The sequence below is a fragment of the Desulforamulus aquiferis genome (genome assembly GCF_030577015.1).
GTDB lineage: Bacteria > Bacillota > Desulfotomaculia > Desulfotomaculales > Desulfotomaculaceae > Desulfotomaculum > Desulfotomaculum aquiferis.
In genome coordinates, this window is record NZ_JARPTC010000007.1 from 57,672 (window position 1) to 153,068 (window position 95,397).

The window sequence follows — 95,397 nt, forward strand, 5'->3', positions numbered from 1 at the left end:
TGGCTCCCGTTAAACCATATAGAAATATATGCATAACATTCTGGATTGCCTCTTCCGGGGTTAAATTATTATCTATCATGAAGGTAGGGTTTACCACTGCCCGGACTGTTGCCAACAGGGATGCTGTAGCCACAGTGGGGTTGATTGAATTAGAACTACCTTCTTTACCTTCTTCAATGACTATGGTAACCATTCTTTTCAACTTTCCGGCACGAAACTGCTCGACCTTTTCCCAAATTATTGGATAATGCCTTTGCAGATCCCTTAAGACCCTGGGATTCAGCCCTTTTAGTCTTTCACTTAATATCCTAATAATTTTAGCTATTTTATCCGGAGCTTGTTCCGATGAATTCAATACTCCGTCTATGGCTTGCTCAGTTTCTTTAATAAACTTAAACATTACCTCTTCTATGATTTCCTCTTTACTGTTAAAGTACCGGTAAATTGTTCGCTTACTAACTCTACTCCTAAGTGCCAACTCATCCACCGTTGCATCATAAAAACCCTTTTCTTGGGACAAATCCTTAAAAGCCAAGAGAATCTTATCCTTGGTCTGCACCAAATCACCACCCCTATTAGGCTATCTTTTTCTTAAACTTAATGATACTGGCCGTCATCATTACTATTGAAAAAACTAACAGCGCCAAGACTTGGGGTATCAAATAGGAAAAACCTATGCCCTTTAAAACTATGCCCCTGATTATTGTGAGGTAATAGGTCAAAGGAATCAAGTTGCTAATCCACTGAATTACCTGGGGCATAGCCTCCCGGGGGAACATAAAGCCCGAAAGTAAAATGCTGGGCAAAAAAACAAAAAACGACATCTGCATGGCCTGCATTTGGTTTTTGGCAATATTAGAAATAAACACCCCCATACCAAGGGAAGCGGTAATAAAGAATAGGGTAAGTAGATAAAGCTGAATAATACTTCCCCTGATGGGTACGGCAAAAACTATGGCTCCCACCAATAGGGCAACGGTAATTTGCAAGTACCCCAGGGCAATGTAAGGTATGATTTTACCAATCATAAGTTCATAGGACTTGATGGGGGTAACGATAAGCTGCTCCAGGGTACCCCTCTCCCTCTCCCTTACAATACCCATAGAAGTCATCATAACCATAGTCATGGTTACTATAATGCCTAAAATTGCCGGCACCATGAAATAGGCGGTGATGCCGTCTGGATTGTACCAGGTTCTTACTCGAATGTCATAGGGTATTTCCATTCCCCCCGCCCGCTGGGCCAGCACCTGCTGGGACTTTAACATGCCAATGGCGTTGGCAGTGGCAATGGCCGAAGAGGAAACCATGTTATCAGTGGCATCCACCAGCACCTGTATCGGTGCCGTATCTCCCCTGGTCAGATTCCTGGCAAAATCAGGGGGAAATATTATACCCGCCTTTACCTGCCCACTATCAATGAGATGTGTTACTTCTCCATAGCTGCCGGCCACCTCTACAATATCGAAATATCCGGAGGCTCTAAAGGCATCCAGCATCTCCCTGCTTTCCTGGGAGAGGGATTGGTCAAATATTACAGTGGGAACATGTTTGACCTCGGTTTGGATAGCAAAACCAAACAGCAGAAGCTGCACCATGGGCAGCATAAAAATCAATCCAATGGTCAACCTGTCTCGTTTCATTTGGAGAAATTCCTTATAAAGTATGGCAATTATTCTACCCACGCTAACCCTCCCCCCTTTTCTGCCTGGACAAAGTAATAAAAACATCCTCCAAGGAAGGCACAATCCTCTTGGCCTTGCTTCCAGTCTGGGCCTCAAGTAACGGGATGCTTTCATCCGCCTCAAGCAAAACATGCAGCAGCGGCCCATGAATGGAGCATTCCCTTACATAGGGCAATGCTTCAATTTCATTTATTCGTTCCACAGGTTCATCAACATTTAACTCTACCATGCTTCCTTTTATGACCTTGCCCTTTAAATTATCCGGTGTGTCTTTAGCTATCAAACTTCCCTCCGAGATAAAGGCAATGGTGTTGCAGCGCTCTGCCTCATCCATAAAGTGAGTGGTTACCATGATTGTTGTTCCACCATTGGCCAGTTCCTGGATGATATTAAAGAACATCTTTCTACTGGTGGGACTAATTCCACTGGTGGGCTCATCCAGAAATAATATGGATGGTCTAGATATAATGGCACAGCCCAGGGCCAGCCGCTGTTTCCAACCAACACTCAGATTTGCAACCAGCTCCTTTTCCCGCCCTGTTAACTTGGCCATTTCCACCATCTCTGCTATCCTGCTTTTTCTCTCCCTAACCGGGACATCGTAAAGTCCGGAGTAGAAATTTAAGTTTTCATATACGGTGAGGTCATCATAAAGACTAAATTTTTGTGACATATAGCCAATCCTAGTCTTTATCTTTTCGGACTCTTTGGCCAGATCATAGCCCAGTACCTTTCCAGACCCGGAGCTGGGCTCCAAAATACCACACAACATTCTAATGGTGGTCGACTTTCCTGATCCGTTTGGTCCCAGGAATCCATATATTTCTCCGGCTTCAATATTAATAGACAGTTTATTGACTGCAATGAAACTGCCAAAAACTCTGGTCAGCTCATTGGTAGCAACAGCAATATCCATTAGTACACCTCTTTCTCAGCCAGAGATATGAATAAATCTTCCATGGTTGGTGATGTTTCCTTGATAGAAAATATCTCTACTCCCCGATCCCTAAGAAAGGATATTAATATCTCCCTAGTCCCTTGAAGGTCCTCTACCACCAGGTGATATTTATCCCCAAAGAACCCGGCATCCACTACTCCCTTCACTCCTTGAAAAATTCCTGGTTCCCTTGTGGCCGCCTTGACCTCAAGGATGCTGTAAGGAAAACTGCGTTTTAACTTGGAGGGTGAATCCACCGCCACCATTTTTCCGTTATCCATGAACCCTACCTTCTTGCAAAGCTCTGCTTCATCCATATAAGGGGTGGATACCAATATTGTCATACCATCCTTATTTAACTGGTAAAGGATTTTCCAAAACTCCTTACGGGACTCGGGATCAACACCAAAGGTTGGCTCATCCAGTACTAATAGACGGGGCCTGGAGATTAGTGCGCAGGTTAGGGCAAGTTTTTGCTTCATGCCACCGGATAAATTATCTGCAAAACGGTCCTTAAAGGCCAGCATATTTGTTATCTCCAGAATCTCATCTGCCCTTTCCTTAATAACTTCACCCTTAAGCCTGTACATAGCTCCAAAGAAATTTATATTTTCCATAACTGTTAAGTCACCATATAGACTAAATTTCTGTGGCATGTAGCCAAAGCTCTCACCAAGGAGCTTAACCTTTCCCCCCGTGGGTGTTATTAGACCGCAGATCATTCTTATTAAAGTAGTTTTACCTGCCCCGTCTGGCCCTACCAGTCCAAAAACATCCCCCATCTGAACATGTATCGAAACATTGCTAACAGCAGCTAGGGTACCAAATTCTTTAGATAGCTTCTCAGTTATGATCATTTTTGACCACCCCTATATTAAAAGGTAACATCTGCAGGCATCCCCGGCTTTAGTATACCTTGCTGGTCATCTATCCTGATTTTGACCCCGTAGACTATATTGGTACGCTCTTTTTTGGTCTGAATAGTTTTAGGTGTAAACTCCCCCTGGGTAGCAATCTCCTCAATGGTTCCTTGGAAGCTAGCATCACTGCCACTCACAGTAAAAGATACCTGTTGTCCCAGTTTTACCTTGGGTAAATCATCCGTAGGTACATAAACCTTAATCCACATATCTTTCAGGTTTGCCAGGGACACCACTGATGCACCTGCCGGAACAAACTCACCCTCTTCTCTATTTTTTGCTAGAACCGTTCCATCAAAGGGAGAATAAATTTTAGTATCCTCAAGGAGTGCTTCAGAGGCCTTTAGCACGGCCTTAGTCCGCTCCATCTCAATAGTCGCAGCCCTTATTGCCTCGGGTCGACTCCCCGATTGCAGCAGGTTCAATTTAGCCTGGGCCGCCTCCAGTTGGGACTCCTTGATTGTAAGCTCAGTTGATAATTTTTCAAATTGGTCGGTGGTCATAGCCCCTTCTTTCAGCAGCTCTTCACCCCTCAAATAATCTGCTTTGGCCTTTTCTAGTCCAGCCAGAGCAATGTTCACCTGGGCCGATACCTCTTTTATTTCTTGAACCCTGGCACCGGAAGTCAAATCAGCCAGCTGGGCCTCAGCCTTAAATACTCCCAGGGAATCCCGCTCCTTCTGTGCCTCCAAATCATTTCTGATAATCTCTGCTACCAGTTGATCCTTAGTCAAGCTGTCGCCCGATTTAACTGAGATACCGCCTAGGGTACCTGGAACCTTGGCACTTAACTCCACCTTAGTAACCTCAATGGTTCCCGAAACAGTCAGTCGGCTATCCTTTTCTCCTACATAATAATCATAACCCAGATACCCTAGGACCCCCACCACCAGCAATGCAACCACAACAAGACGGGCCAAATTCTTTTTCATAGCCACTCCCCCATAAATATGGTTTATATTTACAAACATGTTCTAATCTAGGTAAACTATTGACACTATTTTAGTTTACCTGGTTTTAATATATCATTCAAAACCTGACCCTTCAATACACAATTTAAAAATTTTTGGAGGAAAAATAGTTTACGAGTTGAAAGTTACAAATAGAATTTATCAATACCAAAGAAACGGGGTGTGTTGGTGGGCCTAATCTATACCGGTGCAAAATGCCGCGATTGCTATCGCTGCGTTAGAATTTGCCAACTTAAAGCCATTAGGATTAATTCCAGTGGGATTACACGGAAACCCCATGCCCAGGTGATTGATGACCTCTGTGTTCATTGTGGCCAGTGCATTTTGGCCTGTCCACAAAGGGCTAAAAAGCCGGTATCAGACCTTGAGCAGGTCCAAAGCTTACTGGCTGAAGGTGTCCCGGTTACCGCTGTGGTGGCAGCCTCTTTTATCAGTGCACTACCCTTAAAAAATCCCGATGTATTACCAGGACTGATAAAAAAACTGGGATTTGCTCAGGTCCAAGAGACCTCTATCGGAGCTGGCCAAGTGACAAAGCAGTACTTGGAGATAGGCTTTAAGGAGCCTATCCTGGTTAGTTATTGCCCTGTAATTGTCAACCTAATTGAAAGACACTATCCAGAATTAATTCCCATGTTGGCACCGGTGATATCCCCAATGATCGCCCAAGGCCGTATTATTAAGCATATGAACCCCGACTCAAAGGTAGTTTACATTGGCCCCTGTGCAGCTAAGCGTGATGAGGCCCAGCTTCTTGGACTAGAAGATACTGTAGATTTCTTCCTTGGCTTTAACGAGCTGTGGGGGTGGATTGAAGAAAAGAAATTAGACCCTAAAGGTGAGCCACCTACATCCTTCGATAACTTCTCTCCCTGCCACAACCGCATTTTTCCGGTGGAGGGCGGTATGGTCTGGACTGTATCAGATGAACTGAGGGAAGCCGGCGAAACCTTTATTACAATGTCAGGTTTAGATAATTGCATTGACTTTATTAAACACCTTTCTAAGAAGGAAATAGCCAACCCGCCAAAGCTAATGGAACTATGGGCCTGTAAAGGCGGCTGTGTCAACGGCCCCCTCTCCCTTTGCCTTGAGGAAAGTCTTTTCATGCGCCAGCGTAAGCTCCTGGAGTACTATAATTCTTCAGCTGATTGCGCCTTTGAAACCCCAGAGCTAAAATTACCAGCCCTGTCACTTAAGCGGACTTTTCGCAATAGAAAGGTAATCCAACTTGTGCCATCAGAGGTAGAAATTAAAGGAATCCTTGCTAAGACTGGCAAGGTAACACCTGGCCAGGAATTCAACTGTGGAAACTGCGGCTATAACTCCTGTAGAGACAAGGCTATAGCTGTCTATCAGGGCAAAGCAGAGGTTGAGATGTGCATACCCTACATGCGCAAAAGGGCTGAATCCATGTCAAATCTGGTTATTTCAGCCATGCCTAACGGAATTATAGTTGTTGGCAAGAACCTGGATATACTGGAAATGAACCAGGCAGCAGAAAATCTATTCAATTGTTCTTCCTCTGAATTAGTCGGTCAAAGGCTACTAGCCCTAATACCTGCAACCAATTTCCTCAAGGTGATACAAACAGGTGAAATGCTAACCAATACCAGTACTTATCCTGACCTTGGCATAGTCACCAGGGAAATCATCTTTCCAGTGAAAAATACAGATCTAGTGGTGGGAATATTTGTAGACATTACCGCTGAAAAGCGTAGGAGGGAGCAAACAGACCTGGTTAAAAGCCAGACTATCCAGCAGGCCCAGGAGGTTATAGAAAAGCAAATGATTATGGCCCAGGAAATTGCCGGTCTGCTGGGTGAAACCACAGCAGAAACAAAGGTCCAACTGGGGAAACTAATCAAGCTAATGCGGCAAGACCCCCTGTAAAAGCGGAAAGGAGTGCCGCCCTTGAAGATACGTTTAGATATTGGCGTTGCCCAGCTTAAAAAGTATGGCGAGGAACTCTGTGGTGACAGTGTGGAAATTGTTCATACCGGCCAGTCCGACCTAGTGGTGGTGTCAGACGGCCTAGGCAGCGGAGTTAAGGCAAATATCCTCTCACGCCTAACCACAAAGACAGCCGCTACCATGCTTAGGCTTGGTGGAAACATTGCCGAGGTAATTGATACGGTTGCCAGAACCCTGCCCATTGACAGGGATATTAACGCTGCCTACAGCACCTTTTCAATATTGCAAATCGAAAACAACGGAAAAACCCGTCTGGTTGAATACGATAATCCTGGTGTATTTATCGGTAACAGAAACAAGCTTTTTACCCCTCGCCGGGAAGAACATGTCATTGCAGGAAAAAAGATTTCCGAATATAGCCTTGATGTGGATGATCAAGACTGGCTGGTTTTAACCTCTGACGGAGTAATTAATGCCGGCATTGATGGCCGCATGAATTTAACATGGAACCGGGAGAGGATTGGAAAATTCATTGAGGATACCTCTGACAAACAAAAAAGCGCCCAGGAATGGGCGGACGAAATTGCTGCACTCTGTTATAATCTCTATGGTGAAAAGCCTGGAGATGATGTTACCGTAGTAGCCATTAAGGTCCGCCATCCCATTCATGTCACGATGTTAATCGGACCTCCTCAAAATAAAGAGGACGACCGCAAATTGGTCAGAAGACTTATGGAATCCCCTGGCAGAAAGGTCGTTTGCGGAGGAACTACAGGCGAAATTGTAGCTCGGGTACTAGGGCGCAAAGTTTTTGTGGACTTATCCTCAGTCTCGGATGATGTCCCGCCCGTTGGTCTGCTGCCCGGCATAGATCTTGTAACAGAGGGTGCTGTGACCCTAGTGCAAACCTTGGAACATTTAAAGGGTAACACCAAGCTTAGTGAACTGCAATTCCGAAAGGATGGCGCCAGCAGATTAGCAACCTTCCTCAAGCAGGCCGACAGTATCCATATCATAGTCGGCACAGCCAGCAACAACGCCCTAGACTGCATGGATGTTCCCGCTATTTACGCCTATAAACACCATGTAATCCGAGATATGATAAATACCCTTAAGGATATGGATAAAGATATAGTTGAGGAATATTACTAGAAGAAAGACCAATGTGGCCGTCACATTGGTCTTAGCCATGTATAAGACTGGGCAAACATTTAGTGCAGATCCATGAGTTATTGCCATTTGTCCTACAAGGAAGCAGTACTCCATTATACTCTGTACGACCACATTTCACACAACTAACAGTTTCTGGATTTGGTTCAACTTCCTCTTTTATGATTTTGGACTCATCAACGTTTTTTTCTACAGGTTCTGCAGAAACTGTATTTTTATGACGTGCAGCTATCTCTTCGGAAATCTTATCGAAGTCAATCTGAAAGCCAGGACAATGCTTTGGACACGCATCATTAGGTGTGCAAACATGCCCCTCACCCACTGCCGGAAGTTCCAAACCCTTAGCTCTAAATCCCACACATTGCCCGCAGTTATCCATTAATTCCCTGCGCCATTTCATCCATCCATCTTTTTTAGTCATTTGTTTGACCCCCTTGTTTTATTTCTTAAACAAAGGATACTAAAACTTGATTAATCTATAAATGATGGTAATCACTGGGCCTAGGTGATAATGATCACTTTGCTAGCAAATGCTAATTTCTTAACAAATTACACATATTTCTTATTCAAAACTTCTTGCAATTTAAATATTTGTCATGCTATAATTACACTTGCGATTGAAACATGTCGGAGTGGCGGAATCGGCAGACGCGCACGTTTGAGGGGCGTGTGGGAAACCGTGCGGGTTCAAGTCCCGCCTCCGACACCAAAGAAAAGGACATCTTTTGATACAATGAAAGTCACCTATAATGGGTGGCTTTAATTGTGCCCGTAAATATGGGGCTTTGCGTCCTTAATGCCTTTTGCATTGAAACCACGCAACATAGCGCGTCCAGCTATAAATAACTAAAATTTCTAACTTCCAGCCTGCAAGGCTGAAATTTTGCACCCCCTCTTGTATTAGGAGCGTTTTCGTAAGACTAAATTTCCTCCGAATGCAATACTCACAAAAAATGCACCCCACTCCATATTGACATTTAAGCGCCAGCCGAGGTAGTTTCCCCGGCTGGCGCTTTTTATTTATTCTTTTCATTGTATTTATTAGCCAACTGTCCACAAGCCGCCTTAATATTTCTACCATGGGAAATTCTCATTGTAACTTCGAGCCCGGCTCGTTCCAACTGCTGTTTGAATGAAGTCATTTCCTGTTTTGCTGGCTTTTTAATTTGTGTATTACTTGTAGGATTATATTCCAGTAGATTGAGCATGACATTTTTCCCACGGAACCACCTTGCCAGTTGACGCACATCAGAAGGCTTGTCGTTTATTCCCTGCAAAAACAAATACGCAAACACGACTTTTCGATTATGCCGTTTAGCATGAGACAATGCCTCATTGACAACATCGTTAATATCGTATCTGTGCATATTGGGAATAATACGGTTTCTTGTAGCCTGTGTTGTTGCATGCAGAGAGATTGTCAACTGAATTTTAAGATGTTCCTCACGCAATTTTTTCAGTTGTTCAACTGGGCCGACAGTTGATACTGTGATGCCGTCCGTGGGAAAGTTCAGGCCGTTTCTGTCTCGCAGAATGTGAATTGCCTTTATAAAGTTGCTATAGTTGAATAGCGGCTCTCCCATACCCATAAAAACGATACGATTTACCTTTCGACGTAGTAGTATAACCTGCTGTACGATTTCTGATGGCGTCAGATTACGAACAAAGCCATTCCGCCCGGACTCGCAGAAGATACAACCAACGGAACAACCGACTTGTGTACTCACGCAAACCGTTCCGCCATCTTGACGTTTAATAAAAACCATTTCAATACACTTGCCGTCTAACAACTCAAAAACATATTTTTCAGTGTTGCCGTCCTTGTAGACTGTTTTTAGCGACATAGTTAGGTATTCTTTTTTGGGTGAATGCTTATATAGTGACGAGTATAAGGATCTCGCTTCACTCTCACCAATGACCTCCACCATTTCTTTGTAGGTAAATCCGTATGGAACACTCCTGATATCATCAGGAGTATGTCTGTGCAAATATTTCATTTTTCTATGTCCTTTTCTATTTATTTTGGAATAATAAAAAAGGCAATAAAAAATGCAGGTCAATTCTCAATGTGAGCATTGACCTGCATATATAGTACGAATAATAACACAACAAAACTAAATCATAGCTTTATAAACCATGACTTATAATCACTTGGTTGCTGTGCATACATTCGCAAAATAGGCACGACAAATAAGCCCACATTAAAATGTGAAACTGCTTTTTATTGCCTATTATTTCCAAATGTGAATAGAATGCAACATATAGAAAAATCCCCCTAATATTAAATATTAGCACGTTTGAAATTCTGAGTCAACATATATCAGCATTTGGTAAAAGAAAAAGCCCCCGCCGAAGCGGGGCCAGTAGCGCGCTGCGCTATTATTTTTCCATAGTTTTGCAGTTAATTTTGGTTAACGCAACCCGTGAGTATTTCTGATTCTAAGGAGGCCACCCAAGAGCTAGTAAAAAGTAAGGGCGATACTCTGGTTTACCATACTTTAACCAATCCGCACATAACAATGCTATGCCGAGAATTATTACAATCATGTTTCAAAATATATACAAATGCCTCCTTTTAATTTCTACATAACTTTATTCGGTCTTGTATGTGCATTTCCTGTTAATATTTGGAAAAATAACTATATATAAAAGGTAAACCGCTTTTATACATCAAATTCCGCGTCTTCAACTGCCTTATTTAACTCTTTCATTGTAGGCGTTACATACCGCCTTAACTTCTCAAATATGTAATGAACGTGAATAAAGACAACAAAATATAATACTCGTGCCAAAATTTGAGCCACTCCTGCCATCAAAAGAGCCACCTCCTATATAATCAAAACGGTACGAGTACATTCGTATAGCTATCATTTTTTAAACCCTTTCCCTCTTTCCATTTATAACGGCTACCTGGTCAACTTTTTTATGGAATTGATTCACACTAACGAATCATACTAATTGATATGCTCACAAGTCAAAACTCAAGAACTAGCTGGACTTATATGGATATGTCTTTAGGTGCTGGGCAAAATAAAATAATGATAGTAAGCTAAATGGGGTTTTTTCATTGATAACACTAGTAAATTTGTTTCTTGTTGTTCTACTTATAGCTGCTACTGCTTTTTTTGTAGCAGCAGAGTTTGCCATTGTAAAAGTACGAGACTCGCGCATTGAACAATTAATTCAAGAAGGCAATAAAAGAGCAAAGACAGTTCGTCAAGTTATTCATAACCTTGATGGCTATCTTTCGGCTTGCCAATTAGGCATAACACTTACTGCACTGGCATTGGGGTGGATAGGAAAACCAGCCATCTCAGATTTAATAGCACCGGTAATACAATATCTAGGTTTACCTGGAAACGTTGCTGGAGGAATATCCTTTATAATTGGATTTTCTATCATTTCATTTTTACATGTGGTTGCTGGTGAACTGGCCCCAAAAACCCTTGCTATTCAGCGTGCAGAACAAGTAACTATGGCTTTATCGCCAACGCTGATACTATTTTATAAAATTATGTATCCGGCAATCTGGCTTTTAAATGGTGCAGCAGGTTATCTCATTCGATTAATTGGACTCCACTCTGTTTCTGAACATCACCAGATCCATTCAGAGGAAGAAATTCGTATGATCTTACTGCAAAGCCACGAGGGAGGCGAAATAACTCAGACAGAATTACAACTGGCCCGCAATTGCCTCCACTTTGCAGATCGTGTAGCTGGTGAAGTTATGGTTCCCAGAACTGACATGGTTTGCTTATATACCAATTTAAGCTGGGAAGATAATTTTAATGTAATAACCGAGGAAAAGTATGCAAGATACCCTGTCTGTGATGGTGATAAAGACAGGATTATAGGGTTTATAAATACCAAGGATTTGTGTTTTAGTGGCGTCAAAGACCTAAATTTCCTCAGCTTAGACACCTTTTTAAAACAGTCTCTTAGACCTGTAATGATAATTACAGAACAAACCCCTATTGACGAGATTTTAAAAAAAATGCAGAAAAACCGAAGCCAACTGGCCGTTGTAGTGGACGAATACGGTGGAACTGCAGGGCTTTTAACTATTGAGGATATTTTAGAAGAAATTGTAGGAGAGATTCAGGATGAACATGATGAAGAACGAAATATAGTAGAAGTTCTCGGAGAGGGTTATTATTCATTGGATGCCAGATATCCTCTCTCAGATTTTAATATTGAGTTTGGCTTAAATTTGGAAGCAAAAGGCGTATTTACTCTAGGTGGTTGGTTTTTGGAGGAATCCCATAAAAGACCAGAATTAGGGCAGTCTGTTGAGTATAAAAATATTAAGTTTACTATTTCTGAACTTGAAAACAATACCATAAGACGAATAGAAATGATAGATTTGCCTCAATTAAAAGAACCCTAGACAAAAGAGTCTAGGGTTCCATGTTAGGCTACGGTTTTTTCAGTTAATTCCTTGCTTAATATATTTAATCGGATACGGTGAATGCGGAGTCCTTGCATTTCTACCACTTCAAGTTGGTGGCTTGGCAATTCTACGATATCCCCCACTCTGGGTCTTTTTCCTAGTTTGCCAAAGACAAATCCTCCAAGGGTATTGTATTCTCCCTCATCACCAATCGGTAGGTCAAATAACTGGGATGCCTCTTCCAGGAGTATGCGACCATCAACTAGGAACGTTCCTTCGTTCTCCGGGGTTACTTGTGGTAGCTCCTGATCAAACTCATCCTGTATCTCTCCTACCAGTTCCTCCAATATATTTTCCATTGTAATTATACCACTGGTACCACCGTATTCATCCACCACTAAAGCCATGTGCTGGTGATTATGTTGGAATTGCCTTAGAAGTTTATCTAGGGGTATTCCTTCGGGCACCATCATGATATTTCTTCTTACCTTATCAATACTTGCCCCTACATCAAGTCTAAAGAGGTCTTTAATGTGTACAAGCCCTATTACATGGTCTGTGTCCCCATCGCAGAGAGGAAACCGGGTGTGTTCAGTTTTTCTTGCTAATGCTAGGTTATCTTCAATGGACTTCCTTCTATCCAGAAATACGACATCTGGACGGGGAACCATAACTTCTCTGGCAACTTTTCTTTCAAATTCAAATACATTCTGGAGTAGCCGCCATTCATTTTTATCCAAATGACCACCTTTATAGCTCTCGGAAACAAGCATTTGGAGTTCTTCTTCACTGTGACTTTCATCGTGCTCATTTGCAGGCTTAACCCCGAGCATTTTTAGAAGTTTATTAGCAGTTCCGTTAAAAATTACTATACCGGGGTAGAACAAGTAGTAGAACATGGTCATCGGGGAAGCTAACCACAGGGTAACGCTTTCCGAACGCTGAATGGCTAATGACTTAGGAACTAATTCACCGAAAACAACATGCATAAAAGTCACTATAGAAAAGGCTATCACAAATGAAACACTACTAACCGCGGCAGGTGAGGTTACGCCAAAGAAAAACAACAGCGGCTCAATTAGCTTACCTACAACAGGTTTTCCAAGCCAACCCAATCCAAGACTAGATAACGTAATACCTAGTTGACAAACTGATAGGTATGCATCAATTCTATTAACACAAACCTGTGCAACTTTTGCTCTGCGATTACCCTCAGAAACTAGCTGTGCCAGCCGTGTAGATCTAACTTTTACGAAGGCAAATTCAGCAGCAACAAAAATTCCATTTAAAAACACTAATAATAATGCTAATAAAATTTGAAAAATAATTAAACTGAATGACGTGTCGTCACCCATAATTATGGAACCACTCTCCCTTTTTTAATATGTCACTGTATTAACCCTACCTTGACTAAAGTTTATTCTAACAGATTTATTAATATTAATAAAATCCTTGTAAACTTACTGGTGAACTTCTAACAGCGATTATTATACAATAATTTAAAACATAAGTAATTATCTCTGGACAACAGCTATTAGCTAGCTCTCTACCCGTTTTGCATTAGTGGTTATAGAATTAGATAGTAATTCTTTGTTATAATAGCAATGCTAGCAAATTTTAAATGAGGTGACCTATGGAAGTTTTATTAAAGGCTGTTGTTCTGGGGATTGTACAGGGTCTAACTGAGTTTTTGCCAATAAGCAGTTCCGGCCATCTTCTGCTAGGAAGAAAATTGCTTGGTCTATCTGAGGCTGGGTTGTTACTTGACACGATGCTCCACTTCGGAACACTTATAGCAGTAACTGTGGTTTTTTGGAAAGACATTGTGTATATGATTAAGAATCCCTTTAGTAAATTAGCACTATTAATCATCGCCGGTACAATACCTACCGTAATAATTGGTTTTACTTTTAAAGATTTTTTTGAAGAAATAGCTCTTACTGGTTCAACAGTGGGTTGGGGGTTTCTGATAACCGGAACACTTCTTTGGGTAGCCGATAATATGAAAACCAAGGGAACTAAGGATATCTCAGAAATTTCTTTCAAAGATGCATTAATAGTAGGAACCTTACAAGGTGCCGCAATTTTTCCCGCGGTCTCAAGGTCTGGGTCTACAATTGCCGGAGCCTTATTCCGAGGCATTAACAGACAGTCAGCGGCTCGCTTTTCGTTCCTTCTCTCATTGCCAGCGATTTTAGGAGCCGTGGTATTACAAGGTGCTAAGTTAGCAGGTGGGCAAGTTGAATCTATCGGGCTAGTCCCTATATTGTTTGGAACTCTTGCAGCAGCACTATCAGGTTATGTTGCGGTTAAGTGGATGCTGGCCATTCTCCAGCGTGGATCTTTAAAAATCTTTTCTTTTTATGTCTGGTTTTTAGGGGTAGGGGTTTTAGGTGCACAGCATCTAGGAGTATTCTGATTTATTTGGTTAAATATCACTAGACCAATGAATCCTTCCCTAGTTGTTTTCTAAAAACAAAGATTTTTATTTTTAATGAGGTAGTATAATGACTATGAAAAGTAAAAATATCATTATTAAGTTTTTTAAAGCAAAGAATAGTTATTTACTAACTATTATCAAAGACTCGTATTTATTGCTACTCATACCATTGTTATATCTTTTTACAATACTTTGTGCATATTCTGGTTTAGATGCTTTAATAAATGAAATTGCTCAACTACAAAATGAACACTTTAGTTTAATATGGAGTTGGTTGCCACTGTATATTGGGGGTATCGCTCCAATTGTAGTTCCTTTGATCATTCTCTTAAAGGATAGGGATAGAGGACTATTGAGCATTAAGGCCGTTGTGTTTTCATTGACTGTCGTGACTATTCTTAAGGCAATAACATCCAGAGTTCATCCAGAGGTCATATCTATCACTGACACCTACATAAGAAGCAATTCATTTGAATTCGGTCTTCTAATAAATGGATTAGCTTCTGTTGTTGAGGGATGGCCATCAGGTCACACTGCAACTAATACAGCAATGATTTTTAGTATTATTTTTGGATGTAGTCTAAGAATAAAAATTGCTGGGGCTATATGGGTAGTGTGGGTTGTGCTTGCTACAATATTCGGTGACAAAGGTGGTGTACATTGGTTTTCTGATTCAATAGCTGGAGTGGTAATTGGTGTTGCGATTGCACTTGCTCACATATCTCTTAATGCAAGGCATAGCAATTTACTCCAACATACAGAACAGAAACATAAACCATTAAGCTAAAATACTATCAAATAAAATCTTGGTTAATAAAGGTAAAGGCAGCTTGGAGAGGTAATAATGGGAAATTCGGATAAATTTGAAATGATAGCTAAGATAATGACACTTCAGAAAGAATTCAAATTGCAAAGGTATCAACAAATGCCATTCGTAAGTGCGGCCGGGCAAGGTCGCTAAGTCTATGACATGTGGCCATAGGCCCTTGACTTTTGAAGTTAGATTTTTTGCAACTGCCTTTAACAATGGCTAAACCCAAGCCAGTGCCCGTAGCCTGATGTATGTCATAACCCACATCCCCAACTAGATTATGCACCTATTTACGTTTACTTTGATTCAACATATCCAAACTTTAGTGGTTATTACAACTATGGAACCCCTGCTCAATATATAAATTACTATAGAGAATAATTAAACAAAGTTTTTACATCAAAAATCACTAGAGTTGCATTTAAATAATTTGTTTTTGTCAAGCTCAAAATTAATAATCTAGAAATTAAAAATCTCCTTATAAGTAAGATAGAACAGGTAGTCCTGTCCAGAATCTCAATAATAAGGAGACCATCGCATGGACTTTGAAGAAATAGCTCTTACTGGTTCAACAGTGGGTTGGGGGTTTCTGATAACCGGAACACTTCTTTGGGTAGCCGATAATATGAAAACTAAGGGAACTAAGGGTATCTCAGAAATCTCTTTCAAAGATGCATTAATAGTAGGAACCTTACAGGGTGCCGCAATTTTTCCCGCGGTCTCAAGGTCTGGGTCTACAATTGCCGGAGCCTTATTCCGAGGCATTAACAGACAGGCAGCGGCTCGCTTTTCGTTCCTTCTGTCAATGCCAGCGATTTTAGGAGCCGTGGTATTACAAAGTAAGCGTCTAGTAAGTCGGTGTATGGAAACTTCCCTAATTAGTTGGGACAATTCTCTAAATTAGAGTTTTTGGAGTTTTTCGAGTTCACTAGAAAAACTCTAAAGGAGGTTTAGAGATGAATACTAGGGAAGTGACCAACCAGTATCAATTGAATAAGTGGATTGACCTTGTCCGAGAATGTCGCAGTAGTGGGCAAACGGTTTCTGCATGGTGTGCTGATAATAACATTAGTCCGGCGAGTTATTATTATTGGCTAAAACGTGTTCGCACTGCTGCCTACGAAGCCCTTCCTGGTCTTCAGTCAAGATTTCGGACAGATTAAAAGTAGAAACAATCCTAGTTTAACAATTTAACACGCTAAAGTGCCCTCGAAATCATAGGGTGACATCATGCCACAATATTCATGAATTCTAACGGTGTTGTAGAAAGTCTCAATATACTCAAATACTAATTCATGAGCGTGTCTAGCATTTTTGATCACATATCGGTTGAGCCATTCTCGCTTTATTAAGGCATGGAAAGCTTCTATACATGCATTGTCCCAGGGGTTACCCTTATTTGAGTAACTGTGGATAAAATGTGCTGCCGGTGTAGCTTCAAGATAGCTTTTAGATACATATTGCGACCCACGATCGGAATGGATGATAACTGGTTGACCGACTTTTCTATTCGCTTTAGCCTTTTCAATTGCTTTTAATACATGCTCTGTGGATAAACTCTCTGATACGTGCCAGCCTATAATTTTCCTAGAAAAAAGATCCAAACGAGTAGTGTGCGGTGGTTAGTTATTAGCCCCACACTACTTTTTTTATTAGGAGGAAAAACATGGCACAACGCAAGGAAAGAACTACCATTGACCACCCCAACAACCCAAAAATAAAGGTAAGCTAATGACCTTTGATGAGGTAGCGGAACTTTTTTAAAAAATCCTTAAGTAAATATCTTATCGAGAGGGGTGATTTACACCACGACTATTTGTATAACCAGTGACGAGGAGCCCCTAAAAAGGGCAACCATCTAGGACCGGATTAAGGTCCGGATCAGGCTTGTGCCTATTGTGGAATATGCAATAATGCAAAGCCTGACTATTTTTTTGCTTCTATCAATGTAAACTTGGTTATGTTGTGGGCCTTAAACAATATACCGCAGTGAGATTGCTTAGCCATTAGGGGTAGTTGTTCATAATTTATCTCTGCAACTGTGATAGAAAGACATTCCTCACTTAAAGACTGCAAGAAAGCCTGTAATCTTGCCCTATCATCGGGATCAGGCCAATCTGTCAAGGTAACCTCAGTGTATAGAATGAATACACCGTTTTGGGATAATAGGGAGAAGATTTTAGCAGTGTTCACCTTGGCTTGACCGCGCAAAACAGCAGGAGTGGGAAAGATAAAAAAGATCTGGTCAATATCCCCAAGATATTCTGCAGCTTCCCAATCTTGTATTCTCTGCTTTATAAGCAGTACGTTCTTAAAATCTTTTAGGTTATCACATGCCCTGGCAAAAAGTTCATCAGTTGGCTCTAGTCCGATTAGAAGCTGTTCCTGCTGGTCTGCCAGTGGGAGTAGTTCCTGGGCATCCCCGCACCCGATAAACAGCGCTTTAGTTTTATACATAATCTCTATCCCTACCGTCACTCCCGTGCTTTTGCAGAGGATTTTTATTTAATGTCTACTAGCCCAAAAATATCTGAAAGTGATCTCTGATCTGGCAGATTGGCTTGTTGTATTCTCTGTATCGCCTTAACTCTGCGTAACACATTTAAATAGCGACAGGAACTCCTGATGCCGCAGATATCACAGTCGAAACAAGAAGGCCAAAGTTCTTGTCCGAAGATTTTTTCAGGGCTACCCACACTGTCGAAAACACGGCTGACCATAGCTTTTCCGTAAAGGTCGTTTAACATATCTTTGATTTTATCCTCCGGAAGGTCATTGGCCTTAGCCTGCAGATAGCTGTGCAGTGCCCGATAATAAAGTCTGGGACCGTTATGGGAAAATTCTGATTGCATGAACATATCCATATAATTTGCCGCTTCATTATAGCTGCCTATCCGGAGATAAAGCATGGTGAGCAGATAATCCTTAGACAGTTGCTGCAACTCAGGGTGAACATTGCTCAAAAACCAACGTCTGGGCTCAAAGGATACAGGCATGGTAAGCCCAGCTGTTCTGGAGATAGCATTAGCCAGATTTACTACACAATCATCTGTGGCTTGTCTTAAGTTAAGCAGCGTCCGGTGATTTCTGACAATATCCATCCAGTTGGGAAAATCAGTTTTCTCAAAGATAAAATCAGTCTCACTCATCCCGGGTATATATATTTGAAAGGCCGGGAAGTCAAGGAAAGAGACATCGCGGATGAAGAGATCTCGCCCCAACTCCTTTACCTTATTAACCAAATAAGCAAGGTCATTTGCATCACTGTAAGATATGGGGTTAGAAAAACCAGTAAACGAATAAGTATCAGTTTCTGAAAAGATGCAGCTTGGCCACTGTCCAAAGCCACTTGAGGTGGTTTCATAATATGCCGCCCGCCAGCTCAAATCAGGTGACTTTTCATTGAAATTAACGGGCATGGGGTGAAATCTAGCCTCCACATCTTGGGGTCTTCCCTGATAAATCTCAGTAAGACAACGCTCCAGCGCAGTTATGGGTGAAGGATCAGCACCCACATGGAAGGTGTAGCGGTTGGTTTTTGGGTTAACCAATAATAAGCCCAAAACAGGCAGTCCCATGTTCAGGGAACAATCCTTAATGGTGGCAGTAATACCAGTAGCTTCCTCTAAGCTCTTGAGCCTATCCAGTATGACGGTATTTTGAAAACATTCTAATGGAATTGTAGGCGGGGTAATCTCTTGTTGATATATGCATCTAATAACAAACCGTTCAAAGACCTCTGATATTCCCTGAATGAGTGCTTCTTTAGGTGTGTTACCTGCACACATTCCGTTAGTACCGCAGGTATTCCAGATAAGTTTAATTGGCAACAATCGCACCTGGCTTTGGAAAACAGAGTAGTACGGTAAACAACCCACAGCCTCTTGGCCAAAAGACCCTTGCAAATATTCCCTTTGACTGGCAATATCCTTAATGTGTAGCATCGCGGATAAGACGTCTGAACACTCTTCTGCCAGGGAGTGGGTATCCAAATAAACCTCATCGGGTGCATAATGAAAATCCAGCACCAAGTCTTCTCTTTCAAGACGTTCCCTAAAAACATCCATTGTCGGTGCATTTGTGAGATATCTTTTCGTGGCAAACTTAAGTTGTCGCAAAGGAAAAAGTATACTGTTTTGAAGTCTTTCCAGGATTTCTCCATAGGCACTGGCCAAGGCATAGCGAGGGTCTAACCCTTTTCCGTTAGAACCGATATTTAAGTTTGCCACATCACTGTCGCCCAGTAGAACACGGCAGCAATTAACTCCCGGAGCGGGGTAAGAGTAATGAACCTCAATGGCAAATAAATCACAGTTGGCTAGGATGTTACGTATACGGGTAATAGTACTAAATGGGTCGGAAGCTTTATAGGCCTTGCGGCGTTCTATTTTTTGCACGGGTCAATACCCCCCTTTTGATGACAGCCTGCTACAATGTCGTCAAATTGTTTCCGGTAGCAACCTTTCCATACCTCACAGGCAAAGGGATCCTTGGCCAGCAGGGAACCTGACTCTGTAAGGGCGTATGCCCGGCAGCCAGCACCACAGATGGTAAACATATCACACTCTGAACATTCCGAATTATGGGTAAGCACTTGGCTCTTCTTCATATCAACTAGAGAACGTAAGGATGAAGCGCTCCAGACCTCCGAAAGTTCATGTTCCAGAAGGTTTGGCATCTGATCATGGAGATAAGTCCCTGTATAGCCCACACAGGGCAGAAGCCTCCCGTCCGGCAGCAGGTAGGGTTTTTCCCGCACTGACAGACATTCGTAACTATCATGGTTATACTTTATCTGCAACTCATGTTGTTGTACGTTTTGAATCTTACCACCACCGAAGAAGCGCTCCAACAAAATATAGAAGGGGCGACCGTCTTCTATCCAGCGTTTCAATAAATCAAGGCATGCTTCGGCCATTTCTTGGGTGGAAAGCGCTGAGTCACCCCCACACCAATTGCCGGTTGTTTGCGGCCTGCCAATTAGCCACACCGGAACACGCAGCTCTTTCATTAATTCATAGGTATCCTTTAGGGTGCTGATATTATCCCTGTTCAGTGTAGTGGTTACTGCCACCGGTAAGTCAGCGTCTACCACTTGGCGGATTGCATTAGTAACCCTTGCTTCTGTTCCCCTGGTTCCTCGCATAAGGTCGTGTACTCCGACACCGTCAAAGCTGATTTTAAAATCTGGCCTTTGTCTCAGTTGCTTGATGGATTCAAGGAGGGATGTGGTAATAAGCGTTCCATTAGTTGCTATTTCAGTTAAGCGTATTCTATTTAAAGTTAACTCCTCAATTATTTCCAGCAGGTCTTCGCGCAGAAGCGGTTCTCCTCCGGTCAGAGAGACCTGGAGCACGTTCGACTTAACAAATTGGTTAATGAAGAGTTTGATAGTATTAAGATCCGGATGGCCATATCTCCCGGAAGGGGATTCCATAAAACAATGGGGACAATTCATGTTGCAGCGGCCTGTTATGGCCCAATGGACCCCTCGAATCAAGGGATTATCAGCCATACGGTATTCCTTAACATTTTCCATTGATTCATCATAAGGGCATTCTTTGGCTATGCCCTCAGCGATAAACTTTTCCAACACTTTGATGTGCCCCGGAAGAAAGGCCATTGAATTGAAATCTGTCTTACCGTTGCATGACTGGGCCACATAAAAGGAATCTTTACCAAATTGGCGCAGTAGCCCTGTCTGCCAATTTGTTATGGCTTGGGGCATATCCGACCAACCCCTCAGGAGCCAATTATCAGTAAGTTTTGCGTAGCGCTCTTGCATCTTATCACCCTATTCCTGGGATATTACATTCTTCTGCTGATCATTATAATTGGCCTGTTTTGCTAGTTCCTGTAGGCGCTCTATATATCCACCCTTAAAAAGAAGGCAGGCAACGGGATCTTTGGCTAACAAGTCACCTTTTTCACCAAGGGCGATAACACGACACCCGCTACCACAGGCCGCAAAGTACTGGCAGCCATCACAACCCTTGTTATGAGCTAACACGTCACGCTTTTTAAGGTCGCAGATGTGCCGTAATGCAGAATTTGTCCACGCCTGGGACAGGGACTGTTTTTTAAGATTTGGCATCTTTTCCAACAGGCTCGTACCGGTATAACCACCACAGGGTAACAGAGTGCCGTCAGGCAGAAGGTAAGGACGACTATGGGTACCGGCGCAATTCCATGAATCAGGAGTGATAGATGATTGGATATTTAGGTTTTCGCCATTTTCAGCACGACGAAAAAGGCCGAAACGCCACAGCTTAATGTTAAAGGGGCGGTCGTCTGCCAACCAGCGCTGAAGTAACCGGGTACATAGGTCCACCATATCCTCCAGGGAAACATTAGAATCCGAATCCCGCCAGTGACCCACTTCCACCGGGGGGGCAAGCCACCACTCGTCAACCTCAAGCTCCTTCATTAGATCATAGGTTTCCATAAGGTTAATTTGGGTAATACGATCAACAGAAGTGATAATGGTAAAGGGGAAACCCCAGGCCTTGACCCTTTTAATGCCCTCAATAACCATTACTTCGCTGTCAACAACCCCACGCATATAGTCATGGGTACCGCATCCGTCAAAGCTAATCTTGAAAAAGGGCCTATTCCCTGACAACTTAATTGTTTCAAGGATTTTGTCGGTAACCAACATACCGTTTGTAAAGATTTCGGCCAAACCTATCTTCTTCAAGGTGAGGGTTTCAAGGATTTCTGGTAGCTCTTTGCGCATGAATGGCTCGCCCCCGGTTATGGCAATTTCCGATACATTGGCTTGCTCAAACTGATTGATTAAATCCCATATTTCATCAATAGAAAAATCTCCAAAGCGCTGGGAAGAGGCCTCCATAAAGCAATGGCGACATTTCATATTGCACAGACCAGTAATGGACCAAAGCAAGCCCCGAATCATGGGATTGTCTGCCTTTCTATACGCCTGACCGTATTCCAATGTCTCCCCAAATTTACATTCCTCGGCAACCCCTTCAGCAATTAATTTATCTAAGATGGCTGTGTGTCTGGGGAGAAAGGCCATAGATTCGAAGTCGGTTACTCCGTCGCAAGATTGTGCAACATAAAAAGCGTCTTTTGCCAGTTCCCTAAAATCACCATTTCGCCAATTGACCAAGGCCCAGGGTAGATCTGACCAGCCCCTCAAAAGCCACTCTTTTTTTAGTCGGGCGTAACAACTGCCCATAAACGGATTATCTCCTTTCCCAAGCCAAAGCTATTTCCATAAATCTTCTTTTATAACCACCTTTCCAGAGTTGGCAGGCTATGGGGTCCTTTGCCAGGATATTGCCGCTTCCTATTAGAGCAGAAGTGCGACAACCGGTCCCACAGTCTTTGAACACCTGACAGTTAGCACACTCTGGATTACGTGCCAGGATATCACCTTTCTTTATATCTAAAAGATAACGAAGTCGTGGATTCATTAGGGCTTCGGCAAATCCCTTTTCTAAAAGGTTCGGTAGTTCAGACATGTAATTTGTATCTCCATAGCTAATGCAGGGTAATAGTTTGCCATCGGGGGCCAAATAGGGCCATTGACGGCAGGACGAACAAACATAATCATCAGGCCCTAAGTTCTTGGCCGCCTGGGGTGTCTGGCTAACAGCACCGTCTTTGCTATTTGAATAGAAAGCCTCCAGCCCAATCATGAAGGGTCGTCCATCCTCAAACCAGCGCTGCAATAAATTTATGCAAGAAAGGGCCATCTCTTCCAAAGGGAGACCTGTGGTTATTCCTCGCCCACAGCCCACCGGTTGTGGACGTCCTACTCCCCATGCATAAATATCTAGCTCTTTCATTTTCTCATAAGTTGTCATCAAACTATGGATATTTGTCTTATCAATGCTGGTGGTTACTGATACACCAAACCCGGCTGACCTGATTTTGCTAATGGCCCTCAGTACCTTTGCCTCTATTCCAGGGGTTCCCCGCATTTGATCGTGGGCACCACAACCGTCAAAACTGATTCGAAATATAGGTTGAACATGCATGGCCCTTAATTCCTGCAAGATTGTATCGCTAATCAATGTACCGTTGGTGTAGATGTCTACAAGGCGAATCTTTTTTTCGCTTAATCTACCTATTAGTCCAAGCAGGTTTTTATTCATGAAGGGCTCTCCCCCGGTTAAAGATACAGAAGAAATATTTGCTTCTACCAGGTAATTAAGGACAATCTCCAGCTCACCATCAGTAAGTTCACCAAGTTGCCCCGATGGAGCATCCATGTAACAGTGGCGGCATTTCAAGTTGCAACGACCCGTTACGGCCCAGTGAATCCCCTTAATTAACGTGTTTTTGGCCAACCTATATTCTTGGACGGATTGAACCGACTCCCCTGCCTTGCATTCTTCCGCAATCCCCTGGTCTATAAATCTGTTAAGTATGGTGATATGCTTGGGCAGAAAGGCCAAGGAGCCGAAATCTGTCCGCCCGTCGCAAGACTGTGCGACGTAGAAACCATCTTGATTGAGCCGATGGTAATCACCGCTTTTCCAGTTGACTATTGTCCATGGGACATCAGTCCAACCTCTAAGTAGCCAATCTTCTTTCAATTTTGCGTAGCGTGATTCCATGGCCCTTAATCCCCTTTCACGAGCTAATTACTGCCTACCCATCCAGTGCCCTAGGAACATGCCACAAATTTCCCCACACACTGATGCACATCCACCAGCCACACTGTCTAATTCCATGTCATCAAGTTCACCGTCTCCGGCACGTGCTGCCTTGATGTCTTCTGCTGTAATATCAAAGCCTGCGTCCCTGGCAATCTTGACCATCCCGTCGTAGACAGTTGCCATGTCTCCCTTGATTGCTGACACTTGATCTTTTAAATCTTTGTCTTCGGCCAGTTTTTGATAAAATGCTTCTAGTTGCTTTTGGCTCATTTTTTCTTCACCTCCCCTCAATGAAAACCGCTTACCTCTGCATTAAACTTCTCATACGTTTGAATTTGTCTTCGGTTTCCTCAACAATTTGCTCTACAGTGCGCCCGGTCAGTTCACTGTATCTTAAAATCTGGTATTGACGAGGTGGGATGCTTATGGTGTCACCCTGAGGGGCCGTGAGCGCAATTAATATTTCTGCACTTCTCTTAAGAAGTTTCTCATACCCATCCGGGGAACAGTGAAGACGAATTCCGTACTGCTCAGGCTTACTGCCAAGCAGGGAGCAGGGGATCACAAAATAACGGTTAAGATGAAAACCTGTGATATATCCCTTTTGCATATTCTCCTGCACAAAGCAATAAGTGTCCTCAAAATCTTCCTCTTGTTCATAGGGAAGGCCTACAATTATCTCGAGCTCTGCCCAAATTCCCCGTGCATGACACCAGCCAAGGACTTGGCGGGCTTGCTCTAAATTTAGTCTCTTGTCGATAAGCTTCGATATTTTCTTGCTGGCGGTATCAAGGCCAAAGACAAGTTTTCTGCAACCGGACCGATAGAGCAAATCCACCATCTCTTCTGTAAGATTATTAAAACGTGCGCAATCGCTCCAGTAAAACTTGAGACCCCTTTCTAAAACTAGGTTACAAAATTCTCGGACAAAGGAAGTAGATAGATTAAAGGCATTATTATAGAAGCGCATGTATTCGGTATTATGTTTTGAGATTAGTGCCTCAATATCGTCAACTACCGAGCGAGCGTCCTTAGCAACCACAGGCGGTTTATCCTCACGGCTTTGTACGCAAAAGGCACACCGATAGCTGCAGTTATAATTGAAGACATAGGGTAATATAAGGGTTTCCTTTCTTTCTTGGGGTGGCAAGGTGCGGCGATTTACTTCAGAAACTGTTGGCCCCTTGGTTATGTTCCATTTGTAATAGTGCACTAGGTTTTTTTCTGTGTTTTCAACACCATCTCGGAAGCATAGGTTGTAGGGGGATAGGTTTAAACCCTGAAAATCTGGACCAATTAAAGTGGGGGCATCTTCAAAATTACGAACAATCACGCCGTTGTCAAAATATACAGCACCCGGCAATTCACGGTAGGGGTATCCCTCAATGAGCTTGGCAAAGGATCTCTCTCCAGGCCCGATAAAAATGTATTGAGAATTCTTAAAAATAGCCTCCCATAATTCCTGAAAAACATCACGAAACTGCCATAAAAAGTCCAGGTTAGCACCGCCAAAAATAATGGATTTTCCAGTTTGATCTTTTATTCTTTGACCCAGCAAGAGCGCCAGGTGTATTTCAAAGAAAGACATATTTGTTCCGGTGGAAATACCAATGTAATCACTTTGGGCCACATCAGTTTGCTGAATGAAGTAATCCAGTATCTCTTCCATACCCGTGGAGATACCACTATTTAGATGTTCAATAATGAGGTCTTTATTAAAGAGCGGCAGCCATTGAAGAGCATTCGGAGGGTTGGCAAAGCTGTGCATACATATATTCAAATCTGTTGAATTTACCGTGTGACCCATGGAACGTAAATAGCCCTGCAAAATCCCTAATGATAAAGGGATGGGGCTGAAACTGAAAAATCGCGAATCAGAGAATGGTGTTTCACTTGGAGTTAGTAATAGAGTTATGTTTCTACTCACTTAAAACACCCCTTTTTATTTAGACTAACCCTAAGGTATATGGTAAATATGGCAGTTTTCCGTCCCTAGGCCAACTGTCGCTTGGCCAGATTAGCAAAAACACCGTTCAACTGCATTAATTGTTCGTAAGTTCCAATCTCAATTATTCTCCCCTGATCAAGTACGATGATTCTATCACAGTTAACAATGGTGCTTAACCTGTGAGCAATCACAATCCTGGTTGCCTTCAATTTATTAAGGCTATTACTAACAATGGCCTGGGTCCCATTATCCAGGGCACTGGTAGCTTCATCAAAGTAAATAATTCGGGGCTTTTTAACGATGGCCCGGGCAATAAGCAACCTTTGTCTTTGTCCGCCTGAGATAGTACCGGCACCTTCACTGATGACTGTATGCAGGCCCATCGGCATTTCCTTGATATCCTGGTCTAATCCCGCCATTTTCGCCGCTTCCCAAGCATCTTCCATGGTTAAATTAGGATTAGTGCCAACAATGTTGGTATAGATATCCCCCGACATCAACTGACCATTTTGTAAAACGACCCCTAACTGTTTGCGCACCGAACGAATATCTACCTTTCCTATATCCTGTCCATTGTAGTACACCCGGCCTGATTCCGGTTTTTCAAATCCCAGCAAAATACGAAACAAGGTGGATTTGCCACTACCCGAGGTCCCAACTAGGCCTATATACTCACCCTCTTTTATCTGAAGAGAGATATCCTTAAGAATTAGCGGTCCGTCTTGCTTATATCGGAAAGACACATGGCTTACTTCAATGGAACCAGTCAACTGGCCTGGATCATTCATGTTATCGTCGTACTCCGGCAATGCCTCTAAGATCGGTCTTGCCCTTTCATAAAGAGGTACCATACCAATAATGGAAATACAGACCTCGGTTAAGGAAATCATTGCTCCCATCAAACTGGCAAAGGCTGTATTGAAAGCTATAAACTTTCCGGCCCCTAGAGAACCCTGGGAGAAAGTAATCATCCCGTAAAAAATGATCATAGAAGTAACCACTTGAAAGATGGAGTTGAAGACCACCAGTCCATTGGAAATGTTTTTGCTTTTAAAGGCTACTTTTCTTTGTTTGCTAAATTCCCTAGACCACTGGTAAAAGGCTCTACTTTCTGCCCCTGATACTCTAAATTTGACTACTCCACCAATTAGTTGTAATACTAAGCCTGATATTTTATTATCTATATCAGTTAACTGTCGCTGGTAATTGATTAGTATATAACCATGGATTACTGTCATGATTATAACCACCATAATTAAACCCGTGGCTATAACTGCCAACTTGACATCGTAATAAAACAATAAGGCGAAATAAAAAACTGAGAATATACTGGAAAGGATCGTTGTTATGGTAGCACCAGATAGCCTGTTGCGAATCTGACTGATGCCCATGGCCCGCATGGCTAATTCTCCCGCTGAGTATTGCTTAAAAAAAGGAACAGGCAGGCTTAACAGCCGATCCCAAACTGCCGCTTGAAGGGATCCATCTATCTTTCCTTCCATTCTCATCATGGCAAAGGACCTGGTTAATTGAAAAAACGTCCCGGCCAGGGCAGTTGCCACTAGGAAGAAGGTAATTTGCAGCAGTTGGGCCTTTTCCCCCTCTGGGATAATAGTGTCAAAAATAATTCCAGTTGCTACAGGTGTAACAGTGCCCATCAGGCCACCAAACAATCCCATTAAAACTACCATAATCAAATCCCGCTTCCAGCAGTTACCTATAGAAAAGGCAAGTATATCTCGTGATTTTATTACCTTGGCGGGAAATGAACGATAAAATGTAAAGGCGATGGGTTTAATCTGCTGGGAAATTTTATAATTTACCAAAGTCTTATTTTTATTTGTCGGATCATACAATTGATATTGTTCGGGAGATAAGGGCAATAAAGCCACTGGTCGATTATCTTCTTCCATGTAAGCCAGCAGAGGTCCATTATCTGACTTCCACCACTCCCCTGCTAAGATAACTCGCCTTGTCCGAACCATTGATGCTCTGGTAATATCCCCCAAGGGATCCTTTGACGGGCCTTCTTGGTTAGCAGATGGAGGAGAAATAATTTCGATCTTCATCGCCTGACCAACTAACTTACAGGCACTAAGTAGCATATCCGATAAGAGTTCCACAGTATCTTCATGCTGCTCCTTTTGGGTGACCGAGGACATCTTATAAATAGCCTTTTCTATACACTTTTCATTGTAAATCCTTTTTTTTCTTAAACGAATTTCCTCAACCTGCTTATTATTAAGGTATCTTTCTTTAATTCTACCTAGTGCCAAGTTGTGAAATTTATCCAGTGTCAGTGATAAATCTGCAGAGTCAGACGTTATAAGTTCGATTTCTTCCTGTTCAAAAAAAGACCTGAACCAGCGATTAATTAGATCTAAATAGACTTTTCTATCCGCCGCCTGTTCTAATCTTTCCAAAAAGAGTGTCCTATTAATTTGCCTCAAGCTTGTCCCTGCTACTCCAGTTGCCAGCAGTCCAAAGCATGGATCATCATTTTCGGGGCAGATACCAAATAAAATGTCATGGCCCTCTACCTCAAATAAAAAATTCCTTGCTCCAATAGCTTCATTATTTTTTATTTGAATAGAAAAAACAGTAACTTTTCCCCGTTCAACCAGCCATATGCTGTAAGGATCTGTGAGGAGTAATGGTTTGTTTCCTTCTACAGCAACTATGGTGCCTTCTCTTTGGAAAAGCTCTGTAATCAATCCCATCTGCCTACCTCCTAGCGAAATCTAACTGGCACTCATCAGTTTTGCATAAGGCCCTTCTGCATTTATAAGCTCCTCGTGATTTCCCCTTTGAACAATTTTTCCTCTTTCCATAACAATAATCTCATCACAGTCACGTATTGTACTTAGTCGGTGGGCAACAATGACACAAGTACACCCACGGCGTCTTATTCTTTCATCTAGCATACCTTCTGTAGAAGGATCCAGTGCGCTGGTTGCCTCATCCATAATAAGGATAGATGGATTATTAACTAAAGCCCGGGCAATTTCTATTCTCTGCCTCTGACCTCCACTAAAATTCCTTCCTCCTTCATCCAACAGGTGGTCATAACCGCCTATCCTCGAGGTAATATCATCGTGTATACAGGCATCCTTAGCTGCTCTAATAATGTCAAATTCAGAAACAGTCTGATCCCATAAGGTGATATTGTCCCTAATAGTACCCTGAAACATACTGATATCCTGATCAACCATAGCCATGGAGTTGTTGAGCACCGTTCTGGGAATGCTTTCCCTTGGTTTCCCATCAAACAAAATCGTGCCGGACCAGGGCTTGTAGATTCCCGCTAGCAACTTTGCCACTGTGGACTTGCCGCTTCCCGATCCCCCCACCAAGGCTACGCGAAATCCCGGCTTTAAACTCAGATTAAAGTCTCGAATTAAAGGCTCTTCTAACCGACTGTAGCCAAAATTTAAATTGCGGATTTCTAGGTATCCTTCTAGCTTCTTGTCCAGTTCCTCTGGCTTGTCCGTAGAAATTTTCTGGTCAGTTTGTGCCTCCACAGGATATTTCAATACGTCATCTAAACGGTTCATATCCCCTTCCATTTCCTGCAAAGTACTGCCAAGGCTAACCAGACTGTTCACAGGTGCCATAAAACTGCTCATTAAACTTTGAAAGGCTACCAGCATGCCAATGGTCATTTCCCCGTTCATAATAAAAAGTCCGCCTATTACTAAGACCACCGCATTAGTCAGCGAGGTTAATAATGTAGGTACTGCAGATAAAAACTGTGAGGAAACTCCTATCTCCTGCATGGCGTTTAATGTTTTAGCCTGATAGCCTGACCATTTGGCAAAGAAATCTGATTCCGAACCTGTTGCCTTTAGGGTTTCAATAATCTGCAAGCCAGACATAGCCGTCCCCTGGAGTTTCCCATAATCTTGTAGTAGTTTACGATTAAGATCTACCCTCTTCTCAGATACAAATCGTAAATACTGAACGTTGATAACAGCTACTACAACACCAATCAAGGTTAAGAGAAGGTTATACTGTAACATTAGTATGAAATAAAAAATAATTAACACAAAATCCAGTGCCGTCTTAGCAAATCTCCCTGATAATAGCTGTGCTACCTTATCATTACTGCCCATGCGAACACTGATATCACCGCTGTAGCGCTGGTTAAAAAAATCTGCCGGCAAGTGGAGTACATGCCATAAGAACTGCCCCGAGGAACTCAAGGCAATCTTAGTTTCCAACCTGAGCAAATAGTAATGCTGCAGCCATACCAAAATTCCACGCAAAACTGCTGTCATGCCCATCCCCAAAAGTAAGGGAAATAACCAATTATCTTTACCACTTAATAATATGTCATCTACAAAAATCTTTGAAAAGGTAGGAATAACCAAACCGGGAATTACTAATGCCAAGCCCACTAAAATCACAAAGGTTAGGGCAACCTCAGATCCCTTCATTCGTTTCTTTAGTGCCATTAAAATATTAGGTTTGCTGCCGCCTTTTTCAAAAGCAGGACCAACCTTAAAGGTTAGTACAACTCCCGTAAAGGATTGGTCAAATTCTTCTTCAGTTACGGTTCTGGGACCACTTGCCGGATCATTCAGGTAAACCATTCCCTGATGAAAGCCTTCAAAAACTAAAAAGTGACTGAAGTTCCAGTGGATAATCATTGGGGCTTCCATATTCCTTAAGTCATTTGGCTCCTTTCGGAAACCTTTAGCTTCCATGCCAAAATTACGAGCTGCTTTTAGGATGTTGCTAGCCTTACTGCCATCTCGCGAAACCCCACAGACAATACGGAGCTCTTCTAGAGGTATATACCTACCGTGATAGGCCAAGATCATGGCCAGTGAAGCTGCCCCACATTCTACTGCTTCCATTTGGAGTACGGTGGGAACCCTTCTTTTTTTCACTTTTTGTTTTAATTTTAGCACTTGCTCTTTCACCTCCAGGATACGGGTTGTTTAAATAGAGAGTGCTTTTTTAAACATAGGAATAACCATGCTCATAGGCCTTTGCTGCTGAATAATTACTGCACCAGTACAAATAGTTCCGCTATTAATTTTAAGCGGAGGCCCCTGACGGGACGACCATTTGTAGCCGCTTACAGTACTGCTATCAACTGTCATGTCAATTTTCACTTCCAGGTAGGCGCCTTCTCCAGTCAGTTGAGTCACCAATTCTTCGTTACCCAGCGTAAGCATCACATGCCTGGGTGTTGTAGGATATTCAGATACAGCTATTACCCTGCCCTGCATAAACCCGTATTCTTCCTTTTCTACGATAGTTGGGGAAATCTGAGCCTCCATCCCAGGCAAGACCTTTTTTCCTTCTGCTGCCGGGATATACATAGCAACTTCTAATTTTGTGGTTGAACCTTCCCGCTCTAGGCTAAAAAGCGGCGTTTCCGGGCCAATAATATCTCCTCTATTAACCTTAACCTCTAGGACTCGTCCATTTATTTGAGAAACAATTTCTGTTGACTGATTTAACTTATCCTGAAGTATCTTAATTTCTTCTTCTGTTTCTTTAATTCTTATAACTCTAGTTGATTCAAATTGCTTCTCAAGTAATTGCACCGCATATTGAGCCTGTTTATAACTTTCTTTGCTTGCGTTATAGCTCTCCTGCCTCTCCCTGACGGCTGATGTTGCTGCTCGAGTCTCTAACTCCATAAAATGTAAGTCCTTAGTTGCATTGATTAACTCGCTTTCCGATATTGCATTTGATTGAAAAAGGATAGTTAGTTTATCCACATAAAGTTGTTGATTTGCTTCATTGATTTTGTCTTGCTCCAGCCTGATTTTTGTATCTTGTAGGATTCGCATATTATCTAGCATTGCATTTTTGTAACTGTTTTCATTTATTCTGGCTTCATTTACTCTGTTAGATAGTTCGTAAAAATCAAGTAAACTCGATCCCATATTTTTTATATCCTGATTAAGCTGAAAATCATTTAAGCTTTGTAACTGACCCAGTTCTGTTTTCAATTTGTTAATTTCATCTACCAATTGTGGTTGGTTAGTTCTTGCAAGCACATCTCCTCTTTTGATCGTGTCTCCTGCAACAACTCTGATATCGGTGATTTTACCGCTTTGATCATGAACAATATTGTATATCCCGCCACTCTTGATGAGAATTCCTTGGCCTTGCACCTTGGTAGGGATGCTCCCGAAGATCCCCCACAAAATAGCTGTAAATAGAATTCCGCCTATTGCTGCAAGGGCTAACCATGCTCTAGGGGTGGTAACGGTCATTAACTGGTCTAACTGTTCGGGAGACGAAAGCCTCTCCAGTGATACCTTTCGGAATATGTCATCTTTCATCTTGCTACCCCCTAATTGAAACAGTTATTAACCCTATTCATCCCCATTGCTCTCATCCACAACTTCTAACACACCATTGCGAACTACTTTCATGATTACCAGATTTCCAATGTCGTCCCCATACTCATTAAAAGTATGATAGCCAGACACCCCTGGCCAATCCTTAATGGTACGGAGTTTTTCAGCTATTACCAGTGGTTCAGTGGATTCTGCCTGTTCTATGGCTGCAACCAGCAGTTTAACTGCATCATACCCTTGGGCCGAATATGCACTTGGTATCGTGTTATAATTTTGATTAAATTTATTTACAAAATCCTTAACCACTTGACGAGAATCTTGGGGATTGAAAATTGTTCCTATGACCATACCTTCTGCCGCTTTTCCGCCAACGCTACATAATAAAGGCGAATCCATTGCATTACCACCAATATAAGCTACAGCTATACCCACCTTGGCTGTATCAGCAATAAATTCAGCACCTTCCTTTGCTGGCTGAGCTATAAACACACTATCAAAATCAAGAGCTTGCCACTTTTTGTGCAGCCTTTCAAGTTCCCTTAAATTGCTGTAGATTGAAATACGGTCAACGGTCGAAATACCTAACCTTTTTGCATGATCTTCAAATGCATTAGCCAAACCTAATCCATAGGAATTATCTGCATAATAAATTACGGTCTTTTTGTAACCCTTTTGGGAAGCATATGTCGCTAATTGTTTAGCGATTTCATCATCACTAGGTATATTTCGAAATATGTATTTGTTTTCATTATTAGTTAGTTGAGGTTCTGTAGAAGCTGGGGACAGCATGACTATTCCACCGGACTCATATATTCTGGAAGCGGGAATTGAGATAAAAGACTCTCTATGCCCAATAACAGCAATCGTTTTGCAATCATTTACAAAAGACTGGGCAATAGCCATTCCCTGATTAACTGATCCTTCATCGTCTTTCTCAACAACTTTAATCTTTTGACCCTTAACCCCACCATTTTCATTTATTTCATGAATGGCTAATTCGACACCCTCTCGGAACATACTATTATTTTTTGCAAAGGGCCAGGCAACTCCGATAACAATGTCTTGCTGTTGCTCATTGCTATTCCATAAAAAACTTATATATAACACAAGTAAGGATATGCAACTAATCAACATGAGGGTAAGAAACTTGTTATTCTTTATAAATTTAATTTTTTTTAGCACCAGCTATACCCCCATTTTCACTTACTCATTGATCCCATGCCCGGAAGGTGAGAGTAGCAGTTTCCCCTTGTCTTTGAGTCGGCAATGGTGGGTAGCCCGGTTGTGTTCCAACAAAACCCATGCCGCCTAGCAAAAGGAGTCCCCAAATCATAATGTGATGAATGCCGGAAATGCCTGGGCCCAAGACGTTATTTAATATACACTGAAGACGGTACCCATAATGGAAGACCTTTTTCTTGCAACCCTCTGTGTATCATGCAATTACAAACCAATAATAAAGTTACAGTTGTCTCCGCCGCCACTTAAAAATAAAGTTAATACTGATTTCAATTTGTCTCTGAAATTAGATGTGTGATATAATTGTATACATTAACTGACTAAAGTCACTAACTATAGTCAATATATGATTATTTACTACTATTGTCAATTAATATAGGGAGAAATTTTGTGAATAAAGAAAAAATAAGTAAAAGAACAGCGAAAGCTGACGAAACAAAAAGGAAAATCTATGAAAGTGCTGACCAGTTATTCAAGAAGCATGGTTTTGATAATGTAAGTGTAGACTCTATAGTAGAAAAGGCAGGGGTGTCTAAAGGGTGCTTCTATGTGTACTTTGATTCAAAAAATGCTCTAATTACTACTCTGATTGCTGATTTTGTAGATACCATTGATTTAGACTATAAATCTTATCTTGAGTCATTTCCTCCCGGCACTATGGCTTCTGATATTCTTTTTTCGTTTGTAGAGAAAATGGTTAATACTATTGCCTGTACTTTAGGTTATGACCTGATTAAAATGTTATATGAAGCACAAATATCAAGAACCGTAAATACAGAAGCTGTAATGGGTTACAATAGGAAACTCTACCAAGTATTCAGTAGTATTATTAGCCAAGGAATAAAACAAGGAGATTTTAGAACTGATATATCCGTAGATACAATTACGAAGCACTGTATTATGGCCATGAGAGGACTTACTTATGAATGGTGTATACGTTACCCTTACTTTGACTTAAATGATCAGTCTCTGCAACACTTCGAAATACTGCTGAACGGTATAAAAAAGCAAAAGGCACCTGCATAGGTAGTAGCTATTAAACGCTCCAGATAATCGTAATCAAAGGTAGTGGTGTTGCCATTGGCATCTGTTACTGTTTCACGGTTATTACTGGGCGAATCGGACGTGTAGGGTTGAAGATTCAGAAAAAACCTGATCGTGTCCGATGTTTTTGAAAATTTAGGTTAACGCATCTAACGTAATCCCTATAAAATCAAGGCTACAAGGCATTTCGTGTCAATAAAAATCGCCCTTCAAACTTGAGAGGCGTGTGGGAAACCATGCGGGTTCAAAGGCCCCTCCCCGCCTTCGACACCAGAAACGCTGTATTCGCAAGGGTTAAAGCTGAACGTGGAATGTAACACGTTCGGCTTTTTCCTTTTTAGGACGTGTGTGTAATACTGGTGCGTAAAAAAGTTGTGCGTGTAAAATGTGAGCGTCTCGATCGTGCGCGGAAATGGCGTGAAAGCCCTGCCATGGCGCTGGTGGCTAGGGTCAGGGACGGCAGGTGGTAATGAGTCCAACAGCAAATTTTATTATTCAATACACCCTTTCATTTGTCCAACATAGACAAAATAGCCCTATTTAAAATAATAGGACTGTTACTAGAAATAAGCCAGAAATACCTGTTATATCTTACTATTAAAATATTCTTGTGACACCTTAAGTTGCCGATGTAATATTTGCTGCCACATATGGAACTTAATTTGCCCGGAACCCATAGATACCTTTGTTCTTTTTAAAGAGCCGTCCGGCATCTTTTTTCGATAAAAATATTGGTCCGTTTTATTAAATAATTCCCAACCGTCATTTTCACAAAATCTTTTAAGTTCTCTCCAATTAGGCATGGATTAGGCCGATAACTCCATCTAAATTCTCTTGCATGAGCACAGCCAAAACATACGGAAAGTGAGATTGACGATTAAGGGAATAAAAGTAAAGTTGGAATTCATCATAATATTCCTTTGCATACTCTACCAACTCTTCAGCTAATGCTTTTATGGCAGTCTCACGATCTTTTGTATTCACTACAAAATCAAAATTTGTAAGGGTGGCTGTGATAGAACCATCCTCCTCCTGCAAAAACTGAGCATTAAAATGATGATCCTTTAACAACAGGCGGGCCTGCTGTAAAGAAAATGATATAAAGTAGTCACGGTTGCGCTTTACCATTTGAGGTTTTTCTCGAACCACCGTATCAATGAACCTTCCCCAATCTTTACGAACATCCGTTGCATTAAGTACTTCTTGCATAAGCATCACTCCCCACCTCCATTGTACGCTATGTTCATAGTGTATGCAACGTACACAGAGGATATTACTAATATTTTTAATAAATGAGGATAGCCGTTACGTTCCAATTTAGCACTTAATTTGTAAAAATTAGTGAATCCCCTTCACTTTGGACAAATATTATATAATTAAAACAAAAAGGATGTGATTTGTATGGTATGGGCTGAGGTTCGTAGGCTTTATCCCAATCAATTTGTCCAAATGAAAATCCTGCAATCACATATTGAGGACAGTTATGAGGTTATAGATGATGTAGCTGTAATCCGTAGTATTTCTGATCCTAAGGAGGCCACCCGAGAGCTAGTAAAAAGCAAGGGCGATACTTTGGTTTACCATACTTCTAAAGAAGAAATTAGGATAAAAATTCGATTTACACCTGGGTTTCGAGGAATAATCTGATGACAAAAATGATTTTTGAAAATGTGTTACTATATACAACGGCAAAGGTATATTATAAAGGAAGGGCAAAAACCATTGATAAAATGGTTATTGACACGGGTGCCAGCCATTCAATAATTTCTACTGATGTCGTAGAGGAAATTGGGATAAATATTGAAGAACGTGATGAAATTATTGTTAGTGTTGGAATCGGTGGTAAGCAATTTTCGGTGACAGGTTGATGCTGTTGAGTTTAACGGGTTCAAAATTAAGAATTGTAAGTTCGCTATTGGCGAGATTAATTTCGCGGAGCTATTAATGGGTTATTAGGTTTGGACTTGTTAATGGAAGCAGGAGTAATATTGGATTTATAAAACACAAGAATATTTGAGGCAGTGTAATGGTCCCCCATTTTAGGGGGGCTTTTATATCTGCAAATGAACCAAAATGTCAGAATATGTATATTTAGATTGGTTAGTGTCACTACTATTAGCAGCACACTACTTAATCGGCATACGACCGGACAAATCGGACGTGTAGGGTTGAAGGTTAAGAAAAAATCTAGGTGTGTCCGATGTTTTTGAAAAATTAGGTTAACACATCTAACGTAATCCCAATAATATCAAGGGTTCATGGCTTGACGTTTCAATATTGGAATGTCCTGCAAGATCGGCAAGTGTTTTTTTAGGTATTCTAATCTTAATTTTCTATTTCTTTAACTAATTTTCTTTTCTTATCAATCAGTAAGATAATAACTAGAATTAGAACAATAATATTGACACCAAAAACATAAAAGTTTTCATAGATAATCTTCAATTTATATACAGCTAGGAGGAGTTCAAAAGGTATAAGAAAGCTAAATATAAATCTAATTAAGGAATTAAGATTCAAGATTTTTTCGGCGGTCCACTTTCGAACATTATGCAGACCCCATATTATCAGTAATGTGCCTACTACAATATTCTCAAGAAAGTTTTCCAACCCAAAGTAATTAAAATTAAACATTACGAAGCCCAATATAATCGGATTTGCCTCTAACATAGCCTCTGTTTTGGACATTATTTGACCCCCAAGTTTATACTTAACTCTTATAACTTATTGAGGTGATCTCATTGCAATAATTGTGTATCTACATAAGGAATGGATCACCATATACGGACTTCATCTAGGAAAACATGTTACCGTTCCCCTCGGTTAATAATATTATAGGCTATACCAAAAGCTAGTAGTATTAATACCATTACCCACGTCGTTGTTCGGTCCATCATGGGCATTAAAAACAGTACAACCATGAAGAGTAAAAATATAACATTCCAAAATGAAATTTTTACCCCCTCCTTAAAGTTTGATTAGTGAACTTAAGGCAAGATATTCAATGTATCATGGAAAACAAACAATACTAGGATAATAATACCAACACTTAAGTATTTTCTATTTTCCTTAAGTTTAGGTGAGATATTTAACCAATCCGCACATAACAATGCTATGCCGAGAATTATTGCAAGCATGTTTTCAAAATACATAAAAAGCCTCCTTTTTAATTTCTACATAAATTTATTCGGTCTTGTATGTGCATTTCCTGTTAATGTTTGGAAAAATTACTCCGTGGGTGTATAGCTTTTTATATTGAAACCTATATATAAAAGGTAATCCGCTTTTATACATCAAATTACGCGTCTTCAACCGCCTTCTTTAACTCTTTCATTGAAGGCGTTACATACCGCCTTGAAGTCTCAATATTGGTATGTCCTGACTAAATCCGTGACAACTTCAAGTTTCCCGGTCTTATCGGCGGTCCCCCTTTTAGGGGGGTCTTTTATATTTTTTTAGAGAGGCTATGAAATTGTATCTGTGAGAGTACTTGTAAAATATGGCAAGAGCCCACCCTCAGAATAGTGGGCAGGCTCTTGCTTGGTTTTCATAGACTAAGCCATCAATGTCCTTTTCCCGGTCTTGCCGATTTCGTATTACACCCAGTTGCCGGAGTCATTCATCGTTCAGTCCTGCATGGTGTCGCTGGAGATCGCCAGCTCCACGAAGCGGCGCAGCACTGCCGAAGCCTCGGCGCGGGTGGCTGTACCCTGGGGATCAAAGAGATTGCCATTTTTACCGCTGAGAACGCCCGCCATCTGCATCTGCTTCACGGCATCCTTGGCATAGGCGCTGATTTTGGCGCTATCCGCAAAGGTGTTTTCCCCATGGACTTTCGGCAGGGTGAGTCCGATGACTTTGGCATAGTTCTGCATGATGATTGCCATCTGCTCACGGGTGATAGATTGGTCTGGAGCAAACTTTTTATCACCTATTCCGTTTACAATGCTATTTTTGCTTGCCCATTCAATGTAGCCCATGTAGTAAGAGTCGTTTTTCACATCGGTGAAGCTGCTTTGCTTGTAGCTGCTCACATCGGCGTTTGCCAGCCGTCCCAGCGCAGTGACGAACATTCCTCTCGTCATAGCAGTATTGGGGCTGAAGGTAGTGCTTGTGGTGCCGGTAAGCAGTCCCTGGTTTATCACAAACTGAATGTCATCCTTCGCCCAATGGGTGGAAATGTCAGTCGGCGCAGGAGCGTCCTGCTTATATCCCACACCGTAAGTGGAAAAATGATTGGTGCTGAAACGCAGTACCTTTTCTACACTGTCATAGACAGAGCTGGTGAGCCAGTGTACCTTTCCATTGCCGTCCACATAGACTGCCTGCACGTTACCGGCTTTTTCATTTGCGCCGAGGGTGTACGGGATGGTTATCGATACGCTGCCTGTGCCAAAGGTCTGTACCTGTTTGCCGCTGCCGTAGTTCACCTTGAGGTCGAATACCGGTCGGCTGCCAATGGCTTTCCTTGCATCACCGATCAGCTTGCCGTTGTCCGTGCGGCTGGCGGTAATATTCACATCAGACTTTGCCTGCTTGTTGATTTCCTGCACAGTCGTTAAATCCATGCCAATTCTGATGTCGGGATTGTCTACCACAATAACGATGTTGACAATTTTCTTAGCAATGATAATATCCTGCACTGTCTTTGGCAGATTAACCGTAACATTGGAGCCGGTCTTGCTGCCGGTGTCCACACGGAGTACCACAGTAATGCCGTTTTGCTCATTGCCGTTTTTCTTCGCGTCCGCCAGTGCCTTATCAAAGGCGTCGGTCACGGTTTTGTCGGTGATGTTCACTGTGACGTTGCCTTTGCCGTCCACCGTGCCGGGAACCTTGATTTCGCCCTGGGTGGGGGAATTAGGGTTATCCGGTGTGGGTGGCGTGACGATGACGGTGCTGCTATTGTCTGAGGTACTTCCACCACTGCCGGAGCCACTGCCGCCGCCACCGTTTGAATTTGTCGTCACATCTAATCCTGTGCTTATCGCCGATGCTTCTGTGTCGGCGGTTTCAGCCACTCTCTGGTAGAACGTATACGCTGTGCTTGCAGTCAATCCGCTGAACACATTGTCTGTCTGCCATGTGATGCCGTCCTTGGAGAACTCATAAGCCGCATTTGCCGTAAGTGTGACGGTATTATGCGTCTTTGAAGCGAGCGTAGGCGCTTCCGGTGCGGACGGAGCTACTTTCTTCAACACAGCCGCAATCGCTGCACTTGTGATTGTGCCGGTTTCTACGCTTGAACTGATCTCAAGTGTTATCGTCTTTCCAAGGTCTGCCGCAGCTACCGTATAGCTTGCATCTGTGCCAACTTGCGTTCCGCCAGCTTTCCATACATAGCTTAATGTACCGCTGTTATTGCCGCTGTCTAGTGAGCCGTTCAGCACATCGCCAATTCTTGGAGCTGTATTGCTTATCGTCGCTGTGCCGGTGAGGGCACCGGGTACATATGCACCCACAGTAAAGCTGCTGTCCGCACCTTCGTTATGAGTGATAGTTTCTTTGACCCTCACCAGATAGGTGCCGCTTGTAAGGCCTGTGATGTCGCCGCCGGGGCCGGGAGTATAGCCTGCATCACCGCTTTTCTTGTATTCCATGGCGGTGGTTACGCCGATGAGTTTGCCGTCATTGTTGCTGACAGTGGTGCAGTCTAAGGCAGATACGCCAGTAACTGCCGGGCCGTCGGCCTTGTTTATGACGGAAGCAGTGCTGCCGGAAACTTTGCTTGTTTGCACATCACTTGTTACCTCACAGGTGAGGGTGTTATTGATATCGGCTTCCACGATGGTATAGGTATTAGAATTTGTGCCTATATCGGTGCCGCCCCGCTTCCACTGATAGGAAAGGGTGCCGCTGTTGTTGCCGGGGACGTATGCGGCTGTCAATGTTTGACCGTATTTCAGCGTACCGCTGATGGTCACATTGCCGGTAAGCGCAGCCGGAACATATACACCTACAGTAAAGGTACTTTCCCTGCCTGCTTCATGGGTGGCGGTTTCCTTAACCCTCACCAGATAGGTGCCGTTTATAAGCCCGGTGATGTCGCTGCCGGTACCGGGGATGTAACTTGCAGCATCGCTTTTCTTATACTCCATAGCGGTGGTCACGCCGATGAGTTTGCCGTCATTGTTGCTGACAGTAGTGCAGTCCAGGGCAGATACACCGGTAACTGCCGGGCCGTCGGCTCTGGTAACGGTAATTTCTTGTGTGGCGGAGATGTTTGTGCCGACGGCGGTTATAGTAACAAGAGTATCGCTCATGGTGAGCGGACCGCTTTTATCGTATAGGTAGGTATATAAATACCCCTCTGTTCCGTCGTTATAGGTTGCCTTAACCACAATGCCCGCAAAGGAAAATCTCTCTCCGAACTTATACACAAGTTTGGAGGGCGGCGTGGTAATAGCAATGAATTCCACAGTCTTTGCCGCCGTCAAGGGGAACTTAACGGTCACCGTCAGAACGCCGCCGAAACCCCGGGTATTGGTGACGGTCGCTCCGTCGTGTATAAACGCATTCAGCGCGACGCCGGAAAAGGTATAGCCCTCTTTCGCCGTTAGGGTAACGGTGGCGGTGTACGCTGTGCTGCCAAGGAACCTTGTTGGGCTGCCGTTCCATGCCACCGTGCCTGTGTAAGTAGAACCGCCGATGCTTGTCACTGGTGTTCCGCCAACTACCGGAGCGGCCAGTATATCGGTCAAATTCAATTCGGGGCCGGAGACCGGCGAACCTGTGGCGGGCGCAAAGGCAAGATATTTGTAGTTGGCGATGTCCGCCGCTTTATATTCTGCCTCCGGCAAGCTTCCATCGTAATTAACGCTTGCCGTGACCTTCACATTGGCATAGCCGCTCAAGTCCGGGGCTTTGTTCATCGCCTTGCCGCCGCCTTGGATGATGGGCGTGCCTATTAAAACTCTGCTATTTCCGTATGCGTAAATCGCATAGCCGTTTGGGTCGGTATTTTCTATCGTTCCGCCGGTGATTTCAAGGACGGCGCCATCCGGTACTTCAATCGTCCCCCTGTTAGTGCTTGTATTTGCACTGGTGACCTTAGCCCCGCCGCCAACTATGATTTTGCCGCCAGAAAAGCCTCTAATTGCAGCCGTATTTTGGGCGTTCGCTGTACTGTTGCCTGATATTTCCACGGTGCCGGTTGAGCTGTTGTAAATTGCGTAGCCGTTACCGGTGTTAATCACTGATCCTCCAGAAATGTGCACACTGCCGGTGGTGCTGCTGAAAATTGCATGACCGGAGGTGCCTTCCACTGTGCCGCCCCTTACTTCCAGACTGCTGCCTTCGGTGCCAATAGAAATGGTGGGCGAGGATCCCGCATATGCGTTGGTGATCTTGCCGCCTTTTTCGGCACTCCCGTCGGTAATGGTCAGCGTACCGCCTTCATTCTTCCTAATAGTTATGTACCCGGTACCTTTGATCGTGAAGTTGTTCAGATCAAGGGTAAAACTCTGGGCGCCAATATAGTAAGTCGAAGTATACTCAATATTCCTCAGCAGCTGAATGGTCTGCCCCTCTTTAACCGCATTAAACGCCAAGGATAGGGTGGCGTATTCTTGATTCGTCTCCATAATTTTTGCGTCATTGGGTGAGGGCTCAAAATTTAAATATTTATAGATAGCGATGTCCGCTGCGCCCACCGTCACGGTAATCTCCGGCAGCTCGGCGCTCACCGTATAGCCCTCGATCACCGGCGTAAAGACATACTCACCCTCGGTGTCCATGTCATATTCCGGCAGAGAAATCCATGTCACTGAAATACCAACAAGGATTTCTTCATATTCAGAGCCATATACTCTGTCTGTCACTGTCTGCTGGCTCGTATCTGCTTGCATACCAAAATCAGGACTTGTCCGCACTGTGGCGGCCAGGGTTTCAGGCAATTCTAAATCCTGAACGGAAGTGCCGGTCGTGACCGTTTTTTCTATTTCTGCAAGCGGCTCAAATGCAATGATTTCCCCGTTTACGCCAATGTTGGTATGTGCTTCTTCCGCCATTGCCGAAACCGGCAGCATGGTAAGCACCATGCACAGCACAAGAAACATACTTAACAATCGTCTCCCAGGGGACCTTCTCTTGCCACGTTGCCGCAATTCACCTTGTTTCTTCATAGGGTTTGTCCTCCTCAACTAGTAAAGTTGGTTTTCCTCGTGCCAGAAGTGTTTGCAACCTCTGGGTTTCTTCTTGGGTGGCAGAGCGAATATGATTTTTCTCACAGGAGGGGCATTCCTTTACCTCTCCTACCCGGTAGAATAGAAAGCCGCAGTCCTTGCAGGCGTAAGTCATGCAGTCCCCTTCTTTCCACAGAGATATAGCGGTTTTCTTCAAATCCCAAGCAGTTGCCTTTTCTTTGCATCAAACTCCTGCTGGGAAATGATACCCTCATCCATTAGTGCCTTATATTTTTTGATTTCCTCGATGGCATCGACGGGAAATGCAGTGGTTGTATGTACCGCCTTTGCCCCCGCCGCACCAAGGCCAATGGACTGATCCGGTGTTTCCGGAAAGGCCACCGTCTTGAATGCAGTCACCAGCTTTTCAATTTCCTCAATGCTGCGCTGATACGAGCGGATGTAGTCGTTCACATCCGGGCAGTTATTATTAAATCGGGGGCCGTCCATATCGCATTTAATCACCGTCCAGTAGGGGTGGTCGAAATGCAGCTCCACGTTAAACACCTGAAAGGGTTCTGGCACATCAAAATACGGCATGGGTGCTGACCTGTTTTGCTTGCCGTCATCCAGCTTGTCAAGGGCGCGGGCCATCTGCCTGTTCATCATATACTGGGCAATTTGCGGTGCCATGGCCATGGCGCGCTCCGGCACAGTGCTGGCATAGCGGCGTATGCCAGCCGCCGAACCCTCGAACAGGGGCGTGCTGTTCTCTTTAATGGTAAAGGATTTCAGCTGTTTGCCCTCAAATACGGTTTTGTCAGGGTTTTTGCTCATGCAGAACAGTTTGTTCTGGTAATCAAAGATGATTTTGGTATCCCAAAAGCCGAAGTCAATCCGCTGCGAAATAACAAACTGACCTTTCAGCAGCTGGTTTTGATCGTAGAACACCAAATATTCCCGAAAGCCCTGCATCGTCAAATCTTCTTCCTTGTTGGTCTCCATATCGATCTTGTTGTGGCAGGTGTCACAGATGTATTCGCCCTCGATTTTCGATGGTAGAAACCACGAAATTTTGCCGCCGCAGATGGGGCAAGGGGGTTTTTTTGAAAATAAGCCCATTATCTTATCCTCCGTATGTTATCAATTATTATCTCGTTCCGCCGCCTGAACCGCCACCAATGGAACCGCCGCCTCCGCCAAAGGAAGTAAATCCACCGCCTCCGCCGCTGCGCTTTTCCTGTTCGCGCTGTTGTTCAGCTTTCTTCATATTGCTGTAAAGCAAATAGTGATAGGAATAGGCTGAAACCATGCTCTGTTTGTAATCAGTTAGTTCGGAAGAAAGTGCCGGATATAACTCTTTCATTTGCTCCGCCACCTGATCAGCTATGCCAAACAGCATGGCGTAGGTCAGCAGCTCCCGCCAAATCGGCATTTCCTTAACGCCCCGCTCGGCAACCAGTGAAAAGTCCTCCAAATACCGTTTGAGCCCCAGCAGCTCGCCCAGCTCTTTTTCACCGGCTGGCGTCAGGTCAGTTAGCTTGGCAGGAATATTCCACCGTTTCAGGCACTGCTTTTGATTCAAATAGGCTCTGCCCGCACTGTCATGCTTTTGAATATAAGCACGAAGCAGCTTATCATTTTGATTTACAAAGCGTTCCAGTTCCTTTGCCTGCAAGGTGGCATCCGAACCGGCCGCACCCTCCAATACCGTATAAAGGTACTCATCGTACTCGTTCATTTTGTCATGATGGCTACCCATCAACCGCAGGCTGACCGCTTCCTTGGTCTTGCCCATAAAGCCGACTTCCTGCGTTTCCACAGGGGCCAGGCAACCCAGCTGGGTAAGCCGCAGCATCCCTGTGGCAAGAATCGCTCCATCCTCACACACACCAAACATTCTCCCTAACGCATAGGTGGCACTCAGTCTGCCCTCGTTGGGAATATCCCTAAAATAACCGAACCGCTCTGCGAACCTTTGCATTTTTTTCTCTGCGCTTTTCTTTTTTCTCCTGCGAATCCAAATAATCAGCATGATGGGAAGCCCGATGGACAGCAGTGTCGTGATGATTGCCGCAATGGCGGATACTTCTTCGCCGGTGGAGCCGACGTTATCGTAATCACTGCCCTCAAAGGCTTTTTTCCGCACTTCCTCGAAACTCCCTGATTCCTGCCGTGAGGGGGATAGGAGTCCTTTCTCCATGGAAAGCAGTACCGTCACATGGTTTTGGTCATCCATCGGGGTATCTGTACGGGCAACGATACTTCCATTTTCAAATACCACCTCGCCTGCGAAGCCAAAGCCCCATACATCGGCAATTTCATCGGTGATGGGTGTGCCATCCGCAAGGCGGATTTGAACCGTCACATCGGTGGGTGTTGTATTCATTCCGTCACCCACAAATCAGAAATTTACGCCGTCTTTGTCGGCATATCCACCTACCACGTTATCCAACTTATATTCAATGGTGTAGCGGTTTTGCCCGTACCGGCTGATGCCAAAGCAGATTTCATAACCACTGTCCGTATCATGAATTCCGCATCTTCTTGCCTTTTCTTCAAAGCTCCAGTCAATGTTCCAATCCGGCACTGTATCATAGATACCGTTTTGGTCAGATACCGTAAGCTCGCTGATGGTCAAGTAATCGGGCGCATTCATGGGAATATAGCTTTCGGTTCCTTCCTCAAAGCGCCCTTCCCAGTTCTGGGTGATGTGCACGGAGCCGTCCTCGTAGAGGACAGCCTGAATATCAATGGTATGTACCTGATTCCCTGCAAAGGCAGGGAGAGCTAGAGCAAATAGCAGGAAAAAGCACAGAATCAGGCCGCTCACTCTTTTACGCATAGAACACCTCATTTCATGCTGGGCATATCAGCCTTGGCCGCCTGCTCCACAAGATAGTCTCTTTGCTGAAAGCCTAACATTCCGGCAATCATGGAGACCGGGAACATTCGGATTTCACGGTTGAGCTTCGTCACGCTATCGTTGTAAATCAGGCGGCTGGTGCGCACCATGTTTTCAAAGGTTTGCACTGCGTCCATGGTTTTGATATATGTTTGGTTTGCCTTTAATTCGGGGTATTGCTCCGTCACCATGGCAATCCTGCCCAAAGCTTCGGAAATAATCCCTTCTTGGCGCATCACATCATTCGGTGTGGATTTTGCCGTAATCACACTTCTTCTTGATTTGATTGTTTCAATCAGTGTTTCGCTTTCGTGCTTGGCATAGCCCTTTGTCAAATCCAAAAGAGCCGTCAGAGCATCAAAACGGCTTGACAGCTGCACCCCGATCTGGCTCATGGCATTGCTGATATTCTCATCAAGCACTACCAGCTTGCGCTGCGTAGAGATTATCCATAGAACAATGACCGCAGCGATTGCGATGATTGCGATGAAAGTTGTCAGCATAGTAAAGTTTCCTCCTTGTTTATTTTTACGGACAGACAGACACAATTTCGTCCGTCTGCCCATTTTTCAGTTTCTATGCGTGATTACTCCAATGAGATGCTCGGAAACATATCGACAGGTTCGCCTCAAGTTTCTATTGGGTTGTGTACAGGGAATATTCCCTTGAATTCAATCTATCAAAAATTCCCTCAAAAAACCGTCCGCTGCATGAAACATAATTTTTTCGACATGAAACATGATTTTGGATATGAAAAAGGTGTTACACCCCTCTGATAGTCATTATGATGCTGACCCCGTATAGGCCACGCCGGGCTTAATGACTGCCTGACCTGCCGCACTGTCCCAGTACATATTGAATTGCGATGCTGTGCCGGAGAGTTTTTGTGCGAACTCGCGCAGCTGGAGGTAGTTAGTATCGCCGTCAATCAGTCGGGCATCCGCAAAGGTAAAGACTTCACCGTTCATCTTGAACTTCGTACCGCTCTGCCTAACATTCATTGTATTTTGGAGCTTGGTTTCGGTAACCGCACCGCTGTATGACTTTCCGGGCTCAATCTCGACATACTGTCCGTCCCAGCCCACGTCGAATTGTGCAGCGGTGCCGTTTAACATTGCAGCGATTGCGCGAAGCTGCAAGTAATTGGTGCTATTTATGGTGTACGCCGCTGTCACGGATACGGGCTTGCTGTTCATAACAAAACTCGTCTTGCTTGGTGTGGCGGTGACCGTGCTGGTGGGCGATGTGACCGGCGCTGGGGTAGGTTTCGTTGACAATTGCACGTTCGGGATTTGGTCTTCTCTTAAAACAGTAAACGTCCACTCGGCATGACTGGGGGCGTCCATGTTCTTTTCTGTCCACAGGATAACGGGGGTTCCAATGTCGCTTTTTTTATTTGAGGCGTTTATTGCCATCGTAGTGGCAGCGGGAGGTCGCAGGCTGCACCGTTCGTAGCTTGATTTTAAGCCAGCGGTGTTTTCTTTGTAGGCGTTCCAAAGATACGGACTGCTCACCGCCTTTACCCGTGTGCCGTCCGTTATGGGGTCGGCGATGCCCAGATATCTTCCGTCCTTCATTCTCGCGGTTATTTGATTGTTCCCCTTGTTTTCCACATAGAACTCCCGAGTTCCCTCTGTGGATGAGTTCCAGCGGTTCAATTCCGCATTGCCCGAGGCATCTATGTTTAGCGTTCGCTGGTTGTTGCCGCTGAACACTTCCAGACAGTACCAACCGGTGGCGGGCGCTTTTGCGGTGCCTGCGTCGGGGTTGTCTGCAGGGATAAACCGGAACTCGCTATGTTCGGGCCCGTCAGGGACAGGTTCTACCGGACAAACCCATTTGTCTATATGGGTCCATAAAATAATTGCGGTTCCGTCCGCCTTTTGCTGACCGGAGGCGTTCAATATCATATCTTGATTGTCGATTGGGCGCAGGCTGCAAATATCCTTGCTGGGTTTATTTTCGCCGCAGAGCCGCCAGCTCAGCAAAGGGTTATTCGGGTCATTTGCCAACACCTTTACCCGCACGCCGTTCGATATGCTGGATATACCCAAACGCTTGCCGTCCACCGTCTCCAAAGCATACGCGTAACCTCCGAGGTTGCGCAGAAGCCATTTTGTGTTTCCTTCCGGGGTATTGGTTTTGTCGCGCAGTTCCGCGTTGCCGTTTGCGTCAAGGTTGAGATAGTTGCCCATGCACCGAAGATAGTACCAGCCGTTTTTCGGTGTGGGGTTGTTGGGATGGGATGCATATGCCGTAACCGGCAGCAGGGTCAGCACCATGCACAGGGTGAGCAGGATGCTCGTAAGTCTCTTTATCATAGAGTCGTTCCTCCTAAAATATTGTTGGTTGGACGAAATGAAGTCCCCGCTCTCAACCTATCAGAAATCCCCCCCAAAAAACCGCCCGCTGCATGAAACATAGCTTTTTCTGCATGAAACATAGTTTCGGATATTCGATTTTTAAGGTAAACTTATCGTGGAGAAATAAAGAAATGGAGGATTGCTTATGCTGCAGATTGCGGTCTGTGATGACAATATTGACGAGCTAGCCAATATGGTTCAGCTTATAGACCTGTACCGAACTTCTAAACATCTGCACTGCGAATACGCCGTCTTTCCAAACGGATTTGATCTGGTTTCGGCCTTAGAAAAGGGAAAGAGGTTTGATATATACTGTCTGGATATCATTATGCCGGGTTTTATGGGCATTGATATCGCAAAGGAAATCCGTGTTTTTGACAAAACTGCGCCGATTATATTCTTTACCTCATCGCCTGAGTTTGCTTTGGAAAGCTATTCGGTGAAAGCAATTAACTATGTATTAAAGCCTATATCGAAGGAAAAATTATTCTTCACCTTTGACGAAATGCTGGAGCAGATAAAAGCGGAAAAAAATGAGGATGCGGTTATCGTAAAGAGTAATGAGGGCATTCAAAAAATACTAATATCCAATTTGGTTTTTGCCGAGGTCATCGGCAGAAATGTGTTGTATCACCTGCGCTCCGGTAAGGTAATCGAATGCACAGAACCCTTTTCCTCCGTCTGCGACAATCTGCTGAAATATGGGTGTTTCATCAAAACCCACCGCTCCTTCATTGTGAATATGCAGTATGTGGATACCATTGAAAATCATCGGGTGACTTTACAGACCCTTTCGTCCGTTCCTGTTGCACAGGGCAAGGCACGGGAGATTAAACAGCACTATCTGGCTTATCAAATGGAGGGATAATGAATCGAAATGATAGAAATTGTCATTGCGTTCTCTCGCTATTGGTTTGCCCTGTTATTCGGTGCGGCGGTTGCGGTCAGTTTTGCCGGAATGGCGCGTACGCGGAAAAATTATCTGGCTTTCGGATGCTTTACCTTCGTTATATTTATTTTGCAACTAGTCTGCTTGCGAATCTGGGGCATGGACATGACTATAAAACTATATCCGCTGCTTTCCCATTTGCCGGTTGCTATTTTTATCATTGTGTACTTAAAGCGCCCGTGGCTGATTTCAGTAACCAGCGTGTTTGCCTCCTTCTTGTGCTGCCAGCCTGCCCGTTGGATCGGCAGTGTCGCAGGTGCCGCTTTTGACAGTGCTTCCATAAACCATGTCAGCTATATCGCGGCTGTGTTTCTGATGTACTATTTCCTGCAAAAATATGTGGTGAAATCTGTTCGGCATCTGATGGAACGCTCCGTTAAATCCTGTCTGCTGTTTGGAGCCATGCCGGCTTTTTACTATCTGTTCGACTATACCGCCACTGTTTACACCGATTTTATGTATAGTGGAACACGCGCGGCTGTACAGTTCATGCCCTTCGTGACATCAGCATTCTATTTTGTTTTTGTCCTCCTTTACTATGCCGAAACACAAAAACAGGCAAGTATCCAAAGAGAGCGGGATATGCTGGATACGCAGTTCCGGCAGGCACAAACAGAATTTGCTTCTCTGCGGCAGATGCATCAGAATGCCGTGGCCTATCGGCACGATATGCGCCACCATTTCGCTCTTTTACAGGGTCTGGCATCCGAGGAACGCATAGCGGAAATCAAAGAGTATCTACGGACTGCCCAGTCCGACATGGAAGCCATCACTCCCATGCGCTTTTGTGAAAATGAAACCGTCAATCTGATTTTGTCCGCTTTCGCCTCCAAAGCAAAACAATCGGGAATCCAATTGACGGTAGAAGCGAAGCTACCTGACTCGCTTCCGTTTAGCGACACCGAGCTTTGTTCACTATTGTCCAATGCTTTGGAAAACGCCATACATGCCTGTGAAAATATAGCCGACAGCAATGAACGCTATATCAAGCTGCGTGTGTATTCCAAAAATAATAAGCTGTGCATTGACATCCGCAACAGCTATCAGACAGAACCGCTATTCCATCAGGGTATTCCTGTATCAAAACAGCAGGGGCATGGTTATGGCACAAAAAGCATGGCTCATATCGTGGAAAAGCATGGGGGTGTATACCAGTTTTCGGTCAAGGATGGCTGGTTTATATTTCAGGCCACTGCATAAAAGACTAGCAAGCAGGGGGAAAAGAAGAAGCAAGGAGCCTATCGCCGTAGATTTTTTGCAGTACAATAAGGTTTACTGCCTGCTAGGTTTTGTTGCATACCTGCTTCTATTTGGATACTATTCTTCCATGATGCTGACCTTGTTGCTGTTACCAATATCTTGCTTTACAGCTATCGACTGGAGGATTTCATTTGGATAACGAACATTACCGCGACGTTTATGGCGCTGGCGGTTATCTTTCTGCGACTGTTGCTTCGAAAAGCACCCAAATGGATATCCTAGTGGTTCTCCCGGTTAAACCTAGGAAAATGATTAAATAGAGCAGGTCGGCTCTGGATAGACCAAGACGACTTGCTCTATTTTTGCAATGTCAGCTATGACAAACTGCCCGACAAACCGAATGTATTATCTGCGTACGTCAGCCCAACATTGCTACACGCTTCATGCCGTTCACCCGCTCCACCTGTTCCTTCCATATCCACTCCTTATTCAACAAAGGGTGTGTATTGCGGATGTTCGTGTACGTATTTGTTCATAATCTCCGTTGCTTTGTCCTGACTGATCGGTTCAGCATTTTTAATATCAGGTTCCTTTTCGGTTGAATAAAACCATGGATGTTCTTCATCTTGCAAACTGTAATATAGAATTGATTCCACCAAGGTCAATTCGGTTCCACTATATGTATAATAGTTGTAGCAGGACTCAAAGGAGCTACTGGAGCTCTCATTGGCAATACAACCGTTTTCACAGAGATAATATCGGTTTCGTTCCCATCCGTCCAGTACATGAAACACTTCCCCATTTACTATCGTATAGATATCATAAATGATGCCATCCCAACTACCGTCATCCCAGCCATCCGTATTTGCGCCAAATATGAGTTCATCTACGCCATTGCCATCTATATCTTTTATCAGATAACCAAGCGTTTCATAGTCTCCACGCAAATAAAATACGCTGCTGAATTTTTCCTTTTCCGGGTAGTTTCCGTCATAATTTTCTAGCACGTCTCTTGCCTCTGCAATAAGTTCATCGTAGCCAGAATAATCTGTTCCTTCTAACGGTGTCTCAATCGGTTCATCCTGCCCCTTCGGATTCGTCAAAAAACACGCTGCAACAACAACACAGGCAACAACGGCCACTACAATAATCCAAAATGCAGGCTTCTTATAATTTAGCACGGTTTTAATTCTCTCCTTCACTCGAAAGCAAGGGGGCAATACGCCGCATCCGCAGATAGCTGATGATGGCATACAGCAACAATAGGACAGCCCCTACTTGTGTCTTTCCATATCCGACGCAAGCATATCCAACATATTAGGCAAGTCCTTCTCCTCAAAGCACATATGGCATTTCTCTAAAAGGATTATACCATACCCTGAAATAAAAGTAGTTTCATATGACCTCGTTGACACAATTCAAACATTTTAATATAATGTCTATAAATAAGATAAACATTTGGATAAAAGTTTAGAAATAGTATGTATTTAGACTTACTCTAAAACTGCACTAGAAAGGAAGAAAGTATATAAATGAAAATTGTAGTAGTTAATGGTAGTCCCAAAGGAAAATCCAGTAATACGAATGTAATGGTTAGTGCCTTCTTGAAGGGAGCACAAGTAGCAGGGGCAGAAGCCATAAATATATTTTTAACTGAAAAAGAAATAAAGCACTGTAAAGGTTGCCATACTTGTTGGACAAGAGGACCTGGTCAATGTGTAACTAATGATGATATGTTAGGAGTTCTTTCACTTATGGCAGGAGCAAATATTATTGTTTTTGCTACACCTGTATATTTCGGAAATATTTCAGGTATGTTAAAAGTTTTTATGGACAGAATGACAATGATAGGGAATCCGCATTCTCAAAACGCTACAGAAGAAAACAGCCAAGAATTAAAGTCAAAAGAATTTCAAGCTCCAAAATTAATGATGATTTCAAGCTGTGGGTTTCCTGATATAGACGAATTTCAAGTAATTTCACTTTGGATTAAGAGAGTAGCCCAAAAGATGCATATGGAATTAATCGGGGAGATTTACGCTACAAGAGGAAAGTTTCTAACTTCTCCACCAGAGGAATTACAACCTGTAATATCTAATTATCTGCTACTTTTGGAAAGAGCGGGGAAAGAGATTGCTACCGACATGAAACTATCAGAGATGACTGAAAAAAAATTAACAGGAAACTTTTCTGACATCCTACAGTGACATCTACCAAGTAACTAGCCCCTTAATATGAGATAGACACTTTAAAAGTCCATTAAAATTGCTGGTTTTATTTTTGGGGTTACATTATTTGCTAATTAGTTAGAATTTCGTTTATCATAGCTCTCTCATTGATAATTGATAACTGATCACCTGGGGGAAATAATCCTTCAATAATAAATGGTACTTTCAATGATTTTACCTCATTGATTAGATTATACTGCCTGGAGAAGGTAATAGGAACCCGGTAGAATCCGTCTTTATATCCGTTAAGTTGAACCTCAGCAATTCTGTCAGGATATTCAGTTATGATTTGCCTAAGGTAGTTCTCATTCCTGGTTGCTCTATTTACATCTAGCACACACTGATATTCAGATGATTTTAAAATACCTTGAAGCCTGCCCCAACTCCCTATCTTCTCAGAATTCTCTAAGTAAATATTTAAGCCACTATTACCTATCAATGAAAAGTCTGATATACAGTCTACTCTAAAAACAAAGGCATCAATATCCAATTGCTCGTTAAGATACTTTAGACAGTCAATAACAACCTTGGTTTGGTTGTTATTCCCGTAATTTACTCGACACCAGGGAACATTGACAGTTATGTGTTTGAAAGGAGTTAACTGCTGGAAAAGATGACTTGAGGACTTGAAAGATCTTAACATTTTAATGGTGCTTAATCCTATTTCTATTCTTGAAAATTCTAGCTCCTGACTAACAGCTATTTTAGTGGCAGGTTCAATATCCCAAAGGCAATAAGAAGCTGTGGAAATACCTATTCTAGTTTCCACACGTTCTCCCTCCATTCAGGAAATCTCAGAATATGTTAGACAAATATGGTGGGCCATGAGGGAATCGAACCCCCAACCTGACGATTAAGAGTCGCCTGCTCTACCAATTGAGCTAATGACCCTTGAATAAAGTATGGAGGGGAGAAGTCGGAATCGAACCGGACTCCCACCTGGGTCACAGGCAGGCCAGCGGGTTTGCAGTCCGTGGGGGGACCTTCCCCTTACTCCCCAGATCATTTTACCATAACAATAAGTAATATCACAAATAGCTTAAAGTTATAATTTGTCAACAAACTATTCCGTACTGTATTAGTGTTACCCAGGCAAATTTTGCTGCCCATAAAACAAAACCGATAGAGAAACCAACTTTGAGGAGTCAGTGGAAGAGCTCGTTCCCATATATGTATCATGACTGCACAGGGACAAGGTACCTGTCCCCCTGTCCCGTTTGCCCCTTGTCTAGGGCTATAAGACGATCACCTAAATAATTTGCATCTTCCTCATCATGGGTAACTAAAATAAAAGGAATCTGCCACTGGCTGTGTAGTTTTTTTACCTCTTGCCTGAGCAATTCCCTGGTACCCTTATCCAGGGCACTGAAGGGCTCATCTAATAAAAGCAACTTAGGCTGAACTGCCAGAGCCCTGGCCAAGGCCACTCTTTGTTTTTCACCACCGGATAGCTGGCGGGGATAACGGTCGATTAAGTGTCCTACGCCGAAGGAATTTAACAGTTCCACAGGATCAATACTTGCCTTAAAAATCTTCTTGGCTTTTAAACCATACATTACGTTCTGCCTTACGGTCATATGGGGAAACAGGGCATAGTCTTGAAACAGGTAGCCTACATTGCGACTTTGAGGTGACAAATTAATATATTCTTCGGATGAGTATAATACCTGATCCTTTAGCTTGATAAGACCGGAGGAAGGTTTAGCTAACCCGGCCAGGCATTGCAAAACTGTTGTTTTTCCGGCGCCCGAGTGTCCCCATAGCACTAATATTTCATTTTTTACTTGCAATTTAATATTTAAAGTGAAATTACATAGTTTCTTTTGAATTAGAGCATCTAACATAGTTATCACCTGCTAATAATTTTGTCGTTTGGCCCAACGGTTGACCCAAAAAATAACCAGGAAACTGAAGGCAGTAACAATTGCCACTAAGGTTTGGGCAGTGGCATTATCCCCTGCATCCACCGCAAAGAAGATAGCTACAGGTATAGTGGACGTCTGCCCTGGAATGTTACCCGCCACCATTAAAGTGGCCCCAAATTCACCTAAAGCTCTGGCAAAGGATAAAACCACTCCGGCTAATATCCCGGGCCAGGCCAGGGGGAGGGTGACGGTAAAGAAGATCCTTACCTCACTTGCCCCTAAAGTCCTGGCTGCTTTTTCATAGTTCACATCAACACTTTTAAAGGCTGCCTTGGCACTCTGGTACATCAGGGGAAAGGCCACTACGGTTGAAGCTAAAGCCGCTGCCCACCAGGTAAAAATGATGCTTATGCCAAGGTTTGCCAAAGTCTGACCCAATAGGCCATTTTTACCAATGAGCATCAGCAAGCCATAGCCAATTACCGAGGGAGGCAATACCATTGGCAGGGTAATGGCAGATTCCAGAAAATCTTTGCCCGGGAACTCTCTGCGGGCCATTAGCCTTGCCAATGGTAATCCCAAAATGATTACGGCAATGACAGCAATAACTGCTGTACGCAGCGATAATAATACAGGTGACCAGTCTGCCAGTAAGAACATAGCTTATACCCCATTAATTTTTAATTGCTTTAAAACCATATTTCTCGAAAACCTTAGCTGCCTCTTCCCCTAAAAGAAATGCGACAAAATCTTCTACTGCCCGCTGTTGCTTCGTATCTTTTAATATTGCCATGGGATAAACAATAGGTTTATGGGAATCAGCCGGTGCGGCAGTTACCACTTTAATATCCTTACCCATCACGGCATCGGAGCTATATACCATCCCCGCAGCGACATTACCGGTCTCCACATAGGTAAGAACCTGACGTACATCCTTGGCCAGAACAAGTTTTGGCTGTAGCTTATCCCATAAATTCATGGAGGTTAAAGCATCTTTTGCATATTGACCAGCAGGGACAGACTCAGGAGTGCCGATACTGATCTTATCCACCTCTGGCTTGGACAGTTCTTCAAAACCTGCAATTTGACTATCCTTTTTAGTTATTAATACCAAATCATTCCCTAGTAAATCTTTACGTGATTCTTTAACTATCAGGCCCTTTTCATCCAGTGCATCCATTTGTTTCGTACCAGCTGAGATAAAGAGATCCGCCGGTGCACCTTCCTCAATCTGCTTTTGCAGTGTGCCGGAAGCCCCGAAATTATATGTAATATTGACATTCTGATGTTCATTGGCATAAAGCCCCTTTAATTCTTCGGCTGCATCCTTAAGACTGGCGGCTGCTGAGATTGTCAGATTAATAGGCTCTGCTTTAGGTTGTGTAGGAGCATCTTGTCCTTTGGCATCCCCGCAGCCTGTCCAGACTGTAAACATCAACACAGACATTATTAACAAGGTGATAATTTTTTTCATTTTAATACCTCCTCTTTTCAAACAATTTTTTGCAACTAAGTAATATCTCACAGACTTTTATATCTCCCCCTCACTTATTTGATGTAATTCTAATGAGACCTAGATTCTGACAGTTCATTTCTGCTCAAAAATGCCCTAGCATATAATGAATTATGTCTAGGGCATCATTGCAACTAGTTATTTAATTTTGTATACAAAAATCAACACCACGTAACAAAACATTATTAATACAATATAAAAATGTACATAACGTGATGAAACGTATTATGTTAGTAATAGTAAGTTATGTTCTACTACTTGTCAATAGAGCCAAAGATAAAAAATCCTGGAAGTACTTTCTTTAACACAAAGGAGGTTTTAGCAAAACTTAAAATAGCTAATAAAAATTCGAAGATATATTTTTTCACAATTACACTCTCCTCAAGCAAAAAGAAAAACCACCTGGGAAATATCACAGATAAACTGAGTTATTACCCAAGAGGTCGACTTATTAACAGTTACAATCCTTTGTGGTATACTCCACATGCTCCGCCAGTCATGTAAATGCTATAATATACACTAGCAATATAAATTTGATTTAAAGTTATTTCTCTTCTTAAATATATTTAAGCATTTCAAAAGCATTTAAGTCACCTATTAATTTATTTTGTTCATCAACAACAGGTAACTCATTTAATCTTTGCAATACCATTATTTTTAAAGCATCTTCTAATGGTGTATTTGTTTTTACGAATACTGGAGATTTCATAATATCACCTGCTGTACCAAAGGGGGAGTACTTAAAAAGCTTTTGAGAGGTTTTAACTTTTTCATGTGGATTGTAACCAAGACTTATAACGAGCCCTTCTAAAACATCCTGTAGAGTTATAATTCCCTCTAAAACCCCATCATCAGACGTAACGTATACAGCTCTTGTAAAGGGGGAGCCGTTCAACATTGTTTCTAATATTTCTTGTTTAGATGCCTTAATATTGACACATTTAGGAAGGGTTGTGATTAAGCAGTGAACCGCCCCAACCGTAATCATTCCTGACATACCTTCCCATCTAAGAAAGGCTCCACTAAACAGACAATCCCCACTACCTTCTCTACATCAAGCACAAAACCAATTCCCGTTCCAGGCTTATTGAGATTACCAGCTTCAACAATGGCTTGTAAAACAGTATCAACCTTATCCCTATGGATTAGGGTTAGAATAATTTCCTTTTCCGGCTCAATTGGTATACCTAGAATTTTCTTTTGTTCATGGATACCGACCCCACGACCATTAATAATGGTACCACCCCTTGCCCCAGCTTTTTTGGCAGCATCAATAATTTTTTCGGATCTGCCCTTTTTTATAATTGTAATAATCAATTTGTGGTCATGACTCATATTCATTATCTAAATCCCTCCCACCATAAATTATTCCCAAAACTAAAACCGAAAGTATTGGGGCAAGTGCTACTAATGAAATCATACCGAAACCTTCTATCATAGGGTTCCTACCTTCTGTTCCTGCCGCTACTCCTACTGCCATTGCCATAATAAAGGTTACCGTCATAGGACCTGTAGCAACCCCCCCTGAATCAAAGGCCACTGCGACAAAAGTCTGGGAGGAGTATCTAATAAGGGCTAATGCTAAGAGATAACCTGGAAATAGAATATATAACAAAGGAATTCCGTACACAACCCTTGCCATGGCCACTCCTACAGATATTGCTACTCCAATGGAAATTGTTAGCAGCATTACCCTCTGTGGAACATAGCCACCAGATACTTTTTCTACTTCGTAATTAAGAATGCGAACTGCTGGCTCGGCAATAGTGGCTACAAAACCAAGAATTATTCCCACAGGTATCGCAAGCCAGTTATTGTCAAGCTTGCCCAATTGCTCACCCATTGACCCGCCTGCTGGGAAAAAACCTATGTGTACTCCCTGAAGAAATAGGGACAGGCCGATAAAAGCCAAGCCCATTCCGCTGGTAATCTGGATAACTTTTTCTTTGGGTAGTTGCAAGAAGAAAAACTGGAAGACTAAAAATATTATAAATAGAGGAAGAAGTGCTGCAGCCACCTCTACCAAAACGTGATCAAAGCCTTTAAATATAATAAGCCCACTCATGCATAAATCACCCCCAATATCATTACAGCCATAACAGGTCCGATAGAAGCTAGTGCCACATATCCAAAACTATCACTCATGGTGCTTTTTCCACCTAATACAGAGGTCAAGCCAACACCAAGGGCTAGAATAAAGGGTACGGTCATTGGGCCTGTAGTAACACCCCCAGAATCAAAGGAAATGGGCACAAAATGTGGCGGCACATACAAGGAAAGTGCAAAAACCAGGAGATAACCGCCCACGAGAATATAGCTAATAGGTATACCCAGTAGCAGCCTCGCCACAGCTATTGCCATAAATATGGCAACACCAATAGCAACAAAGGTAATTAGTATATTCTTTGATACCTCACCTGCTGAAACAATATCAATCTGGGCTGCTAAAACCCTTACATCAGGCTCAGCAACAGTCACGGCAATACCAAGGAAAAAGGTAAAGAGTATTATTAATACAAATGAACCACGCTGGGGCAGTTCCGAACCGATTATTTCCCCTAGGGGCAACAAGCCAACCTTTACTCCCAGAAGAAATAACCCGAGACCAATACTAACCATCAAAACTCCGATCAAAAATTGAGCTATCATTAACCCTGGTTCTTCAAAAAGAATTAGTTGAAATATTACTACCAGGACGGCAATAGGTAGTATTGCCTGGAGGATTTCCTTTGCAATATCTTTTATTTCTTCCATTTTACCCTCCCCTATCTTAAAAATATTTGAATAAATATAGGTTACCCTATAATTCTATCATAAGCCCGTCAGTCCCTACAACTTAATAATTCCTAAGAGTTGCCTCCTATACACAGAAATTTAAAATACACCCAAACACACAACTTGTATTTAATATTGGTTTGTCTGTTTGGGTAGATATGTGTTAGAATTATAACCTAATAGTGACTTATTAGGAATTAAAAGGAGTATTGCATGTTTCAAGGAGTAATTTTGCCTTATGAAACCATAGAAAATATAGGAATCTCAATTGCCATTCTGCTTATTTTCCTGATATTTAGAAAGCTCTTCACCAAGTATGTTTTCCAGCTTTTCTTAAAGATCAGTAAAAGAACACCAACCGAATTCTTTACTCATCTATGTCTTTCATTTGAAAATCCTGTAAGATGGTTATTTTTAATTTTAGGTATATATGTCTCAATAGGTTATTTTCCTTATATTGAGCAATCAAATCATATATTTCAAAAATTAATCAGATCTTCTATAATCATAATTATTGCTTGGGGCTTATACAACCTCTCTTCCGTTTCCTCACTTCTATTTACCAAGATTAATGAACGGACAAACTTAGAGGTTGACAAAATATTAATTCCTTTTATTTCAAAAGCTATCCGCTTTGTAATAGTTGCGATCAGCTTTAGCATTATAGCTCAAGAATTTGATTATGATGTGAACGGATTTGTAGCAGGACTTGGTTTGGGGGGGCTTGCCTTTGCTTTGGCAGCAAAGGACTCAATTGGCAATTTATTTGGCGGGATAGTTATTATTACTGAAAAACCATTCTCCATTGGTGATTGGATTTCAACCCCCAGTGTTGAAGGAACTGTTGAGGATATTACATTTCGCAGTACTAGAATAAGAACCTTTTCCCAGGCATTGGTAACAGTGCCAAATGCAACCTTAGCTAACGAAAATATAACCAACTGGAGTAGAATGGGGAAAAGACGCATTACTTTCAATTTAGGAGTTAACTATGATACACCTAAAACTAAGCTAGAAAATACTATCAATAAGATAAAGGATTTCTTAAAAAATCACCCCCACATTCATCAGGATACAATCTTTGTAACCTTTGATCATTTTAATGAGAATAGCTTAGATATTTTCCTGTATTTCTTTACCAATACGACCGTTTGGGAAGACTATCTCAAAATAAAAGAGGATATTAACTTTAGTATTATGCAAATTTTAGAAAACGAAGGAGTATCCATTGCTTTTCCAAGTAGGACTTTGTATCTTAAACACGAGTAGGGACAAGGGGACAGGTACCTTGTCCCTACTTCCTATCTACTATATCCACAACACTTTCTGTTATTCCGGTTATTCTAATATTTGCTATCAGTTTTCAGTAGCGGGACAAAGCACCTGTCCCCTTGTCCCTTCCGCACATTGGACTTTATCATCTGGTGCATCCTCGTGGGCTTCTGGAATAATGTTAGTTTCCTCTGAGTAGTTAACAAAAACTGCCTTATAACCAAAGACCTTTTTAAAGAAGTCACTTTTCTTTTTTAATTGTTCTTTAAGGCTTTGTACATCAACACCCTCTATCTCAAATATACACTCTGAATTATTTATGACTACCCGCATAACACTGGCATTTCCCCTGTGAAAATAATCTAAAGCATCAGCAATTCTCAATATAGCAATAAGGTAGGATAATATCATTTTCCTTGGGCGTTGCAAACCACTTTCTTCAATTTTTACAGATTTACGATGATTTTGTACCAGCAAGGATAGAATAAACCGTTCCTGTTCAGGGTATTTTTCAAAAGTTACATCGTAATTGATCAGATAGGCAGAATGTTTGTGATGCTTCTTAATAGAAATATACTGACCGATGTCATGAAGCAATGCTCCGTGACGAAGTAATGTCAGTTCCGCTTCTCCCATTCCATGTATCTCCTTGAGCAGGTCAAAAATTGAAATAGCTAATCTTTCAACATTTCTCGCATGAAACTGATCATATTGGTATTTCTCACCTAGGGATAAAACCATTTCTAAATGGAGTGCATTATCCACTTGCCAACCGCCTCCCCTCTTCCTCCTGCTCCTCGCTAATAATATCTGTTACAACGGATACTATCTTACCATCATCGAAGTATCTCTCAATATCTCTTCTAATTTTTTTCTGGATTGTTTCTGGGGCTTCATGACCGTCAAGAATAATAAAGCTAAACTCTTCAGCCATTTTGTCAAATTGGTGAGCTAATAAGCTCTGATATATTTGAAAACTCTCAAAAATATCTCCTGATAGGCAGATATCCATACCAGCTTCCCAATAATCCAATGTTCCATATTTTTCAAAGGATCGGTACAACAATACTTGAGGATCTACTTGCATATAAAAAATCATATCTGGTACTGGTGCAAAACCAAATAGTTTTCTAAGCCAATCCTTTGATGCACCACGCACCATATCTCTGGCCATTAGTGTAAATATATAGCGATCAGCCAGAACTACAAAGCCTGCAGCAAGGGCAGGTAGAATTTTGTTCTCTAGTTGATCGGCGAAATCGGTTGCGTACAATAGGCTCAAGGTTGTCTTGCCAAGGGTATTTCCCTTTTTGGCCTCGTCTATTGCACTACCCACTAAATTTGATCTCCTGAGTCCAGTGTCTAATACTGCATGTCCCTGCCCCTCCAGCCAACTGCGCAAGGAACTTATTTGGCTTGACCTGCCCGAACAATCAGCACCTTCTATTACAATAAGAGTGCCTGGGTATTGATTAATCTTTAAATAAGGTAACCCTTGACCATAGAAAAATAATTTGCGATTCATATTTTATTCTCCCTGCATATTACAACTAAGGTATTTGCCATAGGTTGGTGGGTGAAAATCTCTTAAAATTTGCCTGCTTACAATTTCTCTCATTTCCTTTTGCTGTTGCTCTATGCTTCGGGTAGCATCCATCACCACCAGTTTCTCAGATTCTACCATGCTGTCATACTGACTTTTAATTATCCCCTGGAATAGTTTAAAACTCTCTACCGGGTCATGACTTAAACCTAAATCCATACCTGCTTCGTGATACTTTAATTCACTCCTACCCGAAAGTATTCTGTCAATTGATACTTTTAACGGTGCCTGGAAGTAAAAGGCCACATCGGGTCTAAGAGCGAAACTATAGACATTCCGCACCCATTTAGGATCACAACCTCTTGCTATATCGCGGGCGAAGGCAGTATATATATACCTGTCTGCTAGAACTAGGTAGCCTGCTCGTAAGTGAGGTAATATAAACTTTTCATACCTGTCTGCAAAATCACTGGCATGGATTAGACTGAAGGTTGTTGGGGTTAACAAATTCTGCTTCTTGGCCTTCTTGGTAGATTTTTTAACTAGTTCTGATGAGTTCCATTCAGTGAAAAAAACAGGGTAATTCTGTTGTTCAAGCCAACGCTTGAGTAAATATAATTGTGTGCTTTTTCCCGAACCATCACAACCCTCTACAATGATCAGTCTGCCATTAAACCCGGCCATTGCTTGATTACAAGCCTTTAACATCTTTTCCTCCTATTAGTCTACAGTAAGAATGCCTATGCTTTGACAAATTGTATCATTTTATTCGTTAGCTATTGTTAAGAGAGAGTAAAAATTTGAAAAATTTTCAAAAATATTTTATTACATAATGATTGTCTTTAGTATTCAGAAAATCCAACGGCATAGCTTATTTATTTTATGTCTTTAATTAATATGTTGAATATATTAATTATCGTTAATGATATAATTAATATATTTAATTTCAATATTGATTATTATTCATAAACCTGTTATATTAATAATCGAGGTGATCATGATTAACAATAAAATATTAAATCGTTGTCCTATCTGTGAACATGAAATGATCGTCACTAATTTGGCTTGCAACAATTGCCGCACCAAAATTGAAGGTGAGTTTTTACCATCTAAGTTTTGCCGCTTACCACAAGAACAGCTAGAATTCATTGAGGTCTTTCTAAAGTGCAGGGGCAGTATTAAAGATGTTGAGAAGGAATTAGGTATTTCTTACCCTACTGTCCGAAACCGTCTGGATAGTGTTTTACAAAGCCTTGGTTTTGGAACTGATAGAACCGAAAACATCCCAGAGTCACCTGTCCGCCAAAACATTCTAGACGCCCTGGAAAAAGGTGAAATAAGCCCCGAAGAAGCTGCCCGACAATTAAGGAAAGCAAAAAAGTAATAATAAATATTTATTAGGATGGTGTATACCTATGGATAATGAGAAAATTAAAATCCTGGAAATGATCCAAAATGGTACCATTACTGCCGCCGAAGGCTTAGAATTATTGAAGGCAATGGAAGATCATGATAATAAGTCTGTTGATGCTTCAAATATAAATGGACGTTTTATAAGAATTCGTGTTTCCAGCGGCGAACATACTAAAGTAAACGTTAATGTTCCCTTAACCTTACTAAAAGTAGCCACAAAATTAGCGGATGTCGGATTAAAGCTAATACCAGTGGAAGCTCGCCAAGAAATTGAGCAAAAAGGAATTAATCTGGGGGAGATTAATTTTGAAGAAATTGTGCAATTAATTGATGCCGGCTTGGTGGATGGCAAACTGGTGGATGTAGATACAGATGACCCTAAAGAAGGACGCACAAAGGTAGAAATATATGTGGAATAAGCACAAAAGTCACTTTATCATACTAAAAATTCATCATGGAACCTGGAGTTTTAGCTTCCCTATCCCTTTGTTTATATTTGATGATTTACTTAGGTCTTTATTAGATTTAGTGGTTGTTGGAGAATGCTTTACTACCCGCCTGAAGCTACCAAGAATAGCAATTAATACACTTTTACAATTTCTAGCCGAATTACGTCAACTGGGCAGGTGGCAAATGGCAGATATAACGATATGCAAAGATCAAGTTAGTGTTTCATTTTATTAATGGGTGAAATTATGAAAAACCTATTTATCATAACCTTGACCAATTCCTTAGGATTTTATATTGCAAGTACACTTTTCCCTGCAATATCACTATCCTCAATTATAGCAGCCCTTTGGGCGGGTTTTCTCCTAGCTATAATATCATTATTTTTAAAGCCATTACTACTTCTTATTTCACTACCTATTAACTGTATTACTTTTGGCTTCTTTACGTTAGTAATTAATACCTGGCTTATACAGTTATCAGCTTACCTTACAGAAGGCCTAAGTATTCCTACCTTTAAATTCGCACTAATACCAGCTATTATTATATATTTACTAAACCGGGTCCGGCTTACAATAATTCAAAACAAGACGTAGCCGGGACAAGGGGACAGGTCCCTTGTCCCGGAAATCCAATCCACTATATCCACAGCACTTTCCGGTATGCCGGTTATTCTGGATATTTGACTTATAGTTGCCCCTTCAATCCTTTCTACTAATTCGATAATCTGATTACTTTATTCTACTTCAATTAATTCCCAATTCACTAATATTCCACTAACTTTTGTCTTGATTCGCCCGCCATCACGATTATCTCAAAGCAAGCAATTAGCTCTCTGTTGCGGGACAAGGTACCTGTCCCCTTGTCCCTACCTTGTCCCTCTAACTGGTACCCATATCTCACTTCTAAATGTTTTAGATGTTATATCATGGTTCTCATTCCATAATATTTCAGGGCCCTCAACACATTCATACCCGGATGATGGAAACCATTCAGAATAGATACGACCCCAAACATCCTGAAGGGTATTAGGAAAGGGTCCAACTGCTTCAAATACTGCCCAGGTTGAAGGCTGAACATCAAGTTGTGTTAAATTAGCCGGACACTCCCCTGTTGTTGCCACCCCTATATAATAATCAAGCTCCCCTTTTTCCTCCATACGTCCTTCAGAGAAATTTGTGGACGCACTAATAAGTCCAATAGGTACCACATCAGAAAGATTTTTAAGAGTGCTTATCATCTCTTCATTTAAACTTTCCCACATGGCAGCAATCTCCGGATTTACTCCATTAAAAATAATTTTTACCCTTTTCTTAATGCCAACTATATGAAATGCCCCTTTTTCTTCAATCCGATAATTCAATTCATTTCCTCCCTTTATTGATAATTGAAAGGTCAGCCGCGGATATGCTTTTAGTGGGTATCCATTGTTCCTGGCTGCCGTCGGCGTTACTCCATGCAGGCTTTGAAAAGCCCTTGTAAAGGAGTCTGGGGAATTGTAACCATATTTAACTGCAACGTCAATTACTTTTATGCTGTTGTTTTTCAGTTCAAAGGCTGCCTGTGTTAGTCTCCTCCGACGTATATACTCTGAAAGAGTAACACCCGCCAGGAAAGAAAACATCCTTTTAAAATGATATTCGGAGCAGCAGGCCAGTTTGGCTACCTCTTTTAAGTTGATTTCATTAGTAAGGTTTTCTTCAATATAGGTAAGTGCGCTATTCATCTCTCTGAGCAAATCCATCCGCATAACCTCCTCTCATCAATAGATTAACAGAAAGTGAATCTACCTACCCGACATCTCGTGCACAGATATGTAGGGTAGGTAATACTTTGTAACTCTGATAAAAGACCGCTCGGCCTTGGATCCATAAAGTCCTCAAATGGTATATCCAAAAGAGGATATTGCTTAGCCTTTGTATCATCAAAATGCCACCACTCATTACCAATCCTTTTAAACCCGTGTTTTATCATAACCCTGCCGAGAAGTTCACGGTTATTAATAAGTTCCCTTGTTGTATTGTAGTAATCAATTCTGGATTTTTTGCTAAACTCATCAAACATAGACGGCATCGGCAATTCATCACCCTTTTCATCCACCAAAGTTATATCCACAGCAGCCCCCCTGTTATGATTGGAACCTTTTTCAGGATCCGCCAAAAAGGACTTATTTTCTGCAGCATCATAAAGTATCCTTTGGGCGGAATAGGGTCTATAGGCATCGTATATTTTTATTCTGTAGCCAAGCTGTTTAAATTCCTTGTGAGCAGATATCAGCTTTTGTGCTGTATTTCTATGGATTAAGCAGATGTCTTGACTATAAATTTTCTTGCCTGTGAAATTATCCGTGGTTGCATATTTTAAGTCAATGATAAATGAATCATCCAACTCCTTGATTTTCACCAGGGCAGGTTCCTTCTGTTGACCAATTACGGGAAAAGGTTTGAGCGAGGGTGTATTATTAAATATCCCAAAGGTATCGGGCGAATAGCCAACTATGAAAAATACAAGGGCAACAAGAAACGTGAATTTAGCCTTCATTGTGTTCTCCTTAGGAAAGTAGTTGCCCTTTATTGTGCCAGTAAAAGCTCAATAGCATGTAAACCTTGTTTTAGTACACCTAAACCAAAATATACTGCAATAATTAAATGCGGTGTTAATAGCAGTCCGGCTGCCCATCTTAACTTGTGACTAACAAAATAAATAGCAACAATATGAAGCAATGGTAAAGTAAAACCAAGTAGTTTAAATATAAAAAATGGCAAACCCGTTAAGTACCAGGCAAAACCGATACTTAATAAGGAACCAACAACTAAAAAACTGAGGCGAAAACTGATAATTCCACAAATTGAAATCAATAGCGATCCAAGAATTGTAGGCCAACTAATAAATATTTGGGCTAAAAGTTGAGTCATATTTCGGGTCCTCTCCTATTCTCTAACAGAAGCAATCCCCGTCAGGAGATCCCTCCGGCCATAATATCATTGTATTAATTGAAAAACATTGGTGTTAAATAAAAATCATTCGACATTTTTTTCTAAAGGAAATCATTTAAATATATATAATTGACTGAAAAAGAGGTGTTGTTATGATTGATAATCGGGATATTAGTTTGATACGCCATGAGAATAAATTTCTTCTAAACCTACAGATCTTTAGAGGCCTAGCAGCCGTTATGGTGCTAGTTTGCCATGCCAACCTAATAGTTGACAAGGATTTGTTTAATGGCCTTCTAGTAGTGGGGCGATGCGGGGTAGACTTCTTTTTTGTGCTAAGTGGATTTATAATATACTACGCAAATTATTCTATTATCGGAAATCCAGCACAATTTAATAAATACATTAGAAGAAGGTTTAATCGGATCTACCCAATTTACTGGGTATACACCCTAATGACAATTGCCGTACATTTTGTTTTACTGCACTTCACCGGGAAGGGCTTGATCTATTGGATAAGTATAAATTTAGATAATATCTTAAGAACTTTCTCATTATATCCTGTTAACACTGCTATCTTGGAAGCACCTATCATCCCGGTGGCCTGGACCCTTACTTATGAGATTCTTTTTTATTTTATGTTCAGTTTACTAATACTTCTAAAACCCAAACTAGCAATACCCATATTAAGTATTTGGGCCGCTGCCGTTACATTAAATTTATTTTTACCTTTAAATTCAGATATATTGCTTATAGATGTCATCCTAGGAATTAAAAACATGGAGTTTTTTATGGGTTGCCTTGCAGCTCACCTTTTTATAAGACAGTATTTCAAGCTGCCTAGATATTTACTTAGATTAAGCATAACCTTAGGAGTTATATTATTTGTTATATCTTGTTGGTACAATGTCGCAACCGGGTATATTCTTGACTATATGCATAAAACTCATATAATCACATTTGGTGTTCCATTTTTTATCATTATTTTATTTACCACTATGCTTGAAGAACAATTTCCCTCGCCCACAGGTAAAATTAAAGGATTATTATTATATCTTGGCAATGCATCTTACTCAATTTATTTAACTCATTTTGTAATATTAGCACTAATGAACATTACGTTACTTAAATTGTATGGTTTAGATTCACTTGCAATTTTCATAATTTCATCCCTATCATCACTAATTATCGGGTGCTTATCCTATAGTTTTATTGAAAAGCCCTTACTTGCTTGGCTTAATAAGAATACCATTAAAGTAAAACCAATCTCTATTTCCAATTAGAACTCGCGATAAAAACCTGGAAAGGATGAGTGGGACAAGGGGACAGGAACCTTGTCCCACTAAATCCTGTTCAAACATTTTGTGTTATGCCCGGCTAGATTTGTCATGATTTTTCCTTTTAACGTTTTTGTTAATATTAATAACTAGCCAACGAAAAATTAAAGTGATGTAGACGGTATCTTAATACCTCACCTTTAAACTTTAGTAAGGGCTTTAAAAGGAAGTAGGAAGGTGTGGTTTCGTGAAGAGGATTGCTGTCATAGGTGCCGGATATGTGGGGTTAGTTGCAGCCTGTTGTTTGGCCAAATCTAAATTCGAGGTTATTTGTATTGAACGTGATCAGGATAAAATTAACCAACTAGTCAAGGGTATTATTCCCTTTTATGAAGAAGGTTTACAGGAACTCTTGGTAGCGGGTTTAGAAAGTGAAAGATTAAAATTTTCCCAAAACTTTGCGGATTGTAAGGGACTAGAAGTGCTCATGGTGGCGGTGGGAACGCCGTCTCAGGTGGATGGTAGAGTTGATCTTTCGCAGATTTATCAAGTAATGAGGGACATCAAGCATTATGACTTAAGGCCAAAGGTTTTAGTAATGAAAAGCACGGTACCTCCTGGCCTAGGAGAACAACTTAAAAAAAGATTTTTAGCTAATTCTGAGTGCGAAACAGCCTATGTTTCTAATCCGGAATTTTTAAGAGAAGGTCAGGCTATTAAAGACTGGTATTTTCCTGATCGTATTGTTTTAGGGGGAGATTTCCCAAAGGCCCTGGAACTAGTAGAAAGTTTATTTATAAATATTTCTGCACCAGTGGTAAAAATGGATGTTACAAGCGCAGAAATGGTAAAATATGCCTCAAATGCTTTCTTAGCTACCAAGATTTCTTTTATCAATGAGATAGGTAATTTATGTGAACTTGTGGGTGCTGATATTACTCCTGTGGCCCAAGCAGTGGGAATGGATAGACGTATAGGGGATCAGTTTCTAAAAGCAGGTTTAGGTTACGGTGGTTCCTGTTTTCCCAAGGACACTAGGGGCTTAGATTTCCTATCAACCTTAAAGGGCCATACCTTTAATTTGCTTAAAGCGGTAATTGAAGTAAATACCCGGCAGCGTATTCTAGCTGTTCGAAAATTATGCAATTCTTTAGGCTCCTTACATGGCAAAAAAATAGGTGTTTTAGGACTCACCTTCAAGCCTGATACCGATGATATAAGGGAATCTCCTGCGTTAGAGATAATCAAATTTCTTTTAGATGAAGGGGCTCAGGTAACTGCCTATGACCCTATGGCGAATATTAGCAAACTTAATTCTATGGATTTTAATCTATGTCTTAATGCCATGTCTGCTGCTTCAGGTTGCCACGCTCTTGTTTTAGCCACTGAATGGCCGGAATTCATTAACCTTGATTGGGGTGCAGTTCAGAAAGAAATGAGGGAACCATTTTTAATTTTAGATGGGCGAAATTCTTTAAATGCACAAAACATGTCTGTGTTAGGTTTCCAATATGTAGGTATGGGTAAGCTATAAAAGAGTTCTGACATAAAAGGGGATTGAAACTTTAAAATAAGTTTCAATCCCCTTTTATGTACGCAGAAATCTTTGTGTAGACTTACGATCCCGGTAGTCTGCGATTAGACTATTAAAGACTGTATTTGTTCTTTTATTACCCCTCTAGTCCTTGGCAAAAATTGTGTTAACAATTATTTCGAAAAATTAAAGGAGTGCCAAACATAATTTTTATGTTGGAACTCCTCAATACCACTTAGTTTATTTTAGATTTTTCGCTTCAAATTCCCTCATTAAAGCAACTAACTTTTCAACACCTTCTATGGGCATGGCATTATAAATAGATGCACGCATACCTCCAACCGTTCTATGACCTTTTAAGTTCATAAATCCAGCAGCTGTGGCTTCTGTAACAAATTGGGCATCCAGATCTGCGTCGCCAGTTATAAACGGAACATTCATAAAGGAACGGTCTTCCTTGACAACCGTACCTTTGAATAACTGACTCTGATCCAGGAAATCATAAATAATTTTTGCTTTCTTCTCGTTGTATTCTTTTATTGCTGTAAGGCCACCAATTTTTTTCAGCCACTTGAAAACCTTCCCGCAAATATAAATACCATATGCTGGAGGAGTATTATATAAAGATTTTGCATCTGCATGAGTCTTATACCGCATCATTGTTGGTGTTCCTGGAAGTACATCTTCTGTGATTAAATCTTCTCTAATAATTACAATTACTACTCCTGCAGGTCCTACATTTTTCTGAACCCCTGCATAAAGAATACCATATTTAGTTACATCTACTGGTTCAGATAAGATGCATGAGGAAGCATCAGATACTAATATTTTCCCCTTTGTATTAGGGAGATTTTTAAATTTAGTTCCATAGATAGTATTATTCTCACATATATAAACATAGTCCGCATTCTCTGAAATCGGAAGGTCAGAGCAATCAGGTATATAGGAAAAGGTTTTATCCTCACTTGATGCAATTTTATTTACCTTTCCGTATTTCTGGGCTTCTTGATAAGCTTTTTTGGCCCATTGTCCAGTAACTATATAGTCTGCAACACCGTTTTTCATCAGGTTCATCGGAATCATTGAGAACTGAAGACTCGCACCACCCTGAAGAAACAACACTCTGTAGTTGTCGGGAATATTCATTAAATCCCTTAAATCCTGCTCTGCATTAGTAATGATCTCCTCAAAGGGCTTAGAACGATGGCTCATCTCCATAACAGACATTCCTGTGCCATTATAATTTAGCATTTCATTTGCAGCTTCCTTTAAAACTTCTTCAGGCAATACTGCGGGACCTGCTGAAAAATTATACACCCGTGACATCCTTCATCCTCCTAATTATAACCTTGTTTTTCCATTACTTCGTTTATCGTTCTACCTGGTTAATTGTGTACAGTAGTGCAATTTATAGTAATAATTCTAGATTATATTGGAATATGCATGCAAATTCAATGTTATTTCCAAAAAATCTTTGGACTATATTACAACCATTGCTAGGGTTTTAAAGGAATTATATTAATTAGAAACCTTTAAGTACATTAAGTGCATTTATTGCAGGTGGAAAACCTGCCTATGGAACAGTGTGAATGATTACTTCTTCAATTTCCTATCTTGTTGATCCAAAATTCTTGTTGATCCAAAATTTAGACCCGAATGATATGTACACAAAGTTGGGATTAACTTCCTCCTATGGCTGAAAGCATGAGAATGGTAGCAATTTCCCTATCACGCAGACTTAATCCCTGCCTATTATAAGTATCGTTCAAAAGCTCCACTATTACTTTTCTTTATGCTTAACGTGCCCATCATGATCACATCAAAGCAAGTATATCAGCTCTCCTTAGTGGGACAAGGTACCTGTCCCCTTGTCCCAAAAAAAATTCCCGGTTCTAACCGGGGGATAAACAGGCGCGTTTACAATAAACATACACAAAAATATTAGATTTTATAGCCACCCTATACCCATTGTCTACTATGGCTCCGCTGAAAACCTTCAGCTTGAGCTATTTTGTCTAGTTCAGCAGTGGCTAAATCTTCACAAAAAAGATCGACCTCTCCGGAAATACGCTCGTCGACAGTTTTTAAATAGCTTTTGCACCTGTCACACAGATATATACGATATTGCTTATAATTATCCAAAGTGATAAAAGAAGCTTGGGAAGCATTGTCGTCACAATGGGGACAGCCTAATCTTTTATAACGCCAATCGATCTCACACCGCCCGCAGTATAGTCTACGATGTCCATCCTTGCCGGCGAGCTTTGCTATTGATGGTTGTGAACCACAAACAGGGCAGTACCCATGGGTCCAATCACTTATTTGTATCTGGCCTAATACAATTTCTGCATAGGTTTTAACTACTGGTTTAAAGGTGTTATAAGCGATATATTCAAGCAAGTCTGCCGGTACATTTAAGTATTTGGACCATTTCAGCATGCTTCCCTCCACCAGAAACAGCGAAGTTATAAATTCTTGTCTTTGGGGCTTTGATAATTCCTCTATACTATTAATATAATTATTTGTCACAGGCTGCGGTCCGACCTGCCACTTTTGGCAGGCCTTGGCCACAGCACAAAGATGCATAAATAGCCTTTCTGATTCAATTCCGGGTGGAGCTACTGCAAGGGCTGCTTTTCCCTGGCTCCATTCCTTAATTTGCTCGGTATCAAAACTGACCCATAAATCTAGAGACTGAGTATCCTTTTCCAGATTCATTATTTCGAGATAAAAGCTTGCAAGCTTCTCCGTGCTATTATTTAATCCCATGAAAGCAGCTCCTTTGTGTACGATTAGGCATGTACCTTCTGATTGGGTTCCTCATGTTCTAAAATGTTGAAATTCTCCACTATAAAGCAGTAGACCAAACAACCAATAGCAACCAACCCGATACTAACGGCCCACTCCATAATCGAAGGGAAATACCAGCCTCCTAAGGATGCTGACATACCGGTAAATACTACGTTCATTCGGTTTAGAATAACTCCGGCACTGACCAGAATACCAAATGTCGCAAGTCCGGTTCTGGTTGCACTCATTCCACTGAAAGCAATAACTATAGGTACAACAACACCTAGAACCATCTCAATCAGGAAAAAGTTACCCTCTATATTACCTAAAAAGATCATACCCAGTACCCCTCGGCTAGCAAGATCATAAATTTTAAGGGCAAGATAAATAATCATTATCACGCCGGATATCCTTACTAATCCTTGAAGTACGTTAATGGGCACCTGATGCTTATAGGCTCTGCCTGCAAGGGCACCTTCCACACAAATCATGGCGGGTCCCACAAAGAAGGAAGACATCAGAAAGAAAAGAGGAATCATGGTTGACCACCATAGTGGGTAAAGTTTATCTACCATAATCAAGTATAATCCACCCAGGGAGGATTGGTGCAAAGTTGGAAAAATAATACCAACAATAAGCAAAACCGGCATGGCCCTTTTAAAGAAATCGTGGTACTTTGTTCCAACTTTTTCTGTCATAATTTCACCGAATTCCAATACCTGAACGGTAGTATAGCAGGATACACACCAGAAGACTTCAAACAATACTGAAGCATGACCCCAAGACACAAAGGGACGCCAGAAGTTAAACCATTGGCCGATATCAAGGAACAACCCTGCCATAACTAGAAGGTAGCCAAGCAAAGAGGTTAACATTGCACTGCGTGCTATGGCATGATATTTGTTTTTGTGGAGCACATGAACCACAATGGCAGTAAAATATCCACCTCCGGCCAAGGCAACGCCTGTCAGAACATCAAAGCCGATCCAGAGGCCCCAGGGCCACTGGTCATTAAGATTAGTACTGGTGCCAAGGCCGGTTGCTAAGCGGTATCCCGCAATTACCACGCAAAGGGCAGCCAGTAAAAAAAGAACCTTGCGGACAGGAGTAATTCTAAACTTCCAGTTATACTCCGAAATTTCTTTAATTAACCCTTTATTTGCCGACATCTCTTTCCCCCCAGTAAACCAAATGGTTCGTCAATTTTACCTTACTACAAATGAACATCTTTACCGCTATCTTTGGCGATTTGATCACGCCTCTTGGTATAGTGGTACATTACAGTTAGCAAGGTACCCCAGCCCACTGCAATAATTGGTGTCCATTTTAGGAAGTTGTGAGAGTACTCCGGCAACGGTATGGTACCCAAATTGGGTCGGAAGCCAAAGTTTTCAAAGGGCACGTCGGAAATGTACAACCAGGAAGTCCCACCGGCTTCATTTTCACCCAATACCTTTTTAATATATGCTGGTTCACTATTAATCCTGTTCCAGGCTTCCTTTAATAAGTCGTCACGTTCACCAAATATAAGAGCATCGGTAATACAGGTGTCCACACAGGCCGGTTTTAAACCGTAACTAAGACGATCATAATGGTCGTTAGGATCGAAGCAAAACTGACACTTAGCTACCAGGGGGAACACTTTATCCCATTCATATTTGGGAACATCAAATGGGCAAGCAAGCATGCAGTAGCGACATCCCACACAAAGATGAGGATGGTATATTACCGCGCCGGTTTTAGTATCCTTCTCCAAGGCTTTGGCAAAGCATGCTGAAACACAGGCCGGGTATTGGCAATGCATACATTGCATCTTAGATGAGCGAATTTTGTAATCGCCATCAATCTCTAAAACTTTAAATTTAACAACAGTATAGGTGTCCCCATCCATATCAGGCGGCCCCGTTAGGCCATCCTCAAAGGCTGGTATCTTAGCTGGCAAGTCATTCCATTGTTTACAGGCTACCTGACAAGCTTTACAACCGATACATTTTGTTATATCTACAAGCACACCCTTTGGCACTTCATTACACCCCCAATTAAAAAATAGCTACCTTCAACTCTATGCTTTCCTCACGTTACAAAGAAATGCTTTGTATTCTGGTATGTTACTGTTAGGATCTCCTACGGAAGGAGTCAAATCATTGGCTGATGCCCCGGTGGTTAGGCCCTTAAAACCCCAGGAATAGGGCATAGATATCACTTCGGTTTCCTGACCGTTTATTGTTAACGGGACACAGACACCGTTTACGGCTGCCTTACAGGTTATTTGACCCCGAACAGATTCAACAATAACATCATCACCATTCCGTACGCCAATCCTTTGAGCAAGGTTAGTCGAAATGTTGACAAACATATGAGCTGATATTTCAGCTAGAGAGGGGCAATTTCTGGTGGTTGCACCACTTTGGTAATGTTCAACCACATGAATAGTAATGGCTACATAGGGGTACTGCTGACTACCAAGCTCTGCTAATTTACTGAAAACACCGGTCTTAAATGTAAGTGCCATTGGATTATTTTGCTGTCTAGAGATCAGGTTTTTAAAAGGACTTTCATAGGGTTCATAGTGTTCCGGCAAAGGACCGTCGCTTAGGCCCTTGACAGCAAATAAACGTCCATGTCCATCCTCCGACATAATAAATGCATCCACAGCAGATTTTTCCGGCGGTACCGTTATTGGGGCAGCCCCCGGCTCCGGTGCAGGTTCGGATGCCTTAAAGTCAGGTACATCCACGGTTATCCATTTGCCTGCCACAGAGTCCCACCTAACATAGGGTTTATCTGGGTTCCAAGGGTTACCGGAAGGATCCGCTGAACAACGATTATAGGCAATACGTCGGTTAGCCGGCCAGGAAAAGGAATATTGAGGAAAGACTCCCAGGCCAGACGGATCTTTGTTAATCCTACGCTTGCAAGCCGGTACTTTGGCATCTTTGTCCTCTGCCCAGTAACCACTTAAAACCCAGTTGCCACAGGCAGTTGAACCATCACTAGCCAACATTGAAAAACCTGTTAGGACTTTATTGGTAGCAACTTCATAGCCGTTTAGCTCAGTTGCCACCTTCGCAATATCAGGCTCCTCCTCACCGGGTATGTCATAATCCCATACCAGATTCATAATTGGCTCAGGAAATTTCCCGCCATCTTGATATTCTTTTCTTATGGTTTTAAACAGGTTGTAAGCTATCCAAAGATCAGACTTAGCTTCATTCGGAGGATTAACCGCTTTATACCTCCACTGTATCCACCTTCCGGCGTTTGTTACTGAGCCTTCCTTCTCAAAGGACATGGCCGCAGGCAATAAAAACGCTTCTGTCTTTATTTGACTGGGGTCCGCTCCAGGTCTGTGCCAGAAGGCTGCGGTTTCAATTTCAAAAATGTCGTAGACCACCAGCCAATCAAGATTCTCCATGGCTTTGTTGGCCTGAACGGTGGATGGTCCGCCAACCGCGGGGTTTTGTCCCGTTACAAAGCAACCTTTAATTGTACCTTCGGACATATAGTTGAACAAACTCATATATGAACGATTCTTACCATCATGTTTTGGCAGCCAGTCATAGCAAAAATCATTTTCTTCAGTGGCATGTTCACCATACCAGGCCTTCAACTGACTAACTAAGAACTTTGGTTTATTAGACCAGTAGCTTGTTTTAGGTGTCTCAACCTCTATATACTCTGCTAGCGTTTTATGTTTACTGGCATAAACCATACCAAGATATCCCGGCAAATTACCATGCAGCATAGCCATATCAGTGGAGCCTTGAACATTTTGTTCCCCGCGCTGGGCATTAACTCCGCCACCAGGAATACCCATGTTGCCAAGAAGAAGTTGCAGCATACAAAGTGCCCTTGCGTTTTGTGTCCCCACAGAATGCATGGTTATGCCCATACCGTAGATAACGCAACCTGCTTTGCCCCTTTGCCCACTGGCAGCATACAAAGCACAGACCTTTTTAAAGGTCTCTTCCGGTGTTCCGGTAATTTGGCAAACGGTTCTAATGTCATAGCGGCTCACATGTTTCTTTATAATTTGAAATACACAATTAGGATCTTGTAATGTGGGATCCTTTTTTATTTCTTCGCCATCCTTTTGATATTGCCAGGTAGAGGTATCATAACTAAATTTCCCGTCAATTTCAGTTAATCCTGAAAATACTCCGTCCTCGCAGTTGTATTCCGGATTTATTAAAAAACTAGCATTAGTATAATTTAAAACATACTCTTTAGACCAAAGGTCATTCTCAATAATGTAATTCAGCATTCCATTAATAAACGCAATATCTGTGCCCGGACGCAGCCTCGCATGAACATGGCACATGCTTGCTGATTTACTGACCCTTGGATCAACAGCAATAAGTTTAGCACCCTTTTCCTTTGCCTTCATGGCCCATTTCATTCCCATAGGGTGATTTTCTGCTGTATTTGAACCAATTATTAAAATTACATCGGCATTCCTATAGTCAACAAAGTGATTAGTCATAATTCCGCGTCCGAAACTGGGAGCCAGACCGGCTACCGTGGACGAGTGTCAGAGGCGGGCACAGTGTTCAATGTTAAGCATGCCTAAAGCTCTATACATTTTATGAAGTAAATAAATTTCTTCATTATCAAGGGCAGCACCGCCAAAGTGAGCTATGGCAGTTGTTCTGTTTACCGTTACTCCCTTCTCATCTTTTTCAACGAAGGATTCATCACGGGTTTTTTTAACTCTCTTAGCAATTTCAGAAAGAACCCAATCCCAGCTCTTCTCTTCCCATTTACTGCTGTAGGGAGCCCGGTAAAGGGGCTTAGTGATCCGCTGCTTATTAAAGACCCGGTTCTTCTTTTTGCTTATAACAGTATTACCTTCAATAATTCCATTTCCTTTGGGGCAGATAGTACCTGCATTAACTGGATGGTCCGGGTATCCCTCACAAAATACCACTCGCCCCTCTTCGTTAGAATAAATTAATAGTCCACAGCCACAACCACAAAAACAACAAATTGAATATGTTTCCTTTACTTTCCTAAGCTTTAAAGGTAGTTTCTCCCCTGTAAAATGGTCTTGGGACTCTGAAGCTACTGCAGAACTTGCTGCTATAGTTAACCCGGCAGTCCCCAGACTAATACCTTTTAAAAATTCACGCCTGCTTATTTTTTGCATCTGAATACATCCCCCCTTGTTTATACGGGATTGCTATATGTCGGGTTTTCTTAATTGGCTTCTTCACTCCCTTCTGTCCCTTGTGTATTACCTAACTGGTAGTGCAAAAATATACTCAATTTTCTGCACTCCAAATTAGATCCTCTTTGATAATTAAAAATTGACCAGTTTTTCAGTCTGCTTCTTAAACTGGTACTTACTTTCCAACAAATCTGCAACTCCTACTGCATCATCCAATTCAAATACCGGAACACCTATATTCCAGGACATATCGCTTACCAGGGCAATTAACTCATCCGGAGCGCACAATAGTCCTTCACTTCTCTCAGAACGGCATATTTCAATTTTCGGTTTATTTGATTTTTTATAACCCTCCGTTATAATAATGTCTGTATCAAGGCTAACAATTTGTGCAAGCTGGTCCAAGGTTAATTCTTCGGATACATTGCTAATCATAGCCATCTTTGCAGGTGAGGATATTACCACTGTATCAGCACCTGCTTTAGCGTGGCGCCAAGTATCCTTGCCAGGTTTGTCAATATCGAATCCATGTACATCATGCTTTATTGTGCAAACCTTTATATTTCTTAGTTTTAATTCTTTGATTAGTTTTTCAATAAAGGTTGTTTTTCCGGCATTTGACTTTCCAACGATTGCTACCATAGGTATATTCACTCTTTAGCCCACCTTCTTTCGTCATTTTTTTCAATATTATGATTTTTTAGATAATTTAATTGCCTATAAGACATAATTTGAGGACAACAAGATCGCGTTCACTTCTTCTCCAACATTTAATGGACCTCGACCACCTGGTATATCAATTAGTGCATTACATAGTAACATTGATTTTAAAGCCCCTGGACTTTGTGTCCCAGCTGGCACTGCACGATAACTTCCGTTCTTCCAGTAAACATTTGCCCTTAGCATTCTTCGTTGACTGCTTTTTTTATTAAAGGATTCATCCATAATGGCAGTTACATTTGGTGAATTTACGTGTTGCATGCCAGTTATCCTCTGTATAATAGGTCTTATTAACATATAGAAAGTAATCATAGCTGCCGATGGGTTTCCAGATAAACCAATAATAAGGCGACCATCCTTTTCACCACAGACAATAGGTGTCCCCGGCTTTATATTGACTTTCCAAAATAAGGTATTTGCACCACTAAGCCTTATCGCCTCTTTAACATGATCCCTTTTGCCAACGGATACACCACCAGTGGTTATTACCAGGTCATTTTCCTTTAGACAATAGCTTAATAGATAGGCTATATGATTCATTTCATCAACAGTACTTTTATAAGGTACTGCCCTTCCTCCTGCTTCAGTAATTTGGGCAGAAACCGCATAAACATTACTGTTGTATATTTTGCCTGGCAGCCTTGGTTCATCTATACCAACTAGTTCGTCACCTATTGTTAATACTGCTACTTTTGGTTTCTTGAACACTTTAACCTGCTTTTTTCCCATAGATGCTAAAAGACCTACAACAGCTGGCGTGATTATCATACCTTCTGAAAGAATTTTTTCCCCTTCCAGAACATCGTCGCCCATGTAAATAAAATTATCACCAGGTTTTAGTTGAGAAAATATTAGAACTCTATCTTCTAAGGGCTGAGTAGCCTCAATTTTAATTACTGCGTTTGTTCCATCCGGCAGTGGGGCCCCGGTTGCTATAGCAGCGGCTTCCCCATGCACCAATGGTTTTGCTGGTATATCCCCGGCATATATATTTTGAGTAACTTTAAGTGAGCATGGCTTTTCTTTACTAGCATTTACTGTATCCTCAGCTATGACAGCATATCCGTCCAAGGGAGACCTATTAAAAGGAGGAAGTGGAAAATCAGCAACAATATTTTCGTATAACACTCTCCCTAGAGTATCTATAATATTAATTTCCTCAAAGCCAACGGGCTTCGTATACTTCAACAAAATATTCAACGCTTGTTCAAGGGGTATTTCCTTAAGCATCCTTACCTCCCTAAATTCATTTAAAATATCTCCACCTAAATAACAGTGCCAGCACTAGCAAATATCCTTGACAAATTTTTACACTTTTCCCCATCACTTTGCTGGAAGTGTTTAGCAAAACCACTTGTCATAGATCTTAAAATTTGTTAATATCAGTTAGATAAAGGCAATAAATATACAAAACGGGGTGTTCTGTTTCTAGACTGCTGTCCCCCATACTTCTTGTGTTTCTGTCTTTTAGTGCAATTTTTTTATTCTTGCCCCCTTCCTGCTAACCTAAGGCACAGAATAAATGTCGCTTTCTAAGGTTGAATTGGTATTTTTAACCTTGCTATTTAAAAGTAAGTATAATGCTTCTGAGAAAGCGTGTCAATAACAATGCGTTTCCAAGAACTGTATTAATTATAAAATATTTCTGAGAAGGAATGTGTATGACTATTTCTGATAGATTTAAGCAGCTCAGGGAGACCCTTGGTTTAACCCAAACCCTTATGGCCAAAGATTTAGGTATAGATAGAAGCCACGTTGGCAATATCGAAAGTGCTTCTAAGAAAGCATCCGAATCATTAATTAAACATGTATGTGTTAGGTATGGTGTTTCAGAGTCATGGCTAAATTCTGGGGATGGAGAAATGTTCATATCTCCAGAAGAAAGAGTCCAGAAGCTTATTGAACAATTAGACACTCAACCATCAATTAGTTCCTATTACAAATTTTTAGCAGATAATAACCTGCCCCTACAAGCTTATTTACCAGATCACCTCCAGGCTCAGGCTTACTTGTTAGAGCAAAGAAAAGAGTCCATTAGGGAAGAATTTGAGGCACGGTTAGTAAGCAGAATAAGTCAAACTACCGATACCACCACTAAAAGCGAAGGCAGCACCCTGTCGATAATTAAACATGATCAAATATCTGACACGGACCTAAAAGAGCTTGAAGATATGAAAAAAACTTTGGCAGACCTTTTCAACGCCAGTCCTTCTTTTAGGGAATGGGCAAAAATACAGTTTAAGTATGCCTTTCCAGAAGCAGTTGTTGCCCAGGCTAGAATTCAATTACTGAATAAGATATCCAACGACAAGCTTAAGTAAATTTCAAAACAAAACAAAAAAGACCTAATGGTTAGGTCCTAATAATTTGTAATTAATTAACTTGTTTAAGCCTCCTGTGTAGTTCTTTACACTAGAGGCTTGTTTTATGATTCCGCTAATACTTTTTATTCCTCTTTTAATTAATTGTCTGTTCTTCTCCTCTAAATACTATCTATTTATATTTTGCCTTAGTATATGTACCAAACTATTTAATGTGATATAAAAATCCTTTGTTAAAGGTTTTATTGACGCGTTACAAACCAGCTCGTTAGTTACATTAGTAATATTATTATTTAATACATTGTTATCCATCATCGAGGCCATATCTGCAATGACTAAAGACAGAGTTAAAATAGCTTCTTCTTCACTAATCTCTGTTGTCATTATGTCACCTCCGACCACTTGGCAATAAATTTCAATCTCAAGCAAGGAATATTCCTTCCTATACTTGTCCAAAACCGTCCAGTATACGACTGTCCACGCCCTTACATAAAAGAAAAAAGGTCAGTTAGTGCTCCCTTTTAAAGGCAACACTAAACCAACCCTGTATTATAGGTGGAATAATGCTCTCCTTTCCAAAGGGAGGCTAACCCGTTTCCCGGTTAACCCTAAACGGCCATAAAACCATAACATAATGTTTTAGGTAGTAAGGCTCGGAGAACGCTCTATAATTAATAAAAACCGCACTGGTGTGCGGTTTTTGGCATGGCTAATAAGACTTACCATCCTTTCCACACGGGAGGCTCATCCGTTTCCAGTTGAACCCTAACGGCCAGAGAACCATTATCTTTTATTACAGGTCCTAAGGCTTGGAGGTAATAATTTTCATCCGTACTGGGTTAATTTTTTGATTAACTCTGAAGATTAAAATAACCTTGTACTTATTATGCCAAAAAGGTTTATATCTATCAATTCAATTATAATTATTTATTATAAAAATTACCAACAGATTTTGACTAAAATTGACAACGTATATAACATAAAACAGCAACATCTACAATCTGTGATTTTATCTGGTTTATATTGTGAATAAAACTCAAACAAAGTTCCAAAAATAAAATAAGTATCCCAATCAAAATCGGAGGTTTTTCATGAAAGTAGCCATAATAGGTGCTGGTGTGGCAGGTCTTGCCGCAGGGATAGTACTGGAGAAAAACGGAATTGTCCCAGATATCTATGAGCAGAATTTATTTATTGCTGACCATTACTCCCATATTGGTGTTTTATTTAATATGGCATACCGGGGCATTACAGCTCAACCGATAAAATATATAAAAAAACTGCTAGCAGTAGAGATATCTCCCCTGGAAACCATAACTGAACTAATTATTAATAGTAAAAATTCCCAAGCAACAATTTCTAACGAAACTATTGGCCATAGTTTTATAATCGGCCAAGAACCAATATCCCTAGGAAATCAACTTTTAAGTAATATTAAAAAATCAAAAATCTTTTATGAGCAAAGACAGTCTATTGATAATTTATCCCACAAATATGATTATGTAATAGTTGCAAACGGTAGTAGAAGTGAAGATTATATTGCAGATAAGTATTTAGAAGGTTGGAAACAGTACCTGGTAGCTTACACCAGGGTAGCTAAATTACATGGCAGCTTCAAAAAAAATACAGCCATTGTCTGGGGAAATAAAGGGATATTGAAGGATGGGTACGGATTTTTAGCCCCTTTCAGTTCCCAAATAGCCTCATTATACGTTACTGTCCCCCATGTTCGGAATTGGGACGAGTTTAATCAATGCTGGACAGGTTTCTTTGCTAAAGAGAACCTCCTTGAAAATACAACTCTTCTTGGAACATATGAGAGGACACACGTGGCGGCAGATTCAGAGGGTAAGCAATGGAGAAACTGCCTTTTTGTTGGGGATCAAGGCGGCTTCTTAGACCCTTTTTTGGGTCTTGGAGCTGCAACTGCAATGGCCACAGGAGCCATGGCAGCCTATGCTATTATTAAAAATAGGGATTATAATAAATTAGTGCAGAAATATAAAAGGATCATAAACATAATGAGTAACTATAGAAACTTTTATGACACCATAGATGATGATACCTTTGATACTATAGTCCGGTCTGAAGACAACCCGGTCTTAAGTAAGCTTGTATATGGCACTAATATTGATTGGCTAAAATATGGTTCTATTGCCTTTGCTCCTTTTCTAAAGCATAAAGATTCCCCCAATTTTCATGAAACCTATTCCTCACCAAAGTAAGCTTACCTCATGGGTTTATTCATGCTCAAGATGATGGTTTTCTTTATGTGGTATCAGTGAGTGAGGCTTCTCCAAACCATGGGCTTCCATTAATTCTCGGTTGCTCATGATTTCCCTGGGAATTCCATCTGCCGAAATAGTTCCTCCGTCAAGCAAGATAACCCGGTTGCAAACCTCCAAGATAAATTCCAGGTCATGGGAGGCTATGAGCATTGTTTCCCTAGTGGTTGATTTCAAGAAATTAATTAACCTCCTCCGAAAGCGAATATCCAGGTTGGAAGTTGGTTCATCATAGATAACCATCCTTGGACGCATAGCCAGTACCCCGGCAATCGCCACCAAACGTTTTTCTCCCCCAGACAGATGGTGTGGGGGGCGCTGGGCAAGATCCCCAATGCCAGTGATCTTGAAAGCCTCCTTTACCCTCTCCTCTACTTCACTCCTGTCCAAACCCAAATTCTGGGGACCGAAGGAAACATCGTCCTGTACAGAAGGGCAGAAGAGCTGGTCGTTCTGATTTTGAAATATCATGCCCAATTCTGGTCGAAACTCACCTGTTTTTACCTGCTTTCCAAACAATTGAATATCGCCCGAAGTTGGCATAATAACTCCACAGCACAGCATAAATAAAGTTGTCTTCCCTGCACCATTGGGTCCGATAACCCCAACCCTTTCCCCTTCCAGGATCTCAAGGTCTAAGCCCTTTAATACCGGAGGCCTACCGTGATAATGATACGTAAGCCCCACAGTCTGTAGAGCCTTGCCTGAGGAAATCATAGAATCCGGCAATATCTTGTGAATTGCCATTAGATCAATACCTCCAGTATATCCTTTAATAAAAGCTGGACTGCCACAAAGGAGGCTGCCACCAGCAGTGATGCCACTAAACCAGCTAGTCCTCTCTGATAGGAGGCCTGGAAATCTTCCCGGTAAGAAACAGTCTGACCGTAACCCCTCATAATCATGGCCTTAAAAACTCGATCCGACTGCTCATAGCTGCGAACAAGTATGGTACCAGCTAGAGATGACAAAGTACCCATACTTTTTTTACCTCCTCGAAAGCCCCTCAAGCCCATGGCAGTCTGCATGGTTTTAAAGTCAGCGCCTATGTCAAAAAGATATCTATAAGCAAAAAGTGTCATATCAGCCAGTAATGGAGGCAAACCAAGGGAGCGCATTGCCTTAACAGTGGTAATAAATGGTGTGGTCCCAAATAAGACTATGCCAAGTGTCAGGATTGATACAAACTTACAGGCGATCAATAGAGCGACAAGGCAACCCTCTACCTTTATCGATAGAGGTCCTGCCTGAAAAAGGACCTCTTTTCCAGACATAAAGGGCAAGATAACAAGGGTAGCCAACATAAAGATGCCTGGCAGGCGCAAGCGGGACAATAGATACGAATAGGGTAGGCGAGATAAGGTGTAAAGAATAGCACTTATACCTAACATCATCGGGATCATCCTGATGTCTTGAACAAAGGAAAAGGAAAACACCAGTGTCATAAGAGAGACCAGTTTATAACGGGGATCCCAGCGGTGTATAGCTGTGTTCAGGTAGGCATACTTATCCACGTACAAATCCATTCTAAAGCCTCCCCATTTACATCTTTAGTAATTCTGGCTTGACCCTTTTTAAGAAAATTACTACCAAGGCAGTAAAAAGTCCTTCAATAATCATCAGGGGCACATGGGCCAAGGTTAAGGCATAGATACCGGCCTTTTCTGCTGCCACATCAAGGTGAGCAGGTATTGTGTTGAACAGGATGACAAACATCACTACCGCGGCAATACCTGTACCAAAGGCCCCCGCAATAAACCCAAAAACATATAGCTTGATTTTACCATCCCACGCAAAAAGGTTGCGGGCCTGAAAAATATGGTGGGCCAGGAGGGCTGAAATACCCATAACAGAAGCATTTATTCCCAGAGTGGTCAGTCCTCCATGCTGAAACAGGACAGCTTGGAAAAAAAGTCCAATAAGAATGGCTGGAAATGCATAGCAACCCAAAATTGCCCCCATCAGGCCAATCAATACCAGATGGACACTGGTGGGTGGAATGGGAATATGGATCCATGAGGCCACCATAAAAGCCGCCGCTAGAAGGGAAGCTTTGGGAATTCCCTCCCTTGGGTCATCCTGGCTGTTTATTCTACCCAGGGAGTACCAAGTGGCAACCCCGGTGACTGCGTAGCCTGCCAAGCATACAGAGGTTGGTAATATACCATCAGGTATGTGCATCAGCTTTTCCTCCTGGAGAAAAATAAAGCGGTTCCTACAAACCCCCAGATGGCGCAAGCTCCCATCAGTACAATTTGTGTGGCGGTGTAGCCGGCACCACCGATGTCCGCCTGTGTGGTCCCCACAGGTATATGAACCATTCCTCCATGCCCCGCACTGCGCACCTGGACATCCCATGTGCCAGGCTTGGATGGGTCGGGAGTAAAGTAATAGTGACCGTTTTCATCTGCCTTGCCGGTTGCCCAGGGAACCGACGGGTTATCCGGGGCAAAGATGGTCACTTGCCCTTCGCTGAAAGGTTCACCTGTGTCATATGCTGCCTTAATATATATGGCACTGGTTGATTCGAAGGTAATGTTTACCCCGTGAGCCAAGGCTGTGACTGGTGTAGCCATCAGCATAATAATAGATAGTGTCAAGAGGTATAACTTATTCATCTTAGCCTCCTTGAAGCGAAACTCCCGCCCCACCGAAATATCGTTGAGGCAGGAGACTTGAACAAAAAAATAACTATTGAACTTCTACGTGGCAATGTCCTTCACCCACATGACCCAGGGAAGGCAGTACGTCCACCAGCATTTTGTAATCTTCAGCCGATAGTTTTTCCTTCAGGGTAGTCATATCCACCTCAAACTTTCCATCATTGGCCAAGTCGGCAAAGGGCTTAAAGCCCAGGGCACCGGTATTCAGCTCATCATCAGCGGGAGTTTCCATATCACCAAAGATATGATCAAAATGGAAGGTCATTTCTATATCTGCAGTGCCGCCTTCCTGCAGCACTCCTTTACGCTCATCCCCCACATAGTCTCCACCTGTATATTTATACTCAGTCTCATACTTAAGTACAAAGTCGATGGTTTTATCATCCTTTACTGCTTGACCTACAATGACAAGGGAATAGCCTTTGGCCGGGCCATCCATTGCCCTGGTCATTTTCCAGGATATGGCGTTATAGTGGCCAATGGGGGCTTCCTGAGATTCACCTGCCAGCACCGGTGGTGCATCCTCATCTCCTTCTGCCAGGTCTACCGTAAGGCTTCCAGCCAGAGCTACCTTTTCCTTGGCAGTGATCTCCCCTCCATTATGGGCATCATAGGGTGGTTCTGCCTGGTAAGCGGTTATCTCGGATAAATTAACGTAAACATGATCAAAGGTGAGTGCCCAGCCATCCTTTGAGATAAATCCCTCACGGATGAAATCCTCACCATTGGCTATGAACTGTAAGGTTCCTACTTTTTTCCCGGCAGGCTGTTCCTTGGATTCCCCTTGACTGTTGGAATTGCTGCACCCGGTTACTGCCAGCAAGATAATTATAAATACCAATGTGATTATATTTTTTCTAAACATTATTTTCCTCCTATTCTAAAGGTGTATCTTTCTTAGAAATTTGTATTTATACCTTAAAGAATATGTACATGCATGATGCTATTAAGCTTCAGATTTGTGTGCTGTTTGCTGCTCATCTACATAGGTAACAGATAGCTCAGCATAAAAGACACCCTTTTGCACTTGTATCATTTGATGCATTTGTCTTAACTTTGCCAAAACACCCCGAACCACTATTATTTCTAAACATTGATGGTGATTTATGTGAACATGCATGGTCGAAATTATTTCATGGTGATAATCGTGTTGTAATTCTAAAAGATAATTAGTTAAGCCAACGAAATGATGATTATACATAATAACGATAGTCCCGGCAACCATATTAGTTGACTGAAGATGATTCGGATCTATTAATGATTTGCGAACCAAATCACGGATAGCCTCTGATCGACTATCATACCCCCGCTCGGAAATTAATTTATCAAATTGTTCAATTAAATCCTGGGGCATAGAAACCCCAAACCGGGTCAACACCTCCTTGCTTGGCAATCCCCATCCCTCCGTCTGTGTTACTAATTACTAAAAATATAACACGATCCAAGGAGGAGATAAAGCATTTTATATCTTCATTTACATATTTATCAGAATATACCATTTAGTATAATTATCTTCTAGTAATTGCTTATTAATAAAGCCCTATGGAGTAAACCATAGGGCTAGGTCAAGAAACAAACTAGTTCATTTTATTTACCTTTCAACTTCAATACCACTACTTTTTCCCTGGTCATTTCCTCTATGGCATAACGTGGCCCTTCTTTCCCGGTTCCACTCTCTTTCCAACCGCCATAGGGCATAAGATCCGCTCGGAATGCTGATACATCATTGATTATAACCCCGCCGCACTCTAATTCTTCTGCACAGCGGCTAGCTATATCCAAGGAGTTGGTAAAAACACCTGCCTGCAAACCATAGTTAGAATCATTAGCCATAGCAAGGGCTTCGTCAATTGTATTGTACGATACTACATTAAACACAGGGGCAAAGAGCTCCTGACAACTACATTTCATCTTAGGATGAACATTTGTTAAAATAGTAGGTTCTAGAAAGGGGCCATTCCTCTTCCCCCCTACCAATATCTTTGCACCTTCAGTTACTGCTTCTTGAAGCCAGCCTTCAACCCTGATAGCTTCTTTTTCATTTATCATTGGCCCAATATCAGTCGTGGGATCTAAAGGATCCCCAACCTTTAAAGTTTTAGCAAGAGCTGCCGCCTGCTGGCAAAAATCATTATAAATAGAATTATGAACATAAACTCGCTGAACCGAGATACAAACTTGTCCTGCATTGGCAAAGGCAGAGCGGGTGCATGCTTCGACAGCTACCATTAAATCTGCATCACCATGAACAATTGTTGGTGAATTAGACCCCAGCTCCAAGGAAACAGGCCTTAGTCCAACCGAATTTTTAAGTTTTAATCCCACGGAAGTACTGCCGGTAAAACTATAGAAATCAATTCTTTGGTCCTTTGCTAAAGCATCTCCCACCACTGAACCAGGTCCCATCACCATGTTAAGATATCCCTTAGGTAGTCCGGATTCTAAAAATATTTCGCATAGTTTTGCTCCAAAGATTGGTGTGGTACTGGCAGGTTTGTATACAACAGCATTTCCTGCAGCAATAGCAGGACCAATTTTATGACAAGTTAGATTTGCAGGAAAGTTAAAGGGAGTTATCGCACAAACCACACCTAAAGGTTGCCTTATAGTCCAGGCGCGACGATTTTCATTACCAGGTGAACTGGAGATAGGAATTATCTCACCATGGATACGTTTACTCTCTTCTGCAGAAATCAATAGGGTTTGAGCAGCCCTGGATACTTCCATCCTTGCTTCTCTTATAGTTTTGCCAACTTCAAGGGAAAGGGTAAGGGCCATTTCTTCTTGTCTCTCCATTAGCAGTTCACTGGCCCTTTTTAAAATATCATACCGCCGATAAGGAGCTATCTTCTCACGTTTAAAGGCCCTTTGGGCAGACGTGACGGCTTGCTCCACTTCCTTCAGACCAGCCACATAAATTTCTGCCACAGGTTCCCCATTTGCTTTATTTAAGACTTTCTCTGTTTGATCAGATTCAACCCACTGCCCGTTAATAAATAGCTTAATTTTCGGAATCAATTTACATACCCCCATGTCAATTTATATTAAATCTAGAAAAAAGGGTTAGATAGCACCACTTTGGAAAGCAGCACTAACCAACCCTCTGTAATGGCAGGTGGTATCATACTCTCCTTTCCAAAGGGAGGCTAACCCGTTTCCCGGTTAACCCTAAACGGCCATAAAACCATAGCGCAAGACCTATAGGCAATATGGCTCGGAGAACATAATAAATCTATTCTATTAATAAATTACAATATCCTTTTTCTTGTGTCGAATTTTTGTAGGTCTTTGAAGCTTTTATAAAATGCACACATTACACTACAATTTAAACCTAACAAAGAAGGTTGTTCCCTCTTCACCTGTTTTAATATCTATTATTGCATTATGCCGGGAAGCAATACTATAGCATATTCCAAGCCCCAATCCAGTCCCTTCCGTTTTGGTAGTGAAGAATGGCGTGCCTAATTTCTCCAATACCTCTCCAGTAATACCCTCCCCCTGGTCCTGAATCCCAAGGACCACACAATTATCTTCCCTGCTGGTTATGATTTTTAAGCGCTTGCCCCGCCCCATTGATTCCAGGCCATTTCGGCAAAGGTTTAAGATCAATTGACGTATTTCTTTACTATCTAATAGTATGTCTGGAATTTCGTGCAATTCACTTTCCACATACTTATCCTGACCAACTGCATCTGCTTGAATTAGGGGTAAGATGGTCTCCACAATGGTGTTTAGGTTTTGCATTTCGAGTTCCTCTGATTTACTCTTGGTCATGGAAAGATATTCTGTAATGATGGAGTTGGTACGATCAAGCTCTTCAATCATCAATTCAAAATAATCATTAAACTTAGAGCATTCATCCTTACCTCGCAGCATCTGCAGAAATCCCCTCACGGTTGTCAAGGGATTACGAACTTCATGGCTTATGCCGGCAGCCATCTGACCGATAAGATTTAAATAGCTTAGTCTGGAAATCTCCTTTTGGTATTTCTTTTTCTCAGTAATATTTTTTATAAAGACAGAGATTCCATCATCATATGGAAAGGCACGAATTTCATAGTAAGCATCTTCATAGACAGAAGTCATCTCAAATTGTACAGGTATCCGTTCTGTCATAGCCTTATGATATTCCTTATATAGTTTCGAATTTAGGGACTTTGGAAATAGCTGCCATATACTCTTACCCAACACTTCTTCTCTTTTTTTATTAAGGGCTAAACATTGATGTTTATTTACATAGGTAAACTGCCCTTCTCTATCTAAAGCAAAAAAACCTTCGGTGATACCATCAAGAATATTAAACATTTTCTGGTTTGTTTGCTTCAGCTGTTTCTCTAATACTTTTCTTTCTGATATATCAACCATTGAGCCTACAATGTGCTCGTCTCCGCCAAGTTCGATTAACGCAGTTGATAATATCACAGTAGCCCTTTCTCCTGACTTTTTTCGTATATCAATTTCTATACTATCAGCTTGTCCCTGCTTCTTTAACATACTAAGCATTTCAAGTCGGGCCTCTGATTCTATCCACGTGCCAAGAATAGTTGGAGTAACCCCTATCACTTCTTCACGGGAATATCCAAATAGTTTTAAGAAACTGTCATTAACATCAACAATTATATCGTCCTTTAACCTTGTTATGGCTGAGGCAGCAGGATTGGCATTAAATGCTTTGGCAAATCGTTCATTAGAGATTCTTACTTGCTCTTCTGCCTCACTTAATAGAGCATATTTCCAGTCTTTATTAAATTCAAGGAAAGAATTATTTGCACTGTTTAATAAATTATTTAGATTATTATTTTTCATTTCCTGGTTTTGCAATTTCTGCTGTAGCTCATTTATCTTAGCAATTAGCTGTTCTTTTGTCATGCTTTCATATTGCATAGTTTGAGAAGGTTATCTCCTTTCGTATAGCAACTATTGAATAATATTCAATCTCTACTATAAAATTCCTTTAAGGGGTTATAGCCTTGAGCTTTCACCTTAATATAGAAATAAAATTACTTTGGAAGGTACACATTAGGAGTGAATGATTTTCTTTAAAGAAGGGGTATAACATGGGGGAAACAATTATTGACAGTAAATTGAAGGAATGGGCTAAATTCTTGATTGGTTATAAATTTGCTTTGGATGAAGTTCGAACAAAGCTAAATATTTTGAACGAAGAATTTCATATAATTCATGACTATAATCCAATAGAACACATTAAAACAAGACTAAAAACTCCAGACAGTATTATTAATAAATTGAAGAATAAGAACCTAGAAGTTAGTTTTGAAAATGCCAATTCCCAGATTCGTGATATTGCCGGCATTCGGGTAATTTGCTCCTTTACCCCAGATATTTACAAAATTCTGGATATGATTTGTTTACAAGACGATATAAAACTACTGGAAATAAAAGATTATGTGAAAAATCCAAAACCAAATGGTTATCAAAGTATTCATGCAGTTATAGAAATCCCTGTTTTTTTATCTGTTGGGGCAAAGCTTCATACGGTAGAGATACAGATTAGAACCATAGCCATGGATTTTTGGGCCAGCTTAGAACACAAAATTTACTATAAATACAATAAGGGTATACCCTCCCCCATACAATGTAGCCTTAAAGAAGCTGCTGAGATTGTAGCCTCCTTAGATTTGAAAATGCTGGCCTTAAAAAATGAAATTGAAAACAAAAGCAATTCATAATGGCAAGGAAAAACCCCATCTATAATTTATTAATAATATCTTTATAATTTATTCATCTATTCCTAACATTTGCTCTTTATAATGAGTAAGAAAATAAGACTACGAATGAAAATACTTGGCCGTTAACAAGTCTATACAACCTTAATAATAAGAATGAATCCTTGCAAACATAGACATCATTTTATACTTGATGTCATTCTGTTATTTAAGGTTTATTAAGGCACTTGTAAATGATAATCATTTGATAGTGTTCTTATTTTTTTACACTTACTTTTTGGGAGGCTTGGAAATATTGTCAACGCGTTTCTCCTTTGATCGTCAATTAAATCATTTGCAACAGCATATTTTAAGGATGGCCAGTATGGTTGAAATTGCTATCTATAAGTCGGTAAAAGCATTAACCTGCCAGGACGTTGCCTTAGCTCAAGAAGTTATTGATGGGGACGATGCTATCGACGAGATGTTTAGTGATATCGAATATACCATTATTAAAATTATTGCCACGCAGCAGCCCATCGCAAAGGACCTTAGAATGGCAACCACAGGTTTAAAGATAATCATTAGCCTTGAACGAATGGCCGACCATGCTGTTGATATTAGCAAAATTGCCCTTAAACTAGGAGACAAGAAATTAATAAAACCACTAACCAAGATTAATGAGATGGCTCGATTAACCCAGCTAATGATTAAGGACGGTCTTGATGCCTATGTAAACCATGACCAGGATAAGGCCAGAAAGATGTGTCTTTATGATGATGATGTAGACTACTATTTCCGTGAGGTATATGAGGAATTGATAGTATTCATGGAGAACGATCCTGAAACTATTAGGCAGGCAACATCCCTGCTGTTTGTATGCCGTTATTTGGAACGTATTGCAGACCACGCCACAAATATTGGCGAGGAAGTAATTTACCTTATTACCGGACACTTTGAGGAAATGAATTAACCCTGAAACATAAGGCCAAAGGAATTAAACTCTAAACTCCTTCGGCCTTAACTCTCTCTCCCCTATTTCCTTGTCTTTCTTTATTTCCTCCAATCCTATTTCATCAAGAATTTTATCTATGACTTCCTTTGTCAATTATCTCACCCCTTATTCAAGTATCATTTCGTAAAAATATAACCAAAAACCACTGGTGCTTTGCTGGGCTAGGGGAAGTAGGGCTTGTGTTGCCTGGTGATAGGATTCCTCTGAAATACCTGCCTTTACAAGATGAAAAAAATTAAAGGAGCATGACGCATTGTGATGTATCCAATCCCTTGGACAAGTCATTTTTTGGTAAAGCCCCTTCTCATAAACACGATATTCATTCCTATGCTCTTCAGCCCAATGCTCATATTCCTGGTGTCCATCCAGGATAACACAGCGGGAGTGATGTGGCACACACATATCCTGCAACAGATGGCTGGCGGCACCTAGATAAAACATGGCTCCTTCATGTTTCTTGCTCTTCCAATGGCTAATTGCTTGCTCAAAATATTCTTCAAATACAGTGCTGGCATTAAACCAGTGCCATTTGCCGGAAGAGGTCTCGGGATGATAATGGTGGGATAAACTCTTAAAACCCTTGTCGGCCCAAATTACCCCTGCCTCCAGTTGATTTATAAAGTGGCTAAACAAATTAGCTGCCCTTAAATGATTATCATTTCGAAGTATTTCAATGGCTTGAAGGTTGCAAAAAAGATGAGTTGCACCAGCTCCCAGTACAATTTGAGTCGGCAACTGGGGCAGATGAGCTTTAGTGTAACTGCTGACCGATAAGTTCCTGAGGGACATCACGAAATTAAGCACTTGCCCCACCTCACCAACTATTTTAAATACCCCTAGACCATATCACCTATATATGTACTCTACATATGCCTTATGCGCATTCCATTCGGCTAAAGCCATAAGCTATAGTCATTATAAGATACTAATGTTAATCCTTTATAAACGACTCATTAGAATAGTCTTAACTTTACCTAAAACTCCTTTGAATTTATACCTTAAGCTAAGCTGTAACTTTATTGTGTAAACAAACAATCTCCTGATAACTCAGGATTAATTTATTAAATATGGTATCCCAGGACTTTGTCATGGCATGGTCCCTTGCCTGAAGTGATAACTCTTTTCTTAAAGTTTCGTCTGTAATTAGCCGTTCCATTGCTGTAACCATATCCATAACGTTGCGTGGACTGCAGGCAAGTCCGTTTATCCTGTTTACCAGGTTTTCCCTCACTCCCCCCGAGAAGGCTGCTACCACAGGAAGTCCTGAAGACATGGCTTCTAATACAACGTTACCATAGGTCTCAGTTGTTGAAGGAAATACAAATATATCACTTGAGGCATAGGCCCTAGACAATTCATCCCCATGAAGATATCCGGTAAAGGTTACATTTGGTGGTGCAGACTGCTCCAATTTCTGTCTTAAAGGACCATCTCCAACAATGACCAAATGGCTATTTCGATGCTTTTTATTTAGCATCTGAAAGGATTTCATTAATATATCTATGTCCTTTTCAGGTGCTAGTCGTCCCACATAAAGAAGCAATTTTTTATTCTGTCCAAACCTTTTTCTAAAAGAAAAGTCAAACTTAGCCGGATTATAAAGTTCGGTATCAACACCTCGGCCCCATATTTCCAGATTTTTTATTCCCTGCTGCTTTAACAGTTTCAGAGTAGATTTTGAAGGACAATAACTTTTGAGGCACATATTATGAAACCAACGTAGATACTTCCAGGCTAACATGGCAATTATTTCCACTTTATAATAGGAGAGATATTGAGGAAAATTGGTGTGGTATGAACTTACAATGGGCAACCCGGTAGTGGAAGCATATTTCAAGCCACAAATACCCATGGAAAATTCGGTTGCCACATGAATAAGGTCTGGTTTAAAACTATTAAGTTTTTGAAAGGTCTCAGTGTAGTTTGGTATAGATAACAGACACTCAGGATAGAAGGGTAGACTCAAACCTGGGGAGACTAATAACTCATAGTTTCGCTGCCCTTGAAATTTTGTTTCCGGAGTGATAACCACACAGGGAATATTATTTCTAGTTAGGGTATCTGCAAGTCTCCCAATGGTGCGAGCAACCCCGTTTATTTGCGGAAGGAAGGTATCAGTGAAAATGGCAATACGCAAAACCAGTTTCCCCTTTCCTGAATGATATTTTTGCACCATTATAAAAGACCTTTGTAAAGTCAGTTTATAATACTATATTAAATTTACGTTTATTTTTTATGTATTTAAGGAGACACTTGTTTTTGTGCTTAATAAGTTTTGAATACCTGCGAAATAATAAATTCGGACCGACTAAAAAACCGATGGGAGGTTTTAAGATGTCTGAGAAAAACGAAAAGCTTGGACTGTTGGGTGATGATCATAAAAGCAAAACCAAGTTCATGTATGAAATGGGTGAACTTGGCTTTCGAAGTGCTAGAAACAATCAAAATGATACCAATCCAACTAAAACCTCAACTCCTTCGGTACAATGAAGTTTAAAATGGTCCTAAATGTATGAGGTCAGGAGTAGCTCCTGACCTCATACAGCATTTATTATATTTCAACTATAGTGATCCCCGAACTGGTCCCAATTCTATTTGCTCCGGCCTCTACCATTGCAATAGAATCTTGATAATTCTTTATGCCCCCTGAAGCTTTAACACCAACATGGGTACCTACAATGCTACGCATTAATTTTATATGTTCAATGTTCGCCCCACCAGTACCAAATCCAGTAGATGTTTTAACAAAATCTAACCCAGTCTCCCTTGCCATTTCGCATAGCCTAATTATTTGCTCCTCATTTAGATAACAGGTCTCTAGGATTATTTTTATTACCAGCTTTTTTGAGCTAGTGGAACGCAAGGTCACAAACTCTTCCATTTCTTTTTTTACAAGGTCAAATCTATTGTCAAATACATAACCCACATTAACTACATAATCAAGCTCATCTGCCCCCATTTGGATGGCATTTTGAGCTTCATATATTTTCACAGCTGTAGTATTAGCACCTAGAGGAAAACCAATAACTGTACAGACCTTGACGTTAGAATCCTTGAGTAGCTCCACTGACAGGGGGACATAGCAAGGATTAACACAAACTGAGGCAAACCCATATACCTTTGCTTCTTTACATAGCTTTTCAATATGTTCAAATGTTGTATTCGGCTTTAACAAAGTATGGTCTATCATTGACGCAAGATTTACATTCATAAAACTCAATCCTTCGCATTTTATTGAACAAAAGGTATAATACCCTTTCTTCCTGTTAATTGCAATAGTATATATATTGATTTTTCGTAAGCAATTATTTATCACTCAAAATAAATAGGCACCCGGAGGTGCCTTTTCCTTAACCCTTTGCGTTTTTAAATGTCTGGCAGCAAGTTTCAGCAATATTGGCTGCGGGAGTTGCGGATAGTTGCTCTAGTTGAGCGTTAGGTGAAAAGCCCCCGTGACCATCACTTTGTACCACAATTTGTTGTGCATTACACAAATTGCGTGCCTCCCAATATTTACAGGTATTTACAGTGCAGTGAACATCCGGCATACAATTACCCCCTTTATATTATTATTAAAAGAAATCACAGACTTAGGTTTTGAAATTATGTTCATTTTTATTCACTAATAGCAATTTTTTGACTAACAGAGATGATTTTTTTACTCACTTAAAACATTAAGAAACCCGCCGTCTTAATCAAAAGACAGCGGGTTTTGTAAAATTACTCTGGCGACGACCTACTCTCCCAGGGGCTTGCGCCCCGAGTACCATCGGCCCTGGAGGGCTTAACTGCTGTGTTCGGGATGGGAACAGGTGTACCCCCTCCGGTATCGCCACCAGAAATTCGATATTCGATGTTCGTCATTCGAGGTTCGATCCAAGCATTCCTCTTGGGTCTTACCTCAAGCATATATCCAATTTATGTGTTCCTTCAAAACTGAACAGCTTTAAGTAATCGTCGTATATATTTTTCTTAGTTCGAACTTCGAATCTCGAATCTCGAACTTCG

General features: G+C 41.5%; 90 protein-coding genes, 3 tRNA genes, 1 rRNA gene and 4 riboswitches (1 of these 98 cut by a window edge). Of the genes, 25 read left to right on the top strand and 69 right to left on the bottom strand.

From position 1 onward, the window contains the following. The 5 genes in view from P6N53_RS05675 to P6N53_RS05695 are tightly spaced (at most 17 nt apart) and all read right to left on the bottom strand, a layout consistent with a single transcriptional unit that may run on beyond the window. Positions 1-559, bottom strand: partial view of a TetR/AcrR family transcriptional regulator gene (locus P6N53_RS05675; protein WP_304541799.1) — the 5' portion only. The gene continues 14 nt to the left of window position 1, outside the view; the window shows 559 of its 573 coding nt (coding positions 1-559); it begins with the start codon at positions 557-559; its stop codon lies beyond the left edge, outside the window. A gap of 16 nt (positions 560-575) precedes the next feature. Beyond that, positions 576-1,685, bottom strand: a complete 1,110-nt coding sequence (locus P6N53_RS05680) for an ABC transporter permease (protein ID WP_304541801.1) — start codon at positions 1,683-1,685, stop codon at positions 576-578. A 1-nt stretch (position 1,686) separates the two neighbouring features. Next, on the bottom strand, positions 1,687-2,601 hold the full coding sequence (locus P6N53_RS05685; RefSeq protein WP_304541803.1) for an ABC transporter ATP-binding protein: 915 nt from the start codon (positions 2,599-2,601) through the stop codon (positions 1,687-1,689). Next, the gene (locus tag P6N53_RS05690; protein ID WP_304541805.1) at positions 2,601-3,479 is read right to left on the bottom strand and encodes an ABC transporter ATP-binding protein; all 879 of its coding nucleotides are present in this window, start codon (positions 3,477-3,479) and stop codon (positions 2,601-2,603) included. The genes P6N53_RS05685 and P6N53_RS05690 overlap by 1 nt, the downstream gene beginning before the upstream one ends. Positions 3,480-3,496: 17 nt before the next feature. Continuing rightward, on the bottom strand, positions 3,497-4,474 hold the full coding sequence (locus P6N53_RS05695) for an HlyD family secretion protein (RefSeq protein WP_304541806.1): 978 nt from the start codon (positions 4,472-4,474) through the stop codon (positions 3,497-3,499). A gap of 207 nt (positions 4,475-4,681) precedes the next feature. Between P6N53_RS05695 and P6N53_RS05700 the strand changes: the two genes are divergently transcribed. Together P6N53_RS05700 and P6N53_RS05705 are read left to right on the top strand one after the other, a co-directional pair. After that, a complete protein-coding gene (locus tag P6N53_RS05700; protein WP_304541808.1) occupies positions 4,682-6,406 on the top strand; it encodes a [Fe-Fe] hydrogenase large subunit C-terminal domain-containing protein in 1,725 nt (574 codons plus the stop codon). A 21-nt stretch (positions 6,407-6,427) separates the two neighbouring features. Beyond that, on the top strand, positions 6,428-7,579 hold the full coding sequence (locus P6N53_RS05705; RefSeq protein ID WP_304541809.1) for a SpoIIE family protein phosphatase: 1,152 nt from the start codon (positions 6,428-6,430) through the stop codon (positions 7,577-7,579). Between the two features lie 31 nt (positions 7,580-7,610). Here P6N53_RS05705 and P6N53_RS05710 read toward each other — a convergent pair whose 3' ends face one another. Further along, positions 7,611-8,018 (bottom strand): hypothetical protein, encoded by a 408-nt coding sequence (locus P6N53_RS05710; protein ID WP_304541810.1) that lies wholly within the window; start codon positions 8,016-8,018, stop codon positions 7,611-7,613. Positions 8,019-8,223: 205 nt separating this feature from the next. Between P6N53_RS05710 and P6N53_RS05715 the strand changes: the two genes are divergently transcribed. After that, positions 8,224-8,306 (top strand) — tRNA-Leu (locus P6N53_RS05715). Positions 8,307-8,613: 307 nt separating this feature from the next. Here the strand turns inward: P6N53_RS05715 and rlmN are convergent. Continuing rightward, positions 8,614-9,594 carry a 23S rRNA (adenine(2503)-C(2))-methyltransferase RlmN gene (gene rlmN, locus P6N53_RS05720; protein WP_304541811.1) on the bottom strand — a complete coding sequence of 327 codons (981 nt, stop codon included), beginning with the start codon at positions 9,592-9,594 and terminating at the stop codon, positions 8,614-8,616. 666 nt (positions 9,595-10,260) lie between these two features. After that, entirely contained in the window at positions 10,261-10,413 is a 153-nt protein-coding gene (locus tag P6N53_RS05725) for a hypothetical protein (protein WP_304541812.1), read from the bottom strand. A gap of 251 nt (positions 10,414-10,664) precedes the next feature. Here P6N53_RS05725 and P6N53_RS05730 point away from each other — a divergent pair, with 251 nt between their 5' ends. Further along, the gene (locus P6N53_RS05730; RefSeq protein ID WP_304541813.1) at positions 10,665-11,984 is read left to right on the top strand and encodes a hemolysin family protein; all 1,320 of its coding nucleotides are present in this window, start codon (positions 10,665-10,667) and stop codon (positions 11,982-11,984) included. Between the two features lie 23 nt (positions 11,985-12,007). Here P6N53_RS05730 and P6N53_RS05735 read toward each other — a convergent pair whose 3' ends face one another. Next, entirely contained in the window at positions 12,008-13,342 is a 1,335-nt protein-coding gene (locus P6N53_RS05735) for a hemolysin family protein (RefSeq protein WP_304541815.1), read from the bottom strand. A 278-nt stretch (positions 13,343-13,620) separates the two neighbouring features. Between P6N53_RS05735 and P6N53_RS05740 the strand changes: the two genes are divergently transcribed. The 4 genes from P6N53_RS05740 to tnpA all read left to right on the top strand — a co-directional run bounded on the left by P6N53_RS05740 (position 13,621) and on the right by tnpA (position 16,401). Next, entirely contained in the window at positions 13,621-14,406 is a 786-nt protein-coding gene (locus tag P6N53_RS05740; protein ID WP_304541817.1) for an undecaprenyl-diphosphate phosphatase, read from the top strand. 88 nt (positions 14,407-14,494) lie between these two features. Next, positions 14,495-15,214, top strand: coding sequence for a phosphatase PAP2 family protein (locus P6N53_RS05745; protein ID WP_304541818.1), 720 nt, complete (start codon positions 14,495-14,497; stop codon positions 15,212-15,214). A 562-nt stretch (positions 15,215-15,776) separates the two neighbouring features. Further along, complete coding sequence (locus tag P6N53_RS05750; protein WP_304541819.1) at positions 15,777-16,142, top strand: undecaprenyl-diphosphate phosphatase; 366 nt, start codon at positions 15,777-15,779, stop codon at positions 16,140-16,142. Positions 16,143-16,194: 52 nt separating this feature from the next. After that, on the top strand, positions 16,195-16,401 hold the full coding sequence (gene tnpA / locus P6N53_RS05755) for an IS66 family insertion sequence element accessory protein TnpA (RefSeq protein ID WP_502550520.1): 207 nt from the start codon (positions 16,195-16,197) through the stop codon (positions 16,399-16,401). Between the two features lie 27 nt (positions 16,402-16,428). Here the strand turns inward: tnpA and P6N53_RS18720 are convergent, their stop codons facing one another. From P6N53_RS18720 to P6N53_RS05810, 12 genes are all read right to left on the bottom strand, one after another. Then, a complete protein-coding gene (locus P6N53_RS18720; protein ID WP_373322994.1) occupies positions 16,429-16,842 on the bottom strand; it encodes a DDE-type integrase/transposase/recombinase in 414 nt (137 codons plus the stop codon). 322 nt (positions 16,843-17,164) lie between these two features. After that, entirely contained in the window at positions 17,165-17,695 is a 531-nt protein-coding gene (locus P6N53_RS05760; RefSeq protein ID WP_304541820.1) for a class I SAM-dependent methyltransferase, read from the bottom strand. 44 nt (positions 17,696-17,739) lie between these two features. Then, positions 17,740-19,635, bottom strand: coding sequence for a YcaO-like family protein (locus P6N53_RS05765; protein ID WP_304541821.1), 1,896 nt, complete (start codon positions 19,633-19,635; stop codon positions 17,740-17,742). Next, entirely contained in the window at positions 19,623-21,023 is a 1,401-nt protein-coding gene (locus P6N53_RS05770; protein WP_304541822.1) for a radical SAM/SPASM domain-containing protein, read from the bottom strand. The genes P6N53_RS05765 and P6N53_RS05770 overlap by 13 nt, the downstream gene beginning before the upstream one ends. A 9-nt stretch (positions 21,024-21,032) precedes the next feature. Then, positions 21,033-22,439 (bottom strand): radical SAM/SPASM domain-containing protein, encoded by a 1,407-nt coding sequence (locus P6N53_RS05775; protein WP_304541823.1) that lies wholly within the window; start codon positions 22,437-22,439, stop codon positions 21,033-21,035. A gap of 7 nt (positions 22,440-22,446) precedes the next feature. Continuing rightward, positions 22,447-23,826: a radical SAM/SPASM domain-containing protein gene (locus P6N53_RS05780; protein WP_304541824.1), complete on the bottom strand. Its 1,380-nt coding sequence runs from the start codon at positions 23,824-23,826 to the stop codon at positions 22,447-22,449. 27 nt (positions 23,827-23,853) lie between these two features. Continuing rightward, positions 23,854-24,138, bottom strand: a complete 285-nt coding sequence (locus P6N53_RS05785; RefSeq protein WP_304541826.1) for a Nif11-like leader peptide family natural product precursor — start codon at positions 24,136-24,138, stop codon at positions 23,854-23,856. Positions 24,139-24,169: 31 nt separating this feature from the next. Continuing rightward, the gene (locus P6N53_RS05790) at positions 24,170-25,795 is read right to left on the bottom strand and encodes a B12-binding domain-containing radical SAM protein (RefSeq protein ID WP_304541827.1); all 1,626 of its coding nucleotides are present in this window, start codon (positions 25,793-25,795) and stop codon (positions 24,170-24,172) included. A gap of 65 nt (positions 25,796-25,860) precedes the next feature. Further along, positions 25,861-28,536: an NHLP bacteriocin export ABC transporter permease/ATPase subunit gene (locus P6N53_RS05795; protein WP_304541828.1), complete on the bottom strand. Its 2,676-nt coding sequence runs from the start codon at positions 28,534-28,536 to the stop codon at positions 25,861-25,863. Between the two features lie 21 nt (positions 28,537-28,557). Next, the gene (locus P6N53_RS05800; RefSeq protein ID WP_304541830.1) at positions 28,558-30,729 is read right to left on the bottom strand and encodes an NHLP family bacteriocin export ABC transporter peptidase/permease/ATPase subunit; all 2,172 of its coding nucleotides are present in this window, start codon (positions 30,727-30,729) and stop codon (positions 28,558-28,560) included. A gap of 30 nt (positions 30,730-30,759) precedes the next feature. Next, entirely contained in the window at positions 30,760-32,121 is a 1,362-nt protein-coding gene (locus P6N53_RS05805) for an NHLP bacteriocin system secretion protein (RefSeq protein ID WP_304541831.1), read from the bottom strand. 33 nt (positions 32,122-32,154) lie between these two features. Further along, a complete protein-coding gene (locus P6N53_RS05810; RefSeq protein ID WP_304541833.1) occupies positions 32,155-33,321 on the bottom strand; it encodes an ABC transporter substrate-binding protein in 1,167 nt (388 codons plus the stop codon). Positions 33,322-33,768: 447 nt separating this feature from the next. On the opposite strand from P6N53_RS05810, the gene P6N53_RS05815 reads away from it, so the two are divergent. Continuing rightward, positions 33,769-34,404, top strand: coding sequence for a TetR/AcrR family transcriptional regulator (locus P6N53_RS05815; RefSeq protein WP_304541835.1), 636 nt, complete (start codon positions 33,769-33,771; stop codon positions 34,402-34,404). A gap of 813 nt (positions 34,405-35,217) precedes the next feature. Here P6N53_RS05815 and P6N53_RS05820 read toward each other — a convergent pair. Further along, entirely contained in the window at positions 35,218-35,637 is a 420-nt protein-coding gene (locus P6N53_RS05820) for a RelB antitoxin-like protein (protein ID WP_304541837.1), read from the bottom strand. Positions 35,638-35,823: 186 nt separating this feature from the next. Here P6N53_RS05820 and P6N53_RS05825 point away from each other — a divergent pair, with 186 nt between their 5' ends. Together P6N53_RS05825 and P6N53_RS05830 are read left to right on the top strand one after the other, a co-directional pair. Continuing rightward, a complete protein-coding gene (locus P6N53_RS05825) occupies positions 35,824-36,069 on the top strand; it encodes a hypothetical protein (protein ID WP_304541838.1) in 246 nt (81 codons plus the stop codon). After that, positions 36,069-36,290, top strand: coding sequence for an aspartyl protease family protein (locus tag P6N53_RS05830; RefSeq protein ID WP_304541839.1), 222 nt, complete (start codon positions 36,069-36,071; stop codon positions 36,288-36,290). The genes P6N53_RS05825 and P6N53_RS05830 overlap by 1 nt, the downstream gene beginning before the upstream one ends. 457 nt (positions 36,291-36,747) lie before the next feature. On the opposite strand, the gene P6N53_RS05835 is transcribed toward P6N53_RS05830, so the two are convergent. From P6N53_RS05835 to P6N53_RS05875, 9 genes are all read right to left on the bottom strand, one after another. Further along, positions 36,748-37,107, bottom strand: coding sequence for a hypothetical protein (locus P6N53_RS05835; RefSeq protein ID WP_304541840.1), 360 nt, complete (start codon positions 37,105-37,107; stop codon positions 36,748-36,750). 299 nt (positions 37,108-37,406) lie between these two features. Continuing rightward, on the bottom strand, positions 37,407-37,571 hold the full coding sequence (locus tag P6N53_RS05840) for a hypothetical protein (protein WP_304541841.1): 165 nt from the start codon (positions 37,569-37,571) through the stop codon (positions 37,407-37,409). Between the two features lie 474 nt (positions 37,572-38,045). Beyond that, positions 38,046-42,542: an S-layer homology domain-containing protein gene (locus P6N53_RS05845; protein WP_304541842.1), complete on the bottom strand. Its 4,497-nt coding sequence runs from the start codon at positions 42,540-42,542 to the stop codon at positions 38,046-38,048. After that, positions 42,526-42,717 carry a hypothetical protein gene (locus P6N53_RS05850; protein ID WP_304541844.1) on the bottom strand — a complete coding sequence of 64 codons (192 nt, stop codon included), beginning with the start codon at positions 42,715-42,717 and terminating at the stop codon, positions 42,526-42,528. The genes P6N53_RS05845 and P6N53_RS05850 overlap by 17 nt, the downstream gene beginning before the upstream one ends. 38 nt (positions 42,718-42,755) lie before the next feature. Then, positions 42,756-43,664, bottom strand: coding sequence for a DUF4428 domain-containing protein (locus P6N53_RS05855; protein WP_304541845.1), 909 nt, complete (start codon positions 43,662-43,664; stop codon positions 42,756-42,758). Between the two features lie 28 nt (positions 43,665-43,692). Then, positions 43,693-44,931 carry a DUF2207 family protein gene (locus P6N53_RS05860; protein ID WP_304541847.1) on the bottom strand — a complete coding sequence of 413 codons (1,239 nt, stop codon included), beginning with the start codon at positions 44,929-44,931 and terminating at the stop codon, positions 43,693-43,695. 15 nt (positions 44,932-44,946) lie between these two features. Beyond that, a complete protein-coding gene (locus tag P6N53_RS05865) occupies positions 44,947-45,261 on the bottom strand; it encodes a hypothetical protein (protein WP_304541849.1) in 315 nt (104 codons plus the stop codon). Between the two features lie 134 nt (positions 45,262-45,395). Further along, the gene (locus tag P6N53_RS05870) at positions 45,396-45,950 is read right to left on the bottom strand and encodes a LemA family protein (protein WP_304541850.1); all 555 of its coding nucleotides are present in this window, start codon (positions 45,948-45,950) and stop codon (positions 45,396-45,398) included. 279 nt (positions 45,951-46,229) lie between these two features. After that, a complete protein-coding gene (locus P6N53_RS05875) occupies positions 46,230-47,768 on the bottom strand; it encodes an RICIN domain-containing protein (protein ID WP_304541852.1) in 1,539 nt (512 codons plus the stop codon). Between the two features lie 187 nt (positions 47,769-47,955). Here P6N53_RS05875 and P6N53_RS05880 point away from each other — a divergent pair, with 187 nt between their 5' ends. Next, entirely contained in the window at positions 47,956-48,678 is a 723-nt protein-coding gene (locus P6N53_RS05880) for a LytR/AlgR family response regulator transcription factor (protein ID WP_304541853.1), read from the top strand. A gap of 9 nt (positions 48,679-48,687) precedes the next feature. After that, positions 48,688-49,959 (top strand): sensor histidine kinase, encoded by a 1,272-nt coding sequence (locus tag P6N53_RS05885; protein ID WP_304541854.1) that lies wholly within the window; start codon positions 48,688-48,690, stop codon positions 49,957-49,959. Between the two features lie 485 nt (positions 49,960-50,444). Here the strand turns inward: P6N53_RS05885 and P6N53_RS05890 are convergent, their stop codons facing one another. Beyond that, positions 50,445-51,140: a hypothetical protein gene (locus P6N53_RS05890; protein WP_304541855.1), complete on the bottom strand. Its 696-nt coding sequence runs from the start codon at positions 51,138-51,140 to the stop codon at positions 50,445-50,447. Between the two features lie 351 nt (positions 51,141-51,491). On the opposite strand from P6N53_RS05890, the gene P6N53_RS05895 reads away from it, so the two are divergent. Then, positions 51,492-52,166 (top strand): flavodoxin family protein, encoded by a 675-nt coding sequence (locus tag P6N53_RS05895; RefSeq protein ID WP_304541857.1) that lies wholly within the window; start codon positions 51,492-51,494, stop codon positions 52,164-52,166. Positions 52,167-52,257: 91 nt separating this feature from the next. Here P6N53_RS05895 and P6N53_RS05900 read toward each other — a convergent pair whose 3' ends face one another. The 10 genes from P6N53_RS05900 to P6N53_RS05945 form a co-directional block, all read right to left on the bottom strand. Continuing rightward, positions 52,258-52,956 carry a hypothetical protein gene (locus tag P6N53_RS05900; RefSeq protein ID WP_304541859.1) on the bottom strand — a complete coding sequence of 233 codons (699 nt, stop codon included), beginning with the start codon at positions 52,954-52,956 and terminating at the stop codon, positions 52,258-52,260. 46 nt (positions 52,957-53,002) lie between these two features. Then, positions 53,003-53,078 (bottom strand) — tRNA-Lys (locus P6N53_RS05905). Positions 53,079-53,090: 12 nt separating this feature from the next. Next, positions 53,091-53,186: transfer RNA gene (locus P6N53_RS05910), tRNA-His, on the bottom strand. Between the two features lie 176 nt (positions 53,187-53,362). Next, positions 53,363-54,031 carry an ATP-binding cassette domain-containing protein gene (locus P6N53_RS05915; protein WP_304541861.1) on the bottom strand — a complete coding sequence of 223 codons (669 nt, stop codon included), beginning with the start codon at positions 54,029-54,031 and terminating at the stop codon, positions 53,363-53,365. A gap of 12 nt (positions 54,032-54,043) precedes the next feature. Beyond that, positions 54,044-54,712 carry a molybdate ABC transporter permease subunit gene (modB, locus tag P6N53_RS05920; protein WP_304541863.1) on the bottom strand — a complete coding sequence of 223 codons (669 nt, stop codon included), beginning with the start codon at positions 54,710-54,712 and terminating at the stop codon, positions 54,044-54,046. A gap of 13 nt (positions 54,713-54,725) precedes the next feature. Continuing rightward, the gene (gene modA, locus P6N53_RS05925) at positions 54,726-55,526 is read right to left on the bottom strand and encodes a molybdate ABC transporter substrate-binding protein (protein ID WP_304541865.1); all 801 of its coding nucleotides are present in this window, start codon (positions 55,524-55,526) and stop codon (positions 54,726-54,728) included. A gap of 465 nt (positions 55,527-55,991) precedes the next feature. After that, a riboswitch (ZMP/ZTP riboswitch) is annotated at positions 55,992-56,075 on the bottom strand. A gap of 46 nt (positions 56,076-56,121) precedes the next feature. Then, complete coding sequence (locus P6N53_RS05930; RefSeq protein WP_304541866.1) at positions 56,122-56,562, bottom strand: CBS domain-containing protein; 441 nt, start codon at positions 56,560-56,562, stop codon at positions 56,122-56,124. Beyond that, positions 56,550-56,906, bottom strand: a complete 357-nt coding sequence (locus P6N53_RS05935) for a P-II family nitrogen regulator (RefSeq protein ID WP_304541868.1) — start codon at positions 56,904-56,906, stop codon at positions 56,550-56,552. Before P6N53_RS05935 ends, P6N53_RS05930 begins: the two co-directional genes overlap by 13 nt. Next, a complete protein-coding gene (locus P6N53_RS05940) occupies positions 56,890-57,630 on the bottom strand; it encodes a DUF1538 domain-containing protein (RefSeq protein ID WP_304541869.1) in 741 nt (246 codons plus the stop codon). Before P6N53_RS05940 ends, P6N53_RS05935 begins: the two co-directional genes overlap by 17 nt. After that, positions 57,627-58,319, bottom strand: a complete 693-nt coding sequence (locus tag P6N53_RS05945; RefSeq protein WP_304541871.1) for a DUF1538 domain-containing protein — start codon at positions 58,317-58,319, stop codon at positions 57,627-57,629. Before P6N53_RS05945 ends, P6N53_RS05940 begins: the two co-directional genes overlap by 4 nt. A 234-nt stretch (positions 58,320-58,553) precedes the next feature. Here P6N53_RS05945 and P6N53_RS05950 point away from each other — a divergent pair, with 234 nt between their 5' ends. Further along, positions 58,554-59,609, top strand: a complete 1,056-nt coding sequence (locus P6N53_RS05950; RefSeq protein ID WP_304541872.1) for a mechanosensitive ion channel family protein — start codon at positions 58,554-58,556, stop codon at positions 59,607-59,609. A gap of 87 nt (positions 59,610-59,696) precedes the next feature. Here P6N53_RS05950 and P6N53_RS05955 read toward each other — a convergent pair whose 3' ends face one another. Genes P6N53_RS05955 through tmk form a run of 3 tightly spaced genes read right to left on the bottom strand, consistent with a single transcriptional unit; the run spans position 59,697 to position 61,863 of the window. Then, a complete protein-coding gene (locus P6N53_RS05955) occupies positions 59,697-60,377 on the bottom strand; it encodes an HD domain-containing protein (protein WP_304541873.1) in 681 nt (226 codons plus the stop codon). Next, positions 60,370-61,137 carry a dTMP kinase gene (locus tag P6N53_RS05960; RefSeq protein WP_304541874.1) on the bottom strand — a complete coding sequence of 256 codons (768 nt, stop codon included), beginning with the start codon at positions 61,135-61,137 and terminating at the stop codon, positions 60,370-60,372. Before P6N53_RS05960 ends, P6N53_RS05955 begins: the two co-directional genes overlap by 8 nt. A 3-nt stretch (positions 61,138-61,140) precedes the next feature. Continuing rightward, entirely contained in the window at positions 61,141-61,863 is a 723-nt protein-coding gene (gene tmk / locus P6N53_RS05965) for a dTMP kinase (RefSeq protein WP_304541875.1), read from the bottom strand. A 289-nt stretch (positions 61,864-62,152) separates the two neighbouring features. Here tmk and P6N53_RS05970 point away from each other — a divergent pair, with 289 nt between their 5' ends. The 3 genes from P6N53_RS05970 to P6N53_RS05980 all read left to right on the top strand — a co-directional run bounded on the left by P6N53_RS05970 (position 62,153) and on the right by P6N53_RS05980 (position 63,611). Further along, positions 62,153-62,539 (top strand): DUF2089 domain-containing protein, encoded by a 387-nt coding sequence (locus tag P6N53_RS05970; protein ID WP_304541876.1) that lies wholly within the window; start codon positions 62,153-62,155, stop codon positions 62,537-62,539. Positions 62,540-62,570: 31 nt separating this feature from the next. Then, a complete protein-coding gene (locus P6N53_RS05975; protein WP_304541877.1) occupies positions 62,571-62,987 on the top strand; it encodes an SHOCT-like domain-containing protein in 417 nt (138 codons plus the stop codon). Positions 62,988-63,263: 276 nt separating this feature from the next. Beyond that, complete coding sequence (locus P6N53_RS05980; RefSeq protein WP_304541878.1) at positions 63,264-63,611, top strand: phage holin family protein; 348 nt, start codon at positions 63,264-63,266, stop codon at positions 63,609-63,611. 272 nt (positions 63,612-63,883) lie between these two features. Here P6N53_RS05980 and P6N53_RS05985 read toward each other — a convergent pair whose 3' ends face one another. From P6N53_RS05985 to P6N53_RS05995, 3 genes are read right to left on the bottom strand one after another with little or no spacing between them, the layout of a single operon-like run. Then, positions 63,884-64,759 carry an AraC family transcriptional regulator gene (locus P6N53_RS05985; RefSeq protein WP_304541879.1) on the bottom strand — a complete coding sequence of 292 codons (876 nt, stop codon included), beginning with the start codon at positions 64,757-64,759 and terminating at the stop codon, positions 63,884-63,886. Positions 64,760-64,785: 26 nt separating this feature from the next. After that, positions 64,786-65,556, bottom strand: coding sequence for a D-alanyl-D-alanine dipeptidase (gene ddpX / locus P6N53_RS05990; protein ID WP_304541880.1), 771 nt, complete (start codon positions 65,554-65,556; stop codon positions 64,786-64,788). Between the two features lie 29 nt (positions 65,557-65,585). After that, positions 65,586-65,930, bottom strand: coding sequence for a hypothetical protein (locus P6N53_RS05995; protein WP_304541881.1), 345 nt, complete (start codon positions 65,928-65,930; stop codon positions 65,586-65,588). Between the two features lie 173 nt (positions 65,931-66,103). Here P6N53_RS05995 and P6N53_RS06000 point away from each other — a divergent pair, with 173 nt between their 5' ends. Next, positions 66,104-67,234: an acyltransferase family protein gene (locus tag P6N53_RS06000; RefSeq protein WP_304541882.1), complete on the top strand. Its 1,131-nt coding sequence runs from the start codon at positions 66,104-66,106 to the stop codon at positions 67,232-67,234. A gap of 241 nt (positions 67,235-67,475) precedes the next feature. Next, a complete protein-coding gene (locus P6N53_RS06005; RefSeq protein WP_304541883.1) occupies positions 67,476-68,762 on the top strand; it encodes a UDP-glucose dehydrogenase family protein in 1,287 nt (428 codons plus the stop codon). A gap of 240 nt (positions 68,763-69,002) precedes the next feature. On the opposite strand, the gene serC is transcribed toward P6N53_RS06005, so the two are convergent. The 7 genes from serC to P6N53_RS06040 form a co-directional block, all read right to left on the bottom strand. Further along, positions 69,003-70,088 carry a 3-phosphoserine/phosphohydroxythreonine transaminase gene (gene serC / locus P6N53_RS06010; protein WP_304541884.1) on the bottom strand — a complete coding sequence of 362 codons (1,086 nt, stop codon included), beginning with the start codon at positions 70,086-70,088 and terminating at the stop codon, positions 69,003-69,005. Between the two features lie 633 nt (positions 70,089-70,721). After that, complete coding sequence (locus P6N53_RS06015; protein WP_304541885.1) at positions 70,722-71,531, bottom strand: formate dehydrogenase accessory protein FdhE; 810 nt, start codon at positions 71,529-71,531, stop codon at positions 70,722-70,724. A 23-nt stretch (positions 71,532-71,554) separates the two neighbouring features. Then, the gene (nrfD, locus tag P6N53_RS06020) at positions 71,555-72,721 is read right to left on the bottom strand and encodes an NrfD/PsrC family molybdoenzyme membrane anchor subunit (protein WP_304541886.1); all 1,167 of its coding nucleotides are present in this window, start codon (positions 72,719-72,721) and stop codon (positions 71,555-71,557) included. Positions 72,722-72,765: 44 nt separating this feature from the next. Continuing rightward, a complete protein-coding gene (locus P6N53_RS06025; RefSeq protein ID WP_304541887.1) occupies positions 72,766-73,575 on the bottom strand; it encodes a 4Fe-4S dicluster domain-containing protein in 810 nt (269 codons plus the stop codon). 39 nt (positions 73,576-73,614) lie between these two features. Next, a complete protein-coding gene (fdnG, locus tag P6N53_RS06030; protein WP_304541888.1) occupies positions 73,615-76,698 on the bottom strand; it encodes a formate dehydrogenase-N subunit alpha in 3,084 nt (1,027 codons plus the stop codon). 153 nt (positions 76,699-76,851) lie between these two features. Further along, entirely contained in the window at positions 76,852-77,361 is a 510-nt protein-coding gene (mobB, locus tag P6N53_RS06035) for a molybdopterin-guanine dinucleotide biosynthesis protein B (RefSeq protein WP_304541917.1), read from the bottom strand. Between the two features lie 75 nt (positions 77,362-77,436). After that, entirely contained in the window at positions 77,437-78,669 is a 1,233-nt protein-coding gene (locus P6N53_RS06040) for a molybdopterin molybdotransferase MoeA (RefSeq protein ID WP_304541889.1), read from the bottom strand. 431 nt (positions 78,670-79,100) lie between these two features. Here P6N53_RS06040 and P6N53_RS06045 point away from each other — a divergent pair, with 431 nt between their 5' ends. Beyond that, positions 79,101-79,760 (top strand): helix-turn-helix domain-containing protein, encoded by a 660-nt coding sequence (locus tag P6N53_RS06045; RefSeq protein ID WP_304541890.1) that lies wholly within the window; start codon positions 79,101-79,103, stop codon positions 79,758-79,760. Between the two features lie 168 nt (positions 79,761-79,928). On the opposite strand, the gene P6N53_RS06050 is transcribed toward P6N53_RS06045, so the two are convergent. Continuing rightward, entirely contained in the window at positions 79,929-80,144 is a 216-nt protein-coding gene (locus P6N53_RS06050; RefSeq protein WP_304541891.1) for a hypothetical protein, read from the bottom strand. Between the two features lie 168 nt (positions 80,145-80,312). Continuing rightward, positions 80,313-80,431: riboswitch (molybdenum cofactor riboswitch) on the bottom strand. A 37-nt stretch (positions 80,432-80,468) separates the two neighbouring features. After that, positions 80,469-80,587: riboswitch (molybdenum cofactor riboswitch) on the bottom strand. Between the two features lie 264 nt (positions 80,588-80,851). On the opposite strand from P6N53_RS06050, the gene P6N53_RS06055 reads away from it, so the two are divergent. Further along, positions 80,852-81,985: a geranylgeranyl reductase family protein gene (locus P6N53_RS06055; RefSeq protein WP_304541892.1), complete on the top strand. Its 1,134-nt coding sequence runs from the start codon at positions 80,852-80,854 to the stop codon at positions 81,983-81,985. A 15-nt stretch (positions 81,986-82,000) separates the two neighbouring features. Here P6N53_RS06055 and P6N53_RS06060 read toward each other — a convergent pair whose 3' ends face one another. The 8 genes from P6N53_RS06060 to P6N53_RS06095 all read right to left on the bottom strand — a co-directional run bounded on the left by P6N53_RS06060 (position 82,001) and on the right by P6N53_RS06095 (position 89,577). After that, positions 82,001-82,792 carry an energy-coupling factor ABC transporter ATP-binding protein gene (locus P6N53_RS06060; protein ID WP_304541893.1) on the bottom strand — a complete coding sequence of 264 codons (792 nt, stop codon included), beginning with the start codon at positions 82,790-82,792 and terminating at the stop codon, positions 82,001-82,003. Beyond that, a complete protein-coding gene (gene cbiQ / locus P6N53_RS06065) occupies positions 82,792-83,571 on the bottom strand; it encodes a cobalt ECF transporter T component CbiQ (RefSeq protein WP_304541894.1) in 780 nt (259 codons plus the stop codon). The genes P6N53_RS06060 and cbiQ overlap by 1 nt, the downstream gene beginning before the upstream one ends. A 16-nt stretch (positions 83,572-83,587) precedes the next feature. Further along, positions 83,588-84,226 carry a cobalt transporter CbiM gene (cbiM, locus tag P6N53_RS06070; RefSeq protein WP_304541895.1) on the bottom strand — a complete coding sequence of 213 codons (639 nt, stop codon included), beginning with the start codon at positions 84,224-84,226 and terminating at the stop codon, positions 83,588-83,590. Continuing rightward, positions 84,226-84,663 carry a carboxypeptidase regulatory-like domain-containing protein gene (locus tag P6N53_RS06075; protein ID WP_304541897.1) on the bottom strand — a complete coding sequence of 146 codons (438 nt, stop codon included), beginning with the start codon at positions 84,661-84,663 and terminating at the stop codon, positions 84,226-84,228. The genes cbiM and P6N53_RS06075 overlap by 1 nt, the downstream gene beginning before the upstream one ends. Positions 84,664-84,736: 73 nt before the next feature. Beyond that, positions 84,737-85,573: a DUF4382 domain-containing protein gene (locus tag P6N53_RS06080; RefSeq protein ID WP_304541899.1), complete on the bottom strand. Its 837-nt coding sequence runs from the start codon at positions 85,571-85,573 to the stop codon at positions 84,737-84,739. 81 nt (positions 85,574-85,654) lie between these two features. After that, positions 85,655-86,101 carry a nickel-responsive transcriptional regulator NikR gene (gene nikR, locus P6N53_RS06085; protein WP_304541901.1) on the bottom strand — a complete coding sequence of 149 codons (447 nt, stop codon included), beginning with the start codon at positions 86,099-86,101 and terminating at the stop codon, positions 85,655-85,657. 194 nt (positions 86,102-86,295) lie between these two features. Next, complete coding sequence (locus tag P6N53_RS06090) at positions 86,296-87,726, bottom strand: aldehyde dehydrogenase family protein (RefSeq protein ID WP_304541902.1); 1,431 nt, start codon at positions 87,724-87,726, stop codon at positions 86,296-86,298. A 94-nt stretch (positions 87,727-87,820) separates the two neighbouring features. After that, positions 87,821-87,940, bottom strand: a riboswitch (molybdenum cofactor riboswitch). Positions 87,941-88,026: 86 nt separating this feature from the next. Further along, complete coding sequence (locus tag P6N53_RS06095) at positions 88,027-89,577, bottom strand: PAS domain S-box protein (protein WP_304541904.1); 1,551 nt, start codon at positions 89,575-89,577, stop codon at positions 88,027-88,029. Between the two features lie 188 nt (positions 89,578-89,765). Between P6N53_RS06095 and P6N53_RS06100 the strand changes: the two genes are divergently transcribed. Together P6N53_RS06100 and phoU are read left to right on the top strand one after the other, a co-directional pair. Next, positions 89,766-90,398 carry a GTP pyrophosphokinase gene (locus P6N53_RS06100; RefSeq protein ID WP_304541905.1) on the top strand — a complete coding sequence of 211 codons (633 nt, stop codon included), beginning with the start codon at positions 89,766-89,768 and terminating at the stop codon, positions 90,396-90,398. A 292-nt stretch (positions 90,399-90,690) separates the two neighbouring features. Further along, positions 90,691-91,347, top strand: coding sequence for a phosphate signaling complex protein PhoU (phoU, locus tag P6N53_RS06105; RefSeq protein WP_304541907.1), 657 nt, complete (start codon positions 90,691-90,693; stop codon positions 91,345-91,347). 147 nt (positions 91,348-91,494) lie between these two features. On the opposite strand, the gene P6N53_RS06110 is transcribed toward phoU, so the two are convergent. Together P6N53_RS06110 and P6N53_RS06115 are read right to left on the bottom strand one after the other, a co-directional pair. Next, a complete protein-coding gene (locus P6N53_RS06110; RefSeq protein ID WP_304541908.1) occupies positions 91,495-92,193 on the bottom strand; it encodes a zinc dependent phospholipase C family protein in 699 nt (232 codons plus the stop codon). A 199-nt stretch (positions 92,194-92,392) separates the two neighbouring features. Then, entirely contained in the window at positions 92,393-93,526 is a 1,134-nt protein-coding gene (locus P6N53_RS06115) for a glycosyltransferase family 4 protein (RefSeq protein ID WP_304541909.1), read from the bottom strand. Positions 93,527-93,723: 197 nt separating this feature from the next. On the opposite strand from P6N53_RS06115, the gene P6N53_RS06120 reads away from it, so the two are divergent. After that, positions 93,724-93,879 (top strand): hypothetical protein, encoded by a 156-nt coding sequence (locus P6N53_RS06120; protein ID WP_304541910.1) that lies wholly within the window; start codon positions 93,724-93,726, stop codon positions 93,877-93,879. A gap of 61 nt (positions 93,880-93,940) precedes the next feature. On the opposite strand, the gene deoC is transcribed toward P6N53_RS06120, so the two are convergent. From deoC to rrf, 3 genes are all read right to left on the bottom strand, one after another. Further along, positions 93,941-94,600 carry a deoxyribose-phosphate aldolase gene (gene deoC / locus P6N53_RS06125; RefSeq protein ID WP_304541911.1) on the bottom strand — a complete coding sequence of 220 codons (660 nt, stop codon included), beginning with the start codon at positions 94,598-94,600 and terminating at the stop codon, positions 93,941-93,943. 139 nt (positions 94,601-94,739) lie between these two features. Next, positions 94,740-94,937, bottom strand: coding sequence for a DUF1540 domain-containing protein (locus tag P6N53_RS06130; protein WP_304541912.1), 198 nt, complete (start codon positions 94,935-94,937; stop codon positions 94,740-94,742). A gap of 175 nt (positions 94,938-95,112) precedes the next feature. After that, a 5S ribosomal RNA gene (gene rrf / locus P6N53_RS06135) occupies positions 95,113-95,229 on the bottom strand. Positions 95,230-95,397: the final 168 nt, after the last annotated feature.

Excerpts from the sequence above, each read along its gene's own strand:
- P6N53_RS05860 (WP_304541847.1), bottom strand. The coding sequence starts at position 44,931 with ATGAATACAACACCCACCGATGTGACGGTTCAAATCCGCCTTGCGGAT.
- P6N53_RS05875 (WP_304541852.1), bottom strand. The coding sequence starts at position 47,768 with ATGATAAAGAGACTTACGAGCATCCTGCTCACCCTGTGCATGGTGCTG.
- tnpA (WP_502550520.1), top strand. The coding sequence starts at position 16,195 with ATGAATACTAGGGAAGTGACCAACCAGTATCAATTGAATAAGTGGATT.
- deoC (WP_304541911.1), bottom strand. The coding sequence starts at position 94,600 with ATGAATGTAAATCTTGCGTCAATGATAGACCATACTTTGTTAAAGCCG.
- nrfD (WP_304541886.1), bottom strand. The coding sequence starts at position 72,721 with ATGTCGGCAAATAAAGGGTTAATTAAAGAAATTTCGGAGTATAACTGG.
- P6N53_RS05880 (WP_304541853.1), top strand. The coding sequence starts at position 47,956 with ATGCTGCAGATTGCGGTCTGTGATGACAATATTGACGAGCTAGCCAAT.
- serC (WP_304541884.1), bottom strand. The coding sequence starts at position 70,088 with ATGTCACGGGTGTATAATTTTTCAGCAGGTCCCGCAGTATTGCCTGAA.
- P6N53_RS05870 (WP_304541850.1), bottom strand. The coding sequence starts at position 45,950 with ATGCTGACAACTTTCATCGCAATCATCGCAATCGCTGCGGTCATTGTT.
- P6N53_RS06045 (WP_304541890.1), top strand. The coding sequence starts at position 79,101 with ATGACTATTTCTGATAGATTTAAGCAGCTCAGGGAGACCCTTGGTTTA.
- modB (WP_304541863.1), bottom strand. The coding sequence starts at position 54,712 with ATGTTCTTACTGGCAGACTGGTCACCTGTATTATTATCGCTGCGTACA.
- P6N53_RS05895 (WP_304541857.1), top strand. The coding sequence starts at position 51,492 with ATGAAAATTGTAGTAGTTAATGGTAGTCCCAAAGGAAAATCCAGTAAT.
- tmk (WP_304541875.1), bottom strand. The coding sequence starts at position 61,863 with ATGTTAAAGGCTTGTAATCAAGCAATGGCCGGGTTTAATGGCAGACTG.
- P6N53_RS06015 (WP_304541885.1), bottom strand. The coding sequence starts at position 71,531 with ATGGGATTAAATAATAGCACGGAGAAGCTTGCAAGCTTTTATCTCGAA.
- P6N53_RS05850 (WP_304541844.1), bottom strand. The coding sequence starts at position 42,717 with ATGACTTACGCCTGCAAGGACTGCGGCTTTCTATTCTACCGGGTAGGA.
- P6N53_RS05695 (WP_304541806.1), bottom strand. The coding sequence starts at position 4,474 with ATGAAAAAGAATTTGGCCCGTCTTGTTGTGGTTGCATTGCTGGTGGTG.
- P6N53_RS05945 (WP_304541871.1), bottom strand. The coding sequence starts at position 58,319 with ATGGAAGAAATAAAAGATATTGCAAAGGAAATCCTCCAGGCAATACTA.
- P6N53_RS05840 (WP_304541841.1), bottom strand. The coding sequence starts at position 37,571 with ATGTATTTTGAAAACATGCTTGCAATAATTCTCGGCATAGCATTGTTA.
- P6N53_RS05845 (WP_304541842.1), bottom strand. The coding sequence starts at position 42,542 with ATGAAGAAACAAGGTGAATTGCGGCAACGTGGCAAGAGAAGGTCCCCT.
- P6N53_RS05740 (WP_304541817.1), top strand. The coding sequence starts at position 13,621 with ATGGAAGTTTTATTAAAGGCTGTTGTTCTGGGGATTGTACAGGGTCTA.
- P6N53_RS05980 (WP_304541878.1), top strand. The coding sequence starts at position 63,264 with ATGAAAAACCTATTTATCATAACCTTGACCAATTCCTTAGGATTTTAT.
- P6N53_RS05835 (WP_304541840.1), bottom strand. The coding sequence starts at position 37,107 with ATGTCCAAAACAGAGGCTATGTTAGAGGCAAATCCGATTATATTGGGC.
- P6N53_RS06075 (WP_304541897.1), bottom strand. The coding sequence starts at position 84,663 with ATGAATAAGTTATACCTCTTGACACTATCTATTATTATGCTGATGGCT.
- P6N53_RS05935 (WP_304541868.1), bottom strand. The coding sequence starts at position 56,906 with ATGAATATGAGTCATGACCACAAATTGATTATTACAATTATAAAAAAG.
- P6N53_RS06080 (WP_304541899.1), bottom strand. The coding sequence starts at position 85,573 with ATGTTTAGAAAAAATATAATCACATTGGTATTTATAATTATCTTGCTG.
- P6N53_RS06000 (WP_304541882.1), top strand. The coding sequence starts at position 66,104 with ATGATTGATAATCGGGATATTAGTTTGATACGCCATGAGAATAAATTT.
- P6N53_RS05780 (WP_304541824.1), bottom strand. The coding sequence starts at position 23,826 with ATGGAATCACGCTACGCAAAATTGAAAGAAGATTGGCTACTTAGAGGT.
- P6N53_RS05770 (WP_304541822.1), bottom strand. The coding sequence starts at position 21,023 with ATGCAAGAGCGCTACGCAAAACTTACTGATAATTGGCTCCTGAGGGGT.
- P6N53_RS05930 (WP_304541866.1), bottom strand. The coding sequence starts at position 56,562 with ATGTCAGGAATGATTACGGTTGGGGCGGTTCACTGCTTAATCACAACC.
- P6N53_RS05995 (WP_304541881.1), bottom strand. The coding sequence starts at position 65,930 with ATGACTCAACTTTTAGCCCAAATATTTATTAGTTGGCCTACAATTCTT.
- P6N53_RS06120 (WP_304541910.1), top strand. The coding sequence starts at position 93,724 with ATGTCTGAGAAAAACGAAAAGCTTGGACTGTTGGGTGATGATCATAAA.
- mobB (WP_304541917.1), bottom strand. The coding sequence starts at position 77,361 with ATGGTAGCAATCGTTGGAAAGTCAAATGCCGGAAAAACAACCTTTATT.
- P6N53_RS05985 (WP_304541879.1), bottom strand. The coding sequence starts at position 64,759 with ATGGATTTGCTCAGAGAGATGAATAGCGCACTTACCTATATTGAAGAA.
- rlmN (WP_304541811.1), bottom strand. The coding sequence starts at position 9,594 with ATGAAATATTTGCACAGACATACTCCTGATGATATCAGGAGTGTTCCA.
- cbiM (WP_304541895.1), bottom strand. The coding sequence starts at position 84,226 with ATGCACATACCTGATGGTATATTACCAACCTCTGTATGCTTGGCAGGC.
- P6N53_RS06100 (WP_304541905.1), top strand. The coding sequence starts at position 89,766 with ATGGGGGAAACAATTATTGACAGTAAATTGAAGGAATGGGCTAAATTC.
- ddpX (WP_304541880.1), bottom strand. The coding sequence starts at position 65,556 with ATGAAGGCTAAATTCACGTTTCTTGTTGCCCTTGTATTTTTCATAGTT.
- P6N53_RS05855 (WP_304541845.1), bottom strand. The coding sequence starts at position 43,664 with ATGGGCTTATTTTCAAAAAAACCCCCTTGCCCCATCTGCGGCGGCAAA.
- P6N53_RS06060 (WP_304541893.1), bottom strand. The coding sequence starts at position 82,792 with ATGGCAATTCACAAGATATTGCCGGATTCTATGATTTCCTCAGGCAAG.
- P6N53_RS05825 (WP_304541838.1), top strand. The coding sequence starts at position 35,824 with ATGGTATGGGCTGAGGTTCGTAGGCTTTATCCCAATCAATTTGTCCAA.
- P6N53_RS05690 (WP_304541805.1), bottom strand. The coding sequence starts at position 3,479 with ATGATCATAACTGAGAAGCTATCTAAAGAATTTGGTACCCTAGCTGCT.
- P6N53_RS06055 (WP_304541892.1), top strand. The coding sequence starts at position 80,852 with ATGAAAGTAGCCATAATAGGTGCTGGTGTGGCAGGTCTTGCCGCAGGG.
- P6N53_RS06040 (WP_304541889.1), bottom strand. The coding sequence starts at position 78,669 with ATGCTTAAGGAAATACCCCTTGAACAAGCGTTGAATATTTTGTTGAAG.
- P6N53_RS05750 (WP_304541819.1), top strand. The coding sequence starts at position 15,777 with ATGGACTTTGAAGAAATAGCTCTTACTGGTTCAACAGTGGGTTGGGGG.
- P6N53_RS05915 (WP_304541861.1), bottom strand. The coding sequence starts at position 54,031 with ATGTTAGATGCTCTAATTCAAAAGAAACTATGTAATTTCACTTTAAAT.
- P6N53_RS05735 (WP_304541815.1), bottom strand. The coding sequence starts at position 13,342 with ATGGGTGACGACACGTCATTCAGTTTAATTATTTTTCAAATTTTATTA.
- P6N53_RS06130 (WP_304541912.1), bottom strand. The coding sequence starts at position 94,937 with ATGCCGGATGTTCACTGCACTGTAAATACCTGTAAATATTGGGAGGCA.
- P6N53_RS05820 (WP_304541837.1), bottom strand. The coding sequence starts at position 35,637 with ATGCTTATGCAAGAAGTACTTAATGCAACGGATGTTCGTAAAGATTGG.
- P6N53_RS05885 (WP_304541854.1), top strand. The coding sequence starts at position 48,688 with ATGATAGAAATTGTCATTGCGTTCTCTCGCTATTGGTTTGCCCTGTTA.
- P6N53_RS05975 (WP_304541877.1), top strand. The coding sequence starts at position 62,571 with ATGGATAATGAGAAAATTAAAATCCTGGAAATGATCCAAAATGGTACC.
- P6N53_RS05795 (WP_304541828.1), bottom strand. The coding sequence starts at position 28,536 with ATGGGATTGATTACAGAGCTTTTCCAAAGAGAAGGCACCATAGTTGCT.
- P6N53_RS05950 (WP_304541872.1), top strand. The coding sequence starts at position 58,554 with ATGTTTCAAGGAGTAATTTTGCCTTATGAAACCATAGAAAATATAGGA.
- P6N53_RS05940 (WP_304541869.1), bottom strand. The coding sequence starts at position 57,630 with ATGAGTGGGCTTATTATATTTAAAGGCTTTGATCACGTTTTGGTAGAG.
- P6N53_RS05785 (WP_304541826.1), bottom strand. The coding sequence starts at position 24,138 with ATGAGCCAAAAGCAACTAGAAGCATTTTATCAAAAACTGGCCGAAGAC.
- P6N53_RS05830 (WP_304541839.1), top strand. The coding sequence starts at position 36,069 with ATGACAAAAATGATTTTTGAAAATGTGTTACTATATACAACGGCAAAG.
- P6N53_RS05960 (WP_304541874.1), bottom strand. The coding sequence starts at position 61,137 with ATGAATCGCAAATTATTTTTCTATGGTCAAGGGTTACCTTATTTAAAG.
- P6N53_RS06095 (WP_304541904.1), bottom strand. The coding sequence starts at position 89,577 with ATGACAAAAGAACAGCTAATTGCTAAGATAAATGAGCTACAGCAGAAA.
- P6N53_RS06050 (WP_304541891.1), bottom strand. The coding sequence starts at position 80,144 with ATGACAACAGAGATTAGTGAAGAAGAAGCTATTTTAACTCTGTCTTTA.
- P6N53_RS05710 (WP_304541810.1), bottom strand. The coding sequence starts at position 8,018 with ATGACTAAAAAAGATGGATGGATGAAATGGCGCAGGGAATTAATGGAT.
- P6N53_RS05760 (WP_304541820.1), bottom strand. The coding sequence starts at position 17,695 with ATGTATAAAACTAAAGCGCTGTTTATCGGGTGCGGGGATGCCCAGGAA.
- P6N53_RS05805 (WP_304541831.1), bottom strand. The coding sequence starts at position 32,121 with ATGAAAGATGACATATTCCGAAAGGTATCACTGGAGAGGCTTTCGTCT.
- cbiQ (WP_304541894.1), bottom strand. The coding sequence starts at position 83,571 with ATGGATTTGTACGTGGATAAGTATGCCTACCTGAACACAGCTATACAC.
- P6N53_RS05745 (WP_304541818.1), top strand. The coding sequence starts at position 14,495 with ATGACTATGAAAAGTAAAAATATCATTATTAAGTTTTTTAAAGCAAAG.
- P6N53_RS05775 (WP_304541823.1), bottom strand. The coding sequence starts at position 22,439 with ATGGGCAGTTGTTACGCCCGACTAAAAAAAGAGTGGCTTTTGAGGGGC.
- modA (WP_304541865.1), bottom strand. The coding sequence starts at position 55,526 with ATGAAAAAAATTATCACCTTGTTAATAATGTCTGTGTTGATGTTTACA.
- P6N53_RS05970 (WP_304541876.1), top strand. The coding sequence starts at position 62,153 with ATGATTAACAATAAAATATTAAATCGTTGTCCTATCTGTGAACATGAA.
- P6N53_RS05685 (WP_304541803.1), bottom strand. The coding sequence starts at position 2,601 with ATGGATATTGCTGTTGCTACCAATGAGCTGACCAGAGTTTTTGGCAGT.